An 88,168-nucleotide genomic window follows, 5' to 3' on the forward strand; every position below is an offset into this window, starting at 1 on the left:
CGCGAGAAAAGGGCTGCTTCCTTCAATCCAGGTCAGATTCGGGCAATCCAATAGGAGCACGGAAACCTATTGTTCCCGAGGCCAGGTCGTCGGCCGGGCCGACACAGCTCGGTTCACATGCTCAAAGCTTCGGGAGAACAACATGCTCAAGATAGTGATAGCGGCGTTAGGCGTGATGCTTCTTACGTTGCCGGCGTCGGCTCGGATTGTCCCCTTTCCGTCTGAATTTAAGGCGCAGTCGATCGACACCAACGGCACCAGCCTTTACGTCCGAGTTGGCGGCAAGGGGCCTGCGGTGCTCTTGCTGCACGGCTTTGGCGACAGCGGCGACATGTGGGCGCCGCTCGCCGCCAGGCTGATGAAGGACCATACCGTAATCGTGCCGGACCTGCGCGGCATGGGGATCTCGGCCCATCCAGATACCGGTTACACCAAGAAAAACCAGGCGCTCGACATTGCCGGCATCCTGGATCATCTGAAGATCGACAAGGTGGATCTCGTCACCCACGACATCGGCAACATGGTCGGCTATGCCTTCGTCGCCCAGTATCGCGACCGCGTCACACACTGGGCCGTCATCGATGCGCCGCTGCCGGGCATCGGCGATTGGGAAAACATCATCCGCTTGCCGCTCTTGTGGCACTTCAACTTCCGTGGCCCCGACATGGAGCGATTGGTTGCGGGCAGAGAGCGCATCTATCTCGATCGCTTCTGGAATGAGCTGTCGGCGAACCCCAAGGCCATCGATGAAGCGACCCGTAAGCATTATTCGAAGCTCTACGCCCGACCGCGTGCCATGCACGATGCCTTCGAGCAGTTCGCCGCGTTCAACCAGGATGCGGCCGACAACAAGGAATTCGTCGAAAAGGGCGGCAAGGTTGCCATGCCGGTGCTGGCGTTGGGTGCAGAAAAATCCTTCGGCGCGGGTCAGGCGGATGTTCTGCGCTTTGTCGCAACCGATGTGACCGCCGGGATCATACCCGGCTCCGGACATTGGATCATGGAGGAGAATCCCGACGCCACGATAAAGCTGGTCACGGATTTTCTCGCCAGATAGCTGCCCGGCAACATGGCCAAGTACAGCACCTGAAGGCACAGACCCATGGCAAGCCGACCCACGCGCAATCCAGTCGAGGACCACCTCTTAACACCCAGCAACTGCGCCGTCGTGATCATCGACTATCAACCGGTCCAGGTAACCTCCGTAGTGTCAATGGACCGGCGGACCCTTGTCAGCAACATTGTAGCGCTGGCGAAGACGGCGAAACTCTATGATGTACCTGTCGTGTTGACGACAGTGAACGTCAATACCGGTCGCAACCAGCCTCTCATTCACCAACTGCGCGACATCTTCCCGGCCGTTGAAGCGATCGACCGCACCGCGATTAATGCATGGGAAGACAAGGACTTTGCCGACGCTGTCAGGGCAACCGGCCGAAAGAAGCTCGTTATGGCCGCTCTCTGGACCGAGGTCTGCCTGGCCTTTCCCGCGCTCGATGCATTGCGCGACGGTTTCGAGGTTTATGCAGTGGTCGATGCCGTCGGGGGCACCTCCATGGAGGCACACCGGGCCGGGCTCGAACTCATTCTGCAAGCAGGGGCGGTGCCCGTCAGCTGGGTTCAGTTCGCCTGCGAACTGCAGCGCGACTGGCTCCGCGAAAAGACGGTTCCGGCCTTCGCGGAAATCGTCTTCGCGGTCGAAGGACATTGAGCCGATATCTCCGAAAGCCTCAGCTTCGCGCTCGACGGGAGAAGAAAATGAACCAGGAAGTCCTCAACCCCGTCGATGATCGCTTCGAGAGCCGCGGCGGTTTGAAGATAGCTTTTCGGTCGTGGCGCCCATTCGCCAATCCGAACGGCGTCGTCGTTATCGTCCCCGGGTTCAATTCGCACAGCGGCTACTATGGTTGGGTGGCCGAGCAGTTCATAGGCGACGGGCTGGCCGTCTATGCCGTTGACCTGCGCGGACGCGGCAGGTCGGATGGCGAGCGCTTCTATGTCGACAGTTTCGACGACTATGTGAGCGACGTCGCGGGTGTCGTGGAGATCGCCAAGTCGCGGGAGCCCGGTCTGCCGGTGTTTCTGCTCGGACACAGTGCAGGCGGTGTGGTCGCCTGCCTCTACGCGCTGGAAAACCAAGCTGGGCTGGCGGGGCTGATCTGCGAGAGCTTCGCGTTCCAGGTGCCGGCGCCCGACTTCGCCCTTGCGGTGCTCAAGGGGCTTAGCCACATCGCGCCACACGCGCATGTCTTGCACCTCAAGAACGAGGATTTTTCTCGCGATCCGGCCGTCGTCGAGGCTATGAATGCCGATCCACTCATCGCCCATGAAACCCAGCCGACCAAAACAATTGCCGAGATGGTTCGCGCCGATGAGAAGCTCAAGGAGCAGTTCCCACTGATTAAGCTGCCCTTGCTCATCCTCCACGGCACGGCCGACAAGGCGACGAAACCGAGCGGCAGCCAACTCTTCTATGACACCGCCGGCGCCGTCGACAGGACGCTGAAGCTGTATGACGGCCATTTCCATGACCTCCTCAATGACAAGGATAAAGAGGTGGTCATGGCCGACATCAAAGGTTGGGTCGACGAACGTCTTTGAAATCGATGATCAACCTCAGGCGCCGGCGATCAGCGCCCGACTGTCCGGACATGGAGATTCGTCCCTCACTCCCAAACAGCTCGGCCTGCGACAGCAGAAGTTCGAAAACCGTCACTCCCTTCCGGTCGCCGCTAACAAGGAGATCATGCGAGCGTGACAGAGCCATGATCCGCTCACGAACCTGCCGCTCGAAAGCTGTGGGATTGTGCGCCGCTTGTTGGTTTCCCTGATCATCGAGGAATGACGCAATATTGGTTTTTTGACCCGGTGGTTGACTTCGCGCATCAACATTCGAATGCGATGCTCGTGCTCCTTCGTTGCCGTGATATCCCGGGCGACTTTCGATGCGCCGATAATCTGCCCGGCATTTTGCGCACGGGCGATATCGTCAGCGAGCCTGGAACAATATGAATGCCAATTCGGCGCCGATGCCGAGCGCTGTCCAAAACGACCAGGCCTCGCCGCCATGCCCGGAGGGGCACCCTCAACGCCCCGAATCCAGGCCACTAGAGACTACTTGCCGTGACCTGTTGGAAATGGATCGGGTGCGGTGTGGAGCCTCGCAATGTCGTTGCCGTCCGTCGGCGGAGGCGCACCGCGGTGAGTCTCATCGTTAGAGCTCTCCTGCAGCTTCACCAGCAGGTAGCCGGGATAGCGGATGATCCGATCGAACTCTCGAGAAACGGTTTCCACGAACTTCATCACCCGGGGACTGCGGTGTCTTTGCGCTGGTAGAGCGCATAGATGGATCGCTTCTCGGAACGCCAGTCGGGCAAGACGGGCACCAGCGCGCCTGCCGCCACTTCGTACTCAACGAAGAAATCCGGCAGGTAGCTGATCGCCGATCCTATCGCCGTGAAGTACTTCGTCATCCAATAGTCGTTGACCTTGAACTTGCCGATCGGCTTCGCCTCGGCAATGGCCTTTGTCTTTGCGAAGCCGCCATCGTTCGACCACGCTATTGCGCATGTAAACCACGCCGTTCAGCCGCTCGATGTCGGCAATGGTTTCGGCGTTCCGTGCCGGGCCAGAAAGTCGGGGCTGGCATACAATGCGTAGGAGATGGCGCCCAGGGTTCGACGCATCAGGACCGAGTTTGGAGGCTCGCCAACATAGATCATGCAGTCGAAATCGAAGTCCCCCACGACAAGCTTGTCGTTCGGGATGATCTTCACGTCTATATCGATGTTCGGGTTATCGCGCAGGAGGAAGTGCGCCGCAGCGCCGATGATTGCCGTCCCAAATTCGGAACTGGCAATAACACGGACACTCCCGCTGATGGACGAGTGAGCGCGCTGTGCAGCGCTGGCCGCGTTATCGCAGCTGTCGAAAATGGCCGTACAATTGTCGAGATACTCCCTCCCGGCGTCCGTAAGTTCCAGCCCTCTGCGCCTGCGCACGAACAGCTCTACCTGAAGCGCATCCTCCAATGTCTGCAAATAGTGGCTGAGCGTCGACTTGGGAACGCTATAGGTGTCCGCCGCTCTCGATATGCTTCCAGCGCGGGCGATCTGAACAAAGCAGCGTATGTCCTTCAGTTCATAAGACGGATTGGCTTCCATGTTCAAAATCCCGAACGGAGGGTTCGATGATGCGATCTGTTGTCGATTAAGAGCTCAGCTTACCGTCCTCGACGCTGCCGAGAGTCAGGGATTTGGCGGCGGGAGACTGCTGCAGCGATGGCTGTTTGACAACACGGCAGATCGGTAATTTTGACCCACTGACGTGCATTCTATCAATGGGTACAGGATCGAGGAGGACTCCGGCTGCTCTTCCGATTATCGACCCTTCCAAAATCGAAAATCCGCCACTCGACCCGCGGCTGGCTCAATGTCACGCGGCTTGCTGGGATTTCACAAATGTGAATTGGATGGGAACCGGGCACTCGCAACTAACGTTGGGTTTTGACGTGGGATTAGGCGAATACATTTTAGGTGAAGCTAAAGGATGACTTGTGTTACAGGCTAAAATGGCATGACTTCTTCGGAATGCGGTCTAGATGCTGGTCCTCCTTCCGCCGATGCTGATCTAGAATCCGTACTTTCGAGGGCCGACGGCTTGGCGATAGCGACCAGGCGGGGAACAACCGCGTATTCACTGATGCCACCCGGATCGTACACGTTTCCAGCCCGCCACCATGTCGTATACATCGGCCTCGAACCCGCGCCGGGCACATGCGCGAGACTGGGCAATGGCAAGTCCGAGCGTTATGACGCTCCGGCAGGGAGCGTCATCTTGAAGCCGGCGCATCTCGAAGCTCGCCTGCATTTGTCGGAGGCGCGCGAAAGTTCGATTATCGTCTACCCTGAAAACAGCCTGAAGGAACTTGCGAGACAACAGTTCGGCACTGAACAGGTCGAGTTGAAGCCTCCGCCCCTCGGCACGCTCGATCACACCGCCCTGCGTGTCGGACAATTGCTCAAGGCCGAACTTACCAAGGATCAGGGCGCCGCCGAATTTTATGTCGAGCACCTCATCGCCATTCTCGGACTTCATATCCTTCATGCCTACACATCGCGGGACAGGGAACCCGAGCAGCTCAAAGGCGGGCTGACGCGAAAAGCGGCGCGCAATCTGGAGCACTTCCTGAGGGCTAACCTTGCCCGGAAAATCTCCGTGGGCGAGTTGGCGACGCTTGCCAATCTTTCGCCAAATCATTTCATCCAGGCCTTCAGCCGAACCTTTGGGAAGTCGCCGCATCGCTATCTTTTGGATCTGCGGCTGGATCACGCAACGCGGCTGCTTTCTGAGGGAGACGCGACCATTACTGATGTCGCCTATCTCAGCGGGTTCTCCAGTCAGAGCCATTTGACGGCTGCGATGAAGAAATATCGGGGGACAACCCCGACGCGCTTCCGCTCCTCGATCTGAAATCGTCGAACCGAGGGTCGTTCATTAAAGCTATATTAGCCTTACGGAATAACAACTTGTGCTATTCGAGTAACACTTTTGTCTAAGTTGCGCTTCACGCACAGATCGTCCGGAAGTTTTTACAAAACACCGGGCTTTTCTGAAATACGCAACGTACAGTTCATGCATTCCTCTTGCGTTGCACCCTGATTCCGTCAGGGAATATTATGGTTTGCTAATGCAAGGGGGGGGATATATGGCTGGGTTGGCCTGCGGCGAGACGATCCCCGACTATGTGGAATCCGGCGATAGCGCCGGGGACCGAAGGTTGAAAGCTGACACCCCGCATCCCGGACGCGCATCCTCCCAGGCGCGGTCGGGCCGCGCGGGGCAGCCCAAGGCGAAAGACGCCATTTTCTCGCGGTTGCTGCGCGGCGGCCGCATGACCAAATGGAAAGGCGAGGCGGCGAGCTATGCGCCGAATCTTGCCCACATGATCGCATCTGCTCCTCGTCCGCGCAGCGCCGCCGTCCTGCTCACGTTCCTCACAGGCCTTGCGGCCAACCCGGCCGGCGCCGCGGATCTCTACTGGGATGCGGATGGCTCTGGGCTCCAGCTTGGCGGCACCGGAACCTGGAACACGGCGGCGCCGCCGCTCTGGAACACCACAGGCAATGCCACGGCCGGCCCGTTCGTCATCTGGAACAATGGCACTCCGGACAACGCCATCTTTGCCGGCACGGCGGGGACGGTCACGCTCGGCGCGCCGATAACGGCTGGCAGCCTCACCTTCAACGTCAGCGGCTATACCATTGCAGGCGGCACGCTGACCCTCGGCGGCGGGACGCCGACAATCACGGCAACGGGCAACGCCACCATAAGCTCCATTATCGCCGGGTCGGGGGGCCTGACCAAGGCGGGTGGCGGCACTTTGAGCCTGACTGGCGTGAACACCTTCACGGGCGGCATCACAGTCAGCGCTGGCGGATTTGCCATCAATGCCGATGCAGCGCTCGGCGCGGCCGCCAATGGTATATCCGCGGCAGCGGGCACTTCCCTGACCTTCAATGGCAGTCTCAACGCAAGCCGCGTCGTCACGCTGGGAGCGGGCGGTCAAGTGACCGTGACAGGGGCGGGTGCGGCGGCGGCTCGTTATACCGGCAGCGGCGGGATCGTCGCAGCAACGCTGACGAATGCCGCCAATGACTATACCGGCCCCACGACGCTGAGGAGCAGCAGCAGCGTCTCCTTTTCTTCGATTGGCAATCTAGGCCAAGCAAGCGCATTGGGCGCACCCACGACCGCCGCGAATGGAACCGTGCTCATCATGACCGGCTCGGGCGGTGACCAGTACGGGGACAGCGCCAGCTATACTGGCGGAGCGGCCAGCACCGACCGCGGCTTCGAGCTGCGGCCTGGTCCGATCAGTGGCGCAACCCTTACCTTCCGCAATTCGGGCAGCGGAATGCTGACCATTAACGGCGGCATTGCGCTCACCAGCGCCGGCAGCAACAGCGGCAGCAACTCGGTTAGCTTCTCCGCCGATTCTGCCGATCTCCAGCTCCTCGGGGTGATCAGCAGCAGCAGTGGTCGATTCGTTAACTTCACTGGCACCAGCAATGCCAGGACCATCACACTGGGTGACGCCAATACTTTCGGGGGCACGGCCGGAATCGGTGCCGTCACAGTTAAGGCCGGTACGCTGGCGAATGCGGGCGTAAACAGCTCGCTCGGGGCGGGTGCCTCGATAAGCTTGGGCAACGGCAGTGTTCTCAGTTATACCGGCGGTGCAGTTGGTCTTGACCGGACGTGGTCCGTGTCGGGCACGGCGACACTGCAGAGCGACGGTACGGGAGCGCTGACTCTCAATGGCGCGACGACGCTCGCCGCCGGCTCCACCTTCACGCTTGGGGGCAGCTACACCGGATCCGACAATACGGTCTCCGGGGTGATCTCCGGCTCAGGCGGTCTCGCCAGCATTGGCAACGCGACCTGGGTGCTCACCGGCGCCAATACCCGCACCGGCGCCATCACCGTCAACGGAGGAACGCTGCGTGCGGGCAGCGCCTCAGCCTTCGGTACGATAACCGGCATAACGACCAATGGCGGCACGCTGGACCTAAACGGGTTCAACATGTCCACGACCTCGCTTGTGGGCACGGGCGGCGCGGTCGCGATGGGGAGCGGCAACCTTACGCTTAATCTGGGCACCGGCGTCACCAACACCTATGGCGGCAGCATTACCGGCACCGGCAGCCTGACCAAACTCGGCGCGGGCACGCTGACGTTGACCGGTGCCAGCACCTATACGGGCGCAACGACGATCGGCGGCGGCACGCTGGCGCTCGACTTCTCGCCGGCCGGAGGGCCGACCAGCGGCATTATCTCTGCCTCGTCGCCGCTCGTCATGAATGGCGGGACATTGACCGTCAAAGGTGCGGCAGGCGAGACCAATCTGCAGAGCTTCGGCGGGCTCACGATCACCACGGGCAACAACACGGCGAGCGCCACCTCCGGGGCTGGGGGCAGTACCACCGTAAGTCTCGGCGCCATCACCCGCACCGGAGGCCTCGCCAATTTTGTTCTGCCCACGGCTGGAGCGATTGCGACCAGCAATGCCGACGGCGCGCTCGGCGGCTGGGCGACCGTCAACGGCTCGGACTATGCCAAGGTGATGGGGGGCAACATCGTTGCTTTCACCGCGGCCGACTACGTCAACCAGGACAACGCCAGCCTGTGGCAGGCCAACCAGATCCTGAGCGATGCCGGCGGAGCGGCGAACACGCCCTTCTTCAACACGGTCGGCGCCAGCGTTCAGATCGGCGGGCTCCAATATACGGCCGCCGCGAACTCCACGGTAATCGTGGCGAGCGGCCAGACCCTCGGCATTGACGGCACCATCATTGTCGCGCCCTCGGTGGGCGCGGCTAACCAGACCATCACCGGCGGCTCGATGACGGGCACGCTCGGCGGCGGCGTGCTGGGCGTCCAGCAGAACGGCGCGGGCACCTTCACCATCGCCTCAACCATCGTCGACAACACCGGCACCGTCGGCTTCAGCAAGGCCGGCACGGGCAAGGTGGTGCTCTCCGGCAGCAATACCTATACCGGCGCCACCACCGTGAGCCAGGGCACGCTCTCGATCAATTCGGTCGCCAATGGCGGTGTCGCCAGCGCCATCGGCGCCGCGACGACCGCTTCATCGAACCTGATGATCCAGGGCGCCACACTGGAATATACCGGGACGGGCGCCTCCACCGATCGCGGCTTCACCATCGCACGCGCCGGCGCCATCACATCGAGCACGATCAAGGTCACGAATGCCGCCGCCAACCTGACCTTCTCCGGGCAGGTGGTGAGCCCCGATGGTGCGGATTTCATCAAAGACGGTCCCGGCACGCTGACGCTTGCCGGGAGCAACAACAGCTATACCGGCACCACGACCGTCAACAGTGGCACGCTTGCGGTGACCACCCTCGCCAATGGCGGCACCAACAGCTCCATCGGCGCGTCCAGCAACGCCTCGTCCAACCTGGTCCTGCAGAACGGCGGGAAGCTGGGTTATATCGGCACCATCGCCAGCAGCGACCGCGGCTTCACACTTGGTACGGGCGGCGGCGGCATCGATGTCGCGCAGGCGACCACGACCCTGACTGTGAGCGGGGTGGCCACTGGCGCGGGCAGCCTCACCAAAACGGGCTCCGGCACCTTGGTGCTGTCGGGCACGAACACCTATACCGGCGGCACCACGGTGAGCGCCGGCATCTTGCGCGCCGGATCGGCCCAGGCCTTCGGCGGCGACGCCGCCGGAACGGGCGCTGGCGCCATGACTGTGGCCAGCGGTGCGACAGTGGACCTCGCCGGCAACAGCGTCTTCGTCGGTGGGCTCAATGGCGCCGGCAACGTCACCCTGGGCTCGGGGACCCTCAAGATCAACAGCAACGGCAATTTCACCGGCACGATCGGCGGCACGGGCGGGGTCAGCATAACTGGCGGAACACAGACCTTCAGCGGCTGCGGCAACACCTATGCCGGGGCCACCACGCTGAGCGGCAACAGCGTTCTGAACGTCGGCTGCCTGGCGAATGGCGGCGAGCTGAGCGACATTGGCATGTCCGGCAGTGCCTCGACCAATCTCGTCTTTAGCAATGGCGCCCTGAACTATACCGGCGGGACGGTATCGACCAATCGTGGCTTCACGCTCCAGGGAGGAACGGGCGCCATTGGTGTGGCCAACGCCGCCACGGCGCTTACCTTCAGCGGTCGGGCCACAGGTCTCGGTACGCTCCGTAAGGACGGTCCCGGTACGCTGATATTGTCCGGCACTAACGACTACAGCGGCGGAACGACGATTACCGGCGGCATCTTGAGAGCCGGTTCGACCAGCGCCTTCGGCACGGGCGCCATGACGGTGAACAGTGGCGCGACGCTCGATCTCGCCGGCAACAACAACACGGTGCTCGGGCTCAACGGCGGCGGCAGCGTGACTCTCGGGTCGGGCATGCTGACCCTAAGTGACGGGTTCAACCTCACTTTCAGCGGCGCGATGAGCGGCGCCGGCGGGCTCGTGAAGAGCGGCACGCGCACGCAGACGCTCTCCGGCTGCAGCAGCAGCTACGACGGCAGCGCAACGATCAATGGGGGCGTTCTTGCGGTCACCTGCCTGAACAATGGGGGCGTCGCAAGCTCGATAGGCGATTCCAGCGCTGCGGCAACCAACCTGGTGCTCGATGGCGGCACGCTGCAATATATCGGCGCCGCCGGCAGCACGGACCGCCAGTTCACGCTTGGGGCCAGCGGCGGCACTCTCGATGCCTCCGGCACAGGCGCGATCAATTTCACCAGCACGACGCCGGTCACATTGTCGGGAACGGGCAACCGCACGCTCACGCTCGCCGGCAGCAACACGGCCAACAACTCGCTTTCTGCCCGCATCGACGATCCATCCGGGGGCGTCACGTCGCTGACGAAGTCCGGTGCCGGCACGTGGGTCTTGAACAACACGACCAGCACCTATACCGGCGTCACCACGATCAGCGGCGGCGTGCTTGCGGTGAGCAAGCTGGCCAACGGCGGCCAGGCGAGCTCGATCGGGCAGTCGTCGAACCTGGCATCCAACCTCGTGATCGGCAGCGGCTCGACGCTACGCTATACGGGCGCTGGCGACGAGACGGATCGCCTGTTCACATTGCAGACCGGCATCAGCTTCATCGAGTCCTCGGGCACCGGCGCGATCGTCTTCAAGAACACCGGTTCGGCCGCCTATACCGGCAGCGGCAACCGCACGCTGGCGCTGGGCGGCACCAATACCGGGCTCAACACGATGGGCGGCACCATCATCGATGGCCCCGGCGGCACGACCACACTCGCCAAGAACGACAGCGGCACCTGGGTCCTCACCGGCAACAACACCTTCACCGGCAACACGGTCGTCAATGACGGTAATCTGATCATCGGCAATGGTGGCACCAGCGGCAATGCCGGCGCAGGCAACGTCATCGTCGCCAACGCGACCTCCACGCTGTCCTTCAACCGCTCCGACAGCTTCAGCTTCACGGGCACGCTGAGCGGTGCCGGCAACATCGCCCAAATCGGCACCGGCACGACAATCCTCACTTCGGCAACAAACGCGATCGGCGGCAACACGCGCATCGACGCCGGCACGCTGCAGGTGAATGGCGGCCTGACGAGCGGCGGGGGGATTACGATCAACGCTGGCACGCTGCAGAGCAACGGAGGGGGCGCCTCCATAACCACGCCGACGATCACGATGAACTCCGGCTCGAAGCTCAACGTCGGCGGCGGCACGGTCCAGGCAGCCGGTGGCACGCAGACGCTGTTCACGGGCGGGACCGGCGGCGCCACGATCAACTTCACTGGCGGCACGTTGCTCGGCAACGGCACGCTGGGCGGAGGCGGCAACATTGTCAATCTCGCCGCCGGTTCGCTCAATACCGGCGCAGCCGCATTGAATCTCGGCAGCGGCAACGACACTTTCCTGTTGAGCGGTCTTGCGACGATCGCCGGAGTCGGGGTGGACGGCGGCGGCGGCTCCGACACGCTGCAGGTGACCACAACCTTCAGCCGTACGCTCAATGGCGCTCAGATTACCGGTTTCGAAAGCTTGAACAAGCAAGGCGCCGCCACCCTCACGCTGACGGGCGATCACAGCTACACGTCCGGTACGACGATTTCGGCCGGCACGCTGCAGATCGGCAACGGCGGGGTGGCCGGCGCGCTGGCGACGCCGAATGTGACCAACAACGGCACGCTCGCCTTCAATCTGAATAACAATTATACATTCGACAGCGCCATCTCCGGCAGTGGCGTGGTCAACAAGCTCGGCACCGGCACCACCACGCTAACCGGAACCAACACCTATATCGGCGCGACGAACGTCAATGCCGGGACATTGCTGATCAACGGCAACCAGTCGGGTGCTATCGGCCAGACTACTGTCGCGAGCGGGGCGACGCTCGGCGGCACCGGCACGATCGGCGGCAGCGTCACCGTGGCCGACGGCGGCACGCTCGCTCCCGGCGGCGCGGGCAATGCGCCCGGCACGCTCACCATCGGCGGCAACCTGACGCTCAACAACACGTCGGCCGTCAACGTCAATTTCGGCCAGGCGAACGTGCCGGGCGGACCGCTCAACGATATCATCAATGTCGGCGGCAACCTGACGCTCGACGGCACGCTCAACATCACGCAGACGCCGGGCGGCACCTTCGGGCCAGGCGTCTATCGCATCCTCAACTATGGCGGTTCGCTGACGAATAACGGACTGAACGTCACGTCACCCGATTATTTCGTGCAGACCGCGGTCGCCAACCAGGTCAACCTCGTCAATTCCGCGGGGCTGACGCTCAGCTTTTGGGACGGCAATGCCGGCCCCCACTCCAATGATGCGGTGGATGGCGGCAGCGGCACTTGGCGCGCTGCGGGCGACCAGAACTGGACCGATGCCAGCGGCACCTTCGCCGCGCCCTTCGCCAACGCCAGCTTCGCCATCTTCCAGGGTGCCGCCGGGACGGTCACGGTCGACAACACCAACGGTCAGGTGCAGGCGGCGGGCATGCAGTTCGCCACCGGCGGCTATCTCATCCAGGGCGGCGACGTGGCTTTGGTCGGGCCGCAATCGACCATCCGCGTCGGCGACGGCACTGCAGCCGGTGCGGCCTATGTGGCGACGATCACCTCAAACCTCACCGGAAGCAGCCAGCTGCTGAAGACGGAGCTCGGCACGCTGGTGCTGTCCGGCACCAACAGCTACAGCGGCGGCACCGCGATCAATGGCGGCACGGTCCAGGTCGCGTCGGACACCAATCTCGGCGACGCGTCCGGCGGCCTTTCGCTGAACGCCGGCACGCTGCATACGACGGCGGATATTACTTCTGCCCGCGCCGTGACCCTCAATGTCGGCGGCGGCACCTTCGACACCGACAGCGCGACCAAGCTGACGCTGACCAACACCGTGAGCGGCGCCGGGACCTTGACCAAGGAGGGTGGCGGCACGCTGGTTCTCAGCGGCGCCAACAGCTACCAGAGCGGCACCGTCATCAATGGCGGCACGGTCCAGATCACCGCCGATGCCAATCTCGGCGATGCGGCCGGCAAGGTCACCTTCGACGGCGGCACGTTCTACCAGCAGGGCCCGGCCAGCATCGTCACAGGCCGCACTGCGACGCTTCAGGCGGGCGGCGGAACGTTCCAGATCGACAGCACAGTGCAGTGGGAAGGCGCTATCGACGGCGCGGGGGCGCTCACCAAAACGGGAACCGGGGCGCTGATCCTCGGCGCCGACAACAGCTATGCCGGCGGCACGACAATCTCAAGCGGCATCCTCATGCTGGGCACCGGCGGCACCACGGGCTCCATCTTGGGCGACGTGGTCGATAACGGTACCCTCAGCTTCAACCGCTCCGACCTCTATACCTTCGGCGGCACGATCTCGGGCAGCGGCGGCGTCACCCAGGACGGAACCGGCAACACCGTGCTTACGGCCGACAACACGTACGGCGGCACCACGCTGATTGTCGGCGGCGGCGGGCTCTACATCGATGGCGACCAGAGCGCAGCGACCGGGCTGGCCAACGTCAACAACGGCACGCTGGGCGGCAACGGCACCATCGGCGGCGATGTGTTCGTCGATGTCGCGGGCAGGCTGGCCCCCGGCGGCCTGGGCTCCACGCCCGGCACCCTCACCATCAACGGCAACCTCGAACTGGCCGACAGCTCGAACCTTGATTACTCGTTCGGCCAGGCCGGCGTGGTCGGCGGCGCCTACAACGACCTCACGGTCGTCCACGGCAATCTGGCGCTCGACGGCACGATCAACGTGACGGAAGCGCCCGGCGGCAATTTCGGACCGGGTATCTATCGCGTCATCAGCTATGACGGCGCTCTGACTGACAACGGGCTTGATACCACGTCGAGCGATCACCTGGTGCAGACCTCGGTCGCAGGCCAGGTGAACCTGGTCGACATCAGCGCGATGACCCTCAACTTCTGGGACGGCGATGCCGGGCCGAAGGCCAATGATGGCGTTGACGGCGGCAACGGCACCTGGCGGGCGGCCGGCGACGACAACTGGACCGGCTCCGACGGCGACATAAACGCCGCCTTCTCGAACGGCAGCTTCGCCATCTTCGCAGGTAGCGCCGGCACCGTGACGGTCGACAACACCAACGGCCAGGTGCAGGCCGCTGGCATGCAGTTCGCCACGGACGGCTATCTCGTCCAGGGACAGGACATCGAGCTGGTTGGATCGCAGGCGACGATGCGCGTCGGCGACGGCACCCTGCCGGGTGCAGACTACACGGCAACTATCAATTCGAACCTCACCGGTGTGAGCCAACTGGTGAAAACCGATCTCGGCACGCTGGTGCTTGGCGGCACCAACAGCTACAGCGGCGGCACCGCCATCCATAGCGGCACGTTGCAGGTTTCGGCTGACGCCAATCTCGGCGATGCGGCGGGCGTATTGTCATTCGACAATGGCGCGACCCTGCGAAACACCGCCGCGTTCGGCTCGGCGCGTAACGTCACGCTCAATGCCGGCGGCGGCACGTTCCAGACCGATGCCGATCTCACGCTTTCCGGCGTGGTCGGCGGCACGGGCGGCTTCACCAAGCGGGGCGGGGCGGCGCTGACGCTGACCGGCGCCAGCGCCTATGCCGGGCCGACCACGGTGACGGCAGGCGGGCTCTATATCGACGGCGACAACAGCCTGGCCACAGGGATTACTTCGGTTGAGTTCGGCGCCACGCTGGGCGGCAAGGGCACCATCGGCGGCAATGTGATGGTCGCCAACGGCGCGACGCTCTCGCCAGGGTCGGCCGATGGCACGCCGGGAACGCTGGCGATCGCCGGCGATCTGACGCTCTCCGGCGGCTCGATCCTCAACTACAGCTTCGGCCAGGCGAATGTCGCCGGCGGGGCTCTCAACGATCTGACCACCGTCGGCGGCAATCTCGTGCTCGACGGCACGCTCAATGTCACTGTCTCGCCGGGTGGAACCTTCGGCCCCGGTATCTACCGCGTGTTCGATTACAGCGGGACCTTGACCAATAACGGGCTGTCCGTCGGCTCCATCCCGTCCTCGAACTACTTCGTGCAGACGTCCGTCGATCATCAGGTGAACCTGGTCAACGCAAACGGACTGAACCTGAACTATTGGGACGGCGATGCCGGTCCGAAGTTCGACGGCACGATCAATGGCGGCAACGGCACCTGGCAGAGCTCTTCGGGCAACGACAACTGGACCGAAGACACCGGGTCGATCAACGCAGCCTATTCGGACAGCGCCTTCGCCATCTTCGCCGGCCAGGCCGGCACGGTGACGGTGGACAACGGGCTCGGCCAGGTAACGGCCGCCGGCATGCAGTTCTCGACCGACGGTTATGTCATCCAGGGCGGCGATATCGGCCTTCTCGGGCCGCAGTCGACGATCCGGGTCGGCGACGGCACCAACGCGGGTGCGGGCTATACGGCAACGATCGCCTCGGCGTTCACCGGCAGTGCCCAGCTGGTGAAGACGGATGCCGGAACGCTGGTGCTGACCGGCACCAATAGCTACACCGGCGGCACGGCGATCAATGGCGGCACGCTGCGGATCTCGGCCGATGCCAACCTCGGCGATGCGGCGGGCGGGCTCTCCTTCAATGGCGGCACGCTCAACTCCACCGCCAGCTTCGCCAGCGACCGCGCCATCGACGTTCTCGGCCAAGGCACTATCTCGACCGACGCCGGTACTACCTTGACCCTGAACGGGGCATTGACGGGGTCGGGTGCCTTCAACAAAGCGGGAGATGGAACGCTTGTCCTGACGTCCGCTGGCTCGACCTTCTCGGGATCCACCTCCGTCCAGCAGGGCACGCTTGCGGCGGGCGCTGCGGACGTGCTGAGCCCCTTGTCCGCCTTCACCGTCGACTCCAGTGGCACGCTTGACCTTGCCAGCTTCGACCAGACGGTGGCCTCGCTCAACAACAGCGGCGCGGTGCGGCTTGGCGCTGCGGCACCCGGAACAGTGCTCACGGTGAGCGGCGACTATGTCGGCAATGGCGGCAAAATCCTCATCAATGCCGCGCTGGACGGCGATGGCTCGACCACCGACAGGCTGGTGGTACATGGCAACACCGCCGGCGCCGGCATCCTTGCGGTCACCAATGTCGGCGGCGCGGGCGCGCAGACCAGCGAAGGCATCAAGATCGTCGACATCGACGGCAGCTCGGCCGGCACCTTCATGCTCGCCGGCGACTATGTCTTCGAGGGCGACCAGGCCGTGGTCGGCGGCGCCTATGCCTATCGGCTCTACAAGAACGGCGTCAGCACGCCGGCCGACGGCGACTGGTATCTGCGCTCCACGCTGATCAACCAGACCGGTCCGCTCTATGCGCCTAGCACGCCGCTCTATGAGGCCTATGAAGGCGTGCTGCGGAGCTTCAATGAACCGGGCACGCTGCAGCAGCGCATCGGCAACCGGGCCTGGGGCGAGGGCGCGACGCCGCAGGGCGCGGACGTGCCCGGCCAGGGTCCGGTCGACGGCAACGCCATCTGGGCGCGTATCGATGCCGCCCATGGCAAGTTCGAGCCGAAGACCTCGACCACCGGCACCGACTACGACGTGACGACCTGGAAGCTCAATGCCGGCGTCGACGGCCTGCTGCATGAGAGCGAGGCCGGCATCCTGCTGGGCGGCATCACCGTCCATTACGGCACCGTCTCGTCGGACGTGTCATCGTCCTTCGGCACCGGTTCGATCTCGGCCACCGGCTACGGTGTTGGCGGCACGCTGACCTGGCTCGGCAACAGCGGCTTCTATGTCGATAGCCAGGCCCAGGCGACCTGGTATGACAGCGACATCAACTCGGCCGTGCTGGGCAAGCTTGCCGACGGCAACAAGGGGTTCGGCTATGCGCTTAGCATCGAGAGCGGCCAGAAGATCGCGCTGCGCTCCAACTGGTCGCTGACCCCGCAGGCGCAGCTTTCCTACTCGGCCGTCGACTTCGACAAGTTCACCGATCCGTTCGGCACGATCGTGTCGCCCGGCAGCGGCGACAGCCTGATCGGCCGCCTCGGCATCTCGGCCGACTACGAGGACCAGTGGGCCGACAGCGCCGGGCAGGTGAGCCGGGCGCATGTCTACGGCATCGCCAACCTCTACTACGACTTCCTCGACGGAACCGATATCGATGTCTCGGGCGTGAAGCTTTCCAGCCAGAACCAGAAGGTCTGGGGCGGCGTCGGCCTCGGCGGCTCGCTCGACTTCGGCGACGGCAAGTACTCGGTCTATGGCGAGGCGCTGGCCAAGACCAGCCTGGCGAGCTTCGGCGACAGCAATGTCGTCAGCGGCAAGCTCGGCTTCAGCGTGCACTGGTAGCGGCGTCAACGAGGCTGGACAATCGGAATGCGGGCAGATGTGCGCACTCTCTCCGTTCGCCTCTTGGGCGTGATGAATTTCTTGAAGATGGAAACGAGATGGAAACGAGATGAAACGAATTGGATATGCCACGCTGATCGCCGCAAGCCTGCTCTCCCTTGCGGCCGCATTCGCGCAAGACACCGCAGCTCTCCCTGGCGGTGCGACTTCGCTCAGGGAAGGGCATGGCGACTGGACCGTCTCCTGCAATCTCGCCAGCCAGAACGGCGCCGCCGTCAAGGTCTGCGCGCTGTCGCAGGAGCAGACCGACAGCCAGTCGCGCCAGCGCGTGCTGGCGATGGAACTGCGCCCGGCCGGCGAGGCCGTCCAGGGCACGCTCGTGCTGCCGTTCGGACTGTCGCTGGACCAAGGGGTAACCCTTCAGGTCGATGACGGCCCGGCCCTGCCGCCACTGCGCTTCCGAACCTGCCTTCCCGGTGGCTGTCTCGTGGACATCAGCTTCGACTCCGAGACCTTAGCTTCCCTGCGCGACGGCAAAAGCCTCAAGATCAAGGTGGTCGCCGACGGCGGCAAGGAGACCAACCTGGCGCTCTCGCTGAACGGCTTTCCCAGCGCAGTGGACAGGACCATGGCGCTGTTGAAGTGACCCGGTTGCGCGACCGACGTTCCTTGCAACTGGGCAGAATGTCCGTTCTGAGACGCAACGCAAAGCTTGGCTTTGGCCGGTCGCTCCGGAAGCGGTTAGACTGCTTGTTGGCCTAAAACCCTCATTAGTCGCGCCAACGATGGTAGCCAACGATCTTTAAATCAGCTGCGAGATCGTGCGGGACCATACGGGAAGATTTCTGATTTTGGCCCACGAAAAATCCAATTGAATCAATATTCTGGATACGTCCTCCGGGCCCACCATTTCGCTTTCAGAATTGCCGGTGTTCGATCAGTAGGTTTTTCGGGCGTGGGATATTCGTCTCACCGTTTGGTGAATTCTCGACATTGGGTTCAAAGTCGACCCTGCCGGTGGCGTATAGACAGCTGGCTTGCCACGTCCTCCGATTGAGATCACCCGTCCGCTGTTGCTCTCGAGTTCATCCAGATAGTCGGCCCACCATTGCATCATCTTGACGCGCTCTTCCCAGTGCTCAGCCCGGGCGTAGGCTCGACGAACGTCGTTGTTCTCAATGTGGGCCAGTTGGCGCTCTATCGCATCCGGATGCCATTTTCGCATTCGTTTAGCAGAGTTGATGCTGTTGCTCGAAAACCATGCGCGGCGCTTCCTCCTTGCCGTAGCCCATGCGGCGAAGGGCGGCGTTAAGCGTGTTGTCGGAAATCGGACGCGAAACCGATCGAACGCCAGGAAAGAGCAGCGATCCACCACCAGAGATTTCTTTAAGCGAAGTCAATACGCTTATGGCCTGCCTTGAAAGGGGTACGCGGTGCGGCCGGCGCATTTTCATGCGTGCTTCAGGAATGATCCACATCGAGCTTTCGAAATCGAACTCTTCCCATTCTGCCGCGCGAAGTTCGCCGGGGCGGGGAAACATCAATGCCATGAGCTTCAGGGCAGCTCGGGTTGTAGGCTGTCCGTCAAACGCATCGACCGCCCTCACCAAGCCGCCGAAGGCCTTAGGATCGATGATCGCGGCACGCGGCGTGACCGTTGGAGTGATTAGTGCGCCCCTTAACGCGATCGTCGGATCAGCCTCGGCGCGTGCGGTCGCAATTGCATATCGAAACACGGTGCCGATGGTGGAGCGCAGTCGCCTCGCCGACTCATATCGACCACGAACTTCCACGCGGCGAAGGGCAGTAAGGACGGTGGCCGGATCGATCTCCCGAATGCACTTGTCACCAATTGTCGGATAGGCAAAGTCGAGCAGCCATTTGACCTTGCTAATCGTCCGGTCGGCACGTCCCTCCTTTTTCAGCTTGTCAACATATTCGTCCGCGATTGAACGGAAGGTGTCTTTTTGCGAAGTGGCCTTATGGAATCTTCGCTCCTGAGCTGGGTCGGCACCAGCCTTAAGGAGACGTTTGGCTTCATCGCGTGCTTCGCGGGCATCGGCGAGAGAGATGACCGGGTAGGTGCCGAGAGACAGCAGCTTCTGCTTTCCGTCAAATCGATAGGCTAGGCGCCATAGCCTGGTTCCCGACGGCTGAATCCATAGCTGCAGCCCGCCGCCATCGGACAGTTTCTGGAGCTTGGACGCCGGCCGGGCGTTGCGGCATTTCACGTCGGAGAGAGCCATTGTGGGACCTCCTGTTTTGGCGCTTCGATACCAACAGGGTCTCAGATACCAACAAAAATACCAACACCTCGCCCCGTTGGACGAAATCTGCCGAACTGCGATGAAATTCGCTCAAGCACACTGTTCGTGCCGAAAAGAGGGGCAAATTCAGTGGCTTGCGGAGACTTGAGCGTTAAAGCTTCGGCGAGACGGAATGTCGGGAGAAGAGGGGATGGTGCCCAGAGGCGGATTCGAACCACCGACACGCGGATTTTCAGTCCGCTGCTCTACCAACTGAGCTATCTGGGCCTGTGCCGGCTAACGGGATGCGCCCGCCGGGTTTCACGAAGGCGCCAGGCGGCGCCCCTTGAAAGCGCGTGGGTTATAGCACGGGAATCTTGCCTGTCCAGCGCCTAGGTGTTGATTTCGTCAGGAAAGAAAAATCGCTGGAAAACAACCGGTCGCCGGCTGCGCTTACGGCTCGTCCTTGGGCGTCGGGCTGTCGTCTTCTTCCTCTTCGCCGTCGCGGCCGGGAATGACATAGGCGCCCTTCAGCCAGCGGTTGAGGTCGATGTCCTTGCAGCGCGCCGAGCAGAACGGATAATGCTCGCGCACCGACGGTTTGCCGCATTCGGGGCAGGGCCGTTTCGGCCTCAGCGGCGTTACCTTGTCGCCCGAGCTCATGTGTGGACTATGCTCATGAGCGCGCGGCGTGCCAGTGCTGGTGCGCCTTGAAGCCTTCGCCGGAAAGCAGCGCCACGCTCTCGTAGAGCGGCAGGCCGACCACGTTGGTGTAGGAGCCGACCAGCTTGACGACGAAGGAGCCGGCCAGGCCCTGCACGGCGTAGCCGCCGGCCTTGCCCCGCCACTCGCCCGACGCGACATAGGCGTCGATCTCCTCGCGCGGCAGCCGCTTGAAGCGCACCCTTGTCTCAACCAGCCGCTGGCGCAGCTTGCCGCCGGGCGTGATCAGGCAGATGCCGGAATAGACCCGGTGCGAGCGGCCGGAAAGCAGGCCGAGGCAATTGACGGCGTCGTCGATCGTCTCGGCCTTGGGCAGGATGCGCCGTCCGACCGCCACCACCGTGTCGGCGGCGAGGATGAAGGCTGGCGCATAGTCCTCCTCGCTCTTCAGCGAGGCCAGCGCCTTCTCGGCCTTGTCCTTGCAAAGGCGCTTGGCTAGCGAGCGCGGATGCTCGGCGCGCAGCGGCGTCTCGTCGACATCGGCGGGCAGCACCCGGTCGGGCTCGATGCCGGCCTGCTGCAAGAGTTCGATGCGGCGCGGCGAACCAGAGGCAAGCACCAGCTTCTGCAGAATGCTCATGGGGGCATGATGCCGAAAAGTGTGAAGCGGTTTTCGGACGACATCATGCTCCACTCCCTGATTTGGAGCCGGATGATTTCGGGTCGAACAGACCTGAAATCATCCGGCTCTGGGTCCGCGCTAGATGATTACTTGAAGCGATAGGTGATGCGGCCCTTGGTCAGGTCGTAGGGCGTCATCTCGACCAGGACCTTGTCGCCGGTCAGCACGCGAATGCGGTTCTTGCGCATGCGGCCGGCCGTGTGGGCGATGATTTCGTGTTCGTTTTCGAGCTTCACCCGGAACATCGCATTGGGCAGCAGTTCGGTGACCACACCTGGAAACTCGAGGACTTCTTCCTTCGGCATTCGATACCTTTGCTTGGATGGCGGTTCCGGCGCCTAGAGCATGATGCCGAAAAGTGTCAAGCGGTTTTCGGGCAACATCGTGCTCTAGTTCTTTGATCCGGAGTCGGATGATTCCCGGCCGAACCGACCGGAAATCATCCGACTCCGGCCGGAATTTGCGGCGGAACCTATATGATAATCGCCCGCTTGTGAACATGCTTAATCGGCCGCGTTTTTTGCCTCAGGAAGCAGAAAACGTCGGCTTATGCGCGCTTTCAGCCGCTCGCGCACATCGCGATAGGCGGCCATGATGTGCTCTCGCGTGCCGCCTGTGTCGGTGGGGTCGGGCATCGGCCAGTATTCGACCTCGACGGCCAGCGAGCGCGTCAGCTCGAGCGCCGCATGATGCGCCTCCGGCGCCAGCGTGACGATCAGGTCGAAATAATCGTCCTCCATATCCGCCAGCGTCCTGGGTTGGCGCTCGCCAAGCGACAGACCTTCTTCAGCGAGCACCGCATCGACGAACGGGTCGCGCTCGCCGGCGCGCACACCGGCCGAAGCGACGAAGGTGGTGGCGGGAAGCATGCGGCGCGCCATTTGTTCCGCGATCGGCGAGCGCACGGCGTTCATGCCGCATAGGAACAGGATCGAATGGGGCAGGGCGACCAGGATCTAGCCTCGCCAGTGCAGCACGCAGACCAGCGTGAACAGCCGGCGCGCCGTGTCGAAGTCGATCTCGATCTTGCCGGCAAGCCGGTCCATCAGCGTCTGCGAGCCTTCATTGTGCAGGCCGCGCCGGCCCATGTCGATCGCCTCGATATGGCTCGGCGTCGAGGACCGGATGGCTTCGTAGTAGCTTTCGCAGATCAGGTAGTAGTCCTTGACGATGCGCCTCAGCGGCGTCAGCGACAGAATGTGGGTGACCACCTCGGCGCCGTTCTCGCGGCTGACGCCGAAAACCAGGCGGGACTCGGCCAGTGAAAGCTTAAGCTTGTAAGGACCCGCGCCGTCATCATTGACCGGCCGAAAACGGTTCTCCTCGATGAGGTCGAAGATCGCCACGGCCCGCTCGTGCTCGACGTCGGGCGTCGAACGTCCGATCGATTCGTCGAGCTCGACGTCGATCAGCCTGTCGCGGGTCTGGTCGCGGCCGGACATCGTTACATGTTCAACCTGATCGCGACGGAGCGGGCATGGGCATCGAGCCCTTCGGCCTTGGCGAGCGCGATCGCGGCGGGCGCCAGCGCGTTGAGCTGCTCCGGGCCGAGCTTCAGGATCGAGCTGCGCTTGACGAAATCGAGCACGGACAGACCCGACGAGAAACGCGCCGACCGCGCCGTCGGCAAGACGTGGTTGGAGCCGCCGACATAATCGCCGATGACTTCCGGCGTATGGCGGCCGATAAACACGGCGCCCGCGTTGCGCATCCTGGAAAGGAATGCCTCGGCGTCGTCGAAGGCGAGCTCGACATGCTCGGCCGCGATCCTGTCGACCAGCGGCAGAGAGGCCTCGAGCGTCGGCACCAGGATCACCGCGCCGAAATCGCGCCAGCTGGCCCCGGCCGTCTCGCCGCGCGGCAGCACCTTGAGCTGGCGCTCGACCGCCTGCTCGACCGCCTTGCCGAATTCCGGTTCGTCGGTGATCAGGATCGACTGGGCCGAAACATCATGCTCGGCTTGCGCCAAAAGGTCGGCCGCGATCCAGTCCGGATCGTTGTCGGCATCGGCCACCACCAGCACTTCCGACGGCCCGGCGATCATGTCGATGCCGACCGTGCCGAACACCTGCCGCTTGGCCGCCGCGACATAGGCGTTGCCCGGACCGACGATCTTGGCGACCGGCCTGATCGTCTCGGTGCCGTAGGCAAGCGCTGCAACGGCCTGCGCGCCGCCGACGCGGTAGATCTCCGAAACGCCGGCAAGGTCGGCTGCCACCAGCACCAGCGGATTGATGACGCCGCCCGAGGCCGGCACGACGATGACGATGCGCTCGACGCCGGCGACCCTGGCCGGCACCGCGTTCATCAGCACCGAGCTTGGATAGCTCGCCGTGCCGCCCGGCACGTAAAGGCCGACGGCTTCGATCGCCGTCCAGCGCGAGCCGAGCTCGACGCCCGCGGCATCCGTATAGCGATCGTCCCTCGGCTTCTGCCGCTCGTGATGTGAGCGGATGCGGTCGCGCGCGAATTTGAGCGCCTCGACGGTCGCCGGATCGGCCGCTTCATAGGCCTTGGCGATGTCGTCCTTCGACACCGCGATGCCGAGCGTGTTGAGATCGGCTTTGTCGAACTTCAGCGTGTAATCGACGAGCGCCTTGTCGCCTTCGGCGCGCACGCGGGCGATGATGTCGCGCACCACGGCCTCGACATCGGCCGACACCTCGCGCTTGGTGGTGAGGAAGGCCGAAAAACGCTGTTCGAAATCGGCGTCCTGCTGTCGGAGCGTTATCGCCATCGCGCTTCAGCCTCTGTGCAGGGGGCGCGAGGTGGCTTCCCAGGAGCCGCCGATATCGGCAAGCCTGGCCTCGATGCATTCGACGTCGAGCATAATGGTGCCGCCGCCCGAAAAGATCAGCTCGATGATGCCGGCCGGCTTGCTGATGGCGATGAAGCTGACCGCCAGCAGCGACAGCACCTCGGCCGGCTTGTCGCGCGCAATGCCGTTGGTCTTGGCGCCGAGCACGCGATCGAAATGCAAGACGCTCTGGCGCCGTTCATTGTGCTGGCGGAACAAGCCGGATTTCGCTTCCCAGACGAAGCGGTTCATGGTCAGCACGAAGCGCTTGGCCGCCGGCAGATATTCGAGGTCGGAGACCTTCATCACGGCGTCCTGGACATGCGCCGAGACGATGCTCAGATCCTGGTCGTCGAGCGCGATGAGCTTGAGAGCTGCCATGCGGAATGCGCACCCTGAACGTTGACAATTCAACGTTCTGTTATGCGGTCTTTCCGCTCGGCGCAACCGCTGGGAAAGAATGCTGCGAAGCGTCAGCCCGAAATGCGCTCGATCACCGCGCCGCAACCGGAGAGCTTCTCTTCCAGCCTCTCGAAGCCGCGATCAAGGTGATAGACGCGGTTGACCGTGGTCTCGCCTTCGGCCGCAAGGCCGGCGATGACCAGCGACACCGAGGCGCGCAGGTCGGTCGCCATGACGGGAGCGCCCTTGAGTCTGGCGACGCCGTCGACGATCGCCGTCTGGCCGGAAAGGGTGATGTGGGCGCCGAGGCGCGCGAGCTCCTGCACATGCATGAAGCGGTTTTCGAAGATCGTCTCGGTGATGCGCGATTTGCCCTTGGCCATGGTCATTAGGCCCATGAACTGCGCCTGCAGGTCGGTCGGGAAGGCGGGGAAGGGGGCGGTGGTCACGTCGACCGGCGCAATGCCGGCGCCATTGCGCTTGACGCGGATGCCCTCATTGGTCGGCGTGATCTCGGCCCCGGTCTCGACAAGCACGTCAAGCGCGGTCTGCAACAGGTCTGGACGGGCGCCGGCGAGCATCACGTCGCCGCCGGTCATGGCGACGGCCATGGCATAGGTGCCGGTCTCGATGCGGTCGGGGATGACGCGCACGCGCGCTCCCGACAGCGCCTCGACGCCGTGGATGGTGATGGTGGAGGTGCCGGCGCCATGGATCTTGGCGCCCATGGCGATCAGGCATTCTGCGAGATTGACGATTTCCGGCTCGCAGGCGGCGTTCTCCAGCACCGTCTCGCCCTTGGCGAGCGAGGCCGCCATCATCAGCACATGGGTGGCGCCGACCGAGACCTTCGGGAACACGTAGCGATTGCCGATGAGGCGGCCATTCCGGGTCTTGGCGATGACATAGCCATTGTCGACGTCGAGCTCGGCGCCGAGAACCTGCAGGCCCTCGAGGAACAGGTCGACCGGGCGCGTGCCGATGGCGCAGCCGCCGGGCAGCGACACCTTGGCCTCGCCCATGCGGGCAAGCAACGGCCCGATCACCCAGAAGGAAGCGCGCATCTTCGACACCAGTTCGTAAGGCGCGGTGGTGTCGACGATGTTGCGGGCCGAAAAATTGATCGTGCGCGAATAGCCTTCCTGCTGCTTTTCGCGCCGGCCGTTGACGGAATAATCGACGCCGTGATTGCCGAGGATGCGGATCAGTTGTTCGACATCGGCCAGATGCGGCACGTTTTCGAGCGTCAGCGTGTCGTCGGTGAGCAGCGAGGCGATCATCAGCGGCAATGCCGCGTTCTTGGCGCCCGAGATCGGAATGGTGCCGGCAAGCTCGTTGCCGCCGACAATTCTGATGCGATCCATGAGAAAACGTCCCCTCGGCCCGAACAGGCCGCTTCAATCGGTTTGAGTGTGCCCGGCTTAGACTATTGGCCGGCTTGGTTCAAGAAATAGGATTTTCCTAAAACCGGACCGACTGTGGCCGGCCAGTATGGCTGATTTGGTCAGTCCTTGTGCATTTTTCCTGCAGCCGGCAACTCTTCCGGCCGATCGTCGGGATCGCCAGCGCGCTGTTCGTCAGCGTCGCCGGCGCGTTGCTTGTGAACGTCGCCAGTGCGCTGCTTGTCACGGTCGCGGGCGCGCTGCTTGTCAGCGTCGCCAACCCGTCGCGAACGTGCCTGCATCTTGCGCTTCTGCAAATTGGCGCGCAACGCCTCGGCCAGCCGGTCCTTGCGCTCGCCGCCGCCTTTTTTCGGTGGATTTGCCTTGTCGTCCATCGTCCATTCCTGACCGGCGGTCAGCCGGCCGCGATTCCGCATGGCTAGCATTTTCGCGCGGCCATGTCATGAAAGCGGGCCGAAAGTCGGGTTCATCCTGTGGATCAGCCGCCCATGCCGCCCCAAACCGTATAATTGCCGGCGGGAATCACATGCGACGCTTTGGGTTTTTCTTGGCCTTGCGCTTACCGGTTCGATATGGCAGAAGCGCCGCCATCGCAGGCTGCGGTAGCTCAGTGGTAGAGCACTCCCTTGGTAAGGGAGAGGTCGAGAGTTCAATCCTCTCTCGCAGCACCAGACTTTTCCGAAGCAGCATCAAAAACTTAGAGTTTTCCGTGGCTTCCGCCTGTGCGGACTGTTATGGGAATGTGCTCTGGTATGGCGGGAATTCGGTGGAGAATGCGGGGTCTATCCAAGCGCAAAGGCTCTGAGGTTTGGCAAGGCAAGTTCCGAATCCCCCAGCGTCTCTGGGATCGGCGCGACGATTTGCTGAAGCTGGGGGCCTCTGCGATAGGCGGAAGCCAGGAGTTCACAAAGTCGCTTGGGGCGCGAGACCGAGGCCAGGCAACGCGCGTCTACCGCGAACGGCTGGATGCCTGGGAGCGACTCCTGGAGGCCTGGCAGGCCCTTCTGGACCACGGCCCGCGCAGCCTTAGCCAAATGGACGCGGTGAGGGTGGCCGCGCTTGGGGCCGCTCGGCGGTGGGAGGCCTTCAAGGATAATCCGCTGGATGCCCCCGTTGCGGCCCACGGCTCATTCTCTCGCCCCGTCTTCGCCCCCTCCGACAATACCCGAAGCCATCTCGCGGGCATGTCACCAGAGGCACGGGAAGCGGCGCGGCTGGAAGGCATTGCCAATGCTCGGCGGCTGCTTGACGGCGGGCCTATTGAGCGGGCCAAGGCGTTGCAAGATGTCCGCGACGGTCGAGGCTTTCCGTGGTGCTTCCCCGAGTTTCGCGCGGTCGGCCTCGCCATGATGGAAGACGCGCGAGGCTCGGCCATATCGGAAGATCTGGGGGCGGCGGGCATCACGGCGGCGGATGAATGGTCGCGCTTCCTGGTCGGCCTTGAGGGAATAGGCGCTAAGGAGCGGTTGGCGGCAAGCCTTGAGGCGCGGCTGTCGGGGGACCTTAGCGAACCTGCATGGGTCGCCGATGCGAAGCAGGCGACTCCGCCTGCGTCGGGGCCAAAGGGAGCCAGCGCCAAAGGGGTCACCTTCGAGGCGATCATTGACGCCCAGGTCACCAAGAAGAAGGCGGGGCAGGGCTCCAAGCCGATGCCCGATAAGTCGGTCAAGAAGTACAAGCGAATAGCGGAAGCCTTCGCCACTCATCGCGACTCAAAGAATGCCGCTACGGTGACGCTGCGAGAGGTCGAGGCCTGGCTGGACGCCATGCAGGAGGAGGCTGGGGTCTCAAACCGCACCATTGCGGATAGGCTGGTGGCCATCGGGACTATCATCAACTGGGGCAAGAAGCAGCGAGACCACCGGGACGCCATGGCCCAGGCCGAGACCATCTCGGGGCGAGTGGAGTTGCCCAGCTATATGGAGAAGCCGGCAGACGAGACCTCCTATACCATGGAGGAGGCCCGCACGGTTCTGCTGGCGGCGCGGAGAGAGGAGGACGCCAGCAAGCGGTGGCTGCCCTGGCTGTGCCTCTATGCCGGCCTGCGGATCAGCGAGGCGAACACCCTGCGGAAATCTGATTTCTTCCAGGCCGAGGGCCTCTGGTTCTTCAAGGTGACCAGTGCCGGCAAGCGTTCCCTCAAGACGGCAAACAGCGAGAGGCGCATCCCGGTCCATCCGGCGTTGGAGGCCGAGGGCTTCCTGGTGTGGGTGGAGGCGGCTCCTCAAGGGCAGCTCTTCAGGGATGGGGCTACGTCCCTCATCGGGCGGTGGGTGCGGGGGAAGGCGGTGGGGCTGGTGAGGCCTGGGTTGTCCCCTAACCACGGGCTGCGCCACCTCTTCGTCGGCCTGTCCCGGCGCTATGGGCTTGAGGGGAGCGCGGCGGAGTATCTCGCGGGGCACTCCACTCAGGCGGTTCACGCCAAGTACGGCTCCTCGGATGTCATGCTGCCTGGGCTTGCTGCGGAGCTAAGAAAGATTGAGCCGTTGTTGGAGCCGTCTGGAGGTGCGGGCGGTTCAGGCGGCAGGCCTCAGGTAGCTGCTGAACAAGTGTATTTACAACTGGGATAATTTGAACAACTTAGGAAATCCCCGAACCTACCATTTCTCTTCACGAGATGGCCCCGGCATCCATCTATCTGGCACGGGCGCTTTGGGTCTGGCGGACTCGTACCGTTTCGCCGGGCTTCACGATACTTCCGCTTCTTGAATTCCCAGGGATGGATGTTGTCCTCGAACGCCCAAATGCCCCTCCTATGTCGCTTGGCCTCATCCAGCGCCTGGAAGTATCGTTCATCGGGTCCATATCGTTCCAGCACCCAGGCCCAGCCATTGATGACCATCTCCAGTTCGATGTTCCTCGTAATGAGCAGAGGTGCCCCAAAAGACTTTGCGACGTGGAGCCGCTTAGCTGCTGTTCGGAACTGGTTGTCGGCATAGGCCAGCGTTAGAAAGGGAACACAAACAATTCGCCCGTAGCTGTCCACCGACCGGCCCGTATCCATCTTCATTAGGATGACAAGCTCCACCCAGTTTCCACCGATCAGATCGGTAAGAAAATCTTTGGCCTCTCGGCCACCGGGTTGCTCTAATTCGGGAGCATCGATGAAGCCAAATCGAGCTACTGTTTCGAACTCTTCTTGATCGCTCGCAGCACCCGGGACTTCGGAAGCTCTTATCCTCGTAAGAAACCCGTCGCCGTCGAATACGTTCAGCACTGGCGCTTTAATGGTATCCGTTCCCGGATGCTCAGGTACAATAATCACAGGCTCTTCTGGGCTCATGACGTAGACCGCGAGGGCGCAAGCAATTTCGAGCCTAGAAGCAAATGACAGGTTCAACAAGTGTAGGGTATGCGCGGACAAACTGTCGATGGCCAAGCGCAGGAGAATAGGCCAAAACCTATTTCTAACCGCCAAAATCAGCGGCCAGGAGGTCCACCTTGAGTCGAGCGGCGACGGGTCGGAGCGCTATCCTCGACACATCGGAACTTATATAGAGTTGACCGGCGAGCTGGAAGCTCCGCTCAAAGGCACAACGTCGCTAGCAATTTCGATTCACGAAGTCGCGGGGTCTCTGCAAGAGAATGGCCATTCAGCCGGAATGATCTTTTCGGTCAAGCCGGTGGTCAGCCTGTCCCTCTGGGTTGACCGATATGCTGAAGATCGCCTTGTCACTCTCGTCTCTGCTAGGCGTATCACCGATTTTTACGCAACGACTGAGCCTCCTCGATACGGGAGAGCCCAGCTTCTGAATTGGTCACTCCGGACCGCCCCAGAGCCGGAGTAGGTGTGTTCTTAACTCGCCTACGGCAGATGGTATGTGAAGGCCGCCAGATTCCGAGGAGGGGAATGGATCGACTTCAAGCACTAATCGCCCATGTGGACGATGCGGATTTCGTCCACGGGTTCGTTGCGCCAACCTTGATCGATCCCTGGGTCAGGTACCTAGAGAGAATCCGGCCCCGGGCAGACCCGACAGACCTTATCCCCCCGCGACATCGACGCAACATCGGCTATCGGTTGCAACTTGCCGAGTTCGAATGTGCTTTGCTGCTCCTCAATCTTGAAACCCAGAGACAGTTTAACGGAGCGTCTACGCTTCACGGAACAATCTCATCGATGAAGATGCACCAGTTCGTTGTCCTAACTCACTCGGTCCTGGAAGGGATAGGAGCTCACCTAGTTCGCGTTCACAGACGAATGCAGGGACAAGCAGTAAATCCTAACGACAAAATTGCCACACGGATTTGGCGCCCGGCGTTGGTGGACGAGGTTCTAAACTCGGCGCAACCTCCGCCCATCGCGCGGGCAGACCTAATCGCTAGGCTCCAGGACCTTACGGATTGGAGAGACCGGATACACATGGACCGAATCGAGCCCCATGACCCGCTTCACATCAACGAGTTCGATAATGCAGGTCGCTTCATTCCCGCCCACCAGACGTTCAGGATGATCCTGTCAGGGCTGAGTCCAAACTGGCCGCCGGAAACCTGCTTGAATGAGCACGTTGTCTAGCCGCTGCCAGGATCGCCAGAAGGGTCGCTCACGCGAAGCATTCTGATCTACGCGAGAGAGGGAGAACCGTCCCCCGCGCCCCCCGCATTCCGGAGGTGAAAACGTCCCTTCTCCACCGGATTCCCGGCTGCCCGAAGCCTGGTCCTCCTTCTGGCTTCCTTATAAGGAAGGTTGACTCTTGTAAGGAAGAGAATAGAAATTCGCTGTGTCTATTCCTCGGAGGAGAACCAATGGCTCAAGTGTCTTTCATCATGGCAACCAAGCTCATCGAACTCCTCGGCTCCGCTAACGGGAGCGGGGACCTGAGCGTCAGTGTCCTTTCCAGCAATCAACTGGCACTCGGCGTGGATCCGCTTAAACCCACGAGTGTACTCGATCTCTCAAACGAGACGGTACGATCAATAGATCTCGAAGAGGCCAAGAAGGAGACGGCATCGCCAGAGGCTGTCGTCCCGTCGCTAACTCATCGCGCGTCCCGCCAGACAGGTAGCTACATACTGAAATTTAAAGGCGTGACTACGGACTGTTGGTCGCTCAGAAACCTACTCGAAGAAGGCTTGAAATCTTTTGAAGCATATCAGCCTGGTGTTCTCGACAAGCTATCCGCCATCAAGCCCCGTACGAAGCGGATCGTAGCGCGTGATCCGTTGCACCTTTTCGATCAAGCTGCCCTAGCCCACAAGTACGCCCAGCCCCTAATGGACGGATGGTGGTTTGGGACAAACAACTCAGCCGAGGAGACGCAGGCATGGTTGCGGCGCGGCGCTGAGCTTGCTGGGCTCCGGTGGGGCAGCGACGTCTCCACCAGCATGCCGGTAGACCGTTTCCTCTAGAAGCCCGGAATGCGACCGGGGGTAGCTCACGCGAAGCCTTCTGTTCACGTGACAGCGGGAGGATTTCCCCCCCCCGCCCCCCACGCCACCTAACCTGCGTCAATTCACATGCGGATTCCCTGGGGTCGGCAATCGGGGTCAAAGACCGTCTCACTAGGCCTTGCCCTAGCGAGTCCGCCGAGACCGTGTGCAAATGCGTATCATATGAATGGGTATTGACATTTTGAGACTGCTGAATCAGAGACTCAAAGAGTCCAGTGATCCGAAGCGGAGTGCCCTACGATGAAGACCCCAAAAGCCACGCCTACCGGAGCCGGCCAGCTTGTCGGCTACGCCCGCACCTCCACCACCGACCAGAAGGCAGGGCTTGAGGCCCAGCTAAGGGACCTCACCGGAGCCGGGTGCGCCAAGGTCTTCCGCGAGGAGCTGTCCTCGGTGGCCGCCAACAGACCGGAGCTGGAGAGGACTCTGGACTACGTGCGGGAGGGGGATACCCTCATAGTCACCAAGCTCGACAGGCTGGCCCGCTCCGTGGCGGACTTGGTGGAGATCACCGCCAAGCTCCGGGCCAAGGGCGTCGCCCTCCGCATCCTCGCGATGAACCTCGATACCGGAACTCCCACAGGCAAGCTCATGCTCAACCTCCTGGGCTCCATCGCGGAGTTCGAGCGGGAGCTGATGCTGGAGCGGCAGCGGGAGGGCATCGCCAAGGCCAAGGCCGAGGGGAAGTACAAGGGAAGGGCTCCCACCGCGAAGCGCAAGGCCGCCGAGGTGATCAGGCTCAAGGCAGAGGGTAAGACTGGGGACGCCATCGCAGAGGAGCTGGGGATCGGCAGAGCGAGTGTCTTCAGGATACTCAGGGCACAGGCCGGAACGGCGGCGGACTGATGCGGCCACGGCGGGGTGACTGCTTCCTCAAGGGATGCCGGGAGCGCCCCGATCCGACCGGATACTGCCAGTTCCACTATTGCTTCAGCGTGCGGAAAGGCTGGAGGTTGCCCGATACCGTCTGGGAGCTGCCGCGCACTCAGCTAACTCAGCGGCAACTCGGTGCCATATCCAAGCTCCGGGTCGATGCCCCTCTGTCCGAGGTATCTCGCGCCCTCGTAGCCGCGACTCCCGTCCCGGCTTCGGACGCTCCTCCACGCCTAGGTCCTCCGCCTCGCACCAAGTGCCGACGTTGCCAGCGTCCAGAGGTTCGCGAAGGGCTCTGCCCCAAGCACTGGCTGGAGTGGGCTACAGGGCACAGACTTCGCTGGAACCTGGCGGAGAATATACCGATTGCCAGACTGACAGCCGCCCAGATCGAGGCCATTCGCAATCTGGCTTCAAGGGGCGACTGGATGGTGATCCACGGGATCGCCTCAGTGCCGGACCCCACGGTCGAGACCCTGGCTGCCGAGGCCGAGAGGGCCGAGCGTCATGCGGCCTACAGCCTCGCGGGCCGAGCGGTCGTGGCCCTCCTTTACTGGTGGTCCGTCAAAGAGCTTCGCCTAGGGCCGCCCGCCAGGTGGAGACTGCTGCCGATACGACCAGCCACCTCCGAGGAGTGCATTGCGGTCTCGCTGGCCGGTTACCTGGCGGAGTGCGTCCACCGCCGCCTGGAGCCACGCCGGCCCGATGAGCACGTATGGCGAGCTATCACCCGCCCCGCCTTCCGACCTCATGGCATTGATGACGATGAGGACGCCGTGTCGATCATCAAGACCCAGCATGGAGGGGCCGACGACCTGGCGACCCTAGCCAGCTACCGGCAGCATGAGGCGACGACAGCGGGGCTACTCCAGGACCCGCGAATGTGGGCAGCAACAGAATGCGTGGCCGACGAGCTGATTCGGCGGAGACAGCTCAATACCCGCGAGGTCTTGTCGCTATTGTTGGACGCCTCCTTGTTTCCGCTGCCACTCCCTGGGAGTTGAAAGCGGCACGTTTGTTGAAAATATTCCGCTCGTTGATCGAGTTCATCGAGTAATCACGCCACTATTAGGCCGCCCGATTTATAGTATTGAAATCGTAAGAGTCTTGCTCTATCTTGCGGGATGTATAGTCAAAACTCCCAAAACTCGAAAAATACCCCTGCGCGACCCTCCCTAACCGGAGGGGCACCAGGATTACATCCGGGGCACGCACCCGGAGGCCGCCCTCTATTTGGGCGCGGCAGCTCCTATACCGCTCCCCCTTGGAGCGATGGACCACACGGACTTACGGCCCTCCGCGCGAGGGTTAGGGCGGCCCCTGACAGATAGGCCTAAGCACAAACCATCTGTCCACTCGGCTCGAAGAGGGTCGGTGCTGCCCCTCCCATACGGCGCCTAGGTAGCTAGGTGGAGAACAAGGGATGAGGGGCGGGGAATGGTCCGGGAGTGACGCCCTCCCGCTGATGAAGACGCGGCAGCGTCGAAACCAAATTCCACGATTTCAGTCCAACAATAGGAAGCAGCCAAGTGTCTGTTATAGATATTCCATTCGACTCCCAGGAGATAAACGACCCAACCACCCTCCGCGCGGTCATTGAGATCGATCGAGGCCCTCGACCTGAAGGCTTTGCCCCTCCACAGCATGCCGGATCGTACGGGGCCGTCCTCTGGGGTCGGGGCGACGTGCTTCGCTTCTGGAGGGCCGGCTGCGCCAAGAGCGACGACATCCTCAGGGCCGCCGCTGTGTCGCGTCTCCTGGAGGCGCGGCAGAGGGACGCAACGCTCCTCGTCCACTCCAAAGGGTTGGTAGGCATCCTCGACCACGTAGCCAGGAGTCGCGGGCGCACGGCAGGCGGCAAGCCCTTCGATGGGTTCGACTTCCTGAAGCCAATCCAGGAGGCCAGGGATCGGGGGGAGTGGCGGCTGGTGCCGTTCAAGGCGCGGGTGGAGGAGCCGGAGGGGCACCACCTCGCGGTCCAGTCAGCCAGGTCCGGCCTCCGTGCCGCGCTCAGAAGGCTCCCGTTGCTCTCGACTCTCGCCGCCGAGCACAAGGACCCTCTCAACTTCATCGCGGCTACCGACGCAGACCCCGACCCGGATGGCCTGGTGAGCCGACTGGAGGCTGCCCGTGGATAGCGGAGGGTCTCCCCACGACATCGAGCACCGCGCCGCTGCGCCCTCCGACCTCTCGCCCCGCCGCTGCGCCGCCCATGGCTGCAAGAACCTCACCCAGCGCTCCGCCAGGAACGGCCTCTCGGAGACCCTGTGCAAGCGACACGTCGAATTCCGACGCCGCCACGGGACCTACTGGCGGAGGAGCTACACGATGGCGGAGCTAGGGCCGTTCCAGGCGGCGGCGCGGCGGTGGCTCAAGGCTCACCGGGGCGACCGCAGCTTGGGCCAAGTGGTCGCTGCCCTCAATGGCCTCCTGGCCGGAAGCGGGGCCGCCCGGACTGCGCAGGACGCTCGATGGGCCGGCACCGAGGAGAAGGTGCGGAATGCCTTGGCGCGGCTCCATGAGGCCGGGAAGTCGGGAGAACAGCTCCTCCTGATCACCCTCACCGTGAAGGCCGCCCAGTCGGCTCTCGGGCCGAGGGCCAACCCGGAGTTCCAGTATGTCCAGATCGCCAAGATGGCCCATCGCCTCGCCTCGGGGACCCATGTCCGTTCCGCACTCTATGGCACCTTCTCTCGGTACCCTCGCGCGGAGGGGGCCTTCATGCGGCTCCTCGGGCAAACCATCGAGGACATCGCCGGGATCGTCGCGGACTCGGAGGCGGTGCGCGAGGTGGTAGAGGCGGCGGGGAGGCACGAGCGGTGACGCACTTTGACGAGAGATCGGACCAGGACCACGACCCACCATTGGTCCTTCTAGGTGCGGACGACTTGGGGGAGGGCACCGTACCTCCTCCAACCCCCACCCTCATGCACGACCCGTGGCTGACCGTCAGCGAGTCATCCCCTTTGGCTGACCTGGCGGCCTCCCTCCACGCCAAGCTTGAAGCCGCCTCCAGCCGCAACCCCAACCGGAAGCCAAGGGCCGACGCCGCCGAGCGCCGCCTCGCGATTGTCCAGAACCTCGTGTCCAACCTGGCGCTGGTGGCCCTCCGCCATCGGCCGGGGGCTCGCCTTGCCGTCCAGGCCGACAAGAGGGCCGCCACACGCTACGACCGCAAGGACTTGCCGCGCGGCCCCCTCATCGACACCCTCAAGTCGCTGGCCGGGGACGGGCTGGCGGTCTACCGCCCGGCAGTCTTTAAGCATCTGCGGACGACCGTCGAGCCTACTGCACGGCTCCGCTCCAGGTTGACCCAGGCCGGGGCATCGCTGGCGGACTTCGGCCGCGCTCCTGGTGGAGAGACAGTCATCCTCAAGGCGGTCGTCGGCAGGAACAGGCCGAAGCCGCTGGTAGACTACCCAGATACGGGGGAGACCCTCCGACTGCGAACCGAAATGAAGACCATCAACGACGCACTGGCGGGGGCCGACATTAGGCTCTGCGGCGAGCGCCAACCACCCGACCAACTCGTCCGGGTCTTCCTCGTGGACGGCGCGGAGGCCCCCGCCACGTTCGATGGCCACGGGAGGCTTTTCGGGGGCTTCTGGCAGTCGCTCCCACGGGCGAGGCGGGCGGGCCTTACTATAGGTGGGGAGCGTTTGGTGGAGTTGGACTATCGCGCGATGTACGTCCATCTGGCTTACGCCCACGTCGGGGCGACCCTGCCGGCCGGAGACCCGTATGCGGTGGCAGGCCTAGAGGGGCACCGGGACGCCGTAAAGAAGGCCGTCGCGTCCCTGTTCTTCCGTGATGGGACCTTGCGCCGCCTCTCCGGGGAGCTGCGGGAATTGCTGCCTGCGGGATGGACAGCCAAGAGACTCTCGGAGGCCGTGGCGGCCAAGCATCCCGCCATCGCGCACCTCCTCGGGACCAACATTGGTCCGAGCCTTGCCAACACCGAGAGCAACATCCTGGTGGCTGTGCTTCTTCGGTTGATCGGAGGGGGCGTGGTGGCACTACCCATCCATGACTGTGCGCTTGTGGCCGAAAGCGCCAAGGCGGCGGCCATGGCGGCTATGCGTGAAGAGTCCAAACGGCTGGTGGGGGTGGCCCTACCGGTCGAGGAGAAGTCTCGCCAATAAGTCGCTGCTATATGCAAAATAACTCGCTGCTAAAGGGCTCCAGGTGGGGTCTTAGGGTGTATTGGAAGGCCTCCGCTCCGCCTCATCGTCGGCCCACTTGGAGTAGATGCTCAATGTGACTGCTTTAAGCACCGGACCCTCGCATTACCTTGAGGGTGACGATGAGGGCGAAGCCCCTCTCAGGTATTGGGTCTGTTGCGCCGGGGGGGCACCGTGAGAGGTCTCCTTCAGAAACTGGCGAAACCACCCAGCCCTCGTTCGACGATCCCCGCGTTTCCCGTCGCGTTGTGAAGGTGTTTGCAAAATCGTCACTTGTGTTTTGCCGAAATGTCACTTATGTGTTGCGACACAGGTGGCATTTGAGTTCCACAGCCAACACAAGGATCGCTCACAATGATCAATACCAAAAGGGTAGCGGCCGCTTTTGAACAGCTTCACGCGGGGCTCGATGCACTTGCTGCTGCTCTAATGGCCGAAGAGGCGACAGAACTGGTTGGCCCCATCGAAGCCGTGCGCCGGTTCCGTGCTGCAAACCCTGAAGCGACAACGGCCGAAGCGGTCGCCGCGCTCGTGCCACACGGGTATAACGCTGCCACGATCCGCACCCAGATGTCGCGTCAGGATGACATTGGCCCGAAGCAAAATGAGTTCATCGACCATCGTATCGATAGCGTTGATCCTATCCAGATGACGAACTTGAAGACTGGTGAGCGGGTGCAGCGCGGCAAGAATAAGGACATCTTGCGTGAAATGGCTAGGAAGCTCGGCCTCCCGAAAGCCGGCGCGATGTATTGCTACTCCCCCAATGGCGACGAGTTCACGACACACGATTACGCACGCGCCGTGCTGAAGGAGCTTAACGCCAACGCTTAACCAATCTCGCCGATCCCCGGCCCTGGCGCGGCCAATGCCGCTACCGGTCCGTTCAGGCGGCCTTCTTCTTTCGCTTCGGGCCGAAGTCCTTCCACACTTCGTCCATATCGAGGCCGCCATCAAGAGCAGCCTTCATCTTCGTGCGGGCATTGTCTGAGAAGCACTCGAACTTTGATTGACCAAATTCGAATGTGTGGCAGCAATTTGGGTCCTCATCTATCCCCAGTTTGCGGCGGAGCGCGAGGGACCGGGGAGGAGTCAGCTTCAGAGAGTCAGCTAATTGCTGGGCTCGCATGTTGAACTTCTTCTGAAGGTCGATTTGCCGAACTGCCGCCGCACCCTCAGGGTCATCCCCGCCTACGAACTTAACTGGCGCACCTTGTTTCTTAGTGAAATGCACAGTGATTGCCGTGCCTTCCCCCTGGACCGCACTGGCGACCGTGTTAAGGCGGGGGAAAACGGCCTGTAATGCGCTTCCGTCCCTGATGGCTTTCTCGATCCGATTGATGTCCTTCTCGGAGATTTCGACCTCGTCGGCTACGAGGGCCTCCATGGCCAACAGGGATCGAATGCGAGCCCGCGCCTCATCGCGCTTTCGGTTGCCTGGTTTCAGCAGCTCCGCGATCAGTTTGTACTCGCGGTCAACGAGGAAATCGAAATCCCCTGGCGGCATTGTGGAGACGGGCAGTACGCGCGGCGGTATGCGCGAGCTTATGTCGAGATGGAGCACCCTTTGCATGTACGCGTCGAACGCTGTGATCAGTGCCCGCGTGTGAAGATAGAGCGTGTCCTCCTCCAGCTTGGCGAACCAGTGCTGTTCGGCATCGCGTAGAGCGTCGATCATTCGCATCACACGCGCTTCGGCATCTGTTAGCCCATGATTCGCGCGACAGAGGCCTAAGCACTTTTCGAAGCCGATGCTCATTCCCGATTTATCATCGAAAACCTTCACCTTGTTTTGAACGAGAACTGCCTTGAGCAGCATTTCGCAGGCGTGTTGGAGGTGCAGCAGGACCGAGCAGACCCGACCCTCATCGTCATATGAATTGAACGTGGACATTGCGATCCGAAGGGAAGAAATCGCCTTATTGCTGAGCGTGCGTGCGTCCCGAATTAGGGGCATAATGGAGGTCCTTCGGCAGAGTCGATTGGCGTCAGGTAACTCCCTAGGCGCATGGCAAGCAATACCATTAGGGCCTGGCCACTCTTCGGTGAGAAGGGGACGATTTGACTTTGTCCGCTGCGGCGCGGACATTGCGAAAGTAGCACCGAGCGCCAAGACGGGATCAACTGTTCACCCCGCGTTTTCCCGATTGCCTTCCTGCTTCCTACCGGGTCTATTGCCGCGAAAAGCAGTTGGAGGGGGCACCATGGCGGCTGGTCGCGTCACACAAGCGGAAATCAACAAGGCGGCGTGGGCTGCCTGCGACACCTTCAGGGGCACGGTCGACGCGTCGGTCTACAAGGACTACGTGCTCACCATGCTGTTCCTGAAATACATCTCCGATGTCTGGAAGGATCATTACGAGACATACCGCAAGGAGCATGGCGACCATCCCGACCTCATCGAGGCGCTGATGAAGAACGAGCAGTTCGTGCTACCCAAGGGCGCGGGCTTCTATGATCTCCACCGCGACCGCCACAAGGCCGGCAATGGCGAGCGCATCGACAAAGCGCTTCATGCCATCGAGGAGGCGAACGGCAACAAACTGCGCGACGTGTTCCAGGACATCTCCTTCAACGCCAACAAGCTCGGCGACGAGGAGCAGAAGAATGACATTCTGCGCCTGCTCCTGGAGGACTTCGCGAAGGACAGCCTGGACCTAAGGCCAAGCCGGGTCGGCAGCCTCGACATTATCGGCGGCGCCTACGAGTATCTCATCTCGCGTTTCGCGGCATCGGCCGGCAAGAAGGCGGGCGAGTTCTATACCCCTGCCGAAGTCTCCACGCTGATGGCGCGGCTGGTCGAGCCGCAGGAAGGCGACGACATATGCGATCCGACATGCGGCTCCGGCTCGCTCTTGATGAAATGCGGCCAGGAGATCACCCGGCACACCGGCTCCAGGAAATACGCGCTCTACGGCCAGGAGGCGATCGGCTCGACCTGGGCGCTGGCCAAGATGAACATGTTCCTGCATGGCGAGACCAACCACCAGATCGAATGGGGCGACACCATCGGCAACCCGAAACTGCGCACGGCGGAAGACCAGTTGCGCCATTTCGATATCGTCGTTGCCAATCCGCCCTTTAGCCTCGACAAATGGGGATCTGAAAAGGCCGCCAATGACCGTTTCGGCCGCTTCCGACGTGGCCTACCGCCCAAGACCAAGGGTGACTACGCCTTCATTCTCCACATGATCGAGACCATGAAGCCGAGGACGGGCCGTATGGCCGTCGTCGTGCCACACGGCGTTCTCTTCCGGGGATCGAGCGAGGGTGAAATCCGCCGCAAGTTGGTCGAAGAGAACCTTCTCGATACCGTCATCGGCTTGCCCGAAAAGCTGTTCTTCGGCACCGGCATACCTGCCGCCATCCTCGTCTTCCGCAAGAAGAAGCCCGACGACACTGTGCTCTTTATCGACGCCTCGCGGGAATACGAGGCCGACGCCAACCAGAACCGGCTGGGTGAGGAGCAACTTCTGAAAATATTCGCCGCCTTTGATGATCGCGTCGCAATCGATGGGTACGCCCACCTAGCGACGGTAAAGGAAATCGCCGACAACGACTTCAACCTCAACATCCCCCGCTATGTCGATACCGTCGAGGAGGAGGAGGAGATCGACCTGATAGCGTTGCGGGCCGAGCGCCTGAAGCTGAAGGCCGAGATGGCAGAGCTTGAGGCCAAGATGGAAAGATATCTGAAGGAACTCGGTTATGGTGCCTGAGGGTTGGACTAGGCACAGTCTTGAGGATGTCGCAGAGATTCGCACCGGCTTGGCAAAGGGGAAGCAGTACGGCGACCCCATCTACATGCCATACCTTAGAGTTGCTAATGTTCAGGACGGTTACCTTGATTTGTCGGAAATAAAGCAGATAGCGGTTGGCGCCGAGGCGGTTGATCGCTACTTGCTTCGATACGGGGATGTTGTTCTAACTGAGGGAGGAGACTTCGACAAACTCGGCCGTGGAACACTTTGGCGCGGAGAAATACCAACCTGCCTCCATCAGAACCATGTGTTTGCGGTGAGAACAAAGACGGACGTTTTGTCGCCAGAGTTCTTTGCTGCTCAGAGTGGTAGCCCGTATGGCAGACGGTATTTCCTATCCTGCGCTAAGCGAAGCACCAATCTAGCGAGCATCAACTCGACGCAACTCAAGCAATTTCCCGTTCTTTTGCCTCCGCTCCCCGAGCAGAAAAAGATCGCCGAAATCCTCTCGACCTGGGACGCGGCCATCGCGACGACCGAAAAGCTGCTCGCCAATGCCGAAGCACAGAAACGCGCCCTCATGCAGCAATTGCTCACTGGCAGGCGGCGCCTGAAGGGGTTCGGTAGCGATTGGGTGCGGGTCCAAATAGGAAGCCTGTTGAAGGAGACCCGTCGCGCCGTAGACTGGTCCGACGACAATCTTTACAGCTTGCTCAGTCTCAGGCGACGATCTGGTGGTCTCTTCTTGCGCGAAAGGCTACACGGGCGAGAAATCCTCACCAAGGGAATGAAAACGACCAAAGCGGGAGATTTTCTGATCTCGAAAATGCAGGTGGTCCATGGTGCAATGGCGATGACGCCGGCCAAATATGACGGAATGCATATCTCTAATTCTTACATCTCGCTCATTCCACGAAACAAAGGTCAGTTCGAAATGCGGTTTTTCGATTGGCTGTCCCGAATGCCGTTTATGTATAGGCTCGCGTACCTGAGCAGCTATGGCGTTCATATTGAAAAGATGACTTTCAATCTGGATTGGTTTCTTCAAGAGAAGATAGTGGTGCCGGCGACAGCCGCTGAGCAGTCCAGAATTGCTGACATCCTCGACGCTGCACAATACGAAGTCGACACCTTGTCAGCGGTGAAAGCTAAAATCTTGGACGAGAAACGCGCCCTGCTGCAGCAACTGCTTACAGGCAAGAGACGGGTGACCGCGTGAACGCCCCCGAGCGCCCAAGGACCGACGAGGAGACCCAGGCCAAGGTCCCGGCACTCGCTTTGTTGACGAAGCTCGGCTGGTCCTACCTGTCACCACAGGAGTGCCTCAGGCTGCGCGGAAGCGAACGGGCGGTGCTACTTGATGCTGTGATCCGCGACCATCTCTCGGGCTGGCGTTTCGCCTATCGCGGCGCGAGCCATGCGCTCTCCCCAAGCGGCATCGCCCAGGTTTTGAAGGCGCTCAGCAACACCGGGCTCAATGAGGGCCTGACGCCGGCCAACGAGCGGGTCTGGAAGCATCTCGCCCTTGGCGCCACCGTCACCGAGTTCATGCCGGATGGCCACAAGCATTCCGTCACTGTGCCGCTGCTCGACTTCGCCAATCTCGCCAGCAACCGCCTTCAGGTCACCGAGGAGCTGTCACTCGAACGGGAGGGTGGGCATGGCCGCTTCCGGCCCGACATCGTGCTCTATGTCAACGGCATTCCGCTCGCCGTCATCGAGGCCAAGCGCCCGACCGGCAGCCATGCCGAAAAGCAGATGCTCGCCGAGGGTGTCTCGCAACATCTCCGTAACCAGAAGCCGGACGGCATCCCCGCGCTCTATGCCTATGCCCAACTCGTGCTCTCCATCTCCGGGCAGGATGGCAAATACGCTACGACCGAGACCCCGGCAAAATTCTGGTCCATGTGGCGCGAGGAGGACATTCCCGCCGCCGACATCGACGCGATGGTCAACACTAGGCTGAGGCCGCAGCAAAATTCTGCGCTGTTCGCCGAGCGTCCCGCCCATGTCCGCGCCTTCTTCGATGGCCTCTGGTCGAAGCCCGTCGCCGCCACCGGCCAGGATCAGCTCATAGTCTCACTCCTGCGGCCCGATCGCCTGCTGGAGTTCGTCCGCTACTTCCTCCTGTTCGATCGCAAGCTGGGCAAGATCGCCGCCCGCTATCCCCAGGTGTTCGGCATCAAGTCGATGCTGACGCGGATGGAAAGGCGCAACCGCGACGGCGGCCGCGAGGGCGGCGTCATCTGGCACACCACCGGCTCCGGCAAGTCCTTCACCATGGTCTTTCTGCTGAAGGCGCTGTTGATTCACGACGCCCTTGCCCGCTGCCGCATCATCGTCGTCACTGACCGGGTCGACCTGGAGCGCCAGTTGTCGGCCACCTTCATGGCGGGCGGGGCTTTCGGCTCATCGATCGCAACGAAAAAGGACGGGGAGAACGCCAAGGCTTTCTCAGGTCGCGACCTGGCGCGGCGCATCGGCTCCGGCACCGAGCGCATCATGTTCACTCTGCTGCAAAAGTTCAATTCGGCGACCCGATTCAAGGAATGCCACAACGGTTCGCAAGACCTCATCGTGCTGGTCGACGAGGGGCACCGCAGCCATGGCGGCGAGAACCACGAGCGGATGCGCAAGGCGCTGCCCAACGCCGCCTTCATCGCCTTCACGGGGACACCTCTTCTGAAGCACGACAAGACGCAGAACAAGTTCGGGCCGATTCTTCACGCCTACACCATGCAGCGGGCGGTGGAAGACGGGACTGTCACCCCGCTGCTCTATGAGGAGCGCCAGCCCGTTGTCGAGGTGAACGCCGGGGCGATCGACAAATGGTTCGACAAGATCACCACCGGGCTCTCCGACAAGCAGCAATCCGACCTCAAGAAGAAGTTCGCCACCCGTGGCAGCGTCTATCGCGCCGGCAACCGCATCGACCTCATCGCTTGGGACATCGCCACGCATTTCTCGCAAAACTTCAAGGAGCTTGGCACGGGGCTGAAGGCGCAACTGGCGACCGACAGCAAGCTCTCCGCCATCCGCTACAAGCAGGCACTCGATGCCACGGGTCTCGTCACCAGCGCCGTCATCATCTCGCCGCCCGACACCCGCGAGGGCCACGAGGACACCGACGAGGCGAAGACCCCGGAAGTTCAGAAATGGTGGGCGGCCAATGTCGGCAACGACCCGGAAGGATACGAGCGTCGCGTCATCGAGGATTTCGCCACGCCAGGCAAGCCCGACATCCTCATCGTCGTCGACAAGCTGCTGACCGGCTTCGACGAACCGCGCAACGCGGTGCTCTACATCGACAAATACCTGAAGGAGCACAACCTGCTCCAGGCCATCGCTCGGGTGAACCGGCTGCACGAGGCCAAGCAGTTCGGCTTCCTGATCGACTACCGCGGCATCCTGACGGAACTCGACACGTCGTTGAAGGACTACCAGGACCTCGCCCAGCGCACCCAGGGCGGCTATGACATCGAGGACATCGAAGGCACTTTCGCCAACGTCGCGACCGAGTACAAACGCCTGCCCGGTCTCCATGCCGCGTTGTGGGCAATCTTTGCCGGCGTGAAGAACAAGGGCGACCGCGAGCAATTCCGCCTGGTGCTGACCCCGGATTCGGTTCTGGGCGAGGATGGCGCGAGCCATGACCGAAACCAGAAGGTGCGCGAGGATTTCTATGCCGCGCTGACCGAGTTCGGCATGTGCCTGAAGCTGGCCCTTTCATCCCGCGCCTTCTTCGAGGACGGCTCCTTCAGCGAAGCGACGATCGCCGACTACAAGAAGGACCTGAAGTTCTTCACCGAACTGCGCATCCAGGCCAAGCAGGACGCCATGGAGACTGTCGACTTCTCGGCCTACGAGGAGCAGATACGCAAGCTGGTCGACAAACAGGTCGTCGGCGTCGAGATCAAGGAATCGGAAGGAGTCATCGATCTCACCGGCTTGGCGGAGGGCGACCAGGCCGGCTATGACGCCTCCGCCTGGAGCGACGACAAGACCCGCGCCGAGACCGATGTCATCAAGACCCGGCTGACCAAGACCATCGAGCAGACCCTAGCCGATGACCCCTATGCCCAGGCGGTCTTTTCGGATTTGCTGCGACAGGCGATCAAGGAGGCCGAAGCCCTCTTCGATCACCCGCACAAGCAATACATTCTGTTCAAGGACCTTGAGGAGAAGGCGAGAATGCGGGCCAACCCGCATGTGCCCGACCGCTTCCCCGACAATCCCCATGCGCAGGCCTATTTCGGTCTCTTCCCGCTGGTGCTGGGCGAGGTCGCGGCATGGAATCGCGGCGAGGACTGGCTTGTCGCCGAGGCCTTCCATATCGACAGTGTCGTAAGCAACGCGGTGGCGTCGTTCTCGATCAACCCCGCCAACATCGAGGCCGAGATCAGGAAACAGCTCCTGCCGCGTTATTTCAAGGCGCTGGGAGGGCTGGACAAGGCCCAGGCGCTGGTGGACCGCATCGTCGAGATCGTTCGCCTGGGAGCCTCCCGTGGCACTCTCTGAGCGCAACCTGTCGACGCTGCGCTACGGCGACCAGAACATCGCCTATTCCGTGCGGGTCAACCCCAGCCGACGTGAGCGCATTGCCATCCATGTTCATCCTGATGGAGCCGTCGAGGTCGAGGTGCCCGAGGATGCCAGCGAGGAGGCCATCCACAAGGCCGTGATGAAACGCGCCCGCTGGGTTCTCCGCCATGTCACCGATGCCAGCAAGCGCTTCGAGCATGTGCTGCCACGGCAATATGTCAGCGGCGAGCAGGCGCTCTATCTCGGCCGCCGCTATGTCCTGAAGGTCATGCAGGTGCCCAAGGCTGAGCGGTCCATCAAGCTGAAGCGCGGCCTGCTCGTCGTTGCGACCGACAACATTGACCGCGCGGCGCTCCGGGCTCGCTTGCGGGCCTGGTATCGCCTCAAGGCACGGGACTACTTTGCCGGCCGCATCGAGGCAATCTCCAGGGCACTGCCCTGGGTCCAGGAGCCGCCGCCTTTCCGGTTGCTCGACATGAAGCGACAATGGGGAAGCTGTGCGACGGGCGGCTCGGTCACCCTCAATCCGTTCCTGGTCAAGGCTCCGCGCGAGGCCGTCGACTACGTGATCACCCACGAGCTTTGCCACCTCAGGGAGCACAATCACAGCCCCGAGTTCTTCCGCCTCCTCACGCGCTCCTTGCCCGGCTGGGAGGCCATCAAGTCGCGCCTTGATCATAGCGCCGAGATCATCCTCAACGACTGAAGAGCTTGCGCTAATCGAAAAGCGAGTTCCTTTGGCAGGTAGCCGCTTGCCAGATTTTGGAGGCGTTCAGGTTTGGACGTGGTGTGCCGGCGGCGGCCCGCTTGGGAACACTACCTGAACTCCGAGTTCTTTTGTGGCTTTTGCCACGAACCTGTGGATGCGTTCATACGTGAACGCCTGAAGAACATTCATCAGTCGCCGATAGCTTGGGAATTCATCGCCTCGGATAGTAAAGCCGATTTCCGGCTTGGCCACTAAGGCACCCTCTTCGAAACCCACGATCATGGAAAAGTCGATGCCTTCGCTTGCCTCCTCATGGGCGTATCGCTTGTGCCGCAGGTCCATGATCCGATCGTGGATCGCCCGCAGTTCCACATCTTTGTAAACTCTATTTGGATCGAGCTGCGGCAGCCCTCTGGCCCCAGTGGTGAACAACCTCCCATACGTCACTGAGAACGCGAGGATTAGCCCGTCTATCTCCATTATGCTCTCTAGTGTGAACTCGGCTTCAAGAGTTTCCATGCGATGGAGGTAGTGGTCAGCAGTGCTCACGCAGAACATGACGTGGCCCCAAGTCATAAGGGCTTGGAGAGGACGGCTGTTTCGGATGCTTTCCGCACTGACGGCGGTGCTCATGGGGTGCGCCTGCCGAACGACCTAGAGAAAAACGTCACAAGTGACGCGCACGTGCCGAGCATAAGCATTGCATCCTCTTCGGCAACGGCCGCGTCTCCTGCGTTTAGCAGAGGATGCCTAACGCCGGGCTCGTCGCTTCCGAACCCATAGAGTTGCGTGATGGCGCGACGAAGTGAGCCATGCAGAGGGCGCCGCTTGCTGAGTTCGTCGAGCGCGTCAGATACTTTGCTCTTACCAGTAATCCCTCGGACTACCGACTCAACTGCGTGCAGACTTTCTCGGATGCTGTCCGCAAAGTTCCCGTCAGAAAGCTCCGATGCCGCGCCCTTAAGATGGGCAATCGCTCCAATGTGTCCGGCCGCCTGGGCACTGTGGAATGCCTGGCTTATTGATTGTGCCTCTTGCAACGAACCCACAGGCACCAACGTATCGCCGTCGATCAATCGATAGGCTGAGTGCTCGGCTTCCAGCACCATTGCCACCTCAGATGAAAAGTACCTATCCCGGGCTAGTCTGACCAACGCCTGCACCACGCCAAGGACTGCCTTCGCGTTGAGACTCTCAAAGAGCTCCTCAAGTATCGTCAGGTTGTAGGATTTGCGGGGTTCAAAAGTCGTCGTGAGCTGGCCGAGGTGCTCCACGTTGAAACGCTTGAGAATTACACTCCACGTTGGTCCCAGGTCGGTCCGCCAACCACGCTCCGCCATCTCTGTTTCAATAGACCTTACAATAGTGTGCAGCAGGCGAGCCCTCAGAGTGTCCGGCATTTCTTCCGGAAGCAACTGACGGGGCAGCTCGGCAAAGCCTTCCGCCTGCTCGAAAGTCAGATTCTTCCGCCGTCGAAGCTCGTCGTCGTTTGTCATCGCGAAGCCTGATCAAATCCAAAACCCGATATAGCTCACTGAGCCAATCTTGGGCAAAGTAGCATCGGCTACCTTGTGGACAAAAATTTGGGCACCCGGCGGAGGCACGGCGTGGGCGTGCTCATCAGAATTGCTAAATGAGTTCAAATCTTTAAGTGGTTGCAAAATGTCTGGCAGAGACCGCAGGGAACTCCGGTCCTGGGACGACCCAACTCCTAGCCCTCCTTCCATATTGAAGATGTTGTGGATCGCTGTTATGAGAATGGATGCGTTAGCCCTGAAAAGTTCTTTGTTTTCAATGCTGTGGTGCCACCTTTGAGGAACTTCAATCCTCTCTCGCAGCACCAGATTTTCCGAAGCAGCATCAATACCAGAAGCCATCTCTCAGGCATGTCACCAGAGGCGCGGGAAGCGGCACAGCTGGAAGGTATTGTCAACGCTCGGCGGCTGCTTGACGGCGGCCCTATTGCGCGGCCCGTCAGACCAGCTCTTCAGGGATGGCGCTACGTCCCTCATCGGGCGGTGGGTGCGGGGCAAACCGGCAGGTCTGGTGAGGCCTGGGCTGTCCCCTGACCACGGCCTACGTCGTCGGCCTGTCCCGTCGCTGTGGACTTGAGGGGAGCGCGGCTGAGTATCTCGCGGGCCCACTCCACCCAGGCTGTCCACGCGAAGTACGGCTCCTCGGATGTCATGTTGCCAGGGCTTGCGGCGGAGATACAGAAGATCGAGTCGGTTCCGAAGACCGTAAAGAAGGAAATCTAGAATGGATGAAGAGCACGCGCTGTCGCAAGGACTTGAACGTCATGTGCTCGACGGCAAAGTCGTCTATGTGCCTAAGGTACCAAACGAGGACGACAAGTTCCTGGCCCGACACGCCTTCAAGATTCTATGGGAATGGAACCAAAAGGGGACGGTCCCCTGGATGAAACGTCGGACTGCGGACTACCTTGCTCCTAGGCTCGCGCTCTGGGCTAGCCTTTTAGCCCTCTTCTTGCACGGCTGGTGGGCAGTGAATGCCTCTTGCGGCCAACACTTCGCCCGGAGTGGCGCGGCTATCGTTCTCATTTCCGCTCTGGCATTCGGATGGACGACTTGGCACGAGGCCCCGAAACTCGTCATAAACCGGCCGGCATTCTTCCACCCCTTGTTGATGCTGCCGGCACTCGCTCTCTTCGGGACTTTTGTGTGGGGCTATGGTGATTTGCTTCCTTTTGGCAAGAGCTGCTAGGTCGCTACCAAGGCAGACATCGCCAGCCTGAGGATGCCATTAAGCATCGGACGCGGGTGCTCACCCTCGGCGGCGCGGTGGTGTTCGTAGCGGTGGTCGGGGCTGCGATACTCCGGCTCATTTAGCGGCTCAGCGGAGCCCAAAAGGAAAGGCCCCTAGTGTCACCACTGAGGGCCTTTGTTACGTTGGGGGCCTGCTCTATGCCGCCGCCAACTCGCGATCCTGCTCTAGGGCGTTTCACCGTTTCACGGAAACGGTGAAACGCCCTATCTCTTTGTTTTCATGCAATTCCGGACGGAAAAGCGCTCGCACTTTTCCTGGGATTGCTCTAGCGCCTCCTGCCAGGACCCCAGCGGCGCTTGTCGAGGCGGTGAAGTTGCCGAACTGAGGCAGATCAGTATGGCTCGTTGTTGTCGTCCTCGAAATACTGACCGTCATCCTCTTCAGGCGGCAAACCGTAGTAGTCGGACGCCAAGTACGTGCTGGTGTTCTTGTATTTATCGCCAACCCCCGCAACGCTAAGTTTTGACAATCCAGCTATCTTTAGTCCGCAGGCAATGCACTCGAATTGACTTGGTAGAAATTCCTGCGTCGCGACGATTTGATCGTCCTCAAGCTTGTGGCTGGGGGGTGAGATTGGTTCGCCTACCACCAGTGAATCCGACTGGCATGCCGGGCAGACGACGATATGGCCAGCGCGTCTGATTGCCCACAGCGTCGCTTGCTCTGCGAGCTTTTTGCGATCAGCCTCATCCTTCGCCTGCCAAACTTTTTTGTGGGCCTCAATGTCACCACGCACGGCCTTCGCGCTATCGTCGGCCGCAGCAGCCACCATCTTTTCCGCCGCTTTTGCTTGTTCCTCGCCGAATAAGTCAGTGAGCGAATATCCCATAGATTCCAAGAGCACCTTGCAAGCGCGGAAAAATCCGGGTTGCCAGCTAGACCCTACGAGCCCGTCAAATGCAGCTTCGCCAGAGTGAAGTTCTGCATTGCGGCGACCCGTATGCACCACACAGAAATTTTCCAGTTCCTGGTTCAAATCCGGCAAGATGCTTCCAAGACGCCTTAGGGCCTCGGCGATGGCTATGGAGCGTGGCACATATCGTGCTTCCTTTGGCTCGAAGCCCAGTGAATGAAACAAACTGCTCCACGTTCGATTGTCGGTTTCCGCGAGAAGAGCGGGACTCACATTGGAAAGGGCAGCTCGTGCAAGAAGCTCTAATAGAAGACTTGACCAGAGGGCGTATTGCCAATCATCACTGTCGTGGTCGAGCATGTTCGCAGCGTAGCGTTCGGCTTTTGCGAATAACGCTTCAGCTTGCCAAGCCTCCGCAATCTCGCCCGGTTCAATTGTTCTTTTCAAAGGAGGTCCCCCAAGTAAATACGCTCAATCAGCCTGCCTTCGCATCCTTTTCGAATTGCCGCCCGTGCATGTAGCATCCTCCAGTTATCTACTATCAAAGTGTCAGAAGGGTCGCTCAGAGCAAAACTTAGTGAAGTTGCTTTGGCAACCGCTTCTGCAAAGCGAGCTATGGCAGACTTGCCCGCCTCGCTCGCGGGGACTAGGAACAAGCTATCCCACCGAATGGTATCCTCCCCGTTCCGATCCTGGCAGAGCCTCAAAAGCGGCAATTCACCTTTGACACGCCGCCGAGGGCGCACAATTGCGTGTCGCAACTCTTGTCGACCGACGGCCTCCACAAGTTTTCTGCCGTCCAACAGCAATGTTGGCACTTCCGCAAATCCCACGATACAACGCAACATAAAATATCGTGGAGGCATCCGCCAATGTGCGAGGTCAGTGTGGAACGGAAACGCTTCAAGTCCGAAGTTCCCACTATATGTGTTCGGAGTTGCTTGACCCTGATCGCGCGGGGCAAGACGGTGGACTGGATTCGAAGTACCCAGATTCAGTACCGTTCCGAGTGTCGCGGCGACGGCCTCAGTGGCGTGATTTGGCAGGAATCGCTCGATAAACACGAAGCCCGTCGCCTTTATTTCGGCCCGTAGAGCCTCAATCAATCGCATGCCTCCTCAATCCGACGATATTTAGGATCGTCCAAACGACATCGTAGTAGCCGTCGGGATAAGTCGAACATCTGTGTTTCGGATACTGCCGAGCGCCCGAACCAAGGAGCCCAATTATCTAATGTGAGGTTCCGCCTATCACCGCAAAGGTGCAATCCCTTGGAGCCTCATTGCGACCGCTTGTGTCCTGAGCGCCTTGCCAAAGAACGAATTGATTGGCGCCAATGGCACGCACGTAGCATGACTCGGTCAAGTACTGACCGTTGACTGAACTGCCGAAGCCAGCGGCACGAAAGCGACCCCACTTGGATTCGCGAACGCTATAATTCCCGACGCCGGATCATACGACACGTTGGTGCCTGCAACCAGCGTACTGTTTCGAATGATCCCGAAAGCCGTAAGGGTGTTGGAATTTCGAAGTTCCAGTGCGTCAAGCCGGGCGTCTATTTCCACAAGCTCGTTCTGGCCAAGTTTTCCCACCGAAGATCGAAAGTCCGGGATTGCGAAAAGAGCGGTGGCAAACTCCCCATACTGGCCCGTCATAACCTTATCGACCTGACCCTTTACAGACTCTAGATAGGCCTTAGTGGCTAATGCATCCTTTGAAGCGTTTTGAGCCTTGTCTTTGGAATCGGCCGCTTCAGACGCCGCAACGGTTGCATTGGCATTTGCCTTGGCGGCCTCTCCAGCAGCCATCATCGCATACTTGGCGGCTTCGGATGACGCGTCAATTCGTGCTAGGCCACTAACAACATAGCCAAGAGAGCCTGAAATGATGGTAAGCAGAACACTGGATGGAATTACGAATTTTAGCATGTAGGTGCGAATGGCATCTTTTGCCTCTGGTGTAAGTTCGTTCACAGCCCGCTCCATTAACCACAAGAAGCTTCACCGGACTGAATATACCAACTTCTGGGGCGGAAAGATACCGCATGTGCAATCTCTACAACATCATCACCAGCCAAGACGCCAACTGGAAACTCCGGTCCTGGGAAGGCTCAACTCCGAGTCCACCTCTTTCCTTATTGAAGATGTTGTGGACCCGCTGTTATGGAAGTAAATGCGTTGGCCTGAAAAGCTCTTTGTTTTCAATGCTGCGGTGTTGAATCTGAGGGACTTCAATCCTCTCTCGCAGCACCAGCCTATCCCGTTGAATTTGCTGAAGCTCTTGAGAGCCAAAGGTCTGCGTCCGTCTTTCGCGCCGATTTCAAGACATGGCTATCGTCAAAGTCCGCGAGCACGGGGTAAGCGATAGCCTCACCCGTCGGGATGTTCATCTAGGAGACGCCGAAAGGTTTCGCTCCGCGACATGGTCGAGCGAGAAAATGCCGGCGCCGCGTGTCAGCACCAGGAGCAGCAACGAGGCCCACAACAGGTGCTCGGCCCAGTTCTCCGGATAGACGAAGAGCTGGATGACGGAGACGACGCCGAGCAGCATCAGGGCCGCCAGGCGCGAGAACAGTCCAAAAAAGATCAACACCGAGCCTGTGATTTCGGCCGTTGTCGCCAATGGCGCCGCTATCGAGGGATCGATGAACGGCAGGTTGTATTCGTTTGCGAACAACTGCAGCGTCACTGGCCACGAGGCGAGCTTGCTCTGGGCCGATTGCCAGAAGACATGCGCCACCGCCACGCGCGCGGCGAGTTGGACCAGCGAAAATGGAATATGTTCGGGCAGCTTGATGGCGCGCCTGTAGAGGCCGACAAGGCCGGCCGGCATGGACGAGGAATGTTCTGATGCTGCGCTCATGGCTGTCTCCATGTGTTTGAGAGGAAATTCGCGGCGACGCGCACATTGGTGACGAGACCGTCGCCGAACAGACGCATAAGGGCGGAAACCAGATCGAAGGCAGGGTCGAGGGCCAACGCACGGCCGGTGGCATGCTCAAGGCCGAGACCATGCTTCAGCGAATGCCAGAAGGCGAGGCTCGCACGGTCGAGCAGAGCAAGTCGCACGTTATCCCCCGACCGCCACAACGCCACGCGTTCGGGGCGCCTTGTCCAGGCGCTGTTCTGGTCGACGGGTCCTTCCTGCTGATGCGCAGTCCATACCGAAAGGATCGACCAGTGCGAAATGACCAGCCGCAGCGAAGGCTGCAACACGATATCTGGCGATGGACCGAGCTCGGTGTTGTCGTATTCAGCGAGGCTGCGGGGCTGCGACGAAGGTGCATCGAGCGCCTCGGCTATGGCCCATTCGAGCCGCGCCGTTTCGGCAACGATCGGCATGTCGGACAACGTGTCGGTCGACTTGAGGAAGCGCGGGAAGCCGGCGCCATAGCGCGCCAGCCGCGATTCCGTTGGCGGATGGCGTCGAATGAACTCGCTCGCCGCGTAGCGGAAGAAACGTTCGTCGACCAGGCGAACCGTGACAGGAAAGACCGCCATCAGCACCGCTGTCAGCAAGCTGCGGGTGTTGTTCTGGTAGATGCGCAGGCGGGCCAGCGGATCGGCCTTGCCCGCGGTCAGCAATCTCGCCGCGATCGTTGGACCCTTGGCCAGCACCGAGCGCGCCATCGTGGTCTGCAGGTGCTCAAGCGGCAGCATGGTATTCCTCCTCGAGCGGAGGCAGCGCCAGGGAGACGGATGGTCTCGCGGTTCTGGCAGCCGCGAACGCCGCAAGGACGGGCATGCTGGTTGTCGTTTCGGCTTCGATCGGCAGGCGGATCGGCGTCGCTCGGGCTTCTGCCGTTTGCTCGCGCCGCACCGCCTGCTTGCGGCTGAACATGATCGATGCGGTCAGCATGTCGGCCCACATCGCTTCGCCCAGCAGCACGTCGAGAACGGGAACGTCGGTGTCCCACTCGATCAATGTCGGGCGCGGCCCAAGCCGATCCACGGCATGCTGGTAGAGCGCCCAGACGACCGGCGGCACGCGCGAGCCATGATCGTCGATCAGCACGGTGTCGGTTCCGACCTGGTTGGTCGCATGGCCGGCGAGATGGATCTCGCCGATAGCCTCTTCCGGCAGGGCGTTGATGAAGGCCTTGGCATCATACTGCAGGTTATGTGCGGAGACCTGGACATTGTTGACGTCGAGCAGCAGGCCGCAGCCGGTTCGCGCCACGAGCGCCGCCAGGAACTCGGCCTCGCTCATCGAGGAGTCCGCGAATGCCAGGTAGGCCGACAGGTTCTCGATCAGCACACGTCGCTTCAGCGTGTCCTGAACCGTCTCGACGTTGCGGGCAACGATCGCGAGCGCCTCTTCGTCATAGCGCAATGGCAGAAGATCGTTGAGATAGGCCCCGTCGGCGACGCTCCAGGCGAGGTGCTCGGAAACCAGATCGGGCTCAAAGCGCTCGCAGACCTTCCGCAGCCTTTCGAGATGGTCGCGATCCAGGCCTTGCGCGCTGCCCAGCGACAGACCGACGCCATGCACGGACAGCGGATAGGTCTGGCGCAGTCTTTCCAGCGCCTGGACGCCCGCGCCGTCGCCCATGTAGTTCTCTGCGTGGACCTCGAGCCAGCCTGCGGACGGGCGCCGCGTCAGCATCTCCGCGATGTGAGGCGAGCGAAGACCGATGCCCGCCGATGCGGGGATTGCGAGTGGCGAAAACATATTGGACATCGGTCTCCTCCTTCTGGTCTGATTGCTCGAGGTGGAAAGTCGGCTAGGCCTTGGGCTTGTCGCTGCCCCCGGAAATCTTCGCGCAGCTGCCGGCCGGCACGTAGAGCCAGGAGTCAGGCTGGTTGTCGGCGGTGGAAGTGCCGGCGCATGAATGCGTCGCGGTCTGGCAGTCGTTCTGGCCGGCCTTGACGACGCCGTAGCACTTCTCGAAGGCGAAGCCGGGCTTGGCGGCGGGACCGCTATATGCCGCCGTGGCGGCGAGCGAGGTGGCGGCCGCGAGGGCCGAGCCGATAAGGGTCTTGGTGTTGATCACAGGCTTGTCTCCTGGTTGGCGTTTCGACGGAAAGACCGGCCCTGAGGCCCGTCTGCAGATCAGTTTCCACGATCGCCATGCCGAGCTGAAATGCTGTCTCGGCATGGAATTGATAAGCGGGCCACGATGTGCCGAGGGCGGCGCGAAAAGGCCCTCCGGCCGGGAACCGGAGGGCCTGGCGCCTGCATTCGGGAGTATGCGAAGCAGGCGCGGCTAGGCGGGAGGAAAGCGCCTAGATGTATTGGGTTTTGCAGTCGCTGGGCGGGCGCTCGTCGGTGCTGGAAAGATCAGCGGCAAGCCAGTCTTCGGCACATTGCCGTCCCCTGTCACGAATGTCAGCCAGCTCGCCCCAATCGATCCAGGGCCTCACAAGCAGCGGAGCTCCAGCTCGATAGTGGCTGTCGAAGATGCTGTGAACCGGGGCGCATCCGGTCACGCATTGGGTGGCGCCGGGGCTGCGATCCGGACAGCGCGCCATGAATATCGACGGCTTGCCGCTGACCCCCACACGATGGCAGGCTCCGATTGATGCCGCAGGCGGCAATTGCGAGATGTCGCCGTCGCCCCAATAGAGATCGCCATCGATCTCAATGGCCGGCGAAAGGAACGGAACAGCCGCTGCCGCCACGATCGCGTTTATCGACAACTGTTCGTCCGAGAATATCTTCACCGCATCTGTGCGGGCGTTGACGGCCACGACGCGCAGCTTCACCGGGCAGTCTTCGTCGCGGATAGGCTGAAGCTCGATCGACTGTTCCAGCATCGATCTAAGCAGGCTCGTTCTGTCGATGGCGAACATCGAGGCATGGCTGACGCGCCGCCAGAAATTGGCGAGTGCCGTCCGCGCGCCGCGCCTTCCGCCGACGCTCAGCCCATAAGCAAAGACCGCCGCCTGCATCGCTGCAAAGCCCGACGCGGTAACGCCGCTCACGCTGCAGTTCGGCTCGTCCAGTAGCCGATCGAGCACACCCCAGACGAAAGCGGCATGCGCGTCGTTTGCCAGCACGATGTCGATCGTCCGGCCCTCGACATTAGGATCCGTCACTGACGTGATAAGATCCGTCGCTGACGTCATCGATTGGACTGTGCTCACTGCGGACTGGGCAAGCATGGCCTGGTCTCCATCCCAAGGTCGCCAGCAAGGGCGATTGGAGAGAGACTGCCGCATCTTCTTGTTCAGCCGAAATGCCAAGGTGGCATGAAGTCCATAGGCAGATTGCATCGGCTGCCGGCCCTCGCGCGCGACAATCTTCATCCCGATCAGGCTGGCGCCGTTGCCGGAGCCGCGCCTGGAAGGGAGATGAATGATGAGAAGACAACTTGCCTGTGTGGCTGTGCTTGCAGTTTGTCTTGGCGTGAGCCCGGCGTCCGCCGACCCGTTCAGCGACCTCGCTGCATTCCCGACCTTCTATGCAGACTCCACAATGAAGACGATGAAACCGATGGCCGGGTTCAAGAAGGCCTGGTTCGCTCTGTCAAAGCATGACCGGGTCAAGATGACGAAGGCGTGCAACGCAAACCCCACGCACAATACTGCGCCAACGTGCTTGTTTTGGGCGGAGCCAATTAGCGGCGCACGCCCGGAATGCAGAACCGGCATAAACCCCATTCGCAGATGGCATTGGCGAATTGAGCGCCGGATGAAGCAAGGTCCACCTCGGCAAGCGGGAACAATAGAGTTCCAAAATGCTGCCGGTCATCAACGCAGTCGTCAAAGGGGCGATTGCACAACTCCGGAGAAGGATCCCACCATGAATATCAAAGCCATCTGCATCGGCGCATTTGCACTTTCCATGCTCGGCGGCGCTGCGTTCGCCGGCGCGCTCGACGAGCCGTCCAACATGCAGCCCTTCTTCACCGACGCCAGCATGAAGACGATGAAGCCCAAGGCTGAATTCAAGGCCGCCTGGGACGCGATGTCGAAGGACAAGCAGGGCGCGATGATGAAGGAGTGCCAGGATGCGGCGATGAGCAAGCCGCACGCCGAATTCTGCGCCAACCTCCAGGCGCTCGGCGGCGCCAACTGAGCGCTCGACAACCGTTTCGGGCAACATCGGACGGCGGCACGATGGCGAGCAGCTTGCTCGCCATCATCCTTTTGAGAAAGCGAGGGCATTCGCCGGAAGCTCATCATGACCGATTGCTATCGACTTTATACCCCCCGTGCATTGGCGTGATGGAATGCATTGCGGCAGGGTTCGAGCCTGCAGATGCAGTTGAGGGACGACCCGCATGGACATACATCACATTCGCTATTTCCTGGCCGTCTGCGAGACCCGGAATTTCACGCGCGCAGGCGAGAAGTGCAACGTTACCCAGCCGGCGCTCTCGCGCGCCATCCAGCAGCTCGAGGATGAGGTCGGCGGACTGTTGTTTCGCCGCGAGCGGAATCTGACGCACCTCACCGATTTGGGCGCTTTGCTCCGCCCCAGATTTCAGCAGATCCTCGATGAGGTGACCGGCGTTCGCCAGGAGGCGTCGAGATTCCTTTGCCTGGAGAATGCAAATCTCAAGGTTGGCGTGATGTGCACGATCGGTCCGCGGCGGTTTACCGGGCTGCTGACGGACTTCAACCGGCGCCAGCAGGGCATCCAGCTGCAGCTTGTCGAGGGGGTGCCGGCGTCCCTGTCGCAGCTGCTGGAAGCGGGTGAGATCGATGTCGCCATCATGGCGTCGAGCAACAGCTTTCCGGAGAGGTTCGATGTCACGCCTCTCTACCGCGAGCGGTTCGTGCTCGCGTTTCCCAACGGGCACCGGCTGGCCCGAAACGACAATGTCGCCATCTCGGAACTCGACGGCGAGAACTATCTCAGACGCCTGAACTGCGAGTATCGCGACTATCTTGCGGGCCTTTGCAATGAACGTGGCGTCAAGCTCAGGATCTCCTACGCCAGCGAACGCGAAGACTGGATTCAAAACATGGTCTCCGGCGGGCTGGGCATCTGCTTCATCCCGGAATTCAGCGCCGTCATCCCGGGATTGCAGATCAGGCCCGTCATAGATCCGGAGGTTTGGCGAGAGGTATCGCTTGTCGTCGTAGCCGGGCGCCGGTTCTCGCCGGCCACATCGACTTTCGTCAACAGCGTCAAGGCGCATAGCTGGCCGGAAAGCGGCATCGATCTGGTTAGGAAAACGGCTGCATAGCAAGTCGAAGAAAAGAACCGACGCCATGATCTATGTCGTGGCGCGGATTGCTGCGCCCGTATGATGATCGGCGATAGTTTTCAGGTATCGATTTAAGAGCCAGTCAGCATTTCTCTTTGGAGGAGCTTCCGGTCACTCTCCTCGTCATGCCCCGCCTCCCGCGATTGGGCACCGACAAAGGAGAAATACGAGATGGCTACCAAGAAACTCAACCTTGCCTTCGCGCTGGGCATGCTGTCCGCGACCGCTGCACTTTCCGCGGCCCCGGCTTTCGCCGGCGACTGCCCTGCCGGCCAGGCCGCCACCACCGATATCCAGGAACATCCCAGCAAGCCGGTCGGCGTGACCGACACGGTGCTTTCTGCAATCGATCTGAGCAGCAAGGGCGAGGCCTGGAAAGGCAACATGCTGCGCCTTCGCAAGCTCGTCGTTCAGCCCGGCGGCGTCGTGCCGTGGCATGAGCACAATGTCCGCCCTGCCAACATTATCGTCGTCGAAGGCTCGATCACTGAATACGCCAGCACCTGCAAGGTCGGCATCGAGCATCCGGCCGGCGACGCGACCGCCGAGTTCGGCCAGCTCGCCCACTGGTGGAAGAACAACGGCAAGGTTCCGGCCGTCCTCTATTCCGCCGACGTCCTGCCGCCGGCGATGCATGAAGACCACATGATGTAAGCCGGTCGCCGCGGTGAAGATATCCCGGCATCAGAAACTAAAAACCGTCCTCGGGCGATTGCCTGAGGACGTGGCAACGGAGCCCGTCATGACGACCAGTGAGCATTCCGAACCGACGCGGCTTCGCATGGCGGCCGCGGATAGCTGGCGCTTCGGCCTGATCGCGCTAATTGCGTTCCTGACGCTTGTCGATCTGTTCGCCACCCAAGCCATCCTGCCGTCGCTGGTGGTAAAATTCGGCGTCAGCCGCGCCACCATGGGCTTTGCCGTCAACGCCAGCACCTTCGGCATGGCGGTGGCCGGGATTGCCGTCGCTCTCTTCGGGCGCGGCATCGACCGCCGCAACGGCATCTGGATCAGCCTGGCCATCCTGGCGATCCCGACGACGCTGCTGTCGCAGACGGACAATATTGTGGTCTTCGCACTGCTGCGCGTGGTGCAAGGCCTTTGCATGTCGACTGCGTTCACGCTCACCATGGCCTACCTGGCGGAGCATTTTTCGGCGCGGCAGACGACGAGCGCGCTTGCGGCCTATGTGACGGGGAATGTTGCCAGCAACTTTTTCGGCCGGTTGATGTCGGCGGCTGTCGCCGACACGTTCGGCATCTCCACCAACTTTCTGACCTTCGCCGCGCTTAATCTGCTCGGCGCCACCCTTGTCTGGTTCACGTTGCAAAAGACCTCGGCAATGATGCGCGCCGACGCCGAAGGTCAGCCCGCCCGCGGCGCCTGGAAAGCCCCGTTGCGGAACGCCGAGCTGCGTGCCTGTTTTGCGATCGGCTTTTTGATCCTGTTCGTCTTTATCGGCACGTTCACCTATGTGAATTTTCAGCTTGTCGCGGTGCCGCTTTCGCTGACCCCCATGGCGCTTGGCGCAGTCTATTTCGTCTTCTTGCCATCGATGCTGACCACCCCGCTCGCCGGGCGCGTGGCCTCAGGCCTGGGCCCGAAAATGGGGGTGGGCGCGACGCTTGGGCTGGCGATCATCGGTTTGCTTCTGCTGCTCGCACCCAGCCTTCCGGTCGTCCTCGCCGGGATGGCGCTGGTCGCCGTCGGCACCTTCCTGGCTCAAGCGATAGCCACGGGACATGTCAGCCGGACCGCGCCGCGCGATCGCGCCGCCGCGAGCGGCATCTATCTCGCGTCCTACTACGCGGGCGGGCTCGCCGGCAGCTTCCTCATCGGACAGATCTACGACCGTGTCGGCTGGACCGCATGCGTGATCGTGCTGGCCGCGGTTCTCGCCAGTGCGATCGCGATCGCACGCGTGCTGCAAACGCCGAAGGCCTGAGACCTGAAATCGAAACTTAGTTGTCCAACCAAGGAGACCGACATGACCAACCATCTCAAAGCTCTGTTTGCAGGCGCCGCCATGCTGATGGCTGCTGCCCTCCCGACTGCGGCTTCGGACGGCGTCGTCACAGTCAAGAGCGACTATTCCGTCGCCGAAACCGTCGCCCGCATCAAGAAGGACGTGCTCAAGAAAGGCATCAAGTTCTTCGGCGTCATCGACCAGGCACAGCTTGGCAAGAATGCGGGCAACGATGTCAGGCCGTCGCGGCTCGTCATGTTCGGCAATCCGGCGCTCGGCACCACCTTCATCACCTCCAATCCCGAAGCCGGGCTCGACTGGCCTGTGAGAGTGTTGGTTTACCAGAGCGCCGACGGCTCGGTTTACGCCGCCTACAGCGATTTCGACTGGATCGCCAAGCGGCACGGCATCACCGACCGCACCGCGCAGTTCAAGATGGCGACGGAAGTCATCCAGTCGGTGACCTCAACCGTCAAGAAGAACTGAATGCGCAAAAGCATTGCCCGGACACGCAAGGCACGCTGCCTTGCCCGGCGACCCTATTCGGCGGCGGACAACGCTTTAGCCCGCTCGCCGAACCATTTCTTCTGCGTGGCCTCTCGCACCAATGCGCCGACCGCGGGCGAATGCCTGCGGCCGCGCACCGTGACGAGATTGACCTCCCGCCAGAATTCCGGCTCCGTGATCGGCAGAGGCACCACGCCAGGATGCTTGGCGGTATGCTCGGGCATGAAGCCGAAGCCGAGCCCGGCGGCGATCATCGCCAATGTCCAGTCGTCACGATCGCTCCAGTATACCGGGCTGACCGTGACGCCTTGTTCGGCAAGGATGGCATCCGCGTAGCCGGCGAACTCGCAATTGTTGCGATGGATGTAGCTTTCGTTGCTCATATCCTTCACCCGCACCGCGCGCTGATTGGCAAGCGATGGGTCAGGTGAACAGCCATCACCATCTGCTCCTGGAAAAGCGGCAGGGCGTGCACTTCTTCGTCGGGGCGTCTGAAGGCAACGCATAGATGGCAGCCTCGAGCTCACCCTCGATCAGCCTTCTCCTGAGGCTTGCCGCGTCCGCATCGCAAAGATGCAGCTCGACGCCCGGGTGGTGCGCGCGCACGGCCGCGATGAGCTCGATGATCTCGTCCGGAGCGATGGTGCTCATGATGCCGACCTTGAGCGGCATCTTCTTCAGGCTCACATATTGCTCGGCAATCTGCTTTGCCTGGCGAGAGTTCTCGAAGACTCCCTCGAGAAGGTCTCAACCATGCGGCCGAGCTCGGTGAGGTGAGTGAAACGGCGCTCGCGGTGGAAAAGCGGCCCGCCGAATTCATCTTCCAGGAGTTTGATGGCGCGCGACAGCGCCGGCTGCGTGACATTGCACTGCTCGGCCGCCCGCGTGAAATTCAGTTCCTTGGCAACGGCCAAGAAGTATCGGACCTGGCTGATCTCCACTGCACGCTCCCTCACTGGAGGTGCATACGGCACGGCCCGGGTGCCATGCAATCTTACTAGCTGCCCTGACGTCAAACAACCCGAGCGGTCGATCGACCTCCACAGCCGACGATCTGACCGTCAGCTATCGAATCCATGTCTCAACGGCATTTCCGCAGCTTGCGGCGGTTCACCATACTCATCGTCAGATCCAGAGCCGGCCCGCACCCCGTCGCTCGTAGCGCAATCGGAAGGACAAGACGATGCTCAAAGGCAAGACAGCGCTCATCACCGGTTCGACCAGCGGCATCGGGCAAGGCATTGCCGAAGCCTTCGCGGCCAAGGGCTGCAACATCGTTCTGAACGGCTTTGGCGACGCCGCCGAGATCGAACGCCTGCGGGCCAAGCTTGCGGCCGATCATCAGGCCGCCGTTCGATACGACAATGCCGACATGAGCAAAGGCGACGCCATCACGGCGATGATGGACAAAGCCATCGCCGAGTTCGGCGCCGTCGACATACTGGTTAACAACGCCGGCATTCAGCATGTCGCGCCGATCGACGACTTCCCGATCGAGAAATGGGAAGCGGTGGTGGCGATCGATCTCATGTCTTCATTCTATACGATCCGGCGCGCCTTGCAGGCGATGAAGGCGCGCAAATGGGGCCGCATCATCAACGTGGCCTCGGCGCACGCGCTCGTCGCATCACCCTATAAATCCGCCTATGTCGCTGCCAAGCACGGTGTCGCCGGCCTGACCAAGGCAGTCGCGCTGGAGGTTGCCGAACAGGGCATCACAGTCAACGCCGTTTGCCCCGGCTACGTGCTCACGCCGCTGGTCGAGAAGCAGATACCGGATACCGCCAAGGCGCGCGGCATCACCGAGCAGCAGGTGATCAAGGATGTTCTGTTGGCAGCGCAGCCGACCAAGCAGTTCGTCACGGTCGAGCAGGTTGCCGCGCTTTGCCTGTTCCTGGCTTCGGACGACGCGGCTTCGATCACCGGCGCCGTGATGCCGATCGAAGGCGGTTGGACTGCTCACTAGACCCGCACGAGGAGCGAAGGCGATGAACAAGATCACGCAAAACCTGTCCGCCCCGCAAGCAGGACCGGCGATCGGCCACCAGGGCGAAGTCAAGCGTCAGACCGTTCTTGTCCTTCAAGGCGGAGGCGCGCTCGGCGCCTACCAGGCCGGCGTCTACCAGGCGCTGGTCGAGGGTGGCATCGAACCGGACTGGGTCATCGGCACGTCCATCGGCGCCATCAACGCCGCGCTGATTGCTGGAAACGAGCCCCGCGTGCGTCTCGCCAGGCTCCAGGAATTCTGGGACGGCGTCAGCCGCAGCAGTCCGTTCGACGAGTTTTTCCGGATGATGGTTCCAAGCAACATCTTTGCCAATATGGGCACGGTGATGCGCGGCATCCCGGGTTTCTTCGAGCCGAACCCAAGCGCCATGTTCGGAGTCAACCGCGAGGTCGGTGTCGAGAACGCATCCTATTACACCACGGATCCGCTCAAGAGGACGCTGAGCAATCTGATCGACTTCGACTATCTCAACGGGCGCCACACGCGGCTGACGGTCGGCGCGGTCAACGTCAACACCAGCGAGCTCAAATATTTCGACACGCGCGAGATGATCCTGTCGGCGGCGCATGTCATGGCGTCGGGTGCCTTGCCGCCGGCGTTTCCGGCAGTCTGCATCGACGGCGAGCCCTATTGGGACGGCGGCATCTATTCGAACACGCCCATCGAGGTCGTGCTGGACGAGCGCCCTCGGCGCGACGCGCTGATCTTTGCCGTCAACATGTGGCAGCCCCGCGCCAACGAGCCGAAATCGATCTGGCAGGTCATGGGGCGACAGAAGGACCTTCAATACGCCAGCCGCGGCCGGAGCCACGTTGCACGGCAGGAGCAACTGCATCGGTTGCGGCATGTCGTGCGCGAACTGGGAAGGCTCGTGCCGGAGGAGCGTCGCGAGGATCCGATGTTCAAGGAGCTCGCCTCCTATGGCTGCCCGTCGGTCATGCATCTCGTTCGCCTGCTTTCGCCGCGACTGGACGGCGAGGACCACACCAAGGACATCGACTTCACCCGCTCGGGCATACGCACGCGCTGGCAGGCAGGATACGAGCATGGGCAGCGCGTCCTCGCTGACAAGCCCTGGGAATGCGAGGTCGACATGCTGCAAGGCATCGTGATCCACGAATCCCAAGAGTGACGTGCCGCGCCGAGCAAGATACGGAGACCACCGATGCAGATTGTCACCCCCGGCATGCGGTTGATCCCGGAAGCCGTGCTCGCCAACAATGCTGCGCTGTTCCGCACGATCCCGGAGACTCCCTCGCACGCGGACAAGTCATTGCACCGCGTGATCATTGTAGGCGGTGGCGCGGGCGGCCTGGAACTGGCGACGCGCCTCGGCCGCAAGTTCGGCAACCGGCGGCTTTCCGTCACGCTTGTCGACCGAAACCGCACCCATATCTGGAAGCCGCTGTTGCATGAGGTGGCATCCGGCGCCTTGAGCGCATCACACGATGCGGTCGAATACATCGCCCATGCCAGCCGCCACGGCTACCGATACCGCATTGGCGAGGTCGTCGGCATCGATCGTGCCAAACGCCAGGTTTTCGTTGCGCCCAGCTTCGACGATGACGGTCGCCAGGTCATCCCGCCGCGCGTTCTGGGCTACGACACGCTGGTCATGGCCGTCGGCAGCGTGACCAATGACTTCGGCACACCAGGCGCCGCGCGCCATGCCATTTCGCTCGACACCGCGGAACAGGCCGCCCGCTTCAACAAGCGCATGATCGACGCCTGCCTGCGCGCCAATGCGCAGTATGAGCAGCTTTCACCCGGTCAGCTCCATTGCGTCATTGTCGGCGCCGGCGCCACCGGCGTCGAGCTGGCAGCGGAACTTCACAAGTCGATGCGCGAGATTGCGTCGCATAATCTCGACAACATCGATTTCGAAAGGCTGATCCGCATCACCATCGTCGAAGCCGGACCGAGGATCCTGCCTGCGCTGCCTGAGCAGATGGCGCGCGCCACGGCACGCTTGCTGATCAAGTTGGGCGTGCAGATACGCTGCGGGATCAAGGTCACTGAAGTGACCGAAGACGGTATACGGCTCGGCGACAAGCTCTTTGTGCCTGCCGAACTGGTCGTCTGGGCGGCCGGTATCAAGGCGCCGGATTTCCTGAAGGGTCTCGAAGGTCTCGAAACCGATCGCATCAACCGCCTGATCGTCGATGAAACCTTGCGCACGGTCGCAGACGAGAATGTGTTCGCGATTGGCGACTGCGCGAACTGCGTTCTCCCGGGCGAAGAAAACGCCTTGCCGCCGCGCGCCCAGACAGCCCATCAGCAGGCTCACCACATGGCCAAGGTGATTGCGGCGCGTCTCGCGGGGCGGGCCCCGCCGGCATATCGCTACCGCGACTATGGCTCCCTCGTCTCACTCGCCGACCACGGTGCGTTCGGCAGCCTGATCGGGGGACTGAAGATCGAAGGTCTCGTTGCAAGGCTCGTCTATCGCGCGCTGCACAAGCTGCATCTCACGGCGGTGCACGGCCTGGCGCAGACAACGCTGGCTTCGATCGGCGAGATGATCGTCAGGCGCGCCAGACCGCGCATCAAGCTTCATTAGAGCGGCGGAGGCGATGGCGATGGAAAAGTATGACGTCGTGATCCTGGGCGGCGGCAATGCCGGAATGGGCGTGACGGTTGCGACGCGCGCCGCCGGACTTTCCGTCGCCATGATAGAGGCTCGCGATCTTGGCGGCACCTGTCCCAATCGCGGCTGCACGCCGAAGAAGGTGCTGGTCGCGGCAGCCCACGCGCTCGACGAGATCGCAAGGGCCAGAGATCATGCAATAAGGATCGAACCGCCGCGGCTCGATTGGCGAGGCTTGATCGAGCGGGAAAAGGACATCATCAGAGACATCCCGTCCCGACTGTCCGGTTTGATGGCCAAGCGAGGCGTCGACGTCATCTACGGCGAGGCCGCATTTGTCGCCAGCAACGCCATCCGCGTCGGCGGTCGAGAATTCGAGGCCAGGAACATCGTCATCGCCACCGGCTCGAAGCCGCGCCCAATGCCGATTCCCGGCTCGGAATTCCTGACGACATCGGACGATGTGCTGAGCGATCCGGCGCTGCCTCGCGCCGTGGTGTTCATTGGCGGTGGCGTTATCGCTTTCGAGCTGGGTCACGTCTATGCGCGCGCCGGCGTCGAAGTCACCATCCTCGAGGCGCTGCCGCAGCTTCTGGGAAGCTTCGACGTGGATGCCGTTGCTCAGCTCCTTGGCGAGAGCGAGCGCCTGGGTATCAGCATTCATACCAAGGCCTGGGTCAAGGAGATCGAGGAGGTCGACGGGCGAATGCGGGTGAGCTTCGCGAAGGATGGCGCCGAATACCGGGTGGACGCAGATCGGGCCGTCAATTGCGCCGGGCGCGTTGCCAATGTCGAGGGCCTCGATCTCGGCGCCGGCGTCATCGTGCATCGCGAAGGCCGCATCGAGATCGACGATCATCTGAGGTCCCGTTCCAATCCGGACGTCTATGTCTGCGGGGACGCGGTCTGGAATTCTCCGCAGCTTTCGCCGATAGCGACCTACGAGGGCGGCATCGTCGGCCGCAATATCGTCGACGGCCCGAAACATCGGCCCGACTACAGTCACATACCTGCCTCGCTCTACAGCATTCCGGCCGTGGCAACCGTCGGTTTGACCGAGGCCAAGGCGAGGGAACGCGGCTTCATCATCAAAGTCCGCTCGAACGACATGCAAGGCTGGCTTTCGGCCAGGACTTACGCCGAGCCGGTAGCGTGGTCGAAGATCATCGTCGAGGAAACGACAGACAGGATCCTTGGGGCTCACCTGGTCGGCCATGCCGGCGAAGAGCTGATCCACACATTTGCGCTCGCGATGAAGCACGGCATCACGGCACGAGAGCTGTCTGAGATGGTCTGCGCTTTCCCGACCTTCACGGCGGATATCAGGAACATGATGTAACGCGTCGCCTCGGGTCAGCGAAGAAGACACAGATCTGGCATGTGTCGATGCAGGTGGGGCATCAAATCCATGCAGGAAAAACATGGCAACTGCCGAGGGGTTACGGTGATAGGCTGTGTGCGAGGTATGAAAGTGCAGACATGGCCGCCGACGACCAGGCAATGACATTCGAGCAGTCCGTGCAGGCAGCCATCGAGCTTGATGCGCCTCTCAATGAACGGCTGGCGGTGGTTGCCGCGGCGGTCCGCCGCCTAAACTCGGAGTTCGCGGACGCTGTAGATCGGCTGGTGGAACGCCTGGAGAAGCAGGGTGCCGGAGCGGCGGCGCCAAAGCCCGGCGATGTCATGCCGCCATTCCTGCTGCCTGACGACGAAGGCAGGCTGGTTGGCCTGGCCGACATCCTGCTCCAAGGGCCCGCTGTGATCACCTTCCAGCGCGGGCATTGGTGCCCTTACTGCCGTTTGAACGCGATCGGCATCGTCGAAGCGCAGCAGGAGATCGCGGCATTGGCCGGGCAAATCGTGGCGATCATGCCCGAGCGAGGCAAATTCGCCAGGGCCATGAAGGCCGCGGTTGGCGCAAGCTTCCCCTTCCTGACCGATATGGACAATGGCTACGCCCTGTCTCTTAACCTGGCAATATGGATCGGAACCGAGATGGAGCGGTTGATGGGCGTTGCCTATGACCTCCCAAGCTACCAGGGCAATTCCAGCTGGTTCCTGCCGATCCCGGCCACATTCGTCGTCGGAACCGACGGGATCATTACCGATCGCTTTGTCGATCCGGACTACCGCCGTCGCATGGACATCGACGACCTGATCGCGGCGCTCACGCGGGCTCGCTGACGCCGAAGGATGACCAGTCGGCCGCTCTCAAGAGATTGAGCAGCGTCGTCGCGACAGGCGCGCGCTGCCTGCCGGCGACCGCATAAACTGAAACGATCCGCGAGACGTCCAGATCGCGAAGTTTGAGCCGGCGGATGTTCGAGGATCGCGGTGCCGTAAGCGAGACAAAGCCAACTCCGGCATTGGCCTCAAGCAGCGCAAGGAGATCCTGATCGGTCTCGACTTCATGCGCGGTCCGGGGAGTATACCCTTTAGCGGAAAGACAACGCGCTAGTTCCTCGCTCGTCTCCCAATCGATCCGGCTGAGCACAGGTTCGGCGGCGAGCTGAGCCAGCGCGACATCAGCCTCATTTCGCCGGGCGAGCGGGTGATCTGAATTTACCGCGAGTTCGATCCCTTCCTGGAACAGAGGCCACACGTCCAGGCGGTCCCAAGCCTGTCCAAGGGGGCCCGCAATCGCCAGCTCTACTTCACCGCCCTTTAGCGCCTCGATCACAGCCGCCGGCGAGCCACGGTGGATTTTGAGATGCACACCGGGATAGGCCCGAAAGAGCTCGGTGAACGGCGAAACCAGCAGCGCAATGTTGATGCTGTTCGAAATGGTCACATTGAGCGGCGCAACGTCACTGCTTTGCACAGCCTTGGCCAATGACTTGGCGGAAGTGGCCGCGTCATAGCATTGTTGCAGCAAGGGCAGCATCCGCCGTCCAAGTTCCGTCAGGTGCGAGTGCTGACGCTCTCGCCGGAGGAGCTCGCCACCTAGTTCTTCTTCAAGCGTCTTGATCGCGCGCGTAAGCGCCGGCTGAGTGACGTTGCATTCCTCGGCCGCTCTGGTGAAGTTCAACGTGTTGGACAGGGCCAAGAAATAGCGGACCTGCTGCATCTCCATGAATTTTCGCCCCCTTCAGCGAAATTCGATTTCTTCAGGAACAGCTAATTCGCGGTCATGCTAGCGCAAATCCAAGCAAGGTCGAGGGGTGATTTGCTGGGGTTTGCCCGCAAGACAATTGTCCAGCAGGGTCACCTTGTCGGTCGTCACAATGCTAGAAAACATAGTGTAAACTATTGTTTTTATTGAATTAGCGGAAGTTCAATCCTCACGCAGCACCGGCTTTCCGAAACATCTGGTGGGCGTGTCGGGCGATCACGCCGGCTCAGTTGGTGACATGCGACAGCCGCAGGCCGGCTTCGTCCGGGATCTCGGCCATGCCTTCCTCCGCGAAGCGGAACATGTCCTCGAAATCCAGCTCCCGCTCGAAAATGACGCCGCCGACTTTGATCGCAAGCACGTCCTTGTCGCCTTTCGGCGCGAAGTAGATCTCGCCGACCGTGCCGCGAATGCGCTCGCCGATGTCCTTGGCGTCCTCTTCGCTCGCGCCCGGCAGGAAGACGCCGAACATCGAGGTTCCGATCCGGCCGATCAGATCGTCCTTGCGCACCGCGGATCGGATGGCCGATGCGATCAGCCGCAAGGCCTCGTCGCCCCATTCGAGACCGAAACGCAGGTTGATCGATGCCAGATGTTCCGGATGGATGACCAGAAAGGCGCCGGAGCGCGGACCGGCCGGTCTCTGCGCCCTCCGGTCGACCATCGAGGTGAACACCTTGCCGTTCAGGCAGCCGGTCAGCTGGTCGTAGGTGCCGGATCTGGTGAGTTCCTGCCGGTAGCGGCGGATCTCCACCTGTTGCCAGCCGAGCAAGGCAAACAACGGCAGACCGATGACGATCGGCACGATGATTGCCGTAACTGCCCCGCGGCCGAATGGCGTGAGGCTGTCGCTGAAAAGCAGCAGGTAGTTCAACCCGAGCGAAAGCCCGACGCAGACGGCGGTGCCAAGCGCGGCCAGCAAGATGAGGTGCTTCCACGTTTGAACCGGCGCGGTCGGTGTTTTCGCAGTCAAGGGCCAATCTCCTGTTCGACGCATGGCATACAGGAGGTCCGTTACGATTTCGGTGTCAGGGAAACGTACAATTTGATGCAAGTCGGCATGTTCTCCATGGCAAGCGCCGGATCCGGCACAGCGGCGGCCGCGGTCGGCGGCTAACGACCTGCCAGGTCGTCGGCCCAGTCCAGGTTTTAGAAGTGCTGAACCGCCCTGACCATTCTGCTTTCACGCAAGTGCGCGAGGGGAGCGGCCACCGGCTTTCCCGCGGCAGCACTATTGCGGTGGGCCGAAAATGCCCATCCGGGCGGTTCTCGCCACCACCTCCGCCTTGCCGTAAATGCCGTTGCGAGCGGCCATCGCCCAGCCGTTGGAAACCAACCAGGCGCCGACATCCTGCGTGCCGAGCGCGCAGGGCGCGGCGATGGCGAAACGGTCGACGTCCGGCGACAGGAAGCATTTCAGCGCCCGCCCGCGCAGCCAGGCGTTGAAGGCGGCCCGCGCCCGCTGGCCACAAGGCCAGGCGGTGTCGTCGAACATGCAGGTCCTGTCGGGGCCTATGTCGACCGTCCCGCTGATGGCGACGGTGCGTCCCATGGCTTCGACGACCGCCGAGGAGGTCGCGACGGGACGGAAAAGCAGCGTCTCGCGCCAATCCTGCGGCATCGGCGTCTGCGGCCGCTGCGCAAGTCCGAGCTCGCTAAGCGGAGGACGCGGTTCGATGCGCTCGATCCCGGATGGGTCGAGCGGCGGCGGCGCAATGAGGTCCTCGGCGATCTTGCGCGCCGGCCGGCCTGGCCGCGCGTCATGGATCGGGCCATGGAAGGCCGGCTTCAGGTCGCCGGCGTCCTGAGCCGGTGCGATCGAAGCGGGCGGCAGCAGGCGGCCGCCCTCGACGATCAGCACCATGCCTGCGAGCAAACCGAGGCCGCCGAGCGCGGACGCTAGCAGCGGGCGGCCGGACGGGCTCACCTGGTTCACGCGTGGACCCTCGCGGGATCGTGCCGATAGCCGGCGGTGCGGCCCGAGCCCGACCCGTTAGCTCCTGTCGACATGGCGCCCCCCCGACCGCTGAACCGGACCATACATTAGATGTGAGCGACATTCCTTGAAAAGCAAGGCGTTGCGTTAAGTCTCGCGCAACCAATGCGGCCTAGAATCGGCCATCGGATGTCGAGGGGATGACATGATGCGCAAGCCGATACTGCTTTTTGCCTTTCCGGCCCTGGTGCTCATTCTGCTGGCGGCGGAGCGAGCGGCGGCGCTGCTTCTCGGCTTCTATCCGGCGAGCCCCGCTGCGTGGCATGCCTGGCTCGAGCTGCGGCCGTTCTCGACCATGTTCTGGCAGCAGGTGCACGTCTATCTCGGCGGATCGATGGCGCTCGATGCGGCCATCATTGTCTTCGCGGCGGGCGCCTGCTGGATGGCAAGCTGCTCAAAATGGTCCGGCGGTTTCTTCATCGCCAATCATGCTGCAATCATTTTCGCCGGGTCCATGATGGCGCTGAGCAGCCACGCGGAAACGGCGAGCACGATCGCCGCCTTCGTCACGCCCCATGGCCTTCAGTTCTCGGTGATGGTCGACCTAAGCTTGCAGAACTGCCTGGTGCTGTGCCTCGGTCTCGCGGCATGCGCCTACTGCCATGTCGCCTTCTTGCGCGAGGCAAAGCTGCGTGCCGAAGCCCGCGCTGTCCGCATGCTTGCGCTGCAGCGCGATCTGTAACCTGCCGGTCTAGGCGAAGACCGCCTGCTCAGTTGATCTTCTTGTAATAGACCTTGCCGTCGGGCTGCTGGATGCGCTGGTAGGACGGGTTGGGCCCCGGAGGCGCGACCTTGCGCTTGAACGCGGGCTGTCCGTCTCCGGCGCCAGCGTCTCCGTCGGCCGCGGACGCATCCGCCACCGTGGTGTTGTCGAGCAGGGCAGGCTCGGCCGCGCCGGGCGCCGGCTCGCTGGCGGCGACCGGCTGGCCTTGCTCAAGCTTGGCGATATTGCCGTTGATCCGGCCGAAACTCGCCTGCAACTGATGGTCCAGCGTCTCGAACCGGCTCTGGAAACCGTTATTGACGGTGTCGATGCGGGCGCCGATCCGCTGCTCGAATTGGCCGAGCTGTTCCAGCCGCGCCTCCATCGTCTTGAGGTCGTTGACGCCGCGATAGAGATAGACCGCGGCCGTCACGTTGACGACGGTGACGAGCAGCGCACCCACCGCCACGACGCCGATCAGCCTGGCCCGGCTGGGCTTTCCCGGAGCGGCTTCCCTGTGACCGAGTTCGATTGCCGGGACGTCCGGCTCGCTGATCATCGTCATTCAACCACCACCTTTGCGCCCACCGCGACGCGTTTGAAGAGATCGATCACATCGGTGTTCGTCAGCCGGAAGCATCCGGACGTGCCGTCGAAACCGACGCCCTTGGGATCGTTGGTGCCATGGATGCGATAGAGCGTGTCGCGCCCGTCGCGCGACAGATAAAGCGCCCTGGCGCCGAGCGGATTGTAGGGACCGGCCGGCACCATCGCCGGCAGTTCCGGCCGGCGCGCGCGCATTTCCCTGGGCGGGCGCCATTCCGGCCATTCGGTCTTGGAAGCGATTTTGACAGTTCCGGTCCAGCCGAAGCCGTCGCGGCCGACGCTGATCTGGTAGCGCAGCGCATGCCCCGCTGCGGTCACCAGATAGAGCGCCTTCTCGTTTTTGCGGATGACGATCGTGCCGGGCTGCTCGCCGGTCTCGAAGGCGACCGCCTTGCGCAGGCTGGGGCCCATGGCCGGCAGCGGCGGCAGGCCCGATCCGGCTTGCGCCAAACCGCAGGCCGACGCCAGCGCGATGCCGATCAGGCCGGCCGCGGCAAGACGCCCGGCAATGCGAAGGCTAGCGCTGGGCATTGTCCAGTCGCTCCTTGAACATGCGTTTCAAGTCCTTGTTGAAGCGCGCGCGTCCGTCCACCTCGGAAGGCAGGATGGCGCGGTTCAGCGCGTCGGCCAGGAGTGCGTTGTCCAGCGCCAGCGACTTGATGTGCGGCGCCTTGAAGATCTTCTCCAGCTCGCTGCGCGAGAAGTGGTTGCCGAACCATTTGCGCTTGTGCTTGTTGGCGACCAGCGTGATGCTGACCTTGTTGCCGCGCAACTCGCGGATCTTCTTGTAGAGCCGCTTGCCTTGCCTCAGCGAAGCGACGTTGAGCTCGAAGACGATGAATATTTCGTCGCTCGTGCGCAGCACCGAATCGTGCCACGGCGTCTCGATGTTGGGCAGGTCGATGACGATGTCGTCGAAGCGGTAAGCGACGAGATCGAGCAGCCGGAAGACGAAGTCGGAACCGCGCGGCTCGAACGGCAGTTGCGGCCGCTCGAAGGAATAGAGCGTCAGGCCGGAGGGCCGCGACAGTTTGATGACGTCCATCAGCTCGACATCGAGCCGGTCCGGCTGGCCGATGATGCCGGAGAGGTCGAACTGGTTGAACTGGTTGAGATAGGCGCCGCAATTGGCGCTCTGGAAGTCGAGATCGACGAGGCAGGTCGAGGCCGCCCGCTCGGCCGATTTCGCGGCCAGATACTCGGCCGCCGAGATCGCCAGCGTGGTGGCGCCGGCGCCGCCGCTGGCGGCAATGAAGGTGACGATGCGGCTCTTGGTGCCCTGGCTGCCAGTGTCGTGGAAGGTGACGGCGTTGAGCAGCTCCTTGGCGTCGAGCGGCTTGTGCAGCCAGTCGGACGCGTTCATGCGCACCAGGACGCGCGTCTGCTCGGAGGTGAGCTCGTCCGAGATCGCGATCAGCGGCACCGACGCCCAGGCCGCGCGCGCCTCGACGATTGCCGGATTGCCGAGCAGCTCGCCATTGGCCAGATCGAGGATGATGATGCCGGGCCGGCTGTCGACAGGCGGCCCCTTCAGGAACTCCGCCGCGTCCGAGACCTTGACCTCATAGATCGCCAGCGCATCGAGCCGCGTGGTGACATCGCGCTTGAAATTGGGGTCGGCGGAAAACAGCGCCACCTGCTTGCGCTTGGTCGGGAGAACTCTGGTGTCGATGGCGTTCATGGCGATGTACTCTTTAAATCTTCACCCGTTACTGTACTCAGCATGGAGGGCATGGTGATGTTGGAAAATCCGAGCAGACCGGCCAGGAAGAAGAACTGGAATTGATGATTGACGATGCTGACCGTGATGGTCGGAACGGGGCCGTTGGGCCGGGTCCAGTAACCAAGGCCGGATGCCTGGTACTGAATCTGCACTTCGGATTTGGCCAGCAATGGCAGGAATGTCTGCATTCCAGGTTGGCTGCTACTGCCGCTGAGAATGAAGTCGAATGCAGCCTGGCTCGCGGTGAGGTCCTGGCATGTAGCCCCCGATCCGCAGGTGCACGAGGCAACTCCTGCGGCGCTGGCTGTGCAGATGTAATTGTAGGTATTGGCCGGGACAGGGTTGCCCACGTCCAGCGAGTTGCTGGGCGTTTTTGCCTCGAGTAAAAGCCCGCTTGCGACCGGATTGGAAATCTGCGCCAGCCTTGCTCCGGCCTGCACCGCCTTGTCTGCAGCGTTCCATTGATAAAAGGCATAGCCGAAGTCGACGAAGCCGAGCAACAGCGTCAGCAGCAGCGGCATGGCTATGGCCGCTTCGACCATCGTCGCGCCGCATTCGCTCGCCCAGAACCTGCGTCGCAGCATCACCATCCGAGGACGCGCTCCTGATGGGATACGGACAGGCTGATTTGACCAAAACCGAGATAGGACCAGAAGCCGAGATCCGGATACGGATAGGATGTGCTGACCTGCACGACAATTACGTTGGCAGTGCTGCTGAGGTAGAGTTCGGTGCCGGTCGCGGTATCGATCGCCGGGGTGGATAATACCGGGGTGATTATAACTTGACTTGGCAGCCATCCACTCACCCGAGCGCTGGTGCCGTTGATCGCCCCGTTGGCCGCAAGCGTCTGTGCCAGCGCCTTGCAAGTGTCCCAATCGCTGCTGCAGCGCGCCATATAGCGAGCCGCATCCTTGACGCCGGCGTCAAGCAGCATGCGTGTGTTCAGGATGTTCCCGAACTCGAAGACGCCGGCCGACAGCAGCAGCACGAAGGGCGTCACGATAGCCATCTCGACCAGCGCGGCCCCATCGTCGTCGCTCTTGAAATGCCGGATGATATGTCTGAGCGCGACCAGCATGGCTCTACCGGTAAAGCTGCGCTTCGTTGCGCTGAAGTTTCTTCAACGTGCCTTGGCCGACCGTCGTGCTGATATCCTGGATTTCGCCATAGATGTCCGCATTCGGTGGACCACCGGCCGTTTCAGTCACGAATACACTTGCAAAAGCCTGCACTGGCAGAGTTTGGCCGCCGCCCTGCACATTATTGGCTACGCAGTCGACTATAGCGACGTAGAGCAAACGCCTATCCGCGAGCTGCGTTGTGGTGTTGCACTGCGGCGGAGTCTTCTCTTGTCCGCTCTTCAAGGTGGGATTGTCGATTTCATATTTGTAGACACAATACCGGCTGGGATTTGCGCCGCACGCGGTAAGCACCCCAGTGGTGCTGGCGTTGCCATGGTTGACGCTCCAGTAACCTGCAAAATCCCATGCGCCATTGCCAAGCACGCCTGCTTGCGTACAGGTACCCGAATAGAAGCAATTGTCCCTTGGCAGTGCTTTGTAATTATTTATCTGCCCGCTGTTTGGTAGATCGTAGCTGCAACTGCCGCCATTATTCTTGACGACCATGCCCTTCCGAACATTGGGTGCGGGCGGCGCGCTTGAAGGGATCAGCTTCCCGCTGTTGCCGTTCGGATAGATATCAAAGCGCGTGTTGATGCCGTCGTTGACCGGAGTGACATTTCCGGGGCGGGTCTGCACACCGTTCTGGCTGTAGCAAGCGGGCGGACTCGTCACCGCGAACATTTCGGTGAGCTTCTGGGCGGATTTGTCGCCTTCCGGAGAAGAAAGGAATCCGTAGTTGCCAGGCCCATACTGAGCGTTATTGCCGCCGGTCTGCTCCTTCAGCCAGATCATCGGCTTGCTCGTTCCCGAAACGGCTGTCTGAAGGGCACCGAGGGAGGTGTAAGGATTGCAGATGAACATCGGCGTGAATTGGCACAATGCGTTGGTGAAGCCAGCGACGGCTTCAGCTCCGACATTGAAGCTGTTGGCCGAGCTTCCCGAAAGGTAAGAAACGGGGAACATGGCGGTGAAGCTCTCCGGTTGAGCCGTCACCTGGATGAACTTGGTTGCGCCCGCCGTTGCTGCATAGTTGGCCGAAGTAATCGGAGAGGAATCGTTTGTGGGAATGTTCGCAAGGAAACACCAGGAGATCTGGCCCCTTGACCGGCATGCGGAATAGGTCGGATTGACGGTGGTGCTGCCCGTGCTTGGCAACGTCACGACACCTGCATCGGCGAATATGGTGTCGTTGGAAACCAGATTCGTGAGGGCCCTCTCTGCTCGCGTCCAGGCATCCGAATTGCCATCCAGTTCCGCTGCCCCTGCAAGCGCGAGCGCGTCGACGCCTTTTTGCAGATCGCTGTGCAATCCGTTGGCGCGGCTCATGTCGAGAGCCAGCACGGCAAAACCCACGAGCGCCGGCAGCATGATGGCGACAAGGATCATCGCTATGCCGCGCTGATCGTTCCAAAATTCACGAATGGTCCTCAACATGATCTTACTCTCTGTTCCATTCGTGCCAGGCGTCCTCGCTCGCCTGACGAACCGCATCCTTCTACTTCGCTGCGCTGGTCTCGCTCGACGGGCCGACATTGACGGTCATGTTGGTTGCCGGCGCGGACCCGCCTGGCGGAAGCTTGTATTTCTGCACCACGGCGACCGACCGAGCTCCATTGCCTTCGATCTTCGTGTTGTTGGAAGCCGGGTTATAGGGATCGACCGTCTGCAGGAGCTGATTGGCTTTCTGCGAGTCGCCCGATGCCAAAGTCATCGTGTCGTAATTGTTCAAATAGTCGGCCGCGCAGCCTGCGAGCAGGCTGGTGCCGAGAAGGACGAGCAGGAGCTTATTTCTTGACATAGACCAGCTTGTCCTTCGATTTCACATCCAGCATGTGGCCATAGGGCCCGGTGACGCCCTCGCCATGCTCGTACATGCGGATCATGTCCTTGTTGACTTCGAGCTGGCCGAGCAGCATGAGCTCCGGATCGTTGGCGGGCTTCGTCTTGTCGAAGGGAGTCGCCAGCTGTTCGCCGGGCCTCACCGGCCGCACGAGATGCGGCGTCACGATGACGACAAGCTCGGTCTCTTCTTTCTGTGTGCTCGAATTGTGGAACAGCGCCCCGACGATCGGCACCTGGCCGAGCCAGGGCACCTGATCCTGCTGTATGGTGTTCTTGCTGGAGAGCAGGCCGCCGACCGCGAAGCTCTGGCCGTCACGCAAATCGACCACTGTCGACAGCTTGCGGTTGGTGAAGATCGGATCGCCCGCAGCGGTGAAGCCGGTCAGGTCGCTGACTTCCGGGGCCAGCTTCATGTGGATCTTGCCGTCGTCCAACACCACCGGCGTGAAGTTCAGATTGACGCCGAATTGCTTGAAGACGATCTCGACCTCACCTTGCGCATTGACGCTGCGCACCGGCACTTCGCCGCCGGCATTAAAGCTAGCCATTTCGCCGGAAACCGTGGTGAGATTCGGTTCGGCTAGCGTGCGAACGACGCCCTTCGCTTCGAGCGCCTCGATGATCAGGTCGACCTTGATGTTGCTGTCGATAATGCGGGTGATGAGCGCCGCGAACGGGTTGGTATTGGAGAGAAGGCCCGTCACCAGATCGCCTGCGCCCAGTTCGGCTCCGTCCTTATCTACCGTGCCAATACCCGTACCCACTCGTGTAGTGCCCCGGCTATTCCTACCCCTGAAGGACACGCCGAGATCACGGCCAGCGTTGCGCTTGGCCTCGAGGATGCGCACCGACAGATTGACCTGCTCGCTATCATCGATCGTCACTGCGTTGATGATGGCGTCTGGGCCATATTGCTGCGTGACTTCCACGATGGATGCCAGCGTCGCTGCGTCCTTCACGTGGCCGCTGAGCCTCACCTTGCCGTTGATCGAGCCGATCTCGATCCGAGCTTTCGGCGCCACCTGGCGAATGGCCACCGCCATGTCGCTGACATCCTGGCCGACCTCGATCTGGATGGCGCCAAGCGAGCGTTTGTCCTCGGAAAAGAGATTGACGGTGGTGGTGCCGACGGTCTTGCCGATGATGTAGAGCGTCTTGTCGGTCATCGGCTGCGCATCGGCAATCTTCTCGTCGCCCACCACGATGTCGCCCAGCGTGGCGTTCACCTGGATCGTGGCGGATTGCGATACCGGCACGAAGACGCGATGCAGCGACGGGCTCGACACGTCGATGAAGCGGTCAGCCGCGGTAGCCGGATTGCCAGAGATCGCCGATACGCCCAACAGGGATAGCGCGGCCGCCGCTATCCTCACCCAAAACCCCTTCATTCCCCATCTCCCCGCTTGCTGCCCAGGGCAGCCTCCGCCGCGCCGACCCTCGTCAGTCTTGTCGCGGCACTTCGTATGATTCCAGCTTGACACCCCGGAACACGCCGATCGTCGCTAGCTTGGGCGGCTCCGGCTGGACGTATTTGATGACTTCTTTCGCCGGCTGCTGAGGCGCGGCGGCCACGACCGTGACCGCCTTTGCCTTGCTCATCTGGTCGATCTGGCTGCCGACCCGCTCCACCGCCTTAGCCAGGCCATCGATCTTCTCGTCGGCTTGCTTGCGCGCGGCTTCCTCGGCGGCCTGCCTGTCAAACTCGGCCTGGCGCTTGGCGACATCCTCCGGCGTGTCGCCGGTCAGGTCCGCCAGCGTCACCCTCTCGTTCATCTCGCCTTTGCTTCCGGCGGCCTGACGCAAGGCCAGGGACAATTGGCCGGCGCCTGCGGCCAAGGTGAGCTTCTGCGCATCTTTCGTGCTCACCTCCACAGTCACCGCTTTGACGACCGTCGGATTGTCTTTTGTCGCATCCGCGATCTGATCGACGGCGAGCACCTTGACGCTCTGCAGCAACACATCGACGAAGCTCTTATCCGCGCCTTCGTTGTCGCGAACCGATCGGCTCAGCAGGATATCGACGCGGTCACCGGGAAAGACGAAGCCGGCTACACCGAGCACGTCATTGACCCTGATAGAAACAGCTTTCATGCCCTCGTCTAGAACCGCCGAAAGCGTGGCCCGCTGGCCGGGGCCGGTGATCTTGGTGGCGAGGACGGGTTCGTTGGCGCTGATCGTCTGCAGCGCCTGGCGCGCACCGTTTCCGGCCATCGCCTCTTTGACTGTCTTGAATGCGCCTGCCGGCACCGCTCCCGCCGGCCATGCAATTTCGCGAAGATTATCGGCGCTCAACGCGTCTCCGAATTTCAGTGGCACGGCCGCGACCACGACGGTAGCCGCCTGCACGCCGTTGGCTTGAGCCAGAGCATTGCGCTGGCCTGCCAGCCAGATGTTGACGAGAACGACCGCCAGGACGCCGAATATCCCAGCGAGCACGACCATGATAAGTGTATTGGCGCGCATTTCCCCACCCTTGAAGCCGGCTCTGACCGCGCCGGCAGCCCCTGATGATGCAAGGCTCCAGACCGGGATCAATAACCCCGGCCTGGAGTGCTTTTTGCTTAGCCAGCGGGGTTGCAGGTGCTTCCCGTGGCGCCGTTGGTACCCAGATTGGTACAGAGCTGGGTGAACTGGTGGCTTACCCAACCGCCAATCGCGACAATCGCCACGATCGACGCCGCGGCGATAATGCCGATCAGGATTGAGTATTCGACCATAGCAGCGCCGTGTTCGTCATCGCGGAACTGCCGGGTCATCGTCATGAGCTTCTTCATGCCAATTTCTCCTTTTGGAGGCTTGAACCCGACGAGACAGAGCCAAGGAATGAACCCCATACCCAAGCATCCCCCGTCAGGTTCAATCCTAGGTCTCGTGAAAAAGAAGTGTCAAACGGATTAACGGAAGCTTAACCCTTCAATACTCGATTTGGAATCGTTTCAATTGGGACAAGGGCTTGATTCGCCTCATTTTTCAAGTCATTTTAACCATTCATTCACAATTCCGCCGCGGTGGGGTCTCATTGCTGGTGTATTAGAAATCCGACATAATTCAGTATATCTAACGCCTTGGCGGACTTAGGTGCATTCGTCGCGGCAATGGTCTTAGGACTTTAGTCTGTTAAACCGGAGTGAATTAGAAGCAGTTATGCGAGAATTTGACCACCTTCTTAACTATGTCGCAAGTAATACATGGACTGTGGCCTGCAGGCCGCTTGTGCCACTCGTGGTTAACGCTTAGTTTCATGTCCGGGAACAAAAAGGGGTTGGCGGCATGTTGGGTCGCTTCATAAAGGGGCCGGGTGAGCAACGGGCGTCGCAGCAGGTAGTACCCGTCGTTGCGGCGGGGAACGAAACAGTCGTGGCAACTACGATGGATGTCGAACCACAAGGTCTCGACTTCCTGACCTTGAAAGTCGAGCTGCATCGCCATCTCATCGATCGTTTTAACCTGACGGCGCTGGAAAGCGCGTCAAAGGATGAAATCCTGAACGAGATCCGGCCGATCGTGCGCGAGTTCGTCCGGAGCCGCAACGTGCCCTTGAATGCCCGCGAGCTGGATCAACTGACCAGCGACACGGCCGACGAGATGCTGGGCCTTGGTCCGATCGAGCCTCTGCTCAAGGATGATTCGATTACCGACATCATGATCAACACGCATGAGCGCGTGTTCATTGAGCGCCGCGGCCTGATCGAGCAAACCTCGATCCGCTTTCGCGACGAAGCGCATCTGCTGCGCATCATCAACAAGATCGTCTCGGCTATTGGTCGTCGGGTGGACGAATCCGCGCCGATGGCGGATGCGCGCCTGGAGGACGGCTCTCGCGTCAACATTGCCGTGCGGCCGGTCTCGGTCGATGGCCCGCTGGTCTCGATCCGCAAATTCTCGAAGAATCCTTATTCGCTGGAACGCCTGATGGCGTTCAACTCGATCCGCCAGCCGATGATCGACATGCTGCGGATCGCGGTGCAGGCGCGCAAGTCGATCCTGGTTTCGGGCGGCACCGGCAGCGGCAAGACGACGTTGCTCAACGCGCTGTCGAGCTACATCCCGTCGAAGGAGCGTCTGGTAACCATCGAGGACGCCGCGGAACTGCAACTGCAGCAGCCGCATGTCGGCCGGCTGGAGACACGCCCACCCAATGTCGAGGGCAAAGGCGAGATCCGCCAGCGCGAGCTGGTGAAGAACGCGCTGCGCATGCGCCCCGACCGCATCATCGTCGGCGAGGTGCGCGGCGAGGAAGCGTTCGACATGCTGCAGGCCATGAACACTGGCCATGAAGGCTCGATGACCACAATCCACGCCAACACCCCGCGCGATGCCATCTCGCGTCTGGAGCAGATGGTCGGTATGGCCGGGTTGCCGATGACGCATGAATCGATCCGTGCGCAGATCGCTTCGGCCATCGACATCATCGTGCAGACACAGCGCCTATCCGATGGCGGGCGGCGGGTCGTCTCCATCTCCGAGATCACCGGCATGGAAGGCAACGTCGTGCAGTTGCAGGAAATCTATCACTATGTCAGGCGCGATGTTGCCGCCGATGGAGCGATCATCGGTGATTTCCGCGCCACCGGCGTCCGTCCGCGCTTTGCCCCTGAGGCCGCCACGCAGGGCCTCCACTTCGCCAAGGACGCCTTCAATCCGCAGGTGGCGATGTGATGCTGACAGGACAGTCGCTGCTTTACTTCATTTATGTGGTTGCCGCCGCCTCGGTCATCCTTGCCGGCGAGGCTTTTTATCTGTCTTTGGCCAGCCGGCGCTCGCGCCGGGTCGCGGTGAATCGTCGACTGCGGAGGCTCGCCGATGAATCGCCTGCGGAACAGACATTACAAAGCTTGCTGCGCGAACGAGGTTTGACTGACTCTGGAGATTTTGCTTTCGGTTTTGTTTGGCTCAATAGGCTGTATACACAATCCGGTATCACGGGAAATCCGCCGACTTTCGCGGCGAGCTTTCTCCTTGCTGGCTTGGCGCTGGCTTTGCTTCTCTCGTTCCTTGTCCGATTGGCTGCACCGGCTGCTTTCATCGTCTTTCTTATCATTGGCTTAGGGCTGCCGCTCTTCGTATTGCGGCGTACCCGAAAAAAAAGAATACAGAAGTTCGCAAAGCAATTGCCCGATGCTCTCGACATGATTGTCCGTTCCTTGCGTGCCGGGCACCCCGCCTCCGTTGCAATAGCCCTTGTTGCTCGCGAAATGCCCGATCCGTTAGGCACGGAATTCGGCATCGTCGCCGATGAGATCACCTTCGGGCTCAGCATGGAGCAGGCGGTGCGAAAGCTGTCGGAACGGGTAGGTTTCGAGGGGCTGCACCTCCTATCAGTCTCTCTCTCGATCCAGTCAAAAACAGGTGGCAATCTCACCGAGATGTTGGCCAACCTTTCATCCGCCCTCCGCGAGCGACAGAAGTTGCGTATGAAAATCAGGGCGCTCTCATCCGAGGGACGGGTCTCAGCCTGGATCATCTCGCTGTTCCCGATCGTAATGTTCCTGGTGCTGCAGCTCATTGCGCCGTCGTATTACGGAACGATTTGGGGCGATCCAATAATAATGCCAGTATTCCTGATCTTCGGAATCTGGGCGCTCCTAGGCGATCTCATTATGTACCGCATGGTCACTTTCGATTTCTAGGAGCGAGTCATAAGCCTGCTTTCCAACACCAACGACCTGGCTTTTCTGGTCTCCGTTGCTGTCTTCGTGGCAGCGGTTGCGCTGTTCCTGTTTGCCGCGCTGGTTTTTCTGCCGGCATTGCAAACACGGAGGCTGGTGACAGGCAATCTGGTAGGCAATGACACTGTCGATCATCGTTCGATGCTAGGACAGGATCAACTAGCCAAGATCGCGGCGCAAAAGCCAGTCGATGCCTATTTCAAGTCGATCGAAAAGGAACGTAAAGAGCCGAACGCTCTGGAGGCGAAACTCTTTCGTGCCGGTTTTTATCAGTCAAGTGCCCCTCTGATCTATACACTTTGCCGACTTGCCGCCGTCTGTCTAGGCTTCCTGGCGATATATGCGCTCCTCTATCGGGTGCTGCCAGCGCAACTCCCTGGATTCATCACCTTTGCTGGCTCAGCCTTGTTCGGCCTGGCCTGCATCGTCATTCCCAACATCATGCTCGATCGATTCGAGAATGCGCAGAAACAGGTCTATCGTCGCTCCTTTCCCGATTTCATGGATATGATGATCACCTGTGCCGATGCCGGCATGAGCCTCGAGGCGGCGGTCGAGCGGGTCAGTCAGGAACTGGCTGGCGCGCATAAATGGCTTGGCATCCAGCTCTCGATCATGAATCTGCAGCTGCGCGCCGGCAAGCCGCTACGCGAGGCGCTGCGGGAATTGGCCGATCGCATCGGCCTCGACGAGGCGCGGGCACTTGCCGTGCTGTTCCGACAGTCGGAAGAACTCGGCACAAGCTTGACGGAAGCCTTGCGCGTTTACAGCGCCGAGATGCGCAGCCAGAGAATTCTCAATGCCGAGGAGCGTGCCAACGCCTTGCCGGTAAAAATGATGATCCCGCTGGGGCTCTGCATTTTCCCGGTGGTGATGATGGTGATCATGTTGCCGGTGATCATCCGCATGAAGGGCATTTTCTTCTAGTCGGTCATATGTTTCTCTTCTAAAATAGAGTCGGGGACTCGTGGGAACACACAATGATAAAGCGCCTCGCAGTCGCGACCAGCCTGCTGCTGATTTTCCTGGCCGGTTGCCAGACCCACGATTCCACCGGCGGCGTCGTGCGCACCAATGAGCCCGCCAAAGGCGACTACACCGCCTTCGGCGATACCTTCGACGGGCTGAAGACGATTAGCGACGTCGACTATTACGCGTCGGACCAGGCGGTCACCGAGGCCAAGACCCAGTTCCGTTCCGAAAATTACGGCAATGCCGGCGCCTTGTTCTATAAGGCGACCCGGCTCGCGCCGAATGACGGCGTCGCCTGGCTTGGTCTCGCCGCCTCCTGCGATCGCATCCGCCGTTTCGATCTTGCCGACATGGCCTATGGCCGGGCCTACCGGCTGCTTGGCGCAACGCCGGAATATTACAACAATCTCGGCTATTCCTATCTACTGCGCGGCAAGCTGCAGGACGCGCGCAGCAACTTCCTCAAGGCCTATGAACTGGCCCCCAACGATCCGACCGTGGCCAATAATCTGAAGCTGCTGTCATCCAGCGTGCGGAACATCGAGCGGTCATGAGTCTTTTGCTAACCGCTTCGATCGTCTTCAAGGGACTGGCAATCCTGCTGCTTGGCCGCATCGCCTGGATCGATTTTTCCACGCAGCGCATACCAAACCGCGACGTGCTGCTGTTGCTTTGCCTCGGCCTTGGTGCTTTGCAATTCCAATCCTTACAAGCTCACTCGTGGTTGGAGATGGGCATCAGCGCATTTGGCGGTCTGGCGCTGTTCCTTGCGCTCTTTCCATTCTGGCTCCTGCGCAAGATCGGCGCCGGCGATGTCAAGCTGATGAGCGTTACGCCGTTCCTGATCGGCGGCAGCAATCTCGCCGTTTTTTCCGTGCTGCTGCTGGTTTTCGCGGTCGCTACGGCGGCCCTAGTCAAGAATCCATTTCTGCTGCCGGCTGGGATGTTCCGTCACTATGTGCAGCATATGGACCGCAGGGGCATCGTGCCGTTCGGAGTGCCGATATCCGCCGCTTCCATCTGCGCGGTGGCTCTGCAGATGTATCACGCCATTGTGGTGGCAACCAGTTCCGGGGTTTTGGAGCAACTCAACTAGTGAGTGCGCATACCATTGCATCCAATGGCTGTATTGGCTGCGATTATTTAGTCCTGCCGGTTAGATCCGCCGTTAGAAAGTTTGCCGCTCGGCTGCATTAATCGGCAGCGTCAGCCAAACCGCAAACATCGTGCTGTGGGGGTGGAGTGCGACTTACCGCGACCACTGAAGTGGTCGCCATGAGTGGCGCCAGCGTACGAAGCACGGTGGTAAAATTGGTTGGCATTGATAATGGTTAGATCGAATAGATTAACTGCGCGTATATGTGGCAATTAACTTTATGAAAACCATTTGCTTGTGCTGGCGATAAGAAAGTGTTTAGATTGCTCTCTGGGGGTGGGGTATGTTTACTGAGGATTTCTTTGGACGGATGGCCATCGTCGCTGTCATGACGGTGCTGGCGACGCTTAGTGCGATTTCCTTGGCCGAATATTTCTGGAGCGCTTCCTATTCGATAACGTTAGCGATGGTCACGCAGCTGAGTTCGGTCATATTTCTTCTGCTTCAGCTCTTCATGACAGTTGCCCGGCTTCCGGCGCAAGGCACTGCCAAGGGGATAGAACCTAGGGTCACTTCAGTGGCTGGGACCTTCCTGATTTTGGTGGCGATGATGTTGATTCCGCCAGTACAGAGCTGGTGGGTGCAGCTATCCGCGCTGTGCACAATTCTTCTCGGCACTTCCTGCTCAATTTTCTGTATTTCTTGGCTCGGCAGGTCCTTTTCACTTATGGCAACCGCAAGGCGTCTGGTGACGTCCGGCCCTTACTCCGTCGTCAGGCATCCGCTATACATCTGCGAAGCCGTCTTCGTTTTGGGTATAATAATCTCGCATTTCTCATGGCTGATGGTGGCGCTTGGCTTTATTCAATGTATTTTTCAGTACCGGCGCGCCACGAACGAAGAAGCGATACTGCGGGAAACTTTCCCGGAATACGACGAATATGCCCGGCGGGTGCCGATGTTGGTGCCGCGGTTCTTCCGTTCGCCAGAAGCGTCTACTCAACAGTAGCGACTTTCTAAAACCCCGACGTCTGTTTCTCCACCAGCTTAAGCTTACCCTTCTCCACCCTGAAGAACGGCATCGACCTTTGGCTCGAGCCGTCGGCGCGGAAGCGGAACAGGCCGGTCGAGCCGCGGAAGCCGCTGGTGTTTTCCAGCACCTGCTTGCTGAAACCGTCGGGGCCGGCGGAGCTGGCGATGCCCGCGCTCAGCGCCACCACGTCGTAGGCATAGGCCACGTTGACGTCCGGCTGGTAGTTGTAGGTCGCCTTGAAGCGGTCGGCGATCGGGCCGATCTCGCTCTGGTCGAGCGTCGCGATATAGGCGCCTTCGTAGAGCGGATCCATCGGGTGCTCGAGCCAACGGTCGGTGCCGACCAGCGTCACCGCCTTGCCCGGAATGCCTTTGGCCTTCAGCGCCGCGAGCACGGCGACAGGGCTGCCGTCGCCGCAGGCGACGACCACGGCATCGGGCGCCTCGACCAGCGAGCCCATGTCCGACACCACCTTCGCGCCGCCGTCGCTCGCCGAATAGGGCAGCGTCACCGCAAGCGTGGCGCCATAGATGCTGAGCGCGTTGGCCACCCGGGATTCAATCGGGCCCGAGTCCGCGCCCGATGGCACCAGCAGCACGAATTTCCTGGCGCCCTTGGCGGCGACCGCCGCCGCGCCCGCCGCAGCGCTATCGGCTTCGCCGAGCCGCACGGAATAGACGCCGGGGCCGCCGGCGAAATTGTCGGCCAGCGCCAGCACCGGCGGCCGCTTGGAGCCGGAGAGCTTGGCAAGGTGCTGAGCGGCCGCAAGCTCGGACGGCCCGATGACCGCCTTCGCCGTGCCCGAGGTGATCGCCTTCACCGCGAGCTCCTTCGCGTAGCCGCTGTCGCCGCGCGTGTCCTCGATCGTCAGCGTCAGAAGCTTGTCGCCGAGATCGGCCATTGCGAGGCGCGCGCCGTCATACATTTTCCGGCCGGTCTCGCCCGTGCTTCCGGGCGCCGAAAGCGGCAGCAGCATGGCCACCTTGGTCGGCCCCGTGCCGAGCGTCAGCTGGGCCTTGGCGGCGGCGGCCGAGGTCGGGCCGGCCGAGGTCGCGCTGGCCAAGGCCGCACTGCCCAAGGCCTGGCCGCTTGCCTGCTGGGCGGGCGCCGCGGGCGCGCCCGCCTGGCCGGCGGGTGCCGCTATCGCCGACGGATCGAGCACGTCCGACGCGCCGCTCTTGGACTGGCAACCGCACAGCGTCGCGACGAGCCCGAGAGCGAGAGCCAACAGACGCTGATCGTGCCGCTCACATTTCATCTGATGCTTCCATCCCATCTGCCGCCAGCTGTTCGCCCCGGTCTGCCTTCACTTCTCTTAACGTTCGCCTGCCCGGCCGTCCCGCAGTTCTTGCATCATCGCTTCAGCCGTCGAACAGCCGCGCTCTCAGCGCCTGTATCGTCCTTGCTTGCGCCGGGCTGCGATAGTCGGCGCATTTCATGTAGCGCGGCCCCGGCACGAACGATCGTCTCACGCAGACGCGTTTCTCCTCGCCGGCGGCGGACAAGCCGATCGTCGAGACGTCGGAAAATCCGATCGTCGAGACGTCGGAGAATCCGATCGTCGCCACCGGCAGCGGCCCGGCCGCGTCGAGCCCCTCCCGCGCCAGGATCGCGCGTGCGCGCCGGCAGTAGTCGACAGAGCGGACCGAGAAGCGGGTTTCCCCATGCCCGGCGCGGTATTTCATCACAGTGGTGCAAAGATCGCCCGCGGCGAGCCTGTTTGCCTGCGCCAGATATCTGACGCCGAGCGCGATGTTGGTGGCCGGCTCGCCGAGCTCGTCGAGCGAGCCGCGAAAGCCGAGCATCCGCGCCGTTGCCGGCATGACCTGCATCAGCCCGATCTCGCCGTCGGCGCCGTGCACGCCGGGATCGAAGCCGCTCTCGATCTCCATCACCGCATGCGCCAGCACCGGCTCGAGGCCGAAGAGCGACGCCTGGCAAGTCGCGAATGCCTTGAATGTCGCGCACGTCCGCTCGGGCGCCGCGTCGCAGCGCACGGGCTGCGCCCGCTGCGGCTGCGGCCGTTCCAGCCAATTGGCGTGGACAGGTGTTTGCCCCAGGCCAAGCAAGGCGACCGCCAGGGCAATTCCAGGAAAACTGCGTGGCGGTTTTCCGCTCGCACTTGCGTCAAGACAAAGAGATGGACCGTTTCGCCGTTTCGGTGAAACGGCGGACCGGTCCAGCGCGATCGCCTTCGCCGGTTCTCCGTCGGCCACCATCGCAGCCAGCCGGCGTCCGCTTGCCCGTCAGCTCAGTGCATGTACTCGACCATGCGGTCGTGGAAGCACTCGCATTTGTTGAGCGTGTCTTCGTCCTTGTAGTTCGTCTTGAGGTAGCCATAGGCCATGCCGCAGGCGACCTTGGCTTCCGAGGCCCAGACGAAGGCGGGACGCGACGAGTTGATCCATTCCGGGCTGTTGGCGACGGCGACCGATTCGTCCATCAGCTTCACCACATGGTCCTTGAGCTCGACCATGTTGTCGGTCAGCACCAGGTCCGAGGTGCCCACAGTGCGGCAATAATTCACCGCCGGCTCGCCGATGATGTCGGCGGCGAACCCCGTCGACCCGGCCACCAACAGCGCCGCGGCCGAAGCCAGCAATCTTACGGAATGTTTCATGTAAGCCCCTCTCCGAATTGCGAATTCATGCTTTGCTGATGTTTAGCATGGAAGCGTGGTGGCGCATAAGTGCTAAATGGTGGCCGTGTGCTGTGCGTGTGCGTTGTCGTCGTAAAGGATGTTGATCGTTCCGGCGGCAGGTCCGTTCGTCAGCTGGGCCACATCTACGAAGTTGGTGCCGCCGACCGTGCCGTTGGTGTCGACACTCAGCGTCTTTGTGCCAGCGTCATAATGCACGTAGTCGGCGATGTTGCCTCCCGGTGCTGTCTCGAACAGCGACGACAAGTCGATCTTGTCGCCTTCGGCGCCACTGTAATCGGTGATGAGATCCTTGATGTCGAGGTGGTCGAGCCTGAACGTATCGGCGCCGGTGCCGCCTGTCAGGGTGTCCTGGCCAGCGCCGCCGACGAGGAGGTCGTTGCCGGACCCGCCATTGAGCGTATCGTTGCCGGCGCCGCCGACGAGCGTGTCGTTGCCGCCCGCTCCACTCAAATTGTCGACTCCGGCTCCACCATACAGCATGTTCCCGACATCGTTGCCGGTGATGGTGTCGTCGAAAGCAGACCCGATGATATCGGGCGCCGCCGCCGTCGACGTGTAGATATGCGAAGCGCCGGCGGCGTCCGCCGAGTGATCCGCAATCGGGTTCCCGCTCAGCGTCACGCCGATCAGACTTGTCGCCAGGTCACCGTCCGCGTCCACGATCTGGATCGGCAGATTGAAGTTGACGGGGTTGGTGCTCTGAACGGCTGCGCCGAACCCGGTGATGGCGAAGTCGTCGCCGCTCGTGTTCAACAATTCCAGACTGTTGTAGCCGTCGGCCGTGAACGTTGAGACGGAAACATGGTCGTCCATTATACCTGTTATCTGAGCGGCATAATGAACTGCGGCGGTGGGATCCACATCGACGAAGTGAACCGTGTAGGTTCTGTCCGTCAGCCCACCCGGACTGCCAACCGTGTATGTCGTTGCGTTGGTGCCGATGGTCGCGAAATCGACGATCTGCGTCTGCCCGTCATACGCGATCGCGACCGACGTGACCGAATCGAGCGCACCATCCCCAACGACCTTGTTGTTGTCGGTACCCGTCGTGGCGTTGTCGTCCTTCGCCGTGATTTGAAGAACGGTGTTGGTGTTTCCGTCGCCAAAGGTGAAGGTGGCGCCGTTGGCGGTATAGTGGTTATCGAACACGTGGTCGCGGTTGGCGAGGACGCCATATCCGCCGGCTCCCATCGTGTTGCCGGTCAAATCCTGGACAAAGTCCACCCGGATGCCTTCGCCCGCACCGATGTTCTGCCCGCCGGCGCCGCCGCCGACGCCGAAGGAGTTCGCGTTCCCGTTGATGGTCGTGCCGGTGCCGAAAGGCGTGAAAAGCACGTCCTGCGAATTATCGTCGACCGGGGCACCGGAGTTCTTCTGACCATTGGGCACGAAGCCGGCCCAGGCGCCGTTACCGCCGTCGAAATCATACGTCCCGTTAGAGAACGTCACTTGCGTCAGGCTGTCGACCGTTCCATTCATGTCAACGGAATAGCTGGCACTCTGGGGGTCGAGGGTGACGGTGAACACCGCCAGGCCGTTAGCATTTCCGTACAGGGTATGACCGTCCGCAGATACATCGTAGATGATGTGGGCGCCGCCCGAAGTCAGGCCGCTGTCCGCGCCATCGAGAGACGCCGCGAAAATCGCCGTGCCGGCACCATCCGCTCCGTAGTTGTTGGACAGCGAGTGGTCTACATCCAGAGCAAACGTAACCGGAGCGCCCGCGCTATTCGACAGCACCGCGTAGTCCGGCGAGACTGCTGTCGGGCCGTCATCGAGGAAGGTGACCGCGCCGCCGATGTCGATGGCGCCGGTCGAGGCGCTGTCGCCGTCGGCATC

79 protein-coding genes, 2 tRNA genes and 1 pseudogene are annotated in these 88,168 nt (G+C 61.6%); 36 read left to right on the forward strand and 46 right to left on the reverse strand.

Going from position 1 to position 88,168, the window contains the following annotated elements:
- Positions 1-142: 142 nt before the first annotated feature.
- The 3 genes from LB538_RS15110 to LB538_RS15120 all read left to right on the forward strand — a co-directional run bounded on the left by LB538_RS15110 (position 143) and on the right by LB538_RS15120 (position 2,601).
- Positions 143-1,057, forward strand: coding sequence for an alpha/beta fold hydrolase (locus LB538_RS15110; protein ID WP_224523924.1), 915 nt, complete (start codon positions 143-145; stop codon positions 1,055-1,057).
- 111 nt (positions 1,058-1,168) lie between these two features.
- Entirely contained in the window at positions 1,169-1,711 is a 543-nt protein-coding gene (locus LB538_RS15115) for a hydrolase (RefSeq protein WP_318011867.1), read from the forward strand.
- A 47-nt stretch (positions 1,712-1,758) separates the two neighbouring features.
- On the forward strand, positions 1,759-2,601 hold the full coding sequence (locus LB538_RS15120; protein ID WP_224523688.1) for an alpha/beta hydrolase: 843 nt from the start codon (positions 1,759-1,761) through the stop codon (positions 2,599-2,601).
- Here the strand turns inward: LB538_RS15120 and LB538_RS29270 are convergent.
- The 4 genes from LB538_RS29270 to LB538_RS15140 form a co-directional block, all read right to left on the reverse strand.
- On the reverse strand, positions 2,573-2,767 hold the full coding sequence (locus LB538_RS29270) for a hypothetical protein (RefSeq protein WP_263483191.1): 195 nt from the start codon (positions 2,765-2,767) through the stop codon (positions 2,573-2,575). The genes LB538_RS15120 and LB538_RS29270 overlap by 29 nt on opposite strands.
- 347 nt (positions 2,768-3,114) lie before the next feature.
- A complete protein-coding gene (locus tag LB538_RS15130) occupies positions 3,115-3,303 on the reverse strand; it encodes a hypothetical protein (RefSeq protein WP_224551508.1) in 189 nt (62 codons plus the stop codon).
- The gene (locus LB538_RS15135; protein WP_224523695.1) at positions 3,303-3,473 is read right to left on the reverse strand and encodes a hypothetical protein; all 171 of its coding nucleotides are present in this window, start codon (positions 3,471-3,473) and stop codon (positions 3,303-3,305) included. Before LB538_RS15135 ends, LB538_RS15130 begins: the two co-directional genes overlap by 1 nt.
- Positions 3,474-3,584: 111 nt before the next feature.
- Positions 3,585-4,163: a LysR family transcriptional regulator gene (locus LB538_RS15140; RefSeq protein WP_224523700.1), complete on the reverse strand. Its 579-nt coding sequence runs from the start codon at positions 4,161-4,163 to the stop codon at positions 3,585-3,587.
- 673 nt (positions 4,164-4,836) lie between these two features.
- On the opposite strand from LB538_RS15140, the gene LB538_RS15145 reads away from it, so the two are divergent.
- From LB538_RS15145 to LB538_RS15155, 3 genes are all read left to right on the forward strand, one after another.
- A complete protein-coding gene (locus LB538_RS15145) occupies positions 4,837-5,472 on the forward strand; it encodes a helix-turn-helix domain-containing protein (RefSeq protein ID WP_224523702.1) in 636 nt (211 codons plus the stop codon).
- A 235-nt stretch (positions 5,473-5,707) separates the two neighbouring features.
- Complete coding sequence (locus LB538_RS15150; RefSeq protein ID WP_224523705.1) at positions 5,708-17,332, forward strand: autotransporter-associated beta strand repeat-containing protein; 11,625 nt, start codon at positions 5,708-5,710, stop codon at positions 17,330-17,332.
- A gap of 109 nt (positions 17,333-17,441) precedes the next feature.
- The gene (locus LB538_RS15155) at positions 17,442-17,978 is read left to right on the forward strand and encodes an invasion associated locus B family protein (RefSeq protein WP_224523708.1); all 537 of its coding nucleotides are present in this window, start codon (positions 17,442-17,444) and stop codon (positions 17,976-17,978) included.
- A gap of 291 nt (positions 17,979-18,269) precedes the next feature.
- Here the strand turns inward: LB538_RS15155 and LB538_RS15160 are convergent.
- From LB538_RS15160 to LB538_RS15210, 11 genes and pseudogenes are all read right to left on the reverse strand, one after another.
- Positions 18,270-19,578 (reverse strand): annotated as a pseudogene (locus LB538_RS15160) (tyrosine-type recombinase/integrase).
- 212 nt (positions 19,579-19,790) lie between these two features.
- A tRNA-Phe gene (locus tag LB538_RS15165) sits at positions 19,791-19,866 on the reverse strand.
- Positions 19,867-20,031: 165 nt separating this feature from the next.
- Positions 20,032-20,241: a DNA gyrase inhibitor YacG gene (gene yacG, locus LB538_RS15170; protein WP_140847161.1), complete on the reverse strand. Its 210-nt coding sequence runs from the start codon at positions 20,239-20,241 to the stop codon at positions 20,032-20,034.
- Between the two features lie 13 nt (positions 20,242-20,254).
- The gene (locus tag LB538_RS15175) at positions 20,255-20,881 is read right to left on the reverse strand and encodes a Maf-like protein (protein ID WP_095765708.1); all 627 of its coding nucleotides are present in this window, start codon (positions 20,879-20,881) and stop codon (positions 20,255-20,257) included.
- 128 nt (positions 20,882-21,009) lie between these two features.
- Entirely contained in the window at positions 21,010-21,228 is a 219-nt protein-coding gene (infA, locus tag LB538_RS15180; protein ID WP_006200926.1) for a translation initiation factor IF-1, read from the reverse strand.
- Positions 21,229-21,426: 198 nt separating this feature from the next.
- Positions 21,427-21,837 (reverse strand): low molecular weight phosphatase family protein, encoded by a 411-nt coding sequence (locus LB538_RS15185; RefSeq protein ID WP_095765707.1) that lies wholly within the window; start codon positions 21,835-21,837, stop codon positions 21,427-21,429.
- 42 nt (positions 21,838-21,879) lie between these two features.
- A complete protein-coding gene (locus LB538_RS15190) occupies positions 21,880-22,365 on the reverse strand; it encodes a UPF0262 family protein (RefSeq protein ID WP_095765706.1) in 486 nt (161 codons plus the stop codon).
- 2 nt (positions 22,366-22,367) lie between these two features.
- Complete coding sequence (hisD, locus tag LB538_RS15195; protein WP_224523712.1) at positions 22,368-23,660, reverse strand: histidinol dehydrogenase; 1,293 nt, start codon at positions 23,658-23,660, stop codon at positions 22,368-22,370.
- 6 nt (positions 23,661-23,666) lie between these two features.
- Positions 23,667-24,101 carry a DUF2948 family protein gene (locus LB538_RS15200; RefSeq protein WP_224523715.1) on the reverse strand — a complete coding sequence of 145 codons (435 nt, stop codon included), beginning with the start codon at positions 24,099-24,101 and terminating at the stop codon, positions 23,667-23,669.
- Between the two features lie 92 nt (positions 24,102-24,193).
- Complete coding sequence (murA, locus tag LB538_RS15205) at positions 24,194-25,486, reverse strand: UDP-N-acetylglucosamine 1-carboxyvinyltransferase (RefSeq protein ID WP_095765703.1); 1,293 nt, start codon at positions 25,484-25,486, stop codon at positions 24,194-24,196.
- Positions 25,487-25,626: 140 nt separating this feature from the next.
- Positions 25,627-25,899 carry a hypothetical protein gene (locus LB538_RS15210; protein WP_224523940.1) on the reverse strand — a complete coding sequence of 91 codons (273 nt, stop codon included), beginning with the start codon at positions 25,897-25,899 and terminating at the stop codon, positions 25,627-25,629.
- A gap of 222 nt (positions 25,900-26,121) precedes the next feature.
- Here LB538_RS15210 and LB538_RS15215 point away from each other — a divergent pair.
- Both LB538_RS15215 and LB538_RS15220 read left to right on the forward strand, forming a co-directional pair.
- Positions 26,122-26,196 (forward strand) — tRNA-Thr (locus LB538_RS15215).
- 102 nt (positions 26,197-26,298) lie between these two features.
- Positions 26,299-28,095: a hypothetical protein gene (locus LB538_RS15220; protein WP_224523717.1), complete on the forward strand. Its 1,797-nt coding sequence runs from the start codon at positions 26,299-26,301 to the stop codon at positions 28,093-28,095.
- On the opposite strand, the gene LB538_RS15225 is transcribed toward LB538_RS15220, so the two are convergent.
- A complete protein-coding gene (locus tag LB538_RS15225) occupies positions 28,056-28,868 on the reverse strand; it encodes a topoisomerase DNA-binding C4 zinc finger domain-containing protein (protein WP_224551705.1) in 813 nt (270 codons plus the stop codon). The genes LB538_RS15220 and LB538_RS15225 overlap by 40 nt on opposite strands.
- Positions 28,869-30,271: 1,403 nt before the next feature.
- Here LB538_RS15225 and LB538_RS15230 point away from each other — a divergent pair.
- From LB538_RS15230 to LB538_RS15255, 6 genes are all read left to right on the forward strand, one after another.
- Positions 30,272-30,874: a hypothetical protein gene (locus tag LB538_RS15230; protein ID WP_224523723.1), complete on the forward strand. Its 603-nt coding sequence runs from the start codon at positions 30,272-30,274 to the stop codon at positions 30,872-30,874.
- Positions 30,875-31,156: 282 nt separating this feature from the next.
- Positions 31,157-31,762 (forward strand): recombinase family protein, encoded by a 606-nt coding sequence (locus tag LB538_RS15235; protein ID WP_224523725.1) that lies wholly within the window; start codon positions 31,157-31,159, stop codon positions 31,760-31,762.
- Between the two features lie 1,556 nt (positions 31,763-33,318).
- Entirely contained in the window at positions 33,319-33,927 is a 609-nt protein-coding gene (locus LB538_RS15240) for a hypothetical protein (RefSeq protein ID WP_224523728.1), read from the forward strand.
- 190 nt (positions 33,928-34,117) lie between these two features.
- Positions 34,118-34,612 (forward strand): hypothetical protein, encoded by a 495-nt coding sequence (locus LB538_RS15245; RefSeq protein ID WP_224523731.1) that lies wholly within the window; start codon positions 34,118-34,120, stop codon positions 34,610-34,612.
- A gap of 143 nt (positions 34,613-34,755) precedes the next feature.
- A complete protein-coding gene (locus LB538_RS15250) occupies positions 34,756-35,931 on the forward strand; it encodes a hypothetical protein (RefSeq protein ID WP_224523734.1) in 1,176 nt (391 codons plus the stop codon).
- A gap of 393 nt (positions 35,932-36,324) precedes the next feature.
- Positions 36,325-36,804 (forward strand): hypothetical protein, encoded by a 480-nt coding sequence (locus LB538_RS15255; RefSeq protein WP_224523737.1) that lies wholly within the window; start codon positions 36,325-36,327, stop codon positions 36,802-36,804.
- A gap of 52 nt (positions 36,805-36,856) precedes the next feature.
- Here LB538_RS15255 and LB538_RS15260 read toward each other — a convergent pair whose 3' ends face one another.
- A complete protein-coding gene (locus LB538_RS15260) occupies positions 36,857-37,864 on the reverse strand; it encodes a hypothetical protein (protein ID WP_224523739.1) in 1,008 nt (335 codons plus the stop codon).
- Between the two features lie 310 nt (positions 37,865-38,174).
- On the opposite strand from LB538_RS15260, the gene LB538_RS15265 reads away from it, so the two are divergent.
- Genes LB538_RS15265 through LB538_RS15280 form a run of 4 tightly spaced genes read left to right on the forward strand, consistent with a single transcriptional unit; the run spans position 38,175 to position 44,919 of the window.
- Positions 38,175-39,689: a type I restriction-modification system subunit M gene (locus tag LB538_RS15265; RefSeq protein ID WP_224523741.1), complete on the forward strand. Its 1,515-nt coding sequence runs from the start codon at positions 38,175-38,177 to the stop codon at positions 39,687-39,689.
- Positions 39,679-40,890, forward strand: coding sequence for a restriction endonuclease subunit S (locus tag LB538_RS15270; protein ID WP_224523743.1), 1,212 nt, complete (start codon positions 39,679-39,681; stop codon positions 40,888-40,890). Before LB538_RS15265 ends, LB538_RS15270 begins: the two co-directional genes overlap by 11 nt.
- On the forward strand, positions 40,887-44,189 hold the full coding sequence (locus LB538_RS15275; protein ID WP_224523745.1) for a type I restriction endonuclease subunit R: 3,303 nt from the start codon (positions 40,887-40,889) through the stop codon (positions 44,187-44,189). Before LB538_RS15270 ends, LB538_RS15275 begins: the two co-directional genes overlap by 4 nt.
- The gene (locus LB538_RS15280) at positions 44,176-44,919 is read left to right on the forward strand and encodes a M48 family metallopeptidase (protein WP_224523747.1); all 744 of its coding nucleotides are present in this window, start codon (positions 44,176-44,178) and stop codon (positions 44,917-44,919) included. Before LB538_RS15275 ends, LB538_RS15280 begins: the two co-directional genes overlap by 14 nt.
- A 66-nt stretch (positions 44,920-44,985) precedes the next feature.
- Here the strand turns inward: LB538_RS15280 and LB538_RS15285 are convergent, their stop codons facing one another.
- Positions 44,986-45,555 (reverse strand): hypothetical protein, encoded by a 570-nt coding sequence (locus LB538_RS15285; RefSeq protein ID WP_224523748.1) that lies wholly within the window; start codon positions 45,553-45,555, stop codon positions 44,986-44,988.
- A complete protein-coding gene (locus LB538_RS15290) occupies positions 45,552-46,418 on the reverse strand; it encodes a hypothetical protein (protein WP_224523750.1) in 867 nt (288 codons plus the stop codon). Before LB538_RS15290 ends, LB538_RS15285 begins: the two co-directional genes overlap by 4 nt.
- Positions 46,419-47,181: 763 nt before the next feature.
- On the opposite strand from LB538_RS15290, the gene LB538_RS15295 reads away from it, so the two are divergent.
- Entirely contained in the window at positions 47,182-47,646 is a 465-nt protein-coding gene (locus LB538_RS15295; protein WP_224523752.1) for a hypothetical protein, read from the forward strand.
- A 394-nt stretch (positions 47,647-48,040) separates the two neighbouring features.
- Here LB538_RS15295 and LB538_RS15300 read toward each other — a convergent pair whose 3' ends face one another.
- The 7 genes from LB538_RS15300 to LB538_RS15335 form a co-directional block, all read right to left on the reverse strand.
- Positions 48,041-49,009, reverse strand: coding sequence for a hypothetical protein (locus LB538_RS15300; protein WP_224523754.1), 969 nt, complete (start codon positions 49,007-49,009; stop codon positions 48,041-48,043).
- A 914-nt stretch (positions 49,010-49,923) separates the two neighbouring features.
- On the reverse strand, positions 49,924-50,535 hold the full coding sequence (locus LB538_RS15310) for a hypothetical protein (RefSeq protein ID WP_224523758.1): 612 nt from the start codon (positions 50,533-50,535) through the stop codon (positions 49,924-49,926).
- Positions 50,536-50,947: 412 nt separating this feature from the next.
- Positions 50,948-51,394, reverse strand: coding sequence for a DoxX family protein (locus LB538_RS15315; protein ID WP_224523932.1), 447 nt, complete (start codon positions 51,392-51,394; stop codon positions 50,948-50,950).
- A gap of 26 nt (positions 51,395-51,420) precedes the next feature.
- Positions 51,421-52,221: a DNA-binding domain-containing protein gene (locus tag LB538_RS15320; RefSeq protein ID WP_224523760.1), complete on the reverse strand. Its 801-nt coding sequence runs from the start codon at positions 52,219-52,221 to the stop codon at positions 51,421-51,423.
- Positions 52,208-53,242 (reverse strand): DUF692 domain-containing protein, encoded by a 1,035-nt coding sequence (locus LB538_RS15325; RefSeq protein WP_224523762.1) that lies wholly within the window; start codon positions 53,240-53,242, stop codon positions 52,208-52,210. Before LB538_RS15325 ends, LB538_RS15320 begins: the two co-directional genes overlap by 14 nt.
- 43 nt (positions 53,243-53,285) lie before the next feature.
- On the reverse strand, positions 53,286-53,555 hold the full coding sequence (locus LB538_RS15330) for a DUF2282 domain-containing protein (RefSeq protein WP_140700495.1): 270 nt from the start codon (positions 53,553-53,555) through the stop codon (positions 53,286-53,288).
- Positions 53,556-53,787: 232 nt separating this feature from the next.
- A complete protein-coding gene (locus LB538_RS15335; RefSeq protein ID WP_224523765.1) occupies positions 53,788-54,666 on the reverse strand; it encodes a patatin-like phospholipase family protein in 879 nt (292 codons plus the stop codon).
- A gap of 640 nt (positions 54,667-55,306) precedes the next feature.
- Here LB538_RS15335 and LB538_RS15340 point away from each other — a divergent pair.
- The 5 genes from LB538_RS15340 (at position 55,307) to LB538_RS15360 (ending at position 59,172) form a co-directional block, all read left to right on the forward strand.
- On the forward strand, positions 55,307-55,582 hold the full coding sequence (locus LB538_RS15340) for a hypothetical protein (protein WP_224523767.1): 276 nt from the start codon (positions 55,307-55,309) through the stop codon (positions 55,580-55,582).
- A gap of 205 nt (positions 55,583-55,787) precedes the next feature.
- Positions 55,788-56,699, forward strand: a complete 912-nt coding sequence (locus LB538_RS15345) for a LysR family transcriptional regulator (protein WP_224523769.1) — start codon at positions 55,788-55,790, stop codon at positions 56,697-56,699.
- A gap of 192 nt (positions 56,700-56,891) precedes the next feature.
- Positions 56,892-57,374 carry a cupin gene (locus tag LB538_RS15350; RefSeq protein ID WP_224523770.1) on the forward strand — a complete coding sequence of 161 codons (483 nt, stop codon included), beginning with the start codon at positions 56,892-56,894 and terminating at the stop codon, positions 57,372-57,374.
- Positions 57,375-57,462: 88 nt separating this feature from the next.
- Positions 57,463-58,665: an MFS transporter gene (locus LB538_RS15355; RefSeq protein ID WP_411909022.1), complete on the forward strand. Its 1,203-nt coding sequence runs from the start codon at positions 57,463-57,465 to the stop codon at positions 58,663-58,665.
- A 42-nt stretch (positions 58,666-58,707) separates the two neighbouring features.
- Positions 58,708-59,172 (forward strand): DUF302 domain-containing protein, encoded by a 465-nt coding sequence (locus LB538_RS15360; protein ID WP_224523790.1) that lies wholly within the window; start codon positions 58,708-58,710, stop codon positions 59,170-59,172.
- A 53-nt stretch (positions 59,173-59,225) separates the two neighbouring features.
- Here the strand turns inward: LB538_RS15360 and LB538_RS15365 are convergent, their stop codons facing one another.
- The 3 genes from LB538_RS15365 to LB538_RS15375 are packed head-to-tail and all read right to left on the reverse strand — an operon-like array spanning position 59,226 to position 60,134.
- Complete coding sequence (locus LB538_RS15365; RefSeq protein WP_263482389.1) at positions 59,226-59,699, reverse strand: LysR family transcriptional regulator substrate-binding protein; 474 nt, start codon at positions 59,697-59,699, stop codon at positions 59,226-59,228.
- A complete protein-coding gene (locus LB538_RS15370) occupies positions 59,632-59,880 on the reverse strand; it encodes a LysR family transcriptional regulator substrate-binding protein (protein ID WP_318011885.1) in 249 nt (82 codons plus the stop codon). The genes LB538_RS15365 and LB538_RS15370 overlap by 68 nt, the downstream gene beginning before the upstream one ends.
- Positions 59,877-60,134, reverse strand: coding sequence for a LysR family transcriptional regulator (locus LB538_RS15375; RefSeq protein ID WP_224523805.1), 258 nt, complete (start codon positions 60,132-60,134; stop codon positions 59,877-59,879). Before LB538_RS15375 ends, LB538_RS15370 begins: the two co-directional genes overlap by 4 nt.
- A 242-nt stretch (positions 60,135-60,376) precedes the next feature.
- Here LB538_RS15375 and LB538_RS15380 point away from each other — a divergent pair, with 242 nt between their 5' ends.
- The 5 genes from LB538_RS15380 to LB538_RS15400 all read left to right on the forward strand — a co-directional run bounded on the left by LB538_RS15380 (position 60,377) and on the right by LB538_RS15400 (position 65,972).
- Entirely contained in the window at positions 60,377-61,159 is a 783-nt protein-coding gene (locus tag LB538_RS15380) for a 3-hydroxybutyrate dehydrogenase (protein ID WP_224523808.1), read from the forward strand.
- A 22-nt stretch (positions 61,160-61,181) separates the two neighbouring features.
- Positions 61,182-62,333: a patatin-like phospholipase family protein gene (locus LB538_RS15385; RefSeq protein WP_224523810.1), complete on the forward strand. Its 1,152-nt coding sequence runs from the start codon at positions 61,182-61,184 to the stop codon at positions 62,331-62,333.
- 33 nt (positions 62,334-62,366) lie between these two features.
- Entirely contained in the window at positions 62,367-63,761 is a 1,395-nt protein-coding gene (locus LB538_RS15390) for an NAD(P)/FAD-dependent oxidoreductase (RefSeq protein ID WP_224523812.1), read from the forward strand.
- Between the two features lie 19 nt (positions 63,762-63,780).
- Positions 63,781-65,127, forward strand: a complete 1,347-nt coding sequence (locus tag LB538_RS15395) for a dihydrolipoyl dehydrogenase family protein (RefSeq protein ID WP_224523814.1) — start codon at positions 63,781-63,783, stop codon at positions 65,125-65,127.
- Between the two features lie 140 nt (positions 65,128-65,267).
- Positions 65,268-65,972 carry a peroxiredoxin-like family protein gene (locus LB538_RS15400; RefSeq protein WP_224523816.1) on the forward strand — a complete coding sequence of 235 codons (705 nt, stop codon included), beginning with the start codon at positions 65,268-65,270 and terminating at the stop codon, positions 65,970-65,972.
- Here the strand turns inward: LB538_RS15400 and LB538_RS15405 are convergent.
- From LB538_RS15405 to LB538_RS15415, 3 genes are all read right to left on the reverse strand, one after another.
- Entirely contained in the window at positions 65,956-66,861 is a 906-nt protein-coding gene (locus tag LB538_RS15405; RefSeq protein ID WP_140847209.1) for a LysR family transcriptional regulator, read from the reverse strand. The genes LB538_RS15400 and LB538_RS15405 overlap by 17 nt on opposite strands.
- 265 nt (positions 66,862-67,126) lie before the next feature.
- Entirely contained in the window at positions 67,127-67,873 is a 747-nt protein-coding gene (locus tag LB538_RS15410; protein ID WP_224523818.1) for a GGDEF domain-containing protein, read from the reverse strand.
- 258 nt (positions 67,874-68,131) lie between these two features.
- Positions 68,132-68,836, reverse strand: coding sequence for a thermonuclease family protein (locus LB538_RS15415; RefSeq protein ID WP_224523820.1), 705 nt, complete (start codon positions 68,834-68,836; stop codon positions 68,132-68,134).
- A 208-nt stretch (positions 68,837-69,044) separates the two neighbouring features.
- Between LB538_RS15415 and LB538_RS15420 the strand changes: the two genes are divergently transcribed.
- Positions 69,045-69,578, forward strand: coding sequence for a hypothetical protein (locus tag LB538_RS15420; RefSeq protein ID WP_224560531.1), 534 nt, complete (start codon positions 69,045-69,047; stop codon positions 69,576-69,578).
- A 28-nt stretch (positions 69,579-69,606) separates the two neighbouring features.
- On the opposite strand, the gene LB538_RS15425 is transcribed toward LB538_RS15420, so the two are convergent.
- From LB538_RS15425 to LB538_RS15470, 10 genes are all read right to left on the reverse strand, one after another.
- A complete protein-coding gene (locus LB538_RS15425) occupies positions 69,607-70,164 on the reverse strand; it encodes a hypothetical protein (RefSeq protein ID WP_224523823.1) in 558 nt (185 codons plus the stop codon).
- Positions 70,161-70,736: a L,D-transpeptidase gene (locus LB538_RS15430; RefSeq protein ID WP_224523826.1), complete on the reverse strand. Its 576-nt coding sequence runs from the start codon at positions 70,734-70,736 to the stop codon at positions 70,161-70,163. Before LB538_RS15430 ends, LB538_RS15425 begins: the two co-directional genes overlap by 4 nt.
- Complete coding sequence (locus tag LB538_RS15435) at positions 70,723-71,886, reverse strand: CpaE family protein (RefSeq protein ID WP_224523830.1); 1,164 nt, start codon at positions 71,884-71,886, stop codon at positions 70,723-70,725. The genes LB538_RS15430 and LB538_RS15435 overlap by 14 nt, the downstream gene beginning before the upstream one ends.
- The gene (locus tag LB538_RS15440) at positions 71,883-72,518 is read right to left on the reverse strand and encodes a TadE/TadG family type IV pilus assembly protein (protein WP_224523833.1); all 636 of its coding nucleotides are present in this window, start codon (positions 72,516-72,518) and stop codon (positions 71,883-71,885) included. Before LB538_RS15440 ends, LB538_RS15435 begins: the two co-directional genes overlap by 4 nt.
- Positions 72,512-73,009 (reverse strand): TadE/TadG family type IV pilus assembly protein, encoded by a 498-nt coding sequence (locus LB538_RS15445; RefSeq protein WP_224523836.1) that lies wholly within the window; start codon positions 73,007-73,009, stop codon positions 72,512-72,514. Before LB538_RS15445 ends, LB538_RS15440 begins: the two co-directional genes overlap by 7 nt.
- A 4-nt stretch (positions 73,010-73,013) precedes the next feature.
- Positions 73,014-74,489, reverse strand: a complete 1,476-nt coding sequence (locus LB538_RS15450) for a TadE/TadG family type IV pilus assembly protein (protein ID WP_224523839.1) — start codon at positions 74,487-74,489, stop codon at positions 73,014-73,016.
- A 61-nt stretch (positions 74,490-74,550) separates the two neighbouring features.
- A complete protein-coding gene (locus tag LB538_RS15455) occupies positions 74,551-74,853 on the reverse strand; it encodes a hypothetical protein (protein WP_224517709.1) in 303 nt (100 codons plus the stop codon).
- Positions 74,840-76,285 (reverse strand): type II and III secretion system protein family protein, encoded by a 1,446-nt coding sequence (locus LB538_RS15460; protein WP_224523842.1) that lies wholly within the window; start codon positions 76,283-76,285, stop codon positions 74,840-74,842. The genes LB538_RS15455 and LB538_RS15460 overlap by 14 nt, the downstream gene beginning before the upstream one ends.
- A 52-nt stretch (positions 76,286-76,337) precedes the next feature.
- Positions 76,338-77,360, reverse strand: a complete 1,023-nt coding sequence (cpaB, locus tag LB538_RS15465) for a Flp pilus assembly protein CpaB (protein WP_224523859.1) — start codon at positions 77,358-77,360, stop codon at positions 76,338-76,340.
- Between the two features lie 98 nt (positions 77,361-77,458).
- Positions 77,459-77,671: a Flp family type IVb pilin gene (locus LB538_RS15470; protein WP_224523862.1), complete on the reverse strand. Its 213-nt coding sequence runs from the start codon at positions 77,669-77,671 to the stop codon at positions 77,459-77,461.
- Positions 77,672-78,167: 496 nt separating this feature from the next.
- Here LB538_RS15470 and LB538_RS15475 point away from each other — a divergent pair, with 496 nt between their 5' ends.
- The 6 genes from LB538_RS15475 (at position 78,168) to LB538_RS15500 (ending at position 83,643) form a co-directional block, all read left to right on the forward strand.
- Positions 78,168-79,556 (forward strand): CpaF family protein, encoded by a 1,389-nt coding sequence (locus LB538_RS15475; RefSeq protein WP_224523865.1) that lies wholly within the window; start codon positions 78,168-78,170, stop codon positions 79,554-79,556.
- A complete protein-coding gene (locus LB538_RS15480; RefSeq protein WP_224523867.1) occupies positions 79,556-80,527 on the forward strand; it encodes a type II secretion system F family protein in 972 nt (323 codons plus the stop codon). Before LB538_RS15475 ends, LB538_RS15480 begins: the two co-directional genes overlap by 1 nt.
- 15 nt (positions 80,528-80,542) lie before the next feature.
- Positions 80,543-81,493, forward strand: coding sequence for a type II secretion system F family protein (locus LB538_RS15485; RefSeq protein ID WP_224523937.1), 951 nt, complete (start codon positions 80,543-80,545; stop codon positions 81,491-81,493).
- A 53-nt stretch (positions 81,494-81,546) separates the two neighbouring features.
- The gene (locus LB538_RS15490; protein WP_224523870.1) at positions 81,547-82,092 is read left to right on the forward strand and encodes a tetratricopeptide repeat protein; all 546 of its coding nucleotides are present in this window, start codon (positions 81,547-81,549) and stop codon (positions 82,090-82,092) included.
- Positions 82,089-82,634 (forward strand): prepilin peptidase, encoded by a 546-nt coding sequence (locus tag LB538_RS15495; RefSeq protein WP_224523872.1) that lies wholly within the window; start codon positions 82,089-82,091, stop codon positions 82,632-82,634. The genes LB538_RS15490 and LB538_RS15495 overlap by 4 nt, the downstream gene beginning before the upstream one ends.
- A 370-nt stretch (positions 82,635-83,004) precedes the next feature.
- Entirely contained in the window at positions 83,005-83,643 is a 639-nt protein-coding gene (locus LB538_RS15500; protein WP_224523874.1) for a methyltransferase family protein, read from the forward strand.
- A gap of 7 nt (positions 83,644-83,650) precedes the next feature.
- On the opposite strand, the gene LB538_RS15505 is transcribed toward LB538_RS15500, so the two are convergent.
- The 4 genes from LB538_RS15505 to LB538_RS15520 all read right to left on the reverse strand — a co-directional run.
- Entirely contained in the window at positions 83,651-84,895 is a 1,245-nt protein-coding gene (locus LB538_RS15505; protein WP_318011886.1) for an ABC transporter substrate-binding protein, read from the reverse strand.
- A 133-nt stretch (positions 84,896-85,028) separates the two neighbouring features.
- Entirely contained in the window at positions 85,029-85,664 is a 636-nt protein-coding gene (locus tag LB538_RS15510; protein ID WP_224621606.1) for a lytic transglycosylase domain-containing protein, read from the reverse strand.
- Between the two features lie 254 nt (positions 85,665-85,918).
- Positions 85,919-86,287, reverse strand: coding sequence for a hypothetical protein (locus tag LB538_RS15515; protein WP_224523887.1), 369 nt, complete (start codon positions 86,285-86,287; stop codon positions 85,919-85,921).
- A gap of 72 nt (positions 86,288-86,359) precedes the next feature.
- Positions 86,360-88,168, reverse strand: a 1,809-nt coding sequence (locus LB538_RS15520) for a type I secretion C-terminal target domain-containing protein (protein ID WP_224523888.1), incomplete at its 5' end; no start/stop codon positions are given.

This window comes from Mesorhizobium sp. Ca11 (genome assembly GCF_020165275.1).
Lineage (GTDB): Bacteria > Pseudomonadota > Alphaproteobacteria > Rhizobiales > Rhizobiaceae > Mesorhizobium.

What these genes read in the sequence shown, in the direction of transcription:
- LB538_RS15110 (WP_224523924.1), top strand. Translation starts at nt 143, where the DNA reads ATGCTCAAGATAGTGATAGCGGCGTTAGGCGTGATGCTTCTTACGTTG.
- LB538_RS15120 (WP_224523688.1), top strand. Translation starts at nt 1,759, where the DNA reads ATGAACCAGGAAGTCCTCAACCCCGTCGATGATCGCTTCGAGAGCCGC.
- LB538_RS29270 (WP_263483191.1), bottom strand. Translation starts at nt 2,767, where the DNA reads ATGGCTCTGTCACGCTCGCATGATCTCCTTGTTAGCGGCGACCGGAAG.
- LB538_RS15130 (WP_224551508.1), bottom strand. Translation starts at nt 3,303, where the DNA reads ATGAAGTTCGTGGAAACCGTTTCTCGAGAGTTCGATCGGATCATCCGC.
- LB538_RS15135 (WP_224523695.1), bottom strand. Translation starts at nt 3,473, where the DNA reads ATGACGAAGTACTTCACGGCGATAGGATCGGCGATCAGCTACCTGCCG.
- LB538_RS15140 (WP_224523700.1), bottom strand. Translation starts at nt 4,163, where the DNA reads ATGGAAGCCAATCCGTCTTATGAACTGAAGGACATACGCTGCTTTGTT.
- LB538_RS15150 (WP_224523705.1), top strand. Translation starts at nt 5,708, where the DNA reads ATGGCTGGGTTGGCCTGCGGCGAGACGATCCCCGACTATGTGGAATCC.
- LB538_RS15155 (WP_224523708.1), top strand. Translation starts at nt 17,442, where the DNA reads ATGAAACGAATTGGATATGCCACGCTGATCGCCGCAAGCCTGCTCTCC.
- yacG (WP_140847161.1), bottom strand. Translation starts at nt 20,241, where the DNA reads ATGAGCTCGGGCGACAAGGTAACGCCGCTGAGGCCGAAACGGCCCTGC.
- LB538_RS15175 (WP_095765708.1), bottom strand. Translation starts at nt 20,881, where the DNA reads ATGAGCATTCTGCAGAAGCTGGTGCTTGCCTCTGGTTCGCCGCGCCGC.
- infA (WP_006200926.1), bottom strand. Translation starts at nt 21,228, where the DNA reads ATGCCGAAGGAAGAAGTCCTCGAGTTTCCAGGTGTGGTCACCGAACTG.
- LB538_RS15185 (WP_095765707.1), bottom strand. Translation starts at nt 21,837, where the DNA reads ATGAACGCCGTGCGCTCGCCGATCGCGGAACAAATGGCGCGCCGCATG.
- LB538_RS15190 (WP_095765706.1), bottom strand. Translation starts at nt 22,365, where the DNA reads ATGTCCGGCCGCGACCAGACCCGCGACAGGCTGATCGACGTCGAGCTC.
- hisD (WP_224523712.1), bottom strand. Translation starts at nt 23,660, where the DNA reads ATGGCGATAACGCTCCGACAGCAGGACGCCGATTTCGAACAGCGTTTT.
- LB538_RS15200 (WP_224523715.1), bottom strand. Translation starts at nt 24,101, where the DNA reads ATGGCAGCTCTCAAGCTCATCGCGCTCGACGACCAGGATCTGAGCATC.
- murA (WP_095765703.1), bottom strand. Translation starts at nt 25,486, where the DNA reads ATGGATCGCATCAGAATTGTCGGCGGCAACGAGCTTGCCGGCACCATT.
- LB538_RS15210 (WP_224523940.1), bottom strand. Translation starts at nt 25,899, where the DNA reads ATGGACGACAAGGCAAATCCACCGAAAAAAGGCGGCGGCGAGCGCAAG.
- LB538_RS15220 (WP_224523717.1), top strand. Translation starts at nt 26,299, where the DNA reads ATGCGGGGTCTATCCAAGCGCAAAGGCTCTGAGGTTTGGCAAGGCAAG.
- LB538_RS15230 (WP_224523723.1), top strand. Translation starts at nt 30,272, where the DNA reads ATGGCTCAAGTGTCTTTCATCATGGCAACCAAGCTCATCGAACTCCTC.
- LB538_RS15235 (WP_224523725.1), top strand. Translation starts at nt 31,157, where the DNA reads ATGAAGACCCCAAAAGCCACGCCTACCGGAGCCGGCCAGCTTGTCGGC.
- LB538_RS15245 (WP_224523731.1), top strand. Translation starts at nt 34,118, where the DNA reads ATGGCGGAGCTAGGGCCGTTCCAGGCGGCGGCGCGGCGGTGGCTCAAG.
- LB538_RS15255 (WP_224523737.1), top strand. Translation starts at nt 36,325, where the DNA reads ATGATCAATACCAAAAGGGTAGCGGCCGCTTTTGAACAGCTTCACGCG.
- LB538_RS15260 (WP_224523739.1), bottom strand. Translation starts at nt 37,864, where the DNA reads ATGTCCACGTTCAATTCATATGACGATGAGGGTCGGGTCTGCTCGGTC.
- LB538_RS15265 (WP_224523741.1), top strand. Translation starts at nt 38,175, where the DNA reads ATGGCGGCTGGTCGCGTCACACAAGCGGAAATCAACAAGGCGGCGTGG.
- LB538_RS15270 (WP_224523743.1), top strand. Translation starts at nt 39,679, where the DNA reads ATGGTGCCTGAGGGTTGGACTAGGCACAGTCTTGAGGATGTCGCAGAG.
- LB538_RS15285 (WP_224523748.1), bottom strand. Translation starts at nt 45,555, where the DNA reads ATGAGCACCGCCGTCAGTGCGGAAAGCATCCGAAACAGCCGTCCTCTC.
- LB538_RS15290 (WP_224523750.1), bottom strand. Translation starts at nt 46,418, where the DNA reads ATGACAAACGACGACGAGCTTCGACGGCGGAAGAATCTGACTTTCGAG.
- LB538_RS15295 (WP_224523752.1), top strand. Translation starts at nt 47,182, where the DNA reads ATGGATGAAGAGCACGCGCTGTCGCAAGGACTTGAACGTCATGTGCTC.
- LB538_RS15315 (WP_224523932.1), bottom strand. Translation starts at nt 51,394, where the DNA reads ATGCCGGCCGGCCTTGTCGGCCTCTACAGGCGCGCCATCAAGCTGCCC.
- LB538_RS15320 (WP_224523760.1), bottom strand. Translation starts at nt 52,221, where the DNA reads ATGCTGCCGCTTGAGCACCTGCAGACCACGATGGCGCGCTCGGTGCTG.
- LB538_RS15325 (WP_224523762.1), bottom strand. Translation starts at nt 53,242, where the DNA reads ATGTCCAATATGTTTTCGCCACTCGCAATCCCCGCATCGGCGGGCATC.
- LB538_RS15335 (WP_224523765.1), bottom strand. Translation starts at nt 54,666, where the DNA reads ATGCTTGCCCAGTCCGCAGTGAGCACAGTCCAATCGATGACGTCAGCG.
- LB538_RS15340 (WP_224523767.1), top strand. Translation starts at nt 55,307, where the DNA reads ATGAATATCAAAGCCATCTGCATCGGCGCATTTGCACTTTCCATGCTC.
- LB538_RS15345 (WP_224523769.1), top strand. Translation starts at nt 55,788, where the DNA reads ATGGACATACATCACATTCGCTATTTCCTGGCCGTCTGCGAGACCCGG.
- LB538_RS15350 (WP_224523770.1), top strand. Translation starts at nt 56,892, where the DNA reads ATGGCTACCAAGAAACTCAACCTTGCCTTCGCGCTGGGCATGCTGTCC.
- LB538_RS15355 (WP_411909022.1), top strand. Translation starts at nt 57,463, where the DNA reads ATGACGACCAGTGAGCATTCCGAACCGACGCGGCTTCGCATGGCGGCC.
- LB538_RS15360 (WP_224523790.1), top strand. Translation starts at nt 58,708, where the DNA reads ATGACCAACCATCTCAAAGCTCTGTTTGCAGGCGCCGCCATGCTGATG.
- LB538_RS15365 (WP_263482389.1), bottom strand. Translation starts at nt 59,699, where the DNA reads ATGCGTTGCCTTCAGACGCCCCGACGAAGAAGTGCACGCCCTGCCGCT.
- LB538_RS15380 (WP_224523808.1), top strand. Translation starts at nt 60,377, where the DNA reads ATGCTCAAAGGCAAGACAGCGCTCATCACCGGTTCGACCAGCGGCATC.
- LB538_RS15385 (WP_224523810.1), top strand. Translation starts at nt 61,182, where the DNA reads ATGAACAAGATCACGCAAAACCTGTCCGCCCCGCAAGCAGGACCGGCG.
- LB538_RS15390 (WP_224523812.1), top strand. Translation starts at nt 62,367, where the DNA reads ATGCAGATTGTCACCCCCGGCATGCGGTTGATCCCGGAAGCCGTGCTC.
- LB538_RS15395 (WP_224523814.1), top strand. Translation starts at nt 63,781, where the DNA reads ATGGAAAAGTATGACGTCGTGATCCTGGGCGGCGGCAATGCCGGAATG.
- LB538_RS15400 (WP_224523816.1), top strand. Translation starts at nt 65,268, where the DNA reads ATGGCCGCCGACGACCAGGCAATGACATTCGAGCAGTCCGTGCAGGCA.
- LB538_RS15405 (WP_140847209.1), bottom strand. Translation starts at nt 66,861, where the DNA reads ATGGAGATGCAGCAGGTCCGCTATTTCTTGGCCCTGTCCAACACGTTG.
- LB538_RS15420 (WP_224560531.1), top strand. Translation starts at nt 69,045, where the DNA reads ATGCGCAAGCCGATACTGCTTTTTGCCTTTCCGGCCCTGGTGCTCATT.
- LB538_RS15425 (WP_224523823.1), bottom strand. Translation starts at nt 70,164, where the DNA reads ATGACGATGATCAGCGAGCCGGACGTCCCGGCAATCGAACTCGGTCAC.
- LB538_RS15430 (WP_224523826.1), bottom strand. Translation starts at nt 70,736, where the DNA reads ATGCCCAGCGCTAGCCTTCGCATTGCCGGGCGTCTTGCCGCGGCCGGC.
- LB538_RS15435 (WP_224523830.1), bottom strand. Translation starts at nt 71,886, where the DNA reads ATGAACGCCATCGACACCAGAGTTCTCCCGACCAAGCGCAAGCAGGTG.
- LB538_RS15440 (WP_224523833.1), bottom strand. Translation starts at nt 72,518, where the DNA reads ATGGTGATGCTGCGACGCAGGTTCTGGGCGAGCGAATGCGGCGCGACG.
- LB538_RS15445 (WP_224523836.1), bottom strand. Translation starts at nt 73,009, where the DNA reads ATGCTGGTCGCGCTCAGACATATCATCCGGCATTTCAAGAGCGACGAC.
- LB538_RS15450 (WP_224523839.1), bottom strand. Translation starts at nt 74,489, where the DNA reads ATGTTGAGGACCATTCGTGAATTTTGGAACGATCAGCGCGGCATAGCG.
- LB538_RS15455 (WP_224517709.1), bottom strand. Translation starts at nt 74,853, where the DNA reads ATGTCAAGAAATAAGCTCCTGCTCGTCCTTCTCGGCACCAGCCTGCTC.
- LB538_RS15460 (WP_224523842.1), bottom strand. Translation starts at nt 76,285, where the DNA reads ATGAAGGGGTTTTGGGTGAGGATAGCGGCGGCCGCGCTATCCCTGTTG.
- cpaB (WP_224523859.1), bottom strand. Translation starts at nt 77,360, where the DNA reads ATGCGCGCCAATACACTTATCATGGTCGTGCTCGCTGGGATATTCGGC.
- LB538_RS15470 (WP_224523862.1), bottom strand. Translation starts at nt 77,671, where the DNA reads ATGAAGAAGCTCATGACGATGACCCGGCAGTTCCGCGATGACGAACAC.
- LB538_RS15475 (WP_224523865.1), top strand. Translation starts at nt 78,168, where the DNA reads ATGTTGGGTCGCTTCATAAAGGGGCCGGGTGAGCAACGGGCGTCGCAG.
- LB538_RS15480 (WP_224523867.1), top strand. Translation starts at nt 79,556, where the DNA reads ATGCTGACAGGACAGTCGCTGCTTTACTTCATTTATGTGGTTGCCGCC.
- LB538_RS15490 (WP_224523870.1), top strand. Translation starts at nt 81,547, where the DNA reads ATGATAAAGCGCCTCGCAGTCGCGACCAGCCTGCTGCTGATTTTCCTG.
- LB538_RS15495 (WP_224523872.1), top strand. Translation starts at nt 82,089, where the DNA reads ATGAGTCTTTTGCTAACCGCTTCGATCGTCTTCAAGGGACTGGCAATC.
- LB538_RS15500 (WP_224523874.1), top strand. Translation starts at nt 83,005, where the DNA reads ATGGCCATCGTCGCTGTCATGACGGTGCTGGCGACGCTTAGTGCGATT.
- LB538_RS15515 (WP_224523887.1), bottom strand. Translation starts at nt 86,287, where the DNA reads ATGAAACATTCCGTAAGATTGCTGGCTTCGGCCGCGGCGCTGTTGGTG.